We start from the raw sequence: 115343 nt of genomic DNA, 5'->3' as shown, positions 1-115343 counted from the left end.
GCAATGTAGAAGAGCAACTGGCGACTCATGTGACCAAATTTTTACTAGAATTGGGAAAAGGTTTTGCATTTGTGGGTAAGCAAGTACATTTTGAAGTGGGTGGAGATGATTTTTATGCAGATTTAGTATTTTATCATACAAGATTAAAGTGCTATATCATTGTGGAATTAAAAGCTAGGGAATTTAGACCAGGGGATGCTAGTCAGCTTAACTTTTATGTGAACGTGGCCAATGATTTTCTAAAAACTGATGATGATAATGAGACGATTGGTTTATTATTGTGCAAAGGGAAGAACAATGTAGTAGCTGAGTATAGTCTCAAAGGACTATCCAATGCCTTAGGTGTGTCGAATTACCAAACTTCAAAAATTATTCCTGATGAATTAAAATCTGATCTTCCACAATTGGAGATCATTGAAAGGGAGTTTAAAGAATAAATGAAAAAAACTGTAGTCATAGATATTGTAGCGCTTTCCTCCCGGGTCATTGGGGAGCAAACGCCTTTTTTGAAGTCTTGGATCGAGAAAAAGAAGCAGGCCGTCATCGAACCTGTACTTCCCGCCGTGACCTGCTCGGCACAATCAGTTTATCTGACGGGAAAAATGCCCAATGAAAATGGAATCGTCGGAAACGGTTGGTATTTTCAGGATGAGTGTGAAATCAAGTTTTGGAGACAGTCCAATCGGTTGGTGCAGTCTGAAAAAATCTGGGATAAGCTGAAGGCAGAAAATCCCGACTTTACCTGTGCCAACCTATTTTGGTGGTACAATATGTACTCCACAGTGGATTATGCGGTGACGCCAAGACCTCTGTATCCTGCAGATGGCCGTAAGTTACCCGATTGCCACAGCCAACCCATGGACCTACGGGATCGACTGCAAAAAGAGCTCGGTCAGTTTCCTCTCTTCTCCTTTTGGGGACCCAATGCCAATATCAGTTCTACCCAATGGATCGCTGATGCCGCCAAAAAGGTAGACGAATGGTACAACCCAACCTTAAATTTGATATATCTCCCACACTTGGATTACGCCCTTCAGAAATACGGGATAGATTTTGATAAAATCGGCAAAAGCTTACGAGAGATCGATACAGTGGCGGCGGATTTGATTACCTATTTTGAAAGTCAAGGCACTCAAGTCATCTTGCTTTCTGAGTATGGAATCACCTCGGTGGATACTCCGATTCATATCAATCGCATTTTGCGTTCTGCGGGTTGGATTCAGGTGAAAAATGAATTGGGTTTGGAAACTTTAGATGCGGGTACCTCGCAGGCTTTTGCGGTAGCAGATCATCAGGTAGCCCATGTGCACATTCAGGATGAGAAGGTGTACGAGCAAGTCAAAAGCCTATTAGAAAATACTCCTGGGATTGAAAAAGTGCTGGATAAAAAAGCACAGAAGGCCTACGGTTTAGATCATGAGCGATCCGGGGATTTGGTCGTGGTAGCGGATGAGAACTCTTGGTTTACGTATTATTTCTGGCTGGATGATGAAAAAGCCCCGGATTATGCCCGCTGTGTGGATATTCACAGGAAACCGGGATACGACCCAGTAGAGTTGGTTTTAGATCCTAAAATCAGAGTTCCCCTGCTCAAAGTGGGCTCAAAAGTGTTAAAGAAAAAGCTAGGTTTTCGGTATTTGATGGATGTGATCCCACTTGATGCTAGCTTGGTGAAAGGGGCGCATGGGAGGATTCCTGAATCTGATTTAGACAAGCCAGTTTTCATAGCTGATAGGGCTATCAATACTCAGGAAAAACTCAAATCGACGCAGGTTTTTGAATTGATTTATCAATCAGTTAGGAGTTGACCATTCCTAGTTTAGTTTTGACTGAAAGTAGGTTTTCTTGTTTAGTAGGTTCTCGATATTTTTTGCAAAAGTCCGTGTGATACTGATGCTTTTCTAGAAAAGAAAGCTGGAGTTCGTTCCATTGAGTTTCGCTTAGTTCGGGATTGAAGTGTTTCAACTCCTCATATAAGGCATTTCCTTGTATTTCGAATTGATCGGTGCCGAGGTATTCCAGGTCGGCATCAGCGATGATTTTTTCAAGTTCGTTTCTAGGGGATTGGGGTATTTTGGTGGCCATTATCATTCCAAAGATTTTATTCAGGTCTGATTCGGAAACAGCGTCTTTAAGGTACTCTTGGGCTATTCTACAGCCGATTTCTTCGTGATTTTTGGGGTTTTCGATGAAGCCGGTATCGTGAAACAATGCGGCGATTTTAAGTAATTGAAGTTCTTCTTCACTCACTTTGGCAATACGCGCCAGGAATTCTGACTTTTCCATGACATATTCGGTGTGGGTCAGATTATGGTAGGTGAGATAAGAAGGGAGCCGCTTCAGTATATCTCTGAAAACTTTGTGTTTTAATTCTTCAAAATCCATTAGTCATGTTTTTTGCCTACTTTTTTGATTATTCCTCCTTTTACTTCTTTTATAGTCTGGACGTAAAAAAAGGCTTTAGGATCTATCTTTTGAATGGCGAGTTTGATGCGGTGTACTTCGAGTCGCGTCACTACCGTCATGATAATATCGCAGGGATGCTTGATATGAAAGGTTTCAGGAAGATACCCTCTTTCTCCTTTATATACAGAGATGGCTTTGTTAAACTCCTTGACGATCAGTTCTTTCACCTTTTCATGCTCTTTGGAAATAATGGTGAGTGCCGTATACTCTTCAAAACCCTCAACGACATAGTCTGTGGTTTTGATAGCGGTAAAATAGGTAAGTATAGAATACATAGCAGGCTCTATGCCAAAAACGAATGCAGCAGAAAGCATGATAAGAGAATTGAGGAATATGGTGATTTCACTGGCAGAAAGGGGGGAGTTTTTCTGCACGTATTCTGTAATGACTTCAAAACCGTCTATCAGTCCACCACCCCGGATGATCAAGCCAATGCCCGTTCCCATCAAAAATCCACCAAAAAGAGCGATCAAAACCTTGTCTTCTGTCACTGTGGGTACTTCCATGTAGTGAAGAACGAGGACCAAAAGGAAAATCGAAAAGCCTGATTGGATGGCAAAGGTTTTTCCGATCTTTCTCCACGCCATGATCAGAAAAGGTAAATTAATTAGAATCAAGAGCAAATTCAGATTTATCCCAAAGCCGAGATTGACCAAGATGGCAATACCAGTGACTCCTCCATCCAAAAATTTGTTGGGTAGCATGAATGCCTCCAATGCGATAGCGGCAAAGGCAACTCCTACCATGGTATAAATGAGAGATGAAGGAGAAAAAATCGATTTCCAGTCGACTTGTTTTAGGCTTTTTAGCATAAGTTTTTTGAAATGGCTTCAGAGCTTGACTTGACCTCGCTACTTTGACTGATTTGGTCTAACTTGAAGGTAATAAAATAAAATTGTAGGTCTCCGCCAAAAAAGCGAAGGATATTATTTGATTCTTCTTATAAATAAAAAAACTGCCGACTATTTTGTCGGCAGTTTTCAGGGATTAATGCTTCAGTTTAGTAGTGACCTTTGGTGCTGCCTTGGTCCATGGACTCACATCCATTTTCTTCGGATCAGGAAGGATTTCATCCAAGGTCTCCCCGTCATAAACTCTGCCATCTTTTACCACATGAGTAATGGTATTGGTATGGCGGATATTATCAAGAGGATTCTGATCCATGATGACCAAATCAGCTAATTTACCCGGTTCAATACTTCCTAGATCTTGGTCTAGGCCCAGCGCTTCGGCACCTAAAATAGTAGCTGTCCGGAGGGCGTCTAGGGTGCTCATTCCACCGCTAGCCACAGACCAAAGCTCCCAATGATAGCCTAAGCCCTGAAGCTGACCATGTGATCCTACGCCAGCCAAACCACCTTGCTTGACGATGTCATTTACACCACGGGCATGATCTTCAAAAACATGATCTTCAGGTGCAAACCACCCTCCCAAAGAGCCCACTCTTCGTCGAGCTTTGGAGTTCATTTCATTGTAAGGGGTAAACCGATTCAACTTGGGATCGTGAAGTGGACTTTCGGTTGTGTAGAAATAATTTTCTGCCCACGGTCCGCCATAGGATACCAAAAGGGTTGGAGTTACTGCCATTTTGCTCTCTGCGATGGTCTTGGTCACGTCGGAGTAAAGAGGGTAAATAGGAATAGAATGCTCATGTCCGGGATAGCCATCAAAGAGTTGCGTCATATTCAATTTATAATCCAAGCCACCTTCTGTAGTTGGCATCAGTTCCTGCTCTTTGGAGGCCATGATGACCCACTGTCGGTGCTGTCTATTCCCTACCAGATACATTTTGATATACTGGGTGTTGTAGTATTTGGAATATTGCTTTAGGACATTTTTGGTTTGTTCCAGAGACTTGAGATTGTACATCCAATAACCCACTCCAGGGCCAGTAGAATAGACTCTAGGTCCAGGCACCATGCCGGCCTCTACCATGTCTGCATAAGTCAAGACATCAGTGGTGGCCGTTTGTGGGTCCCGTGTTGTGGTGACTCCATAGGCAAGATTGGCTGCGTAGATCCAAACGCTGTTTTTGTGGAGGTTCCACGTCGGCCACATGTGGGCGTGGGTATCGATAAATCCCGGGGTTATCGTTTTGCCAGTAGCGTCGATAACTTTTGCATTTCCAGCATCCAATGTGCCCGTTTTTCCCACTGCTTTAATTCGATTATTTTCGATCAAAACATCCCCATTTTCGATGACCTCGCTTTCTTTCATGGTAATGATTCGGGCATTCTTTAGGAGAATCGAGCCTTTCGGGGTGGCTTTGGCGAAGTATACTTTCACCTGCTTTTCTTCAGGCTGATACGTTTCTTTTTCTTTTTGCTCCGCTTTGTGAGTGCTGTCGGCTTTTGCTAGGGTTTTATCTGCCTTAAATAAAGAATCTACTCTCTTTTTCTCCGCCTTTGCTAGGGAATCAGCCAGCTTTACTACTTCTTCTCCTTTGGCCTTTAAGGCTGAAATACTATCCGCAGCGGCTAGCATTTTTTCTTTTTTTGCCGCTTTGACGGAGTCTTCGATAAATTCAGCCCGCTCTATATCGTATACCCAATGTCCATTCCCCAAAGACCAGTGTACTTTCTTGGCATTCGCCTCCCAAGCCGGCCATTCGCCTCCGATTTCGGTAAGTTGGCGAGAGGGGAAGTTACTGGATTTAGGATCGCCGACATTGATAGTCGGAGTTTTTCCTACCTGCGGTATGGTGACGATGTATACATTATTGTTGACTTGAGCCAAGGCTTTATTTCCTTCTGGAGCCATCAGGATGGTACTGGCACTCGCAGGTCTCATTTGGGGTTCCTGTGCTGAAACTCCCTCAGGCAGCATGCAATAATTGAGCACTGCTGCAGTAGAAAGTGGTTTGCCAAAAACATATCGGAAGTCTTCTAATTCTGCACTGTGGTCGTGTCCTGCATGCGGGTCAGCGACCGAACCGAATGGAGTGATCCCGGTAATTTTCACATGTTCTTTTTTATCATGTCCCTCCCAGTTGATGGAGAGTAGCGTACCACCTGGTCCGTTTAAATAGATTCTATCCGGATCCGTGGTAAAATGTGCATTTCCATAATTCCCTGCATCCATGATTTTGGTGAAATTACCTCCTGCAGCAGGCATCCATACCAATTCGGCTTCCGAGCCATTTACTCCCGGGCCTTCAGCTTCGAATTGTACTCGATTGGGGCCTTTGAACACTACAATTCGATTATTCGGACTCCACACAGGACCCATGTAGAGGGCACTTTCTGAAGTCAACTTGCTGACATTGGCATTTCCGTTTACATTGGCTTTGTATAGATTTCCTCCTGTTTTTTCATCCCAGGTGGTAAAGACCAATTGGGAACCATCTGGACTCCAACTCGGCATAGCTTCTGTGAAATTGTGAGTAGTAATTCGCTTAGGAGATCCATCTGGATAATCCATAACATAGAGCCTGTTCAAAACTGTGAAGGCTAACTTTTTCCCATCTGGAGAGGGAACCGCATCCCTAATTTGAGTGGCAAGCTTGGCTGTGCTGTCTTTAATCGCATAGTTGTAATAGAGTCTTGGCCCCATAGCCAATTTGACCTCTGCTTCGAAGGGGATTTCACTTGCTTGAGATCCATCGATAGGCATTTTCCAGATTTTTCCTCCGTAAGAGGCAATGACATACTTGCTGTCAGGTGTGAAGGACATGGCTGGCAATACTCCCTGAGGAGCGATGGACTCTTGTTCGTCGCGCTGTACGGGATAGGCGAGCCATCTTTCATCTCCGGTTTCCATATCCCGAATGATCAGACCTGTCTTATCATCCCAGCGTGACCCATAGACCATCCACTTGCCATCTTTCGACAGGGTAGGCGTAAAAGCCGATCCGTAGCGAGAGGAGATGGAGGTGATTTTGCCTTCTTCGAGATCGTAGGTTCCGATCTGATATTGGGGCAAAAGGGCATTGTAGTTCCATGCTCCGGTGCGATGAGAAAAATAGACTTTTTTGCCATCAGGGCTTACAAAGGGATCGATGGTTTTCATATTGGATGGATCGGCGTTGAGTTGGGCTCCTCCGCCTCCGTCCTTATGATACATCCAGAGTTTGGTGATGCGGCGGCCTTTGGCAACTACGATGTAGTTTCCGTCAGGAGACCAGGCAGCGCCCGGGACATCGCCATTTTTGTCTTTGGTGACTTGGACGGTATCTTTTTTAACTATATCGATGTACCAGAGATTGTCACTTCCGGCACGGTCGGAGGTAAAGAGGATTTTTTCCCCATCAGGAGAAAATCTCGGATGGGTTTCATAGGCCATTCCCGAAGTGATAGGAGTGGCTTTTCCGCCTTCGACAGGAATGGTATAAATATCTCCCATCAAATCGAAGGCGATGGTTTTGCCGTCCGGGCTCACATCAACACTCATCCAAGTCCCCTCGGTGGTGGTGAATTTTACCTCCCTTTCCGGCTTTAGCGGAAGCTCTTTGAACTTGGGATAGTCTAAAGAGTCTCTTTTGGTGCTGTCATTTTGGAGCAGGAGATTGTTCGGAAAGAATTCATCAGCCCATGTGAACTGAGAATTTAGCGCAGTCATGCTAATTAGGGTAATAGCAAGTGCGAGTCTGTGGGGTATAATTTTTCTCATATTTGATCGAATAATCGGACATTAATCTACTGCTTATCTTCCATTTTGCCCAATTATTTTAAACCCATCCAAAAATTAGGTCTTATTCGATCAAAAGCAGGCTTAAGCCAGATTAAAAATCCAGTACCTTACTCTGGAAGAAAATAGAATCTTCTACTCCATCTTCGAGGTTGAATTTCTGAAGGTCCTTTTCCCAAAAAAATCTATTTCCATCAAAGAAATAATAATTAAGGCCAGAACTGAAAAATTCAAAAGTGCCCATTTGTTTAAAATTCTTGTCTAATACGATGAATTCTCTTTTGCTAGTAAACTTCCGATCAATAAATTCCTTTTCTGATATTCCTTTTCGTACCTCACGGAGATATACATCATTTTGAGGGTCATAAATCAAATTCTCATAGGCATCATTGTGCCAGTAATAGAAACTCTGGATGCTTGAAGGGTCTATGGATTCGTTTTTAGGGTCTATTGGAATACTTTCAGATATCAAATCACTTGGAGTTGGGTGTCGATCTACTTTAGATTTAAAATCAGTGATATACAACTCTTCCTCTAAGGGATAACTAATGATGAATTTGTCTATTTTTTCATTATAGACTAAACGAATCATTTTTAATTGCTGAGGGACTTTTTTGTCCGAATAAACGGCAGGATAATTAATTTCAAATTCTTCAACAGAGCCATCGGAAAGGTTTATTTTTGCGATTTTATTGTATTTCGGGTTAAAATCTTTTGGAAGAAACTCTGGGTACCTTGGAAGCTGCTGCATGTAAATACTTCCTTTTCGATAGGCTATTGAAGTCTTGAGATCAATAGATCCAAAACCATAAGGGTAATCTTTTAAATTTACATGTTTGTATATTTCACCTGAGGCCTTCATTAGAGAAAATCTGTTCAACCGACCCTTAAAAACAATTACTGTATCTTCATTAATGTATTTGATTCCCGAATTCATCCCAATTCCCGGAAGTGCATTCGGGCCATTTTGCTCTAAGATAACTTTCCTTTCCAAGGTCTGAGTCCTGACATCAAAATAATCGATGGAGTACCGGGTGGGGTTAAACCAAAGTAATTTTGGTTTGCTTTTCAGTATTATAGGTTGGCTAAAATAATTCCAAAGTGGAGTTTCAGCATCTAAGGGTAAAGAATATTCTTCATTAATTTCGGATGTGTTATTTGTTCTATCTTTTAAATCTAGACTTTTATTTGCTTTCCCATTAGTACATGAAAACATAAAAACTAAGGAAATTCCAAATAGAAATATTGATGAATAATATAAAGTTTTCATATAAATGGTGTTTAAGGTAAAAAAATTGAAGGCGATGAGTTTCATCGCCTTCAATTATCAAACTTTAATTAATTACCGCCTTCTGGAAGCTCCTCTTCTTTTGGTTCGGTGAAATAGCATATAGGGCCATCGTTAAGCTCATTACAGGCGGCAACATCACCACCGGGACCACTCATAGTGAAGCATCTACCCACTGTTTGTCCGACATCCGGAGTTGTGTCACATGCTGTTTGTGCATTAAGCTGAAAACTCATTGCAACGAGAAAAGCTGCCATCGACAAAATAATCTTAAAATTTTTTATATTAATTTGTTTTAGTTTTCCTAAAGAAAATAAAAGAAAATAAAAGAAAATAAAAGAAAATAAAAGAAAATAAAAGAAAATAAAAGAAAATAAAAGAAAATAAAAGAACAAAATACTAGAGGAAGTTTTTAACCAATTTTGTTTGACTAATTCATTCTTTTAAGTAATAGATATGAATTTTTCAACTCTAATTTTATTCAATAGATTTAAATTTTATCCTTTCCCAACGCCAGCTATTACTTCCACCACCTCTACAGGCAGTGCCTTATTTTTCATGGTAATTTCGCCAATGGATTTAAATTCAAAGCGATCCTGAAGAGCTGATGAGTTCTTTTCCAGGATTAAGACCTGTCCGGGGATCGCCGCTGACTGTAGCCTCGCGGCCACATTGACTACGTCTCCGATGACAGTATAGTCTAGCCTTTTGAGTGATCGCGAACCGATATTTCCAGAGACCATTTCTCCATAATTAATACCTACTGAGACCTGCGGCCGGAAATGGGTAGTGCTGGAAAATTCAGGAAGCGCATTCATCTTGTCCCGGATGGCAATACTGGCTCGAATGGCCCGCTCGAAGTGGTTTTCCCCAAAGAACACCGCCATGATCGCATCTCCAATAAATTTGTCGATACTTCCTTTTTCTTCGATGATTTCCTTGACCATCAAGTCAAAATATTCATTGAGTAGGCCGACGACCACATTGGCCTCTTCATGCTCGGAGATTTTAGTAAAGGAGCAAAGATCCACAAATGCTACGGTGGCCTGCACGGTTTCATTTTCCATCAAACCGGTATCAATCTCCCGGTTTCCCATAAAGTTGAGCACCGTTTCGTCCACATACATTTTCAGGATGTTATTTTCCTTGAGGGCGCGGAGATTGGATTTGATTTGCTCGATGTGGGCAATGGTTTTTTCCAAGGTAATTTCGAGATCTCTGAAATCTACCGGCTTGGTGATGAAGTCGAATGCTCCCAAATTCATCGCTGTACGGATATTTTCCATATCTCCATAGGCGGAAATTATGACAGTTTTCAGCAGGGAGTTTTTCTCTTTCACCTTAGAAAGCAGCGTAAGTCCGTCCATTTCGGGCATATTGATATCGCTGAGGATAATGTCGATATCGGGATGAGCCTCAAGAACCTCTAGTGCTTGCCTACCATTGAGTGCAAAATGAAAATGAAAGATTTCATTTCGTACCTGTTTTCTGAATTTCTGTTTGATTAGAATCTCCAGATCTGCCTCATCATCTACTACTAGAATCTTGACCATTGATTTTAATTTTTGTGTTGATCGATTAGTTTCCCGATTTCTTTCTTTAATGAATTGAAATCGATGGGTTTAGTAAAGAACTCTTTAGCGCCGGATTCCATGGCTTTCTGAAAGTTTTCCTGATCTCCATAGGCGGAAATCATACTTACTTGTATGGATGGGAAGCGCTTTTTGACTTTTTCTAAAAGTTCCAGTCCAGTCATGCCGGGCATATTTATATCAGAAAAGACATACATTACCTTTGGCGGATTTTCTGCGCTTAGGATTTCTAAGGCTTCATCTCCTGAGAAAGCAAAAGCGAGCTCGAGTTCTCCACTTCGTACTTCTTTTCTGAATTTCTGTCGAAAAAGATCTTCGACATCCCGCTCATCGTCTACTATTAATATTTTCATTTCTTAAGATTGGGTATGGTGATAATAAATTTGGTGAATAGGCCCGGCTTGCTGCTTACGCTGAGTTTTCCTCCGTGACCTTTGGTGATGATTTCATAGCTCATGGAGAGGCCCAGTCCAGTGCCTTTGCCAGTGGGCTTGGTGGTGAAAAAGGGCTGGAAAATTTTAGATTGTATTTCTACAGGGATTCCAGGCCCATTATCTTCTATGGATATTTCTACGCCATTTTTCAAGGCTTTTGTCTCTACCGTTACTTTCGGAATAAATGATTCGGCATTGGGATCTTTATCTTCTTTGAGCTTATTTTTCTTCTCGGCAGCGGCGTAAAAACCATTGTTGATCAAGTTAAGCATCACTCTTCCTAAATCCTGAGGAATTACAGGGATTTTAGGAAGATTGGTATCCTCGTTTATCTTAAAATCCGCGGTGAAACTTTTGTCCTTTGCTCGAAGACCGTGATAGGACAGTCTTAGGTATTCATCTGCCAGTTGGTTGAGATCGGTTTCTACTTTCTCGCCAGTATTGTTACGGCTGTGCTGTAGCATTCCTTTGACGATGGACTCGGCCCGCTTGCCATGATGGCTGATTTTTTCAAGATTATTAAAGACATCCTCGGCAAGCTCCAAAGCTTCTGTAGTGTTACCTTTTTGGAGCTCTTCTTTCAATTCAGTAAGCAGTTCATTGCTGACTTCTGAGAAGTTGTTGACAAAATTGAGGGGGTTTTGAATTTCATGGGCAATTCCTGCTGTCAACTCCCCAAGGGAGGCCATTTTCTCAGCATGTACCAATTGATCTTGGGTAGCTTTCAGGTCATGCAGGGCTTTTTCCAAGTTGTTTTTTTGTGTGGTGAGTTCGGCTGTACGTTCGGCCACTTGCTTTTCAAGTTGATTTTTGAGGGCTTCAGTGATTTTATAGTCCCGCTCTCTAGCTAGTGATTTCAGTTTTTCGGCCTCTAAGGCTTTGCGTTGTTTGGAGTTATTGATCCACATTCCTATTGCCCAGATAAAAGCAAAGATTTTTGCACTTCTTGTATAGATGTCTATGCTGTTTAGAAGATTTTCGCTGATCAATTCTGTCAGTTCCTCGATGACGATCAGCGCCATCAAAGGAAGCCAAGCGTAGATCATTCCTTTTCGATGATGTAGCTCCTCGTTTTTGAGGGTCAGATAAACAATCAGGGCTGCCAGTACCACAGAAAGTAGCAAGGCAATGGGACTGACTACAGGGACCCAAATAGATACGAGGATCAGGAGAATGCCTGCGATGAGCATTCCGCTGTTGAAAAGTCGCTTCCACTCTGGAGAAACTGTGATCAGTCCCATGGGACGTTTCAGGTAATAGAGCAGAATTAAAGATATGATATTTAATTCCATAGGTGCTGTGGGTTATGTCGCTGGTTTATTGCTCAATAGGTCAAGGTTGGCTTGGTAAATATATAGTAAAAGAAGTCCCCGCGGGTTCGTCCGTATTACTTTTGACCCTGAGGTCACCTCCGTAAGACTTCACAATGTCATAGCTTAGTGACAGGCCAAGTCCGGTGCCTTGGCCCGTAGGTTTTGTGGTAAAGAATGGCTGAAATATTTTACCCACGATTTCACTGGGTATCCCCGTGCCATTGTCTTCGATAGTAATCTCGATACCTCCCAGCGTATTTTTTGTCCTCAGTAAAACGAGAGGTTTGAACTCTCCACCAGGATTTTTGTGGGATTTTTCATTTACAGCATAGAAAGCGTTATTAAGCATATTTAGCAAAATCCTACCAATTTCCTGTGGTATTACAGTTAGCTTTGGAATATTGGGGTCAAACTCCGTTTTAAAATCTGAATTGAAGTCCTTCTCCTTGGCCCTTATGCCATGGAAACTAAGGTGGAGGCATTCATCGGCAAGAGCATTGATGTCGGTAGGTTCCTTTTCCCCGGCACTAGTTCGGCTATGCTGAAGCATGGCTTTGACAATCGAGTCTGCGCGAAGACTATGCTGTGAAATTCGGTCCAGGTTTTCTTTAATATCTTTTGCAATATAATTCACCTCCTCTAAATCTCCTTTTTTAAGCTCATCCTCCATTTCTTCCATCAATTCCTTGCTGACTTCGGAGAAGTTTTTGACAAAATTGAGTGGATTTTGGATCTCATGGGCTATTCCTGCAGTCAGCTCCCCGAGTGAGGCCATTTTTTCTGCCTGAATCAATTGGGACTGAGTTGCTTTTAGGTTTTCATGTGTGGATGCAAGTTCTTCGTATGCTTTTTCGATCTCTTTGGCATGCTGTAGCTCCCGTTCTTTGGCTTTTTCCCGCTCAGCTTTGATTACTCGGTTTCTCAGGTAAATATTGATCGGATAGATCAGAGAAAGCGCCAAGAGTCCGTAGATCACATAGGCCCACCAACTGCGATACCAGGGGGGAAGGACCGCAAACGAAAAACTGATCGGTTCGGACCATTCTCCGGCAGAGAGGTCAGAGGTACCCGCATAGCGAGCTTTAACTTTAAAGGTGTATGTTCCTTCTTGGATATTTCCAAAAGTAGCACTTGTCCGCTGGAGGATTGGGCTCCATTCCTGATCGTAGCCCTCTAGAATGTATTGGTACTCGACCAGAAAAGGCCTTGCCATCTCATTGGATCCGTATTCAATATTCAGGTGGTTGTGCCGATAGGGTAGAGTGAGTTTTTCGGGTATAGGATAAAAGCCTCTTACTGATTCAAATTTAATCCCTTTGAATCGTTCACGTAGTCGTTGTCTTTCTTCAGAACTTAGCCTTCTGCCCAAAGTGATCAACTCATCACTGGTTTGTGTAAAAAGATCAGCAACTGCCCTGCCACTATCACTGATGCTGTCCTCGCTAGCCAGTGTATGCCAAGGAATCACCTCCTCATTGATCCGGACTTGCTTGATCAAGAGGCTTTGTTGAGGTTGAATCTGCTCGTAATTGGGATAATCAAATCGGACTAGACCCGTGCGGGCACTTCCGGTACCTGCCCAGAGATTACCTTCTGAGTCCAAAAACATCCCGTTTTGTCCATCAGTCAGGTCCTTGACCGGAAATCCATTATCGGAGTTGAAATTTTCCATCTCCTCCATTTTGATCTCTGTTTCATTTTGGGAAACTGGCCGAAAGGTGCTAATCCCCAAATTTGTACCGATAGCAATTTTACCATCGGGGAGAGGATTGATTTGTTGGATCAGATTATTGGGAAGCCCTTCGTCGGTGGTGAAATTTTGAAAGTGTAGCACTTGATCAGCTTGGATGGCTAGATCTTCGACTTGTGACTGGGAGAGATAGCTCAAGCCATGGCTTGTACCTATCCAGAGATTTCCGGCTTCATCGCCGGATACTCGTATGACGTCATTGTCCACTAGGCCTTGAGATGTGGTAAATCTCAGAAATTTTTCTCCATCAAAGCGAGTTAATCCTCCATCCACCGAACCGATCCACATCGCCCCGGTTTGATCTTCGAATAAACTTAAAATGACATCTCCCGCAAGTCCATTTTCGGTATTGAAGTAATGATTTTGCCCTTCGAAAATATAATTGATCCCATAGTCTGTACCTATCCAAAGTCCCCCTTTCCGATCTTGATGTAGAGCATAGATTTCATTGGAGGCTAGGCCGTCAGAACTATCCCATTGGATGAATTGCTTCCCGTCAAAAATACTGATACCATTCCCTCCGGTACCAAACCAAATCCGGTTTTGCTCATCCTGCATCATGCAAAAAACAATATCGCCCGCCAAGCCTTGGTTGGTACTGATCGTGGTAAAGGACTCCCCGTCAAATTTGCTCACTCCAAAACCATTGGTCCCAAACCAGAGATTTCCCTCTTGGTCCTCTTCTATACTCAAAATGATATTTCCGGCCAGTCCTTCACTCGTCGTAAAATTGGTGAAAGCTTCTCCGTCTAAGCGGCTCACTCCACCACCATCGGTCAAAAACCACAGGTTGCTACCCCCGTCGAGTACCATTCCCATCACATTGTTTCCTGCCAGCCCATGGGCTGTCGTATAGCTTACAAAGCTTTCTCCATTGTATTTGCTGACACCACGTTCTGTGGCAAACCATAAGTTTCCATTTCGGTCTTCTTGGGCTGCTCGAACTACTAGTCCAGCAAGACCATCCTCTAAGCCGAATGAGGTAAATTCTCCATTTTCTAAAAGACTTACACCGCCCCCGATTGTAGAGATCCAGATTCTCTCTTGACTGTCTTGGTAGATCCCTCGCACACGATCAGAACTCAGTCCATCGGCCGTGGTGTAGGTGGTAAACTTGGAGTTGGAAAGCTTGCTGAGTCCTCCTCCATAAGTGCCAAACCATAGGTTGCCGCTACTATCAGAAAGGATGCTGACGACAAGATCTTCTCCCATGCCTTCAGCTTTCCCAAAGGCTTCAAAGCGATTGCCATCGTACTTTACAGCACCCACGGAACTGGTTCCAAACCACATGTTCCCTTCCTGATCTTGCCCTATGGCGTAAATGACCCCATCACCGATTTGCTCAGCTGAATAATTGGTGAAGACTTTTCCGTCATATTTACTGACTCCCCCTATAGTTCCAAACCAGATATTGCCCTCAGTATCTTCATAGAGGCTGCGAACACTATTTTCTACCAAGCCCTGTGCGTCTGAAAAAGTCGTAAACGCTTCTCCGTCAAAGCGACTGGCACCTCCTCCGTTTGTTCCAAACCAAATATGTCCTCTAACATCCACTATGGCACAGTTGATCGCGTCCAAAGCCAAGCCCTCTTCGGAGGTGTATTTTTTGAATGGTGAAACTCCGCCCTGACCTAAGATGAAAGGGTTTCCATTTTGGTCGCTGACTAGCTGACCCTGATCATCCAGCAGGCGGGGTAAGGGAGTTTTTTGAGGAGCATTTGGTCCTGAAGTTTGAATGATAGCCTTTGGGTTGGTACTGGGTTCGAAGGGGGTACTACTCAGTTTTCCTTCCTCTTTTAACTCACTCAGAAGGGAAACCTCGGGGGGAACAGCCACCAGCGTGGGGATGGTCTGTTCCGGTCTTTGATCCGAACTGCAGGCAGCAAAGAAAAGTAAAAAAAGCGGTATGGATAAAAGTCTATTCATTTAAGCTTAGAGGTAATTCTATTGTAAAAATTGTTCCGCGGCCGGGTAGGCTCGAGATTTGGAGATTTCCCCCATGAGACTTGATGATATCATGGGAAATTGAAAGCCCCAGTCCAGTACCTTCTGTTCCTTTTTTAGTGGTGAAAAAGGGCTGAAGAATTTTGTCCTGCATTTCCTTAGGAATACCGGGTCCATTGTCTTCGACCATGAATTTAAGTTTATTTCCAAAACGAATGGTCTTAATCTTCAAATTTGCTTGAAAATCAGGCTCATTCTGCTTTATTTTTTCTCTCAGCGCATCAAATGAATTATTGCAAAGGTTTAAAATCACCCGGGAGAAGTCTTCTCCATTCATCATGACTTCTTTGATTCCGGGGTCCAGGTCTTGTTCTATACTGACATTGATGGGGTCTTTTCCAGCGCGCATTCCGTGAAAGGATAGGTTGACATATTCTTTGACCAATTCATTAAAATCTGCAGGCTCCTTTTTTCCAGAACTTTCCCTGCTATGCTTAAGCATAGATTTGACGATGGTATCTGCGCGCGCACCATGATCATGGATTTTTTTCAAGTTGAACTGAATATCTCTCAGTAATTCTAAATTGTCAGCAGAACTTCCTTTCTCCAAGTTTTCTTTGAGCTCGTCTACCAGTTCCTGATTGACATCGGCAAAGTTTAATATGAAATTGAGTGGATTTTTGATTTCATGGGCTATACCGGCAGTCAGTTGACCAAGTGAGGCAAGTTTTTCCTGCTGAATCAGCTGCTCTTGGGTATTGATGAGCGCTTCATTCTTTTCCTGAATGTTTTGGAAAGCTCGAGATTTGCCCAATTCATAGACTAATAAGATGATGAAAATGGTGATGTTGGTGCCCAAAATGGAGGAGAAGTAAAAAAGTTCTTTTTTGTCCAAATTATACTGGGGTACAGGAGCCCCTTCCATAGTCTCCAAAAGAAAAAGTCCCAAACTCAACAAAGCGGAAACCACCATCCAGAATAGGGCTGCCCGCTTTCCCAAAATAAGCATCGCTATTGCTGGTAAGAGAAAGAATGCCGCAGCTGCCGGTGAGACTAGCCCTCCTTGCAGCCAAGCTTGAATGGGGAAGCTGATCGCAAACTGTGTCAAAAAGAGCAAAGCTGCGACTTTTTTAGCCAGGCCAAATCGATAGGCAATAAGTATCAGGAAATTAATCACGCCATTGACTAGCAGTAAGTAGCCATTCAGTGTGGCATTGATCTCTACAGCTAGATTGATGCCTATAAAATTAGAAATCGCTGAAATCAAAAGTACAGCCACGAAAATCCTTTCTGACCTTAGCTCATCACCTGCTGCCAACTTCGCGGGAGGAATAAAGTACTCTGTTATTTTTCTAAACATAATTAGGCTTTACTTAGGACTCCAAAGAGGGTTCCGTGTCTTTTCCACAATACATAAATGAAGGTGCTGTCGAGAAGAAAGCAGGAAACTCCCAAGAACTGTACAAAGTGATTTTCGGGGTAAAAGAAAAACATAGACACCGTTATCAATCCAGTTCCAAGTGTCCTCGCCCAGGCCAAAACCATGGAAAACTGACTGGTATCCTTGGTTTGCATCAGTAGAAATACACATTGCAGAGACAGGATGACATTGATGATGTAGCCGGAATTAGCTCCGATCAAGGTGTCATAGCCCTCATTTCTATAGAAATAGCTGAAGAATATCCAAAAGATAAAATTGATGATACAGAAGAGCGCAAAGTGTTTTTTAGTCTCGGCATTCATGGGCTGCTTGGTACCATACCGAAGGACTGAGTAAAAGATGAAGCAATCCAATAAAAAGGCCGCTTGATAGCTCAAGGCAAAAAGTAAACCCGTATTGGGATGATAAATCCAACTCCAGACAAACTCCCAGCCTATATTTGCTCCAGCCACGTAGGCGGGCATTTCGACAAATTTCTTTTTACGAATTTCCAAAACCAAAATCACATAGGCTACCACCCAAAACAGGCAGCCCACTCCATTGAATACCAATCCCGGAAGTGAATAGTCTTCAAAATTGATCAAAGGCTGGTTCATGAGCGTGTTTTTTTAGCTCCCCAGTCCTGAGTCAGGGATCGGGGTAGATAGAAATTGATCACGTTTTCATTGGTCATTTTACTGATCATCCACTGGGATAGAAATCGAGTAAAGAATTGGAGGACCATGGCAAAGACTAAACTTTTGTCTAGGAATTCACCGATTTTGGCGATTCGTTTGATCCGCTTTTCGATTTTAAGCTGATGCAAAGGATCTGATTCCGGTACTGCCAAAAGGTCCGAGATTTCCGTTCCCATCATCAATCGCATGATAGCAACATTGGTTTTTGGTTTGAAAAAAGGATGTGATTTCAAATTGATCCATTCAACCAAAGCATTGGTCAGGGCTTTTCCAGAGTCACTTTCGGCGATTTGCTGATCCAGAATACTGTGCCCGAGTTTCAGGGCATCCTTGGCATTGGCCGGGATCATATCATCATCAAGCCCGACGATATGACCGATTACTCTCCAGCAATGCATGTAAGCTTCTAGTTCGACAGGTTCCAGTACAATGCCTAGTTGATCCATCCCCTCCAATATCAAGGCTGAAAAGGACATCAAGGTCCCTGCCATGTCTTCCTGATTGATGGGTTCTCCGTATTTTTCGGCATCCCATCCTTTGCTCTTGATGTAGTGTCGGATGACAGCGTGAATCAAGCGAACTTTCTGGGTAGCCACCATGCCACGGCCCTTTTTTGAAAGTCCTCCCGGGAGCATGGCAAAAATTACAAATTGGGCAGTTTCGGCGATTCTTCGGCTAAAAGTATCCATGGACCCATGCTGCTCGTTGAGTCGGGCCGTCTTATGAAGCACCTCTGCTCCATGGGCGCAGGCATAGCATTCAGGGAGGGACTTATAGGAGAGTAAGAGCGAAACCCAAAAGCCATGACGGAGGTAAATCTGCTGTCCCAAGGCCATCAAATCTTCATCAGCCCATTCGGGAAGTTTACTGCTTTGCTCGAAATAGACCTTGAGCTCGTCGGGAGCATTGCTGTCCAGTCGGTCCCTATCCCGGGTGATGTGTTCGAAAAGATGGTTGATCTCCCCCTCCTCTTTTTTTTGCATGATCATTTTGACCGTTTGATCAGCAAGTGGGTCGGTATGCTTTCGCTTTTCTAGCAAGAATGAATCTGACCACTCATGGGTAAATTCAGTATCAATAGATTTTAATTTTTGGTCTGCTATTTTTCTCAACCGCCAATTTTTTAAAACAAAAATCGAGGAAGCAATCAGAAAAAAGATCAACAGTCCCCATAAAATCCAGGCGATTGGAGTCATAGTAAATGGTTTAAAAATTCTTGGTTTTCACTCATTTTAGATTTGATAGAAGGGGGGCTGAAGTTCTATGTCTAAGGGAAAAAACCTTGCAGTCTAGGTGAAATTTTTGAATAGATAATCGGTCCTTCACTTTCTTGACAAAATTCAATTCTAATCATTTGAAAATTACAAAACTATCTGTAAAAAGAAGCAGGAAATGATTTATTTATGAGGCAATTAGAAAAAAAACATCAAAATCACAGTATCAAATTCGGGTTTGATAGGGTTTGTGAGTCACTTTTGAGAATATCCCAAAAAAATACAATAGATTAAGGCTGGTTTTTATTCTGACTAAAACACCAATGATTATGAAAAACGTATACACTAATTTTCTTCTTTCCCTACTGTTTGTGTCGGTGGGTATCTCCGCTTCTATAGCCCAATCCAGTCCGGGATATTTTATGCATCCGGATGTCCATGAGAATACCGTGGTGTTTGTGGCAGAGGGAGACATTTGGATGGCATCTACCGAAGGTGGAATGGCCACTCGACTCACGACTCATCCTGGAGACGAGTCCAACCCCAAAATCTCTCCCGATGGAAAATGGGTGGCCTATGCTGCCAGCTACGAAGGCCCTACCGAGGTCTATGTGATGCCCATTTCGGGTGGGCTTCCCCGCAGACTGACCTTTGAGCCGATGGCTTCTATTCCCACAGCTTGGCGTTCTGAAAGTGAAGTGGCCTATGTAACCAATCAATATTCCACTTTACCCCGTTTGCGAACCGTCATTTTTGACATTAATTCGGGTCAAAAATCATTTATTCCGCTGGAAATGGCGGCAGAGGGTAGCTTCGATGATGCGGGAGAGACTTACTTTTTTGTTCGGCCAACCTTTCATGGCAATGTGACCAAGCGCTATCAAGGCGGTACCGCCCGGCAACTCTGGAAATATACCGATGGTACTGAGGAAGCCGTAAAATTGACTCAAAACTACTATGGTGAAGATCATCATCCCGTCTTCCATGATGGTCGGGTCTATTTTATTTCCTCCCGGGATGGTATCCAAAATGTTTGGTCGATGAGTCCAGATGGATCAGATATTCAGCAGCACACTCAAGAAGAATCTTACGATGTAAGAGAGTACTCCCTATCGGGAAATACGCTGGTTTATCGATCCGGCGCAGACTTGTATCGCATAGATTTGGGCGAGGGGCAAAAGGAGAAAATTGCCATCAATTTGGTTTCGGATTTTGATCAGCTGCGCGAAAACTGGGTGGATAATCCTGCCTCTTACATCACCAATATTTCGGTAGCCAATGACGGAGAGAAAGTCGCTTTGACTGCTCGGGGTCGGGTGTTTGTTTTTCCTGCCAAGGATGGAAGAATGGTTCGGCTAAGTCGCAAAGACGGCGTTCGTTATCGGGATGCGGTTTTTTCTACCGACTCGAAGGATATTTTGACCTTTTCGGATGAGAGCGGGGAATTTGAGATTCATCAGTATTCCGGTTTGGGCTTGGACCAAGGAAAGCAATTGACGGAAGATGGGGAAACGCTCCGATTCAATTTGACCCCTTCCCCTGACGGAAAATGGCTGGCTTGGTACGATCTGAACAATGACCTTTGGATTAGAAATATGGAATCGGGTAAAACAGTCAAAGCCAATCTGACAGACGAAGATCTTCACGGAAGTATGGCTTGGTCTCCCGACAGTCAATGGTTGGCCTATGGACAGGCCGCTTCGAATACCTTTACTCAGCTCTTTGTATTTAATCCATCCACCGAAAAGCGCATCACGCTTACTTCTGATCGCACCAATAGTCTCAGCCCACAGTGGAGTGCGGATGGAAAGTGGATTTATATCCTTTCCGACCGGAATTTCGAGACCAAAGTCGGTAGCCCTTGGGGACAGCGTCAGCCGGAGCCTTTTTGGGAAAAGCAGATGAAAATCTATCACATCCCCTTACAGAAAGGCCTGATCTCTCCTTTCACTCCAAAAAATGAATTGAAAGCAGAGGAGAAAAAATCAGAAGGTCCGGTGACAGTGATGATAGATGAAGAAGGACTGATGCAACGTGTGCAGGAAGTACCTGTGCCTGCAGGAAATTACAAAAACCTGATCGTGACCGAAAAGGCCTTGTACTACCATCGGGTCGGCCCAGGTCCGGGAATTTACTACGGTGGAGGTGCCTCCAATGAGGATGAGCCTGCGCTGATGATGACTCCAATTTCTGAAAAGGCGGAGCAGAAGGTTTTCGCCGACAAAATCAATAGTTATGCAGTTTCAGGAAACAACAAGTATGCTTTACTTCGACAGGGTTCCAATCATTTCCTAGTGGAGTTGGGGACTTCGCCGGTTTCGGATTTGTCCAAAAACAAACTGGATTTGAGTGGCTGGAAATTTAGTATAGACCCGAGAGAAGATTGGAAGCAGATCTATACCGATGCTTGGCGCATGGAGCGGGATTATTTCTATGATGTGGGTATGCACGGAGTGGATTGGGATGCCATGTACGAGAAATATCTTCCGCTTGTGGACCGAGTGACAACACGAAATGAATTGTCGGATGTGATCGGAGAATTGATCGGCGAACTTTCGGTTTTGCATACCTCTGTGCGTGGAGGGGATACCCGAGATGGGGATGATTCTATTCAATTTGGGATGCTGGGAGGGCTTTTTTCCAAAGCCCAAAATGGCTATCAAATCGATTACATCTTCCAAAGTGATCCGGATTACCCGGATGAAAAATCTCCTTTGTCGCATCCGGCTTTGGGGCTTCAAGAAGGGGATGTAATCACACATATAGACGGGACTTCCGTTTTGGACGTAGCGGACATGCAGGTTTTGCTTCGGGATAAGGCTAGAAAGCAGGTTCGACTAGCAGTAGCTGGTAAAGGTGATCATATCATCCACCCGATGACTGTGGGTCAGGAAAACAACCTGCGCTACAATGACTGGGAATACACTCGCAGGCTAGAAGCAGAGGAAAAATCCAACGGAGACATCGGCTATGTGCATCTGAGAGCGATGACGGCAGGAGATATCGGTCAGTGGTACCGGGATTTTTACCCGCAGTTTAAGAAAAAGGGATTGATCATCGATGTGCGGCATAATCGGGGCGGAAATATCGACAGCTTTATTTTGGAGAAGTTGATGCGGGAAGCCTTTTTCTACTGGAAAAGCCGAACGGGAGAACCCTATTGGAATATGAATTATGCTTTCCGCGGCCATTTGGTCTTGTTGGTGGATGAGTTTACGGCTTCGGATGGAGAAGCTTTTGCCGAAGGCTTCCGCCGATTGGGTATGGGCAAAGCCATCGGTGCGAGAACTTGGGGTGGCGAAGTGTGGCTTTCCGGAGCCAATACGCTTTCGGATAATGGGATTGCTAGGGCTCCGATGAATGGGGTTTATGGTGAGACTGAAAATGGTACCGAATGGCTGATTGAGGGAGTGGGATTTATCCCGGATATCGAGGTGATCAATTTGCCCAAGGCGACTTTTGATGGAAAAGATGCCCAACTGGATGCGGCGATCGAGCATTTGAAAGAATTGATCCAAAAAGACCCAAGACCTGTACCTGCACCGCCGGCATATCCGGATGTGAGTTTTAGGAATGGGAAGGATTGAGGGTTGAATATATTTAGTGGTCGGTGGAGATCAGCCTTTGGCCGAATGGCACTGACCTCGGTAAAGCGTTCTGAATAATGGATCGGTTGTTAGGTTGCCTTATGGATATGGTTATCAACTTAGAATTTTGTAACCAGTTAACGGGAAAACTATTGGAACTGTAATTGAGGCAAATCCAGGAACTTGGAATTGTGATAAAATAGTTACCTACTTAACCGACTATTAAATGGATATTAATTATGAAATAAATGAAGCCCTTAAAAGCTGGAATCCAATTGGCGTTAAGGGCGTGGATCTGGAAATCGGATATGTTAGGTATGTGGATGAAATCATTGATTGTGTGAGGAATAAAAATAATCTATTGAATCTCATTGAGGATATAGAAGGAAATCGTATTGGATTCTTTTACACCTCTTCGGAGGATAGAAAACTGGTTTTGATCAAATTTTGAGTATTTTGGAGGAGGATAAATGATGAGAATTTTCGCTTTTTCTGTCTTTTTTCTTGCCTTTTTTGGATGTGACAGGATTACTCCTACAAAAATTGATTTGGCGATCCCGGATCAAATTCCCAGTCAATTCTTATTAGATTTTACCGAGCTGGCTTCTATACCGAATTGGGATTCTTTACTCGTAGTGAAACCTTATGCCGACCCAAACTTTAACGAACTAAAGGGGTATTATAACCTTTCAAGTTTAACTCAAAGTGATAGCCATATTTTGGTTTTGTATATCGATCATCAGCGTATTGTGGCATATTCTCTTTTTCCAAGGATTTTAGATTTGAATCAGTTATGGGAGAATTCAGAATCTTCGGATAAAGACTCTTACAGGTTCCCAAAAGTAGATGCAAAATTCTTTTTTGAAAAGGAAGGAAGTGTGTATGTCTTGAAGAATGAAAACACTTAAAAATCTGGGTAGGGGAGAGAATTTATTCCTCTGCGCATTTTATTCTTGCCTAATGCGGAAATCGTCCCTAGCAGACAAAAAAAAAGAGGCTGGACCACAAGATCCAGCCTCTTTTTCAATGATTGTTAGCCTTAATTTCTATGCTTAAACAAGTAGAAGACACCGAGTTGCAAGCCTTGATTTTTGTAATCATTAGAGGCGAATTCACTGATGTTGCTTGTTCCTATATTGTATCGCGCATCCACGCCAAATCCAGAGGGAGTGTGAATATAACTTGCTCCGATAGCAACTCCCAAGTCGATGCTTTTGAAGTCGTTTTTCACATCCACGGTGGTGTTTCCAGCGACTGTGTTGGCCCCGATCAAAAGACCCAACTGAGGCCCGGCCTGCAGTCTGAATCCATTATCAAACATATACTGAAAAAGCACGGGGATATTGATATAGTCCAAGTTGAGATCAGTGGAGGAGTTGCCGATTTTTGCTCCCTGAGCGGAAAAGTAGATTTCGGGTTGCAGGCCGAAATTATCGGTAACATGTATGTGTCCCAATAATCCGAGATGGAGACCGATTTTCTGGTCAAAATTTCCATTTGCTACGGTGAAGCTGTTAAGCCCCCCTTTGATGCCGACGTTGATGTTTTGGGCATTTAGAGTCCCCATCATCATAAAGGCTACCAGTAATCCAATAGAATACAGTTTCATAATCTTTTTTTTAGAATAGTGATCAATTGAAAAAACGGGAGAGCTCCCTTTGATCTGGAGTTTTTAAGTTTTCTGGCGCAAAAATTGGTTTGATCCTTCGCCGGTCAATTGGAAATATATAGTGCATAAATGATGCCCCGAATAGATTTTTTACTAAAGAATAAAAAATAAAAATAACTATTTAATTTAACATCGCTGAATGGCCTCCAAGTGCCTGTTTAATTGGTTATACTGAAACTTATCGAGTAAAAAAAAGGTCAATTTGGCAGGACTGTCAATATTTCTGATCGAATGGATTCGAAATTAAGCGGTTTGGTAAAGAATTCTTTAGCCCCAGAATTGATCGCCCGGTCGTGATTTTCCATATCTGCATAGGCAGATATCATACTTACATGAATGTGTGGAAACTCGGATTTTACTTTTTCCAGCAGTTCTAATCCTGTCATGCCGGGCATATTGATATCAGAAAAAATATAGAGTACATCAGGCGGGACTTTGGCGTGAAGTTTTTCTAAGGCTTCTATTCCCGAAAAGGCAAACTCCAACTCTACAGTTCCGCTTCGAACTTCCTTTCTTAATTTTTGACGAAACAAGGATTCTACATCCGGTTCATCATCTACAATTAGAAATTTCATAATTTATTGTTGAAAAATAGTAAGCAACTGACACTAAGTTAAAAATTAATTGGTCTAATAAAATTGTGTCTGTACGAAATATAGGATTTATTGTCCGAACCCTATTAATCCTTTTCCCGGCGATTTGTTTTCAGTTTTATTTAAGCAGTGAAAGTCACTTGGAAGACTTATTTTCCAAGTGACCTAAAAAGTGCTGTTGTTGCTTATCAACTAAAAAAAATACTGAAGGTTGGTGCTAAGCTTTTGTAAATGTGTTAAGTTTCAAAAGGCACCTGTTTATGTATTGAAGTTCTTGATAAATAGCCACAAAAGAAAAAGATATGGGACAGAAGTACTAGTTTTCTGTCCGAGGGTCAATTAAAATTCCCCAAGCGTTATTTTTAATTCATGCGAATTGAATTGATATTTTTTATAATTGAAAATGGGCTGGGCCATGTTTAGGGATGAACCATCCTATTTTCTATTAAGACAAATTGTAATTTTCTCGGTGAGTCTCACGGTCAGCCGGAATTCCGCCCCTTTGGTAAACCAAATTTTATTTTTCCGAATTTTGATAGGACTTAATAGAAGTAATTCTGGAGTTTAATTCAGAATCTAGGCCTTGACGAGGTTTTGTAGTAATTCAAGGAGTTCATTTAATTGCATTTCTATCGGCTTGAGATCATTTATTTTGCCGGTCTCATTTCCGATTAAAAACCGTAAATCTTTTTTAAGCTTTCGTCCTTCCTTAAGTCTTCTACTACAGATTTAGCCAAATCATAATCCAAATCCAATAAATTTTCTAGCGGGTTTGGGTTAGCATTTGTAGAATTTTCAAAAATAGCCATAGCGTTTTTGGCATGGAGGATCACTTGATTCGAATAATTTAGAGTAGCCTCGAGGATTATTTTTTCCTCCAAAATATCTTCCAATAGGCGCTGATAATAGCTATATTCTTGTTTTGAATTAATTCGGTTTTGATTCCAATTATTTACTTGAAGCGCAATCAGGATTCCGATAACTACTAGCAGGATTTCGCCTATGGCGTACTTAAGATAATTCACAATTTTACCTTCTTGCAGGAGTTTTTGGCGGATTTTGCGAAAAAGCGAGATCATTGAACGTAGGTTTTTGTGAGGGATCTGATTTCATGAATCCTTCGAAGTGCACCTTCAATATTTCTAACTGATCCTTCCCTGTTGTCTTGGAATATTTTAAAAAGAACTAGGGTAGAGGGCTTTTCAAAGAAGATTTTGGGATCTACAGGCTGGCAAAAATCTCTCCACTTGAAATCAGAGAATTCTTGCTTGATTACTGGTATCCAGTCGGCATTGAATGCGCTTTCAACATCATCCAAACTTTGATAAACCTCAAATAAACTCACATCATAATAAGAAATGAGGGCAAGTTGGAGCTCTTTATCTGAAATAATCTCTATCCCTTTCGCCTTCAAAACTTCAAAAGCGCTGGACTGAGATTGAAACCGTTCGAAGGAAATAATTTTTCCCATCCAGCTATTTAAGCTGTCACTGTAGTTTTTGAGAGCAACTTGTTCTATCAGACGGTCGGTTAATTCAATCGCTTTATTAGCCTTGAATAGCTCTTGAGATAATATCAAGGAATCTTGCTGAAGATTTTGGTCGATTAGAAAAAGGATCTCATTTTCAAACTTTTTGGTTTTACGCGCTTCATTCCAGGTATTGATCTGAAGTGCTATCAAAATGCCCACTACAACTAGAAAAATCTCTCCGATTGCATATTTTACATAATTACCTAATTTATTTTCCTTCAGGAGTTTTTGGCGGATTTTGCGAAAAAGTGAGATCATATTAGTTGCAAATTTCTTTTAAGTGAAGATTTTTCATTTTTCCAGCCGTTTGATTTCCACGTCCAAGTCTTGGATCATCGATTCCACTGATTTTCTTAGGTTTTCGTAAAAATAGCCGATATAGGATCTGGTGCGATTTTGTTGTGTTTTAATAAAATAGCGGTACTCCTGATCCCTTTTGAGGGATTCAAAGTCTAGGGGAACCATGCTTCCATCAAAAGTATTATCCTTACCCTCAAAATTATGTCCTGATTCAAACCGGCCTGGTAATATATGCCTCATGTGGTATTGCACTTCCGCCAATTCTTCCTGTTCAGCTTTGAGGAAAAAATCATATTGGGAATCATAGACAGCGATCAGCTTGCTGCGGATATTGGCGTTGGATATGATATCCAATCCCTTGGATTTAGCGGTCTCAAAGGAGCTCGTCGAGTGGACAAAATGGATGGGTAGAAGGGTGTAATTGAAGTGAAAAGCTAGAGAATCGTTGTAGGAACCGTCATTTTCCAGAACTTCAAGGAGCAGGTTTAAGGCGTTCTGGCTTTTCCTGAGTTCATTCATATTGAAATTGATTTCTGCCAAGTCGGTCACCAATTCTGTCTTACAACCTTTCAGGATTTCAATTTCAGCCCTCTTGCGGTTTTTATTTTCCCCATAGTTTGATAGCTCAAAGGCGCCCCAGATACCGATGATCAGAACTAGAATCTCAAAAAAGTATTCCGGCCATTTTTCTTTGAGGGTGGATAGGATTCGTTTCATATATCAAAAATTTCCTGAAATGATTTGCATGAGTTCTATAGTTTCTCCATCTGGACCTGTGAAGAATGCGGTTTTGGCTTGAATGCTTTCCGTTTCTACCTGCGTAATCGGTCTAGAGGATAATCCTCCCGCCTTAATAATTCGCTCACTGGCTGATTCAATATCCTCTACCTCAATACCTACATGGGCAAAGCTGGCTAGAATATTACTGGCTAGAGAATCAAGTGTTTCTCCAATTTCCAATGCGAAATAATGTCCCGGAAATTTCAGTAAAGCCAAATTGATCTCCTGTTCTACCGTTTGACCATCTTCCAAGGTCCGCTTTAATTTTCTGATGTGCTTTGTCACTTCCAAATCGAAAGCTGAGGTATAAAAAGCCAATGATCTATCCATGTCTGATACATGCAAATACACATGGTTAAACTGAGGGGTCTTGGGACTTGTTGCTGTATTGGACTCACAACTCAAAATTGCCAGAAATACTAAAAATGGGAGAATTCTCTCGTGAATTGATCGACAAAGTACTGTTTTCATGTTTCTATGTTTTAGTAAAAATTTAATATTTACTTACCCGATTAATTCTAAAATGTAATCCCAGCTTTTCAAGTTGAGTGACTTCGTTCCGGTTGTTTACCTGAAGAGCTACCAATATTCCTATGACCACTAAAAATATTTCTCCGACCGAGTAAGCCAAGTAACGAGTCACTTGGTTTTGCTGAAGGAGTTTTTGACGGATTTTTCGGAAAAAGTTTAGCATGGGTCTTTTTCATTTTTTATTTCCATCGATACTACAATTTATAGTTGTCTTTGATTGCCTTGATCAGTTCTTCTCCAAGAAGTAGCTGCGCTTCATATTCTTGTATTGAGCGTCCCATCATTGTTCGAACCACAGCTATTTTGTTGATGAAAATATCTAGGGTTCGTTTGTCCGGAATTTTAAGATACATTTCCCGGGTGATAGACTTGTTGAACCGTAACTCTCCCGTCACTTCAAAATTCAAAATCTCAGCACCCAGCGGCACTAGTTCCCACTCCGCTTTCTCAATCAGTTCGTCCCGAAATAGGGTTTTCCTAAGCTGATTGTCATAGGCATTCATTTGATTCACCAGACTCTGTTCAAAGAATCGGAGTGTACCGGAAGATTTCACTTGGGTATAGGTACCATCTGTCGGAGAAAAAGGGAAAGTGGCGAAGGTTGCTGTCATTTTCTGGTAAATGGCCAAAGTATCCCAAGTGCTTTGGGGACTATTGAGAATTTTCATCAGGGATGAAATTTCGAATTCTTTTTCTTTGTTGAATCGAATGGCTGAGTGCAAGGCGGTGGTATCTTGTTCCAGATCTTCCAACATGGATTGCGCGAGGACTTTGGCACTTTTGTTTTCGACGTAGGCTTCTCGCTGGTTTTCTACAAAAAATCCTAGGGAAATAGCCAAAAACAGCATAAAAAATTCCTTGAAATAAGATTTCCAGTTTTTCTTTTTCAAGGAGCTGATCATTTCAATATTGGAAATGTCTTTCCCGCTTTCCGCTATTTCTTGATTTTCTTCCATTTTCTACTCAAGGTCATATTCTTTGGTAAGTAAAGCAATCAGCTCAACTGCACTTTCAATGAGCTTTTTCAACTTGGTAGTGATGATGTAATCACTCCCCTCCAATTGGTGCGCCCAATGGGCTAGGTCTTGCTGAAGAGAGGGGTCATAGGAACGAAGCGGTGGATTGCCGGAAGTTCTACTGATACCGATACCGGTTTCAGTGATCATTTCGTCGAAAACAAAGGGGTCAAAAATCTGAATAATATAATTTAATGCTTCGTAGCGCACCCTTTTCTCGTCTAGGTAGTTCCAGTCTAACTGTTCTACTAATTTCTGATAGGCGATAATGCTATCGGTCGCCTGTTTATTTCGAATCAATCGTGTAGACCCTGAATTTTTCAATTGAGAAAAGGTGCGGTCATTGCTCTGAAAACTAAATCCTCTTATTAGAATTCTTCCAAAAAAATACAACTCATTTTCATGCCCTTCGATGCTCTGATTTTTTAAAAGCAACATAAGCGAGTCCATTTTGGACTTTTTCAATTTCGCGATATCAAGAACTTGTCTAATAGAAGCGGTATCGGATTTTAAATCCTCAATATAGGATTTGATAAACTGTCTTTCTATTTGCTTTTCTACCCTGCTTTCCCGATAGTTCTCCGCCAGGAATCCACAAAAAACTGCCAAAAACAGCATAAAAAACTCCTTGAAATAGGATTTCCAGTTTTTCTTTTTCAAAGAATTAATTAGCTCCTTGTTGGAAAGGTCTTTATCAGTTTCGGAGATTTGATTTTCTTCCATCAGTTTAATTTTCCAAAGTGACAAACAATTGCGATTGAATCAGCCAAGTCCCCGAAACTTTGGTCCATTGGGCGGAGTACTTGCCTCCAACTACTGCCTCATCCGAACCTTCTACATATCCTTTCCAGGTTCCTGTTTCCCATGCCAACATAGTTCTGGGATTGACCAGTACCTCATCCGGAGTCCGGATCCAATACATTCTTGGGCCAGACGATTCTTGGATATATTTCATCAATTCCTTTTTTCCTGAAATCAAAGTGCCTGCCCCCGTGGTGATCAGCACATCATCCGTCAAAAACGTTGAATTCAATTCCTCATCAAATACCCGAAGGGCTTCATTCGAAGCGCTTCTTTGAAAAAAGATTTCTTGTTTATCCGACTCCTGCGCCTCGACATTCTGCATACAAAATATGAAACCAATAATGCTTATCAGGATCACAATATGTTTGGTTTTTTTCATTTCCGTAGGCTATTTCTCTTTTCAAAAAACTTAACCAAATAGTAAATCAATGACAATGTTCCTATTAAAATGAGGGTTCCTGTCATCTCATATCCAGTGAGATTGGATAGGAAGTACAGGATAATTCCTGCTGAAAGGATAGGAACCGTTTTTCCAAAGGGGATTTTGAATTCTCCCGGAGCGGTTTCTTTCATTTTTCGGAGTTTGATCACGGAAAGCGACACACCAAAATAAACCAACAACATACTTCCTGAAGCGATGACTGCCAACTGCCTAAATCCTCCTGCCGCTGCCATTGAAAAGCCCAGCCCGGCATAAAGAATTATTGCCAGATAAGGAGTCTTAAACTTGGGATGAATCAAAGCCAACTTGTCTAGGGGAATTATTTGATCTCTTGCCAACCCATATATCACTCTTGGCACGTTGAGAATCTCCCCACTCAACATGCCAAACATGGAAATCCCTGCACCAATGAATAGAATGGTATAACCCACCGGACCAAAAACAATCTTGGCCGTTTCTGCCAATGGTGCCTCTTTAAACTGAGCCAAATCTGTCCCCAAAACTCCCTGGGCGACAGTCTGAATGAGTATATAAAGAATCAGCACAAATGAAATTCCAATAAAAATGGCTTTCGGAACAGTCTTTTGAGGGTTTTTGATTTCTCCGCCTACGCTCAGTCCGGTATCTCCACCTTGAAAAGCAAAGAATAAAATAAGCGAAGCCTCTCCGAAATTTTGGAGAGTTGGAGAGCCTTCCCAATACAAATTGGAGAGTGAAACATCTTTCCAGCCTATCAAAATCAAGAGTAAAATCGGGGTGAGCTTGGCAACAGTATTGATCTTGACTAATCCTATTCCCTGCTTTACCCCAATCAAATTAAGTAATGCCAACCCGCCAAATATTACTAACATGAAGACTAATCTACCATATTGATTTGTGAATATGGGAAAAATTAACCCGACTAATTCTGTCAGTGCATTGGCAACTGCAGCATCCGAAAAAACACCTCCCATCACCATAAATACAGCTGCTAAATATCCGGGAAATGGCCCAAAAGCTGTTTCAATATAGGCATATCCTCCTCCAGACCGAGTCACTTTACTTCCCGCTTCTGCGAAACATAACATCACCAAGGAAATCAGAAATCCGCAAAACAAGTAAACAATGATTCCCGAAGCCCCCATAATTTCGGCGATAATCGCCGGCAGGACAAAAATCCCCGCCCCAACGATGATATTGACAATATTGGCCGAGAGACCCCATACGCCGACTTCGCGTTTTAATCCTTCTTGGGTGGTTTTCATAGGAATGTCGAAAAATGGGGATGGATGGAATATTTTATCATTTTCATTAAAATAGAAAATTAAATCGTTTAAGGAACTGGTGGACTTCCTTGATAGGATTCAAATGTTTGATGCATTCATTAAGGATTAAGATAAAAAAATCAATGGTTCCAGAGTGTTGACTTAGGACGAAGTGTAGGATTTTCTTCCCCAAACAGTGCTGATTATTTTTCGGGAGATTTGGGATTGATGCAAATTGTTGCTTAGTCAAACAGATTTTCAAATTCAATTCTACCGGTAGTCAAGCCCGTCAGGGTTGGGAAATTCGGGGTGTATGAGCGTTCTCTACCCCACATTGGCATGTGGGGCTAATCGAATTGATTCCCCGCCACGGCAAGCTCTTTAGGAATCATAGAAACAGCAATTGATACACTGAAATGGAAAGATCTAATATTAACATTCCCTTTTTGTCCATCAATCACAAAGTGATTGAATCTGATTAGCCGCACATGAAATGTGTGGATTTCTAATCCAGAAGACGATTGATCCATTCAACCCTATTGGGGTTGAATTTGAAACCTTTTATTTAGTTTCAATTTCTGATTTTTAACGCAATTTTATTTAAATTGAATCTTAACAAATTGATTTTCAGCTATGAGTACCTATACACAACTTCTTTATCATATTATTTTTTCAACTCATCAGCGTAAACCAACTCTTTCAGAAAATGGACGGTCTGAATTGTTCGCATTCATCTTCGGTCTTCTCAAAAATAAAAACTGTCATCTCTATCGGATCAATGGAATGGAAGACCACCTTCATATTTTTACCCATATCCATCCGACGATTGCGGTTTCCTCATTGATCAAGGATATCAAATTGGCAACTTCAAATATGATTAAGAGGAATGGATTATTTAATCATTTTGAGGGTTGGCAAAAAGGGTACGGAGCTTTTACTGTCAATTATTCTTCCAAAGATAATCTGATCGAATACATCAAAAACCAGCAGGAGCACCACCAAAAGGTTGATTTTTTGGATGAATACAAAAAGATTTTGGAAGAGAATGGGATTGAGTTTGACAAGAAATATTTATTGTGATTGAAATTTTTGTATTTAGTTTTTTTCAAATTCAACCACGTTGTGGTTGGGAAAACCAGATGGGAATGTCCGTTTTCTACCCCACGTTGGCATGTGGGGCTAATCATATTGATTCCCCGCCTCGGCGGGCAAGCTTTTCAGGAATCTTTATCTATTCATACAACTTCCCCCCACGGAGAGAAAGTACTTCAGGAATCAATATCTTTTCTCCCATCAACCACGAAGTGGTTGAATACGATTAGCCACACATGAAATGTGTGGATTTATAATCCAAGAGACGATTGATACTTTCAACCCTGGCGGGGTTGAATTTAAATGAATTACACTTTTGAATTATCTTTAGAATTTTAGTTTTAAAAAAAACTGGCAAGGATTTACTCCCTGCCAGTTTTTCAAAATACGACCGCTTAATCAACTTCCTGCCCTCAGGGAGGCGGGCGCTCAGCACAAGTCTCGGTAATATTTTAATAGTTAAAATGCCCGAATCGCACGAACTCTACCAGTGGCGTCCTTAGCCAAGTTGAACTGAAGGCCCAAGAAGAAGTCCTGGGCCCAAGTAAGGTCGACATTGGTCTCGCTGGAACTACAATAGAAGGCTCTAGCAAAACCGCCAACATTTCCTAATCCAAGGGCATTCCCTTGTCCAATATTTTGGTACATTAAGTTCAACTCATCTTTGCTGGGTAAATACCAATCGTCATAACCATCTAAAACTAAATCATTACAGAGTTGTGCAGCGTAGCTTCCTTCTCCTTGAGCATCAACAATTGCAGTTGTATTTGCCTGCCCTGTTCCCAAAGCTGTGCCTGTTGCCCCTGTTGCAGTAAAAATTCCGTTGTACCATTGAATTCCTGTACTTTGGTCTTCTGGAGCAGCTATTAGGCCGTGGAATTCACCTGCCACATACCCCGGGTCACCTTCCTGCAAAATATACGCTATGATACCACCTTCGTATGCAGCACCTATTAGATCGCAATTGATGGTCACCTCGGCTGAGGCTTCCAATTCAGTATTATCCCCGTCTAAGTAAGCTGTATTCACGTAGGTTTCATTGTAGACCTCGTTTACATAAAGGCTCCAGTCCGTCGGGCAGGTAAAGGTCTCTGGGAAGATCTCGGATGTGGTACTCGAAATCAGCTGGGAGTACTCGACACGTGGATCGCTCAAGGTAACCTCGTCATCGCCGATGAGATTCTCGATGAAATTCACGTCAGCGGTGGCATTGGCTGTAGTCAAGCCTGAACCTACATCTAATGTTACAGTGGCCGTATTAAGGGTCGCGCTTCCATCAACAGGAGCAGCGGAGTAGGCGCAGGTCACAGAGCCTCCGGCGGGCACTATACCAGTGTTGTCATCTGTCGCCGGGCAGGTGATCACGGCAGTGGTTCCGTCATTAAGGACATCGGCAAGGGTGAAGGGCACGTCAAAGTTGTTTGGGTTTGTCACCGTGATGATGCCTGTTACTGCATAGTTCCCCAAGTTTTCAGACTTGGTGGCCGTCACCGTCCAGTCGTATGTTAACTCGTCTCCAGGGGACCCCGAGGGGCTGCTCGGGTTGACAGTCTTGGTAAGCTCCCAGTTGACAGTCCGGTCGTAGGTGGCTTCCGCAGTCTTCTCCACCAACAGAGGAGATGCAACTTCGGCACAAACAGGTATTAGGTCATAGCTTCCGCTAAAGGTGATTGGCGTGCCCAATCCCTCCTGTACCACGCTAAAGTCAACCTGATCACCTCCCCCCCAGTCTTCAGCAAGTGGCACGGTATGGCTGACTGTGCTGCCTGAGTTTACCTCAGTGTATTCCGCTTCATCGCCATCGATAGCAATCGAAATGGTGGCCTTTGCTTTTGATTTTCCGGCGGTTATGGCATAGGTCACTTCAACCACAAAATCGGTTTCCGTGTTGTAAGCGGAGTAGCTGACCGATTTGGTGTTTTTGCCCGAGCTTCTTGTAGCCTCGTCAGTAACAGGATAGAAATCCAAACTTCCCGGTGTAATACAATCATCGTCACTGGATGCTATCCGCATGTTTGGGTTTAACATATCTGTGCCAACCCCTTCACTGAGGAGATCCGTAGAACTCAGTTCTTGATCAGGGAGGATGTCGTTCATGTTCTCCATTCCGCAAGAGGCGAAGAATAGGAGAGCAAAGAATGGTGCTATGAGCTTTTTCATGTTTTTTGAATTGAGTTAAGAAAATGAGTTAAAAATCCACGTAGGAGAATTATCCTAGAAGTTAAAAAACTTAGATTTTGAGACGACCTGATGTAGGACCAAAGGCATGAAACAGTTTCCCAACAATGCTGATTATTTTTCGGGGAAAGGTGGGGATTAGGGAATTCGAATTGTTGGTTGATCAAAGAGGTTTTCAAATTCAACCACGTGGTGGTTGGGAATACCAGATGTTTTTATCCTCTTCAACCCCACATTTCATATGGGGCTATTCAAATTGATTCCTTTCAGGAATCCTTATCTATTCATACAACTTCCCCTCACGGAGAGAAAGTACTTCAGGAATCATTATCTTTTCTCCCATCAACCACAAAGTGGTTGAATACGATTAACCAAACTAATCTTCCAATTTCAAGAATCTCGCCGCATTTCCATAAAATATCCCTTCTTTATCCTCCTCTGTCAGGAAATCCAAACTGTTCAAAAAATCGATAGACTTCTCGATTGCGTAAGGCCATATCATCTGATCAGAACCAAACATCACTCGATCCAGGTAGCCTGCATGCTTGATGTTTTTGAGAAAATCCGTGACATAGCGCTGCGTGTTGGGCTCCACCCAAAGCAAAACAGCAATATCTGTGTATAGCTGGGGATAGTAGGCCATCAACCGAATGGCATGTTCCGGCCAATCTTCTCCTCCAGCGTGCATCAGATACACCCGTAGTTTGGGATACTTAACCAAAACATCTTCTATCAAATAAGGATCACCTAGTTTCAGTCTTGCTTTTGGGGACCAGGAATAGGTACCTCCTGGGTCTCCACCTCCGGTATGCACAGCCACCGGAATGTCATATTTTTCACAAATCTCGAGATAAGGTTGCCAAATGGGATCGCTGAGCGTGGTACCGCCGTAGTAGGGACCCAATTCTCCAAAGATTTCGATTTCACCTGCTTTGATCATTTGCTCAAACCGCTCAATATCGATGTCGTAATCATCTGGGGAAATAGACAAAATCCCCTTGATTACACGGTTATCTTTATCTTTTTCCTTCCAGATACGGACACTTTCGGGATTTCCACTGACAGCAGCCTTGACAATATTAAATCGCTCAAATGCCGCAAAGGTCTCTAAGCGATGTTGTTCAGCATTTGCTGAACTCTTTACTCCATAGTGATCTGTAGCGGAAGGTTCACGTACCCCAAAATCACTCTCCGTGTAGGAGTGAATGTGCATATCGATGATTCTGGTTTGGCCGAAGGATACCATGAGGGGTAGAAGTACAAAGCCAACTATTGCTAAAATTTTTTTCATTTTGAGTTTTTATTTGATTCTACCATACTTCTTTAACAGCTCGACGACTTCGTCTTCTGGTAGTTCGTATACCGTCGTATTATTTTTCCCCACCATGGTTTCTGCTGCTACCATGGCATTCAGGATGGATTCTTCGGTCGCTTGCGCAGTTGCCAAGAAAAGTGGAGACATTTGATCATTGGGGATCATGTCTACCTGTTGATTATTTTCTCGATCGGCAGCCCCAGAATTGGCAGTAGAAAAGGCGATGAAAATATCACCTGAGCCATTTCCTCCATATCCACCTACTCGGCTGATTCCAATCGGAACTCGCCTGGCTAATCGTTTTAATTGATGGGGAAGCAGCGGGGCATCAGTCGCGACGATCACAATGATGGATCCTCTTTCTTCTTGGCGTTTTAATGGATCCAAAAGAATCTGCCGATCGGAAATTTCTTTGCCTACAGGCACTCCGGCAATGGTTAAGCTCTCCCGCGTACCATAATTTGCCTGCACCAGCACACCTAGGGTGTAGGTGGTATTGTTGATGACTAATTCACGGGAAGAGGTACCTATCCCTCCTTTGAACTGATGACAGATCATCCCAGTGCCTCCGCCCACATTACCTTCTTCAACAGGCCCGGATTTTGCATTTTCCAAAGCAGCATAAACATGCTCTTTTTTGACATGAAAGCCATTGATGTCATTCAAATCCCCATCATAAGTTTCGGCTACTACCGGCAAGGCCCAAAATACGTCAGGCTCATCGGGTAAGGGGTCAAAATGATTGTTGTTAAACTGCCATTCCACGACTGCGTCCCTTACAATGCCTACACTGTGGGTGTTGGTAATGGCAATCGGTCCCTCCAAAAAACCCGATTCTTCGACCCAGGTGGTTCCTGTCATTTCCCCATTTCCATTGAGACTATACCAGCCTGCGAAAACCGGATCGTATTGCTTCCCTTTGGGAAAAATAGTGGTCACCCCTGTTCGGACAGGACCTTCTCCTACTACTAATTTACCTTCTCCTGATATCAGGGTGGTATGTCCGACTTCAATGCCTTTGACATCAGTGATAGCATTGTAAGGTCCAGTTTTTCCATCCAAAGGAATTCCTAAATCTCTGGCTCTATTTTTTTGGCCAATTACTTGAAAAGTAATGAGTAAGATTATTGAGATTAAAAATGTCTTTTTCATATTGGCTACTTTAATTTGGTAAAACTCTATTCTAGATACTCAATTTTATTACTTCAGTCCGAATTGCACTTTTTCTGGCATCAGCGTTATTCATATCCAATTTGTACTGCTATTAAAATTGCAATAGCTGCAACCCCTAGAATTAAAAGGGCAGGTTTAATAATAAATTTGATCCAATGATTGTATTTAATTCCCGCAAGGGCTAATACGGCCATTAAAGCACCGTTTGTGGGCACAATCATATCCATCATGATTGCACCGTACTGATAAGCGAGAATACAGACTTGCCGTGAAAGGCCAATCAAATCAGCTAGTGGTGTTAAAATAGGCATTGTCAGAATTGCCTGACCCGAGTAGCTGGGTATCGGAAAATGAAGAATGGCTTGAGAAACCGTCATAAGAACCCCAGAGATGGAAGGTGGTACATTTTTTAAAGGAGAAAAAAGTCCGAATACAATAGTATCAACAATGAATCCCTCACTCATTATAATTGAAATACTATTAGCAAGGCCAATAACTATACAAGCAAAAACCATTTCTTTAAATCCTTCAACATAGATCTCGGTAGTCTTGTTGAAACCAAAACCTGCAATAATTCCACATACTAAACCTAAACCAAAAAAGCACGCAGACATTTCAATAAAACCCCAGCCAAGTACAATCAATCCATAGGTAACGCCACCGAATGTGAGTGCAAGTAATGTCAAAATTATTTTATTTCTGGCCGTTAATTCTTCAATATCCAATTCCAGTTTAGCTTTTTCTATACGATTTTTGCTAGCAATCCGAAGGATGTAAAATGTCCAAACTATGACAGCAATGAGCAGAAATACTAACCTGTACTCTAGGCCTGATAGCAATTCGAGCTCTGCTTCTTTTTGTGCCATTAACACACCAAAAGGATTAAATGGGCTAAAGGCAGCACCTACAACAGCTGATCCATAGCTAGCCGTTACAATTGTTGATGCATTGTATCCAAGGGTCCTTCCAAACAATAGTAAAACAGGGGTCATTGCTATGATTTCTTCTTGTAATCCAATAGTAAATCCAGCAGTCAAGAACAATAACAGAATAATGGTTAGGGCGAATACCTCTTTTCCCTTCAGTAGTGTGATGAGTTGATTTAAACCCTGATTGAGTGCTCCTGTCTTTTCGATCAAATAGAAACATCCCCCGAGCAGTAGAACTAATACAATTAAATCCGCTCTCCCGGCAATGCCCTTTGGGATTGCTAGGAGAGCATTGAAAGCTGAGAGATGTGGTGCTTCTATTTGTTCATATGAATTGGCTACCACAGTAGTTCGATTATTTACTGTATCAAGTTCCCGCTGGTAGTTTCCCTTTGGAATGATGAAAGTGAGTATCCATGCAAAAAGTATTACAGAAAGTATGATGACGAATGCGTTAGGGAATTTATTCATTCAGTTTAAATGCTCGAAAAACATATTCTAATCAACTGATCATTAATTTGAAATCAAACCGATCAAGGACGAAACACCTGATTTACTGTCCGAAGGAAATGGTTTTCTGCCCGACGGAAAATTATAGATTTTTAGGAGTAGGATAGAGGCTGGGAAATATCATTTATTCAGTTTTCAATACCTACCCTTAGTGCGCTTCATAAGAACTTAGATGTGGCCTACGGGCTTTTCAAGTTCTTAAAAGTTAGGTTTGGTGGATTAAAAGCATCTTACTAATAGCCTTAGATAAGGGTGGTTTGAGTATATAAATCTACTCCTGTTTTTCAAACCACATATTCCTGACTCTACCGTTTGAAACACGAAGACCATTGACTTCTCCGTCCGAAGATCTGATTATTTGTGCAAACACTATAGGTAACTCTGCTGTAATTTTATCTTGGGCTATTCTCTCCATTTTAATTTCGCCATGTCGAGGATGGTAGCATATCAATGAACCATTTTTCAAGTATATAGTGTAACTTGTTTCAATTTCAGAACTATAATATGTTCCTACATACTCCTTTAGTTCTTCATTAGTGACTGTAGTGTATTCATACTTATCAAATTGGTATGGCGAAGAACCTTCACCACTGACTATCATTTGTACACTTCCTTCCTGTAGATTAAAATTAACTTTAAGGCCTGTCTGCTGATCGATTAGGAATGTATCCTCTGAAATAGGAGCCATGGGCCTGGTACCATACCAGAGTGTGTCGTTTTTTAAGGTTATTTTACGATTTAGTTTCTGTTTGTCCTCCCAATAGTAACCCACATATTGGTTTAACTTATTAGCCGATAAGTTTATAGGTTTAAAATTTATTTCTTTAGTAGGCTCATTTTTTTCAGAAAAAATAATGTCTGCAACCTTCTTCCATTTATCTGGAGGGTTGGAGGTTGAAAAGTTAGACAATACAACAATACTGGTTTTTTCCGAGGGTAGTGTACCTATGAAGGTGCGAAACCCCCCAGTGGAACCTCCATGCTGTATACGCTTAATTCCTTTATAGGTATCGATCTCCACCCCAAATGCGTAATTATTGTAACCTCCATCATTTAATCGGTCAAGTGTTTGCATAAGTTCAAATTCTGATTCCCAACCCTGTGTTGGGGTATAAAAATTTCTAAGCCAAACTAACAAATCACTAGTGGTGGAATTTATATTTGCCGAACCATAATAGCTCCAGTATTCTATGTTCCTTTGAAAAGATTCATCACCACTATAAGATGTAGCGGTATTTAAGTGAACAGCATTACTTGTTGTTTCAATATAAGTATTATACATACCCAAGGCATCAAAAACATTCGATTTCATCCATGATACAAATGGTTCGCCAGTTACTTCTTCAATAATATTAACCATAAGTATATAGCCTGTATTACTATACATATATTCATCTCCTGGATTGAAATTGAGTTCCTTTTGCTTAAGCATAAAACGGTATAAGTCTTCGTTCGTCCTTTCATCATTAATTCTCCAACCAGCCAATACTAAAAGATAATGAAAGCTCCTTAAACCACTTGTATGATGTAATAGATGACGAATTGTGATGGTTTTGCCAAAATCTGGGAATTCTGGGATGTATAGCCTAATATCGTCATCAATGGAAAGTTTTCCTTGTTCTTCAAGTTTTACAATACCCATTGCAGTAAACTGCTTAGAAACTGAAGCTAAATTAAAAATAGTTTCGGTTGAATTGGGTACTAAATACTCCAGACTTGCCAGTCCGTACGCTTTCGAGAATACCAAACTGTCCTCTATCATAATAGCTACAGCACCGCCTGGATGATTAAGTACACTCCAGTCCGAAAACAAACTATCTATTTTTTGTTTTTTTTCTGTGCTTAGTTGTGCATTGCCGTTGTTTGTAATCGCCAAAATTAGAAGCAAAGTGACAATATAAATCTTTAACATATTTTTATTATTTAAATTAAAGGTATAGTAAACTATCATTTAGTAACCTCGGGCCATTCTGTTCCTGCTTCTTGGAGAACCAACCATGTTTCTGCAAGTTTATTTTGTTCAATTCTATAAACTTGCATGCCTTTTTGATTAATCATTTTCCCTGTTTTAGGATCAGAATATTTTAAAGTATATCTAATCCACACCCGATCAGCTTCAATGGATCGATCATGTATTAAAAATTGAATATCGGGTAGTGCATTTCTAATTTGCATTATTTCCTTTGAGTAATCATCTCTTGAAATAATACGATCTCCTTCTATATCATGTCTAATATAATTATTTGTTACACACGATGGAATCAGCTCATATTGACCCTCGGACCAAGCCTTATCCCATTTATCGAAAAGTTTATCCACAGAAGAAATATCCAGAGTTGGCAATATTTTATTGTTTTGTTCAATATTCTCTATGTCTTTATTGACATTTTGAACTTTACAGGCTACTAACAGAAAACAGGTTAGGTATATGTAAATTATTTTTTTCATAAGTTAATAATTAGTTCAATAATCTTAATTGAGATCAACGGTCAAGTTTAAGAATAGTAATGGCTGCCTCTTTCAGGCAGATAATTATTTGTATCCATTGTTAAAAACCTAGTTTTTTTTAATCAACTTTATTTAAAACAGATTGCCAAGCGGTCAATTTCCACACCCCATCTACTTTATATTGCACTTCCAAAAATCTAATTGTAAAGTCAGTTCGTCCTAAATTAACATCTACCTTTCCAGTCAAAACTGCTGTTTCTCCATATATTCTTATCTCAACATCTTTTGGAATGAATGAAATATAATTGATTTTTCCAGATTCTATTGTTTCAAGATATCCCGTCTTTGTTTCAGTCCAACCAGTTGTATGAGCATAAGTCAGGTCATCGGATAAAAAGTCACTTAATTTTTCAATATCAGCGTCAATCATAGCCGAAATTCTTGAAGATTGGGCGTTAAGAATTTCTTGTTTTAGGATATCCGTACTTTCTTTTTGCGCGAATCCGATATTATAGGAAATTAATAACATTAGTATCGAAATTTTTAGTGATTTCATTGCTTTAATTTTATAGATGCTCATGGAGTAAGTTTTTGTCCTATGTTTTACAACTGATTTGGGCTGGGCGTAGTTGCGTGTCCCGATAGCTATCAGGATAGCAGTTAATCTTCAAGCCTGTCTAGTGGCAGTTAGGCAATTACTTATAGTTATTGTAGCTATTTCGTTACTTTTTGAGTTCATTATTGATTATGGTTATTGTTGAATCAGCATTTATAATTAAGTCATTCAGGTTTTTTATCGAAGTTTTTATTGTGTTCGCTTTCCAACTATGATAGGCTTCAAGTTGAAGAAAAATTTTAGGAATGTTATCTTGAATATTCAATTCTTTAGATAGTTCTGCTTGACTATCAAATCTCTTGCGAAGAAAAGGAGTTCCTAACATTGTGATTTGCCCAATCATGTCGACCATTGTAGTGGCATTTGTATTATTTCCACTTATCAATTCGTTTTGAACATCTAAATAAGTGGTTAGGCCATTATTGATGTTTTGAGGAAATAAACTGATATCGCCAGTACTAATTAGCGTCTTGATTGTATTCGTTTTAAAGAATAAATTTATTCCTCCTATTTGAAGCTCACTTATATTTTCTAAACTTTTCTCTAGATTTAATGCCCCTTCTTGAAATTCTTTTTCATAATCTGCATATTTTTTCAAGAAAGCTTCGAAGTCGCTAATTCTATTTTTACAATAATCCTGATCATTTTTTAAATCTACCAAAAGCTGACGATAATAAATTTGCCTTTTGGTTTCTGTTTTTCTGTTTTCATTCCAGTTATTAATCTGCAATGCGATTAAAATCCCAATAACAACGAGGAAGATTTCGCCAATGGCGTATTTGAGATCACTTCCCATCTTGTTTTGCTTAAGGAGTTTTTGGCGGATTTTGCGAAATAGACTAATCATAAGTTTCCTTTTCAAATAATTCAAGCGCTTCGTTGATATAAAGGGTTAATTCTTTTAACCAAAGAATTTCAAGGGTTTGGCTCAAGTAATTTTTGTGGAGTTTTCGATAGGTCTCTGGTTGCCTCAAATAAGGAATTAACTCCGAATCGGATATGGTTAATTGGTTGTGATCTGGAAAATTTTCTCCATTGAAAAGGATCGGGTTTGCATTTTTAAAAAAGCCAAATCGAATCATCAATTCATTTCCATCCTCCGTAAAAAATATAAAAGATCTTTTACTAGCATCTTTATAACTATTAAGTGTTGTTTCGTAATCTGTAAGAATCTTGGTTTCTTTCTCATTCAATAGACTAAATTGCCCTGACTCTTTGCTTGCGCTCAAGCGGGAGCTTTTAATGTTTACTGAGCCGACCGCTAAAGCCTCATAGCCATATTTTCTTATAGAATCAATAGGCTCAGAAGTAGCCGCTCCTGAAGAAATTTCAAGAAGAATTAGATTTTTTTTTCTACTGTTTTCAAAGGACTTTTCCTTTAATGTTGCCTCTTCAAGGTTTTCTTTTATTTCTTCCTTGAGCAGGTTGAGTAGTTTGCTCTTTTCCCTTTTTTCAATTCGCTGTTGATTAGCAGTATTGATTTGTAAAGCAATCAAAATACCAATAGTCACTAAGATGATTTCTCCCACAGCATAGGCCAAATACTGGCTCATACGATTTTGCTGAAGAAGTTTTTGTCGAATTTTTCTAAAAAATTTTATCATGGGTTAGTGGTTTGTCATGATGGTAATGGGTATTAAATCGTAGTTGTGTACAAGCACTTGGACTTAGCCATAGTAAGTAAATTTGATTTTATTTTTGACCGATAAATTCATTGACAATCTTGCTTCTTTCAGATTCCATTTCACAAGTCCAGCTGTCTATCCACCACCTCCCATTTTCATAATGCAGCTGTATGCTATTCAATCCACGGACGGCAGATTCGATTTCAGGATTATCTCTTATTTCGAAAGCACTCCAGACTTGGGCCAAACGCCCAAATTGACTCACTGTTCTTTTCAGCTCTATCTCATAAAAATCTTCTTTAGGAGATAGAGCTAGGGGAATATATTCTGCTTCAAGCGCATGCGATTCTGCTTTCCCATTTTCATTCAATCTGGTAATTACGGCGTTTGGAGAATGGATGTAGCGGTCTCTATCAAATTGCCAGGGATCCTCACTTGACCCTGAAACCACCTCGTAGTAAGCAGTGATGATGGCATCGATGGATTGAACATCTTGAGCATATTGGTCATTTGGACTTTGAGCGAAAACAAGTGAGCAAGTCAGCAAGAGAAAGGGAAGAATAATGTTTTTTATCATCTGGATTCTATTTTAGATGAAACTTATGGGTAGCAGTCAGGTGTCCTTTTTATTTATTGCTGCCCTTCCAGTTCCATATAATCTACGACTAAATTGACCATGGCATTGATTCCGGTAATAAAGCCACTTTCATCCAGAAAAAACTCTGGGGTATGATGTGGTCCAGAGGTTTTGGGATCTTGACCTTTTGGCATACCTCCGATGTAGAAGTAGAAGCCCGGAACTTCATTAGCGAAAAATGAAAAATCTTCCGCTCCAGTATCTGCAGGGATCACTATGACATTGGACTTGCCTGCAGACTTTTCTAAGGTAGGAAGCATCTTAGCTGTAAGATCCAGGTCATTAAATGTCACAGGGAAGCGGGATGAAAAAGGAAGTTCCAGCTTGGCCTCGGCTCCATTCGATTCAGCCGTATGAGTCACTATTTGGCGAATCCGTTCATAGATCAACTTTTCATCCGAATCACTTAATGTTCTTACTGTACCCAGCATTTCTACCTGTCCGGGGATGATGTTAGACCGATTCCCTCCTTGGATTGCTCCGATGGTGACCACCGCTGCATTTTCTGTGACATTCAGGTTACGGCTGACGATGGTTTGAAGATTATTAACAATTTGGGCAGCGGTAACAATAGGGTCAACAGAAAACCAAGGCTCAGCACCATGTGAAGATTTTCCTTTGATGGTGATTTTCATGTCGCTCACTCCCGCCATCATGCCTCCCGGGCGATAGGCGATTTTTCCTACTTCAATTTGTGCAATGGAATGAAGTCCAAAAATGACATCCACATCCGGGTTTTTTAACACTCCTTCTTTCACCATGAGCTCAGCACCCCCTTCTTCTCCTTTGGGTGCACCTTCTTCAGCAGGTTGGAAAATAAATTTCACGGTGCCTTTTAATTCTTCCTTCATTCCTGACAAGATTTCAGCGACACCCATTAGGATTGCCACGTGAGAATCATGGCCGCAGGCATGCATCACGTAAGTTTCTTCTCCGTTATACATGGCCTTGGTCGTGGAAGCAAATGGCAGCTCATTGATCTCTTGAACAGGCAATGCGTCCATATCGGCGCGTAATGCTATCACAGGACCTGGGCGACCTCCCTTCAAAACTCCAACCACCCCTGTTACCGCCACATTGGTGGTCACCTCTATACCCAGAGTTTCCAAGTGCCGTGCAACCAAGGCTGCCGTCCGAACTTCACGATTCCCCAGCTCAGGGTTTTGATGAATATCCCTGCGCCAGTCGATTACCTTTTGTTCAATTTCCTTTACGGAAGCCTGGATTTGGGCTTCTTTTGACTGAGCGTTTAACTGTATTCCACTTAAGAAAAGTGCAAATGCTAACCCTAGAATTTTTTTCATTATCGTCTGATTTTATTTTTTGAATTCCATCACTTTTATTTAGATGAAGGCTTTGTTCAATTTCGCTAATCATTTTTTAGCTCATCCAAAAAATTAAAAATTTTCTGGTAGGCAGCCTCTCTTTCCTCTTGGCTTGGACTGTGTTTTCCTTCAGGGACGTATAGTAGAAAATCTTTTTCACGCAGTTTTGAGACGAAATTTGTAAAAGTTTCAGGCGGGATTTGATTATCCTTTCCTCCATGCCATAAGAAAATAGCCGGGTTCTCTTTGTCCAAATAGTTTATTGGTTCATAGATCGCCAATTCCTCTTTTTTGGCATAGCCTTCAGAAGGGAAAAGTGCATTTCCTGCCTTGCTAAAGAGTTCATTATCAAAATCGATAAATATCTTTTCTATGACGTCCAAGTCATCTACCGGGCCTGAAAAATTTATAATACCCTTAATGGTTATACCATCAGTTAGTTTGTCGGGAAATGAGGTATTATTTTGAGCTAAACCCACATTAGTGGCAATTTGAGCCCCTGCCGAAAAGCCCGTTACAATGATGTTTTGTAGATCTAAATCGTATTTGCTGTTTTGTTCTTTCAAAAAGTTGAGTGCATGGCTGAGATCGCTGGTAGCAAGGGGAATTCCCCTTTTCAGTCGGTAATTCATATTCACCACATTCAATCCTTTTTTTAAGTAGGGCTGTATGTAAATTTCCTCTTCCGTTTTATCACTTAGGAAATAAGCACCTCCATGTAGAAATACAATTGTATAATTTAGTTTACCAAAGGATTTTGCATTTTGGGAAAGATAAATATCCATCACTTGCTCTGGATCCGAACCATAGGAGACGTCTTTCAGAACTTTGTAAGCAGCGGTTTGTTGTTCCGGCGATTTATTTTGAATGCTCGTCAGCTTTTTGGAGCAGGAGGATAGAAATATTGAAAAAATGAGGATCAGGTAGAGATCAGTTACTTTCATTGTTTAGTGAGTTGATTATTCAAACTTAATGCGTCAGGAAATCCCCATTGCTCTGCTATTTTACCATCTGCTATTCTGTATATGGAGGTTTCATAGATTGTAACTTTAATACCGGTAGAGTCAAGACCTTCGAATGTTCCCTGATGGGTGCCTGTGGATTTATACCTTGTTACCACTTTATCTCCTTCACTTACCATATCGACGATTTCTTCTTTCCAATCTGGAAATGATTTTCTATGACTTGAAATCGAATTTTTCGCCCCTTCAATTCCTTTCCATTCAATTCCATTGACAAAGTGGCAGACAAAATCGGGGGCCAAAATTTTATCCAAATCCGTTACTTGTCCATTAGTCCATACTTCATGATACTTTTTAACAACATTACGGTTAGCGTCTAGATTAATTTCTTTTTTATTTGAATTGCAGCTGTTTATAAACACACAGGCAGTAAGAATAAATACTGAAAAGATAGAATTTTTCATTTTGGTGTTTTTACTTGATATAGAATTTGATTTCCAAACTGATTATCCTCTACTGAGTTTACTGCCCGGAAGTCTTGCCTTGATGTATTTGAACTGCCCGTTGTGGTTGGACTCATGTTCGCAGACATGGAACCACTTGCAGTAGTTATTGGTAGGTCCCCAAGGCCATTCTTCATCGACTGACATTAGCCATTTGTCGTCTCTTTTCTTAAATTCCTGTATGGTTGTCTCCCGGACTTCCTCCAAGGTGCTGAGGTAAAAGTCCAAGTTATTTCCTTTGATGGTTTTTCTGGCCTCCTCTCCCAAGTTCATCGCTATATCAAAGCGGCTAATGTCCTTATCACTCCAATCCCCCCATTCTTTTCTTTCAAAAGTATGAACCTGGTAAAACCGCTCCGTGGCGGCTAGATGGAGCAGCATGGCGCCTATGGAATTGGAGTTTTCATCCACCAAAAAATCCAGCTGTTCGACACTCATGCCTTGGACAGGCATCAAAATCACATGTCGCATCCAGGTCATCATAGAAAGTAAGGTTCCGATTTGGGGAGAAAATCCATCTCTAGGCCCGATGATGTTCATTCTTTCATCTGCCCGAGTGGATGTAGTAGCACTTGCACCTGGAATCAAAGAAAGACCAAGTGTGCCTGTGGAAATGAACGCAGCGGATCTTATAAAATCTCTGCGTGTAGCGATGTTATTTTTTTTCATATCATTTAAGAAGATTATAAACGTTTGCTTGCGATTAAGCTTAGACAATTAAATAGGGTCAAATTATCCTTTTGCGCCATCCCAATCGGTGATTTGAAACATGTTCATAGTAGTGCTTCTGTGTGGTTCCAAGGCCTCGTTGATGGCTTTAACACCAAAATCCAACCCTGCTTCCGTCCGCAAAGGTCGCTGTCCAGCCGGGGCGTCGATTAGGTCTTCAAAGATTTTGACCACAATCATCGGGTCAGTGGGTGCATCTCGGTTTGCAAAGGCCGCTTCCGAATTAGCAACAAAGCCTTCATTAAACGCTTGGATGTGAGGGTAGGCGTTAGTTACCTCATCTTCATTGCCGATGATGACATTGGGAAGAAATTTGGTGGAAAAAGGTCCCGGTTGGACGATAGACACATCAATTCCTAAAGGGCCAACTTCATAGCGTAATGATTCACTCATGGCTTCTACTGCCCATTTGCTGGCACAATAAATTCCAAAGCCTGGCACAGCTAATCTGCCCGCGATCGAACTCAACTGAATGATTAAGCCGGATTTTTGAGCTCGCATGTTAGGAAGCACCGCTTTAATCATTCGAATATTACCCAGTACATTCAGGTCAAATTGTGCTTGGCATTCTTCTAAGCTAAAGGTCTCGATCGCACCTCCAAAGCCTCTGCCGGCATTGTTGATGAGTACATCTACCGTCGGTAGGTTTTTCGTTGCCTTGGAGACACTTTTATCCGAAGTAACATCGAGTTCGATTACCTCCAAGTTTAGGTTGTTTTCTTTTCCAAAATCCCGAAGAGCCTTTGCCGCCGCAGCGTTTGAGGTGCTGACATTTCGCATGGACGCGAAAACATGATGCCCTTTTTCGGCGAGGTATTTTGCTGCCTCAAATCCGAACCCGGTACTGCAACCGGTGATGAGTATTTTTTTCATGATTTATAGAATTATAGTTCTGTTGAGATTAATGATTGTATTAAATTTTAAAACTTTAAAAAGCTGAAGGGCCAACTAATATTTTACAGTGTGATCATTCATCGCTTATTCCACTGTAGCACAATCTCGGTGATAAAAAGAGGCAACACCCAAGAAAGCCAAATGGCAGTAGGCCCCGTCTCGATAAATGTTCCCAAGTCATTATAAAAAGCCTGACTGGTAAGCCATCGAAAAAGCACAAAAGCAAAAGTCACTACGTAGCTTCGGATCATCCACTCTTTGTGGAGTTGGATTCGTCGTAAGAGAATAAAGCGAAAGGCCATACCCGTAGTGCCAAACCAGGCGGCTGCCAATCCGATCAAGGCTAAACTCCAGGTCCAATGAATTGCCAAGCCTGTAGTCAAGGATAAGGCAACTGAACTGATCACTGCGATCAGAATCCCACTGATGTAGGCCATGCCTATTTTTCGATGAATGTGAAGGTATTTATTCCGAAAGGCAGGCCAAAACTGAAACGGACCCAAAACCAAGGCTAACAATCCTCCAGAAATATGTCCGATCAGCGGCCACTTCATAGACCAAAATCTCCCAAAAACAGACTCTTGCATCCCAAAGTAGGGTAAGGCATCATTTAGGATGAATTTGCCGGCAAAAAGAACCAGAAAAGCGATTCCCAACCAAGTAACCCAGGTTTTGAAGGGAATAGGAGCAAGAGAAGTATGATTGTTCATGATTTGAAAATAAGTCAAGTCTAGGCTCTAGCGAAGGAAACCTAATCGCTTTATGCGTTCATCGCATCGTGTAGTTTCTTGGTATCCACGTACTGCTGAAAACCTGTGATTTTACCCTCCCTCAAGGTCCAAAAATGGGCAACTTGTGCATTGTAGGCTTTCCCTTTTTTGGTCTTCGCATCGTAGCGTAAGGTGGCGAGGACCTTATCATGGAGCATTTCATGAAGCTCTATTTCTTGTAGATTGAAATACTCATGATCCTCCATGATTGGGCCAAAAACTCCATTTAAAACCGCCTCAGGTCCTACATATGGATTTCCCGAGGCATAGGCATTTCCCTCCGCCTCATTCCAGTGGATATTGGCATCCATGGCACCGAGAACTCCGGGGATGTTTCCTGTAGAGAAGGCTTGATAAAGCCCATCGACTACCGCTTTGTTTTTGGTTGAATGTTTGATTATATCTTCCATGGTTTTTGTGTTTAATTTTTAGTTTTTAAAGTGAACTTCCAATTCGATTTCAATCAAGAGTTCAGGCAAAGCCAAGCCTTTCACTTCCAGCCAGGTTCCCGTAGGGAATTGCTGTGTGTAAATGGTATTTCGATAGGCAGCATGTTCCAAAAATGCGGGCATATCAGTGGTGAATACATTCTCCACGATTACATCATCGAAGCTACACCCGTAATGCTTTAGCACCTTTTCAAGATCGGAATAACAGTTTTTCATTTGCTGTAGAAAGTCACCCACGGCGGTAGGGTTTCCCTCATCATCCATGCTGACAGCTCCGGAGACTTTGATGCTGTCCCCGATTTTGACTGCATGAGAGTAGCCATAGGCTTTTTCCACTTCTGGTCTTAAATTGAAATATTCTGGTTTTTCCATTTTTTTATGAATTGAATTTTATAAAACTCCTTAGTTTCCTGATTCCTAGTTTTCCTTTGTATCACTATTGCTGATGTCCCTTATACAGAGGTATTTACCGTCTCTTTTTTCCCATAAAGCCATATACTTTCCAGTAGAGGTGACTGCTCCTGAGATATCTTTTGTTTTTGATTTTCCTATCTCTGTGATCAAGCTTTCATCACCAAAAACCTCTATTACATGATACTCAACTGTGCTTCCAGTTACATTTTTGGCAAACCCTTCCACCATCCTTTTTCGAATGGCCGCTTTACCAACGGCCATCGGTTCTCCATGGCCCATGGCCACTGCATCGTCACTGTAGAAAGCAAGCAATGCATTGATATCCCGAGCATTGTCAGCAGCCGCAAATGCAGTTTCTATGGCTTGGATCTCTCTTTTGACCGCTTCCATGTCAGGCTTGGATGCCACAATCTGAGGAGCAGGTGGGCTACAAGACAGATGGATAAGGAACAGCGAAAGGAGGGCTGTAGCAACGCACGAATAGTTTTTCGGGATCATTTTCTTCTTAGCTAAAACCTGTTAATATCAAGACCTTGAACCGATTAAGTATTAATTTACTTTTTGGTTTTTTGCGCTGAAAGCCGCCATGGACGAACAGGTTTATAAAATGTCCGAATGCTTTAAGAAATTTCCCGAGGGTTTTTTAAAAAATAGGGGAATTGCTTTTTTGGAAAAAGAAGTCTGATTGAAGTACTAAGTACTAGTTTGTAGTAAGGTTAAGCTATTGCCGTGTTCTTAAAAAGTAGAGAAACTACCGTTCCATTATTGTTTTCATAAGTCAATTTACCATCCAATTGCCTGGTTAGTAGATTTATAAGTTGGGTACCAAACCCGGTTCCTTTGGAGGGTTGATCAGGAGCTTTCCCAATGCCATCATCCCTGATTAGGAGTTGTAAATCGCTACCGTTTCTTACTTCATCAGCTGAAACAGGGCTTAAACTGATTCTGATTGTTCCTGAATCCTTTCCCTCAAAAGCATATTTCAGAGCGTTTGTCAACAGTTCATTGGTAATCAGTCCAATAGAAACGGCAGTGTCTACATCCAAAATTAATTTTGCCATATTACACTCCACTTTGATTTTACCATTGGCATTGAAAGAATCTAGAATATTTTCGCTCAAATTGATAAAATAATCACGCATTTCAATCGAAGCCAATTGATCTCCCTGATAGAGTTTTTGGTGGATGATTCCCATGGAGTGAACTCTGTTTTGGCTTTCAATCATTGCCTCTTGCACCGAGGGATCATCTATCTGTGAGGACTGCAGTTGCAATAAGCTTGACACGACTTCCATGTTATTTTTCACCCGGTGATGAATTTCTCTCAATAACAATTCATTTTCTGCATTTCGCTTATCGAGCAATTCATTTTTATGGGCTAATTCTCCATTTAGCAGCTCTAATTTCTGATTGCTCTTTTGTTTCAGCCTATAATTTCTATACACAAGTCCGAGCAATAGTGTACCCAGGAAAAGCGCAATTATAAAAATGGTTTGTGCTTGCTGCTTTGCGATCAGCTCTTGTTCCTGTTGGAGAACATTCATCTGCAATTCACTTTCGCGCAGGCTTCTTTCGTTTCGTTCTACTTCAATAATATTATTGGCTTCAGAATATTCGATATAGTGTTCAAGTGCCTTTTTGTAGTCACCCATTTGCTCGTAAACACCGTATAATTTCCAAATAAAATAGGCTGTGTTTGCATCGGTATTAATTTCAATGGAGGAATTCTTGGCTTTTTGATAATAGGCAATTGCTTCATCATACCCGCCCTCTTCTTTGTAAATGTCCCCAATCCGAGAATGTGCAAATTGATAGGTGTCAATCGTAGTCAGGTCATAGTCTTCCAATAGTTTTATGGTTTGAGTCAGATACGATTTCGCTTCTTCATAACTCCCTCTATTTATCAAGTGATTCCCCTTGGAATAATAGTACCACGTATGGTGAAATGGATTGGTGAGTTCAGGTAAAAGCATTCGAAACTGATTCATGTAAAAATCAGTAGAATCTGGATTTGAATCCTCAAAATAATACGTCAATAGCTTGTAGGCAATGGCAAGGGCCTCATTTTTATCCGGATAGTCGGATTGCTGATAGCCCATCATACTCTCTTTCAAATATTGAATCCCTATCTCTTGATCTTCGGGCAACTCATATTGATAATAGAATCTGCCTTTATTAGTTAAAACTTTGAGTTGGATTTCAGGTCGGGGATCATCCTTAAGCAAATCCATGGCTTTTTCAAAAAGCTCCAGCCCGGGCTTTGGTTCTCCTCTAATAATTTTTATCAAAGCCCAGTTGATCAACAGATCATAACCCAAAACTTTATCTTTTTCGTTGTCGGGGATTTTTTCATAATAGGACCAGCCAATGGGTGCAAGTGAATCCACTACTATAAAATTATGAGAGCGATTGGACCTATCGGTGATGTCACGGTATAAATTGGCCAAAAGCTTGTATTGAATTGGCTCACTATTTTGGAGTAGTTCGGCTGCCTTATCGAAATAAAATACGGTACTATCCCGGTTAAAATGCGGCATTTCCCTAAAATACAAGCCCTTTTCTTGGTAGGCTTTGCTCAAAGCAACCACTTGCTCAGTGGATAAATCTTGTGCTGTGGTATTGGTAAATAAAATAAAGAGTAAAAAAAATAAGGGTGTTCTCATTTGAGTTGATAAGTCAAATACTTGCTTGCGTAGGGAAAATTCATTTTGGGCTTTACGATACAAAAGAAATTGATAACAAAACCTGAGTATATGCCTAAAGATTTAAATTTATCTATTTCTTCCTTTATTAAAGATGCCGAATTTATTGAATTATTAATTCTCAAATCGACTCCATTTTAATGGAATTTGTATTAAAAATGTTTTAATTTTTAAAATTAGGTTAAAATTTATCTTTTAAATAGTTGATAATCAGATAAATGAAATTTATCAAATTTTTTATTTAAAAATTAAAATTGTACGATTTTGGGGTCTAAGCTTGACTGAAACACCAAAGTGCCGATAAAAAAGGAGTTTAAAAAAGCCGGGTTTTAGTAATTAAATTTTGCCTTAACCCAGCGATTTGATAAAAAAATAGGTAAGAGATTAATTTATATGAGTATTTGTAATGTCGCAGTTCGTGTGACAAGAGACTTTGATACTGTTTCCGGTTTTCACCGAATGACAAGAGCCGCAAGGGCTTTCTAATTCCGGTCTGAGCTTGAAAAAGTCTGTTTCTTTCCTGATTCAAATCACTTGATCAGAGGACCTAATTAAAATTTTCTAGACCCAGATAATTGTAAAAAACAGGCTAGACTTCGATCAAAACCATAATCAGAGAAGCCTAGCCTTATTTTTTCCATAAAAAAGATTATTTGTTTTCAGACATTAAGCGCTTGGCTTCTTCAGCTCTTTCCCGGGAAGCTTCCATGCCTAGCTCGGTAGCTTTTTCATAATGCTTTGCTGAGTTTTTATAATCCTTGACATTCATATAGTATTCTCCCATACTGTCATAAGCATTGGCTTCGGCTGGAGCCAGTTTGATATAGTTTTCAAAGGCAGATTTGGCTGCTTTCATGTCCCCGGTTTCCATCAGAGCATAGCCCAGCATATTGTATCCACCAGCATTTTTTGGGCTTAATTTGACCAGCATTTTTCCGTTTTCTACAGCTGCTTGATAATCTTGATTGATCCAATAGTTAATGAATAACCCTAAGTCATACACCTGCGGTACTTCGGGATAGTTTTGTTTCAATTCGCCCAAGACTGGATTCAGATCCGCTGTTCGATTGTTTAATAAATTCTCTATTCCTTTTCGAATCGATTTTTCGGCGGGGTTCAATTTGCTTTCTGAGACAGCTAATGCTTTTGCAGAGACCTCTTTAAAGGCCTCACTTTCATTCAAGCCCGCCATGCCTAGAGCCCAATGTGCTTAGGCCATAAAGAATTCAGGATCGTCCGTTACGGCTTTTTTGATGGACTCGTTATATCCCTCTATATCTGCATTTTGAGCAGAATTTACGGCGTCTTTGTAGTGCTGCTTTGCTGTTTCCGAATCGGTAGAAATGGGGAGAAAATACTCTTGAGCATGTATGGATTGGCTTCCAAACAGAAATAAGACAAGTATTAAAATATTCTTCATGAGATTATTTTTTTGATTTAAACTGATAGAGGAAGAAAATTTACTTGGTCCTAATTGGACCCGAGATGGCTGATTTCTTCATCAAATCGGTAGATATAGCTCCAGCTATTTTCAAGCGTTGACCTAAATTTTGATTGTAGCTCATCTCTCTTTTCTTTTCCTGCTGCATTTTCTACGGATTGCCATACACTTTCTCTTTGGATATCCATTTCAGCATAGTTTTCATATCCGATTACATAGTGAGCACTCGGGCTATCGGGATCTGCGGTTAGCCAGTTGTACCAATATCCATCTATTGACAAGCCTGCATTCTTTCGGATTTCTTCTACTTCTTTGACCGTTTCCATCATTTTATATCCATTTTCTATATTGGTTCTGTAGAAACCCACACGAATAATTTTTCCGTCAAAAGGATTGTTGTTACTGATTTCAGGCATTAAGCGTGTCGTATGGCTGATTGCTTTTTCCACATGGGCATTGATCATATTAATGGCGAGGAGTTGACAGTCTTTTCCACTCTCATCGGTTTTATCCATCTCAGCCCAGTTGGGCATACTGCTAGCTAATACGAATACAGTACCTTCTCCTTGCTGTCTTTCCCACATTCTCCAAGTCCATTCTCCACCATTTTTTAGGTAGCATTCCTTCCAGGCTTTGATTCCTTCTCGAAACTGCATGCTTTGACCTGGCTTAATCGTAAATTCAGTGAATGAGGTCAATGGACCTAGGGGCGCTTCCTGCGCCAAGGCAAATGGGCTGATTGAAACTAAAAGAACAATCCCCAAAAATTTTCTAAGTAATACTTTCATTTGCTTATGAGCTTAGGGTTAAAGATTTATTTCTACTCAATTTTCATTAGCCAAGTCAAAAGAAAAAATGATGCAGGACGAGCGCCCTTTTTTTCTGTCCGAGTAGGGGATATTTTTTTTGAAGAATATTTAAAATGCAAAAAATTGATTTTCAATTACTTTTTATACTATATTAAATGCGTGAAGACGTATTTTATCCCCCTACTTTTATTGCTTCAGGTTTACAGTTATGCTCAAATTGTCTCTAGAGAGGGAGAGATTCAGTATTTGGGTGTTTTTGAGCAGACAGATGACTTTGGAGAAGAGTACTTAGATGTCTTGGAGCAAGCGGTCAAAACGCTGAAAAATGACAGCCTCCGCCTTCGGGTGATCAATGATCTAGGGTATTATTATCACACTCGAAATCTCAATAAGTCACTGGAGCTGATCAATCAAGGGTTGAGGGATGCTCAGCAATTGGATAATAAATTTTGGGAAGGTAAAATGCAAGTCTCTCAGGGAGCGATACTGCTCAGAATGGAGCGCTTGGATGAAGCGGAGCTAGTTTTACGAAGTGCGCTTCAGAAACTACCTGAATCCGAAACTTGGCTCTTATTGACCAATTTGGGCTATGTCTACGAGCGGAGAGGAGAACTCGGAGAGGCCTTTGAATTTGCCACAAAGACCTTGAAGCTAGGAGAGAAATACGGAGACAAAAAAGCCATGGCTATGGCCTATTCGGACATTAGTAATCTCTATTGGAAGCAGGGAAAGTATGAAAAAGGGGTGGAGTTTGGGCAAAAGTCTTTGGTTCTTTTTGAAGAGAGAGGTATCAAGGACCTAGACTATGATTTTACTCTTCATGTGACTGGAAATAACCTGGTCGAACTCGGAGAATACGAGCAAGCCTTGCCCTATTTCCAGCAATCCACTGAGATAGGAAAACAATACGGATTTTATAATAACCTGAGTGACACTTATATTGCTTTGACTGAGCTTTATCGACAGACAGGTGATTTTGAGAATGCGGAAACTTCTGGAAAAGAAGCCCTAAAATATGCCGAATTACTTCAAAATGAATTTATGGTGGTCAGGTCGCTTCATTCTCTCGGTAGGTTAAAAAATGAAGAGGGCAATTTTGAGTCTGCAATAGTTTACCTAGAGCGAAGTATACGCACGGCAACAGAAGATTTTGGAGATTTGTACTATTTGGGCTTGATTTATCGGGACTTGAGTGAAGCCTTTGAGAGAGGAGGAAATATCTCGGCTTCTTTTCAGGCCTTTAAGAAATACGATGAACTTCATGAGCAGGTTTTTAATGCGGAAGCCGATCAGCGTATTGCGCTTTTGCAAACCGAGATGGATGTCAATCAGAAGGAAAGCACCATTTCGCTACAGCTTGAGAAGCTCAAGCGACAAGAAGTTATCCAGATTTTTACCTTGGTTTTTACTGCCGTCATGGTGTTTTTTCTCTTTTTCCTTTATCGGGTTTTTGTTAAAAGGAAAAAGTATAGCTTACTCTTGGAGAAACAGAATCAGGAGAAGGAGTTTTTGCTGAAAGAAATCCATCATCGGGTGAAAAATAACCTGGAGACTATCTCCAGTCTTTTGGCATTGCAGACGGCTCAAATCGAAAATCAGGAACTACAAGAAATCATGATTGAGAGTCAAAATAGGGTGCAAAGTATGGGGATGATCCATCAAAATCTCTATCAGGGCGAAAATCTGGCAGCCATTGAGATGAAAAATTACTTCGAAAATTTGGGTAGATTTATTATCGATTCCTTTGATGCATCGGATAGAATCTTACTGGAGGTCAATATGAAGTCTTTGGAACTCAATGTCGATCGAGCCATTCCCATTGGTTTGATTGTGAATGAATTAATTACCAATTCGCTGAAATACGCCTTCCCAGATCAAAGGAAAGGACAAATTCATATCAGTTTAGAGGAGAAAAATAGACACCTCTACCTTCGGATAGCAGACGACGGGGTAGGAATGGGTGCAACTACCCAATTGAAAGGAACTGGTTTTGGCTCACAATTGGTCGAACTCCTCACTCGTCAATTGGATGGGAAAATGACCTTGAGTACACAGCGGGGAACCGAATTATATTTCGAATTTAAAATCGATCAAGCAGCATGAGCGTGAAGACGAGAATTTTGATTGTAGAGGATGATATGATCATTGCAGCAAATGTTTCCCTACAACTCAGTAAGCTGGGCTATGAGGTTACGGGAATCGAATCAAGGGGAGAAGATGCCATCAATCATGTCCGGGAGAATCATCCCGATATCATTCTGATGGATATTCACCTCAAAGGGAAGATCGACGGGATCGAGGCAGGCAGGCAGATTTATCATGACTATCAGATTCCCCTGATTTACCTCACCGCCAATTCGGATGAGGCTTCCTATCAAAAGGCCAAGGAAACCAAACCCTATGCCTTTATTTCTAAACCATTCAATAAGCTGAATTTAGAGCGAACCATCGAACTGGTGGTTCAAAAAATAGGAGAGGAAAATCCGGAAGGACAGCTTTCGGATTCCTTTGTGGAAAGTCTGGATGACCGGATTTTTATCCGAAATAATGGCAAACTGATCAAGCTGATGCTGGACGAAATCCTCTACATCGAAGCGGAGCGCAATTACTGCAATATTATTACTGCAGAGCAAAATTACCTGATCGTGAGTCCGCTGAATTCTTTTTGTCAAAAAATGGAGAGCAAGGACTTTTTACGCGTTCACCGCTCCTATGTGGTCAATATCAAAAAGCTCGATGCAGTAGCTGATTCACATTTGGAGATTATGAGAAAGGTCATCCCCATCAGTAAAATGTACAAAGATGATTTGATGCGGAGTATTCGAAGGGTTTGAGTTTTACCCTTTAGCCATAATCCCCCCATCTATGGTATAGGCAGCCCCTGTGATCCAAGAAGCATCGTCTGAAGCCAAAAAGAGGGCAAGTTTGGCGATATCCTCTGGCTCGCCCAAGCGTTGGATGAGGGTATTTTTTCCGGCATTTTCCACCGCTTTGGCCGGATCGGGAAATGCTACAGCAGAGGCATGAATAAAGGGTGTGTCCACCGGGCCGGGACAAATGCAATTGATACGAACTTGGGGAGCGTAATCCACTGCAGCCTGTTTGGCTAAAGCTACCAGTCCTGCTTTGGAAGCGCAGTACGCTGGATGATTGGGAAAGGATTTGAAAGCCGCAATAGAACTGTTAATCACCACCGCGGCTTGTGGCCTTTTTTGTAACTCAGGAAGGGCGGCTCTGAGGAGATAGAAAACCGAACTCAAGTTGACCTCCAGCGTTTGGGACCAATGCTCCAAGCTCAACTCAGTGACAGACCCGAGTCCTAGCATCCCTGCATTGGTAGAGAGACCGTCCAACTGACCGAATTTCTCCACCGCCAAATCCACCAAGGCCTGATTATAATCGGACTCACTGACATCTCCCGGGAGAAAATAAGCCTTGCCGCTGACTTGCTTGCACAGTTGCTTTCCGGCTTCTTCATTTCTTCCGCTGAGAATTAGATTAGCTCCCTCTTTGGCAAAGGTCAAGGCAATAGCTTTTCCCATGCCACTTGTAGCGCCGGTGATGATGTAGGTTTTGTTTTGGAGTTTCATGGGGAGGAGGAATGGGTGGGTTGGACCAACTATTTGAAGATAAAGTTGAATATATGTATTTCAAATATATTGATATCGGTCGTCCCGATGGGACTTTTCCAAAACATATTGTCATTCCAAATTCCAGAGGTTAAAACCTCTGGTAATATTATGTTTCGTCCCTACGGGAGGGGCGAGCGTTAAAGATTTGTCCAGTGGACAAATCTAGCGAGCAGCCAGGCTGCAGGGTGGCATAAGTCAATTTAGAAAAATGACGTAGGCCTGCCTCGTTCGGCAGACAGGTATGCCCGATTTTCTAGGCAGCCATGGTTGGTGAGCGGAGTCGAACCATCAATGGCTGGATTAAAGGAGACGATATAATGTTTTGCAAAATGCCGTAGGCTTGCCTGATCGGACAGACAGGCATGACCGATATTGATTAAATTAGTTGAATAACAAAATCCAATCCACCATGCCAAACCCCCAATTTTCCACCTCTGTGAATCACAAATCAGTATAAATATGAGGTGAGGTTCCTGAATCTCCAAAGGTCCTTAAAAGCTTTTTTTGCAATTGCCCAGACCGTGTCGAAGGTAATTAAAGCCTATCAAGAGAATAGAGAGTACATTCAATTCATCCACCAATTTTCCCATCACCATTGATGTCTTTTCCGCTTTCTTCTTCGAGCACCTTGAGCGTTTTGATCAGCAATTCCTGCGTTTTCCGGAGTTCACTTTCGAGGTAGGCCACTCGGGCTTCCAGGGTGGAGGCTCGTGAATTTTGATTGGAAATTTGGCTTTGTTGGATCAGGTTCCAGAATAGTCCCATGGGTAGTTTTTTGGTTTGTTGATGATCAAAGAAAAGAATATTGGAGAGGATTTGCTAAGAAAATGCGAGTTCCGGTCTCGGACAAGCTTTTTATTTTCTGATAAATAGTCTAGGTTAATTAATAAAAGTATGGGTTTAATATTAAGTCTCTATAGTAAAAATAGATGGTTTATATAGCTTTAAAAATATATATACCCTAAACTGACCCTATAAATACCCTAAATAAACCCAATAAAAATTAACCGACCAGCCTAAAATTCCGGTCGGTGGCAAGACTTATTTCTTTTTATTGTCTCCAGCAAATTTGTAGTGATAGTTGAAAAGGATCGAGCTTCAAAAAAGCTTATTAGGGAGAGGCCGGCCCAGGACAATTGTCTGGAGCAGGGCAGGCAGACAACCCCTAGGCCGATTATGGCAATAAAATTAATAGCTTAAGAAACTAATCTTTCGCAAGCCCCAATTCATAATAAATCAGAAAATCCTCTTCCACACCAAAATATTCCTGGTTCTTTTCGGCAATAATAGCTCCTTCACTAGTTACGGTGGATGATAATCGTACCCCCTTTGGTAATGGTAAATCCTGTTGGATTAATTCATGATTATCATCAAAAATAGCGGCATAGCGAGGAATACTTTCCAAAAAAGCAAGCCATTCTTCCCAATTTTCACGATCGTATTGTTCGGCAATCTCTTCAGCTACTCCCTTGGTATAGATGACTATGACGTCATTTTCTCTTCGGTAAATGTTTTCTATTCTTCCAAAGATTACATTGCCAAACTCCTCATACCAATCCGATTGTCTATTCATCGGAATACCAGGCATCGAAATGGCGTCCTCCAAAGCAAGGTCAACCTCTTTGACAAACAGAATCTCTCCTTCCTTCTCTTGATAGACAAAATACTTCTGCTCTGCAAGCATAGTTAAAATCCACTCATCTTGGTGTTTGATAATCATTGGAAAAGTCCAATTGTAAAAGTGGCCTGAATTATAAACCGTGTTGGGAGGGAAAGGCATGGTGGTGCGGATCTCATGGGTCAAAGGATTTACTACTTCCAAAATATCAGCCGAATAGGCAGTTGAATACATAGAAGAAATATCTTTTAAACTTTCGCCTCTTTCAGGCCGAAGAAAAATTAATTCATCTTCCAACTTTTGGGCTCCAAAAGGCAGGCCATTGATGTAAAAGTAATCTTCAGGTATAGACTGCCTATCGATAAACGATCCATCTAGATCGAAAATGTATATCCCTTTTGTCTCCTCCATAACACAGAGCTTCCCATTTAAAAAGTTGATGCCCTGAACCCATCCGATTCGATTGGGTCCGTCTTCATTTAACTTGAATGTATGGTTGATTCGCCCTGATTCATCAAAAATCACATACTCTTCCTGTTTATTCCATCTAGCGACAAACAACATTTGGGCAGGCTCATAGTCCAGCAATGTCAATTCTCCCATGTAATCCACCTGAATAGAATCCTGAAAAACCCAATGATAGGAATCCCCGATACGGTCCACAGCCCTCTTCGGTGTACAAGCGGCTATAAATGCAGCGACAATAAAAGCAGCAAAAATAAATTTCTTCATCCTATAATGATAGGATTTTTGGCTAGAATTAGGATTTGAAAAAACGTTAAATTTTCCAAGAGCTGATCTTCAAAAGGTTTGAATAAAATCTTGTGAGAATCAATGTTGAATAAAAAAGTTTGACTCTAAACGGGCAGCATGATCCTAAAAACCGTATTTCCAGGTTCAGACTGTGCCTCCAGCTCCCCTCCATGCGCTTTAATAATATCATTGGTAATGCTGAGTCCAAGCCCTGTTCCCTCTGTTCCTTTTTTGGTAGTGAAAAAAGGCTGCAGGATTTTGTCCTTGATTTCTTCGGGGAAGCCGGGGCCGTTGTCTTCGATTGTAATCATGACCTTGTCTTCGCGCAAAGTTGATTTCACCATCAATTTAGGGAGATAATTTGCCTCGTTATTCTGGCTTTCTTCGGTCTCCGGTCTTCGGTCTTCCGTCTTTGAATTCCCCCTAGCACTTCGACTCCGCTCAGCACAGGCACTTCGACTCCGCTCAGCACAAGCGTCAAAGGCATTATTGCAGAGGTTGATGATTACCCTCGTAAAGTCCTCCTTGATCAGGGGCACTTCTTTTATCTCAGGGTCTAAGTCCAAGATTATATCTACATCGATCGGATTTTTCCCTGCACGCATCCCGTGAAAACTCAGGTTTACATATTCCTTCAGAAGAGCATTTAAGTCAGTAGGTTCCATTTTGCCATCCCCACCTCGAGAGTGCTGTAGCATAGAAGTCACGATGCCATTGGCCCGGGTGCCATGTTCGTGGACTTTGGTCAGATTTCCTTTGACATCCTGGAGGATGGCGATGATTTCTTCTTTTTCCTCCGAACTCTCCAATTTTTCAAGCTCCTCAAAAGCTTCATCGATCAATTCACTGCTCAGCTCTGAAAAATTATTCACAAAATTCAGCGGGTTTTTGATTTCATGAGCAATGCCTGCAGTGAGTTGGCCTAGTGAGGCTAGTTTTTCTTGCTGGATAAGCTGTGACTGGGTGGATTTTAGCTTTGCATAGGAGTTTTCAATTATTGTCTTATCCTTTTTTTGCCGGATATTGTTTTTGTATGTAAGGATACTAATCAAGAAGAAAACTCCAATACCCGCAGTCAACCCATATATCCGTATTCTGCTCTGAAGCAGTACCTTTTCGGTCTCGAGTTCATTTAATTTTAATTGCTCATTTAAGCCCAAAACTTGGAATTCCTTCACCCGCTCATCTTTGTTCATGGCAGAATTTAAAGTTGCACCTTCCTTCATGTAGTAGTAGGCGCTATCAATTTGAGAACGAGCATCAAAGAGTGAAGCAAGAGTTGAATGGGCATTGATCATACCCAGTGAATCGCTCATGGCACGGTAGGTAGACAGGGCTTTGTGGGCTAAGTGGTAGCTGGAATCAAGGGAACTTGTCTTTTTATATAATTCGGCCAAAGCTAGGTATCCCATTCCTAGAAAATCGGGACTATCTATATCGATATTCGTTGTAATGCTTAGCTTATAATATTTCTCTGCTTCCTCGAAATTACCCTCAGTTTCATAGATTCTCCCGATATCCCAGTAGATAAGCCCTGTGTACAAGTTATATCCAGAAGACTGAGCTTCGCTGAGAGCCTGCTCCAATTCGGTTTTAGCCAAATCATATTTTCCTAGCCCCACATAAGCCTCTCCTTTGTTCATGTGCAGAAGAGAAGCCGTTACTTCATCTTGTCTGATTTTATTCAATTCAGATGCTTCCTCATAGTAATCGATAGCTTTTTCATAATTGCCAACGAAATTATTGAGAATACCAAGGTGATTGATGATTTCCAAAAGAACCGTCATTCGAGCGCTGTTGGCATCACCATCATCAGTCAATAGTGAAATTTTACAAAGATTTAAACTGGCATCGGGATCGGATGCAATTTTGCGAGCAGCTAATAGATAGTTTAAAGCACCAGGGTAATTTTGGCTCGAACTGGAAACATAGCCTAGTCTACTTAAAGCTTCCGCTTCCCAGACTTTTTGATTCAACTTTCTAGCAAGCTCCAGCTGGGCATTAAAATAGTCAAATGCAATAAATCGGTTTCTCTCCTGGTAGTACAAGCCAAGCTGTCTGTTGATATACAACTTCATTGAATCATCCTTTGTCGATTCTAGCCAGCTCTTCAAGCTATCGGCTTGGCCTACTTTAGGTTCCTGCCAGTATGGGTTTTTTTGACCCAAAACCATCATAGAATTAGTCAGTATGAAAAAAAGGATAAAGGTGATTTTGATGGTTTTCATAGGTCTCCTTTTGGTAATTGAATGATAAATGTGGACCCCTCACCAGGTGAACTCTCTACCTGCAATTGCCCCCCATGCGCTTTCACGATATCATGGGTAATACTTAATCCAAGCCCTGTACCCTCAGTTCCTTTTTTGGTGGTGAAGAAGGGTTGGAGGATTTTGTCTTTGATGGAGTCGGGGATACCGGGGCCATTGTCTTCTACTTCAATTGTAACTTGATTTTTCTCGGCCTTCGTGCAAACGGTGAGTTTTGGTTGGTAATTGCTAGACTCATCGTTCGTTTTTAATCTCATTGCGTCGAATGCATTATTGCAGAGATTGACGATTACTCTTGAAAAATCTTCTGAAACCAGATTGACCTTACCTATTTTCTCATCAAACTTCAGCGCTATATCCACATTGATAGGATTTTTCGCTGCCCGCATCCCATGAAAACTCAGGTTTATATATTCCTTTAGAAGAGCATTTAAGTCAGTAGGCTCCATTTTGCCATCCCCACCTCGAGAGTGCTGGAGCATAGAAGTCACGATGCCATTGGCCCGGGTGCCATGTTCGTGGACTTTGGTCAGATTTCCTTTGACATCCTGAAGGATGGCGATGATTTCTTCTTTTTCCTCCGAACTCCCTAATTTTTCAAGCTCCTCAAAAGCTTCATCGATCAATTCACTGCTCAGCTCTGAAAAATTATTCACAAAATTCAGCGGGTTTTTGATTTCATGAGCAATGCCTGCAGTGAGTTGGCCTAGTGAGGCGAGTTTTTCTTGCTGCACGAGTTGGGTTTGGGTAGCTTTGAGTTCAATCATGGCAGATTCGATTTCGGCTTTGGCTTGTTCCAATTTTACAAAGTCCTCATAGCGAGCATAAGCAACAGAGAATGCTTTGGCTAGTGCCTGCACCAATTCCAATTCATTTTCCGTCAGAGGATTCACTGCGCCCACATAAAGCATCCCCTGTGGAAAAGGGACAAAATGCAAATCGAGCGATTCGGGAGGGGCAGCGGTACCCTGATAGGTATTGCCATCCTGAATCTGATCCTGCTCCATTAATTGGTTGATCCATTGGATGAAGTCTTCCTTGTTCCAGTGCTGCGTATAAATCTCCCCTTTTCGCCAAGCCTTCACTGTCTGATGGGTGAGTTCGCTGGCTTGATACGGAAGTCTCAAAACACCCAATGAATTTCCTTCTGGTGAGGATAGGTAGGCTTCAACCAGTTTTTGTTTTTCATTAATGATAAAAACCCCACAGCGGATAAATGGAACACCCAGTTCTGTCAATTCTTTAAAAAACAGTGGTGTAATCCGGTCAAGATCATCCGCATGACGCATGGATGAAATGTCTGCACGGACACGGTCCAAAGAGGCCTGTCGCATGGCAGTTCGGGCGCTGGCTTGGGCCATTTGCAAATCCCTGAACCGCGTATAGGCAAAGGAAAATACTGCCGTGGCTCTTTTTAAAAGTTCCCAGCTTTCTGGAGAAATCTCTCCGGGAGCAGCTGCACCGATATAGCCATTGGAAAATTTGTACAAATGATAGGTACGGTCAGGAATAGTTTCACCATAAAAATTGCTGGTCCCAAACAGGTCGGATTTTTCTTCACAATATCGGATCCATTCTATTCTTTCCTTACCCTGCATCAGAATGGAAGTTTGTTTTGCTTTGGATCGATAAAATTCATCCATCTTTCGACCCACCCAGGTATCCTGAAGGTCAATAACCATTTGGTCTGTTATCCCTTTGTCAGGGGTATCCGGATTCTTGATGGTAAACCAACATTGGGTCAATCCGGTACTTTCATCCTGGATGTAAATGGAGCTAGTTTCCAATTCCTCTACACCCAATGCGCCCATTTCTTCTCTGAGAAGTTGCGCAACTTCGATTAGCTCATCAGGACTTTGCATCGCCAATGACCTTGAGCGGACTTTTTCCAATGCTGCTTCGATTTGCGCTTCCCTTGCCTGTGCTTCGGCTTTTTTCAGGTCTAGGAAACGGGTATAAGTGAGGTCAAAAACCTGAGCGAAGCGTTTGAAGATTTCCTCCTCCTCACAAGGGACTTCCGTAATGATGACTAAGTATCCTGTTTTGAAATAGGCGGCATGGAGACGCTGCCAGTTGGGTCTTGGGATACCTGAGGATTCCATCTCTTCAAAAATTTTCTCAGCGATTGGGATTTTCATCAACCAATTGTAGTGCTGCTGTAGCTGTTTATCTTCCAGTGTCACCGTGCGATAAGAGTCTCCTTTTTCCCAACCTTCATAGAGGCTTTCATGCGCATAATCTCCCACATTTGGAAGAGAAAAAGGCTCAATCAATCCATTATTTAGGCTCAACCACCACTCATCTTCTTTTCTGTCTTTTTCACAGAGGACAAAACCACAGGTCCAAAGATTATCGACCAGGGAATTTAACTCGCTGAATAAAACGATAGCTACCTCACCCAATTCCTCGGCTTTTTGCATGCCCATGGTGCGGGATCGCACGCGTTCCAAGGCAGCTTCAATACGAGCTTCTTGAGCTTGTGCTTCCGCTTTTTGAAGATCAAGAAAACGGGTATAGGTCTGGTCGAAGACGTTCGTGAACCGTTTGAATATTTCGTGAGATTCCGATACAGGTTCGTAAGTGATGAAAAGTAGAAAGCCGTGTGTAAATTTGCATAGATGATTGATCTGGTAGGTGGGCAGGGATAGTCCTGCGTCTTTAAGTTCCTGAAATGTGGCTTTCAGTTGAGGCAATGAGGTCATGAAGTCATAATGGCTTTTGATCGCCTTACCTTTCAGTTCCTGGACAAAAAAGGACTCATTACTCTGAACGAAATCATCCCACTCTTCAAATGATGGTTCTCCAAAGTGAGGCAAGAGGAAAGGTTTTTGAATGGTCCCCTCGCTGCTCATGATGCAGGTGCTGGATCTGCGATCCTCCTCTAAGATACAGTAGCCACAGCTCCAAGCATGGATACCCAATGCCTGAATTTCCAAAAACATCAAGTTGGCTACTTCGGGCAGTTCCTCACTTGACTGCATGCCCATGGAACGTGACCGTACTTTTTCGAGCGCAGCTTCAATTTTTGCTTCCCTCGCCTGCGCTTCCGCTTTTTTAAGGTCTAGAAAACGGGTATAGGTTTGTTCGAAGACTTTAGCAAAACGCTTAAAGATGGAATGAAACTCTGGTGTTTCCTCATAGGTGATAAACATCAAATAGCCATGCTTGAAGTAAGCTACGTGATCTACTTGGCTTTTGGGGAGCGCTATCCCAGCTGCATCCAACTCTTCAAATATTTTGTCAAGAGTAGGAAGGGAGGCCATGTATTTATACGTATTCTCCAATTTCTTACCTTCCATCTTCTGGATGTATAGAAGCTCATCATGCTCTGAGTGCTCGACAATCTGTTTAAATACATCTTTAGTGGTAGGCGTATCAAATGGCTTGATGGGCCTACCATCTCCTGAACTTACCCATTGTGAAATGACTGTTTTATCATCATTAAAAATATTAAAACCACAGCTCCAGGGGTTAAGTCCAAGCCCCTTGATTTGACCGAACATCTCTGTTGCTGCTTCGGACAATTCCTCACTAGATTGCATCGCCATGGTTCGGGATCGTACCCGTTCCAGAGCGGCTTCGATCTGCGCTTCCCTTGCCTGAGCCTCTGCTTTTTGCAGGTCGAGAAAGCGTAAGTAAGACTGATCAAATACCTTCGCAAACCTTTTTAAAATAGCTATCTGACTTTCTGACAATGGATTACCAATAAAGTCATTCACTGCCAGGGTGGATTTCTTAGACGACACCATGGTAATCTCGTAGAATTTACTTTCTAAGATCATCGTCTTAACTTCCACAGGTATGTCCTTTAATTCAGGAAGTTCAAGCACCACTTCATACAGGCTGTCTTTCAATTCTTTGGAATAAGTGCCCACAAAATGATCTAGACCCTTTCTATGTGATTCGATGTAATCCTTGAGGATAGGATGGTCAAAATAGGGCAAGAGGTACTGATTGATGACCATCCCATTTCCCACATCCCCGCACACAAAGCACTGCATATCTTTAGAGCCTTCCGGAAAAGTCTGAATTCCTATGGCAGTGGATGGAACTTGGAGCTCCGTCATTTTCTCGAACAGTACTTTCACCACTTCATTCAACTCGTCACTACTGTGCATGGCCAGTGAGCGGGATCGGACTTTCTCCAATGCCGCTTCTATCTGAGCCTCCCTGGCTTGGGCTTCAGCTTTTTTGATATCAAGAAAGCGGATATAGGTTTGCCTGAACTCTTTTGCAAAGCGTTCGTAAATCTTAAGTTCCTCATCTGTATAGGGTTCTGCATTCCATTTAACCATGGAAACAGTTATCTCTGCCAAAAATGCATCTACTATTATTGAACCTGGAGTGGCATTAACATAATTGACAAATTCATCTGACACTGCTGGTGCATGCCTCCAATAATGGTCGAGGAATTCACTCTTCTCTTTCTGTGTGAATGTTTTTACCTGGATAGGATGCCCGGTCTTTTGGTACTCTTTTACAGCTTTTGCTGTTTTAGTGAAATACGGAGTCTCTATATAAGGAATGAGAATTTTATCGGTTGTATTTTCTGCCTCCGGCGCATAGCTCCATAAATCCCAGTCTCTTTTTTCTGTGATGGGTCCTTCGATAAACGTGACGTTATCAAACCTTATACCTACAGCATTCAGTTGTTTGCCAAATAATTCTATAATATCGAAGAGATCAGACTGGGTTTTCATGGCCATGGTCTTAGCTCTCACTCTTTCCAACGCCAATTGGATTTCAGCTTCCCTAGCTTGTGCCTCTGCCTTTTGCAGATCGAGAAAGCGGGTATAGGATTGTTCGAAGACTTTACCGAAACGTTTAAGAATGGCATTTTCTGCTTCAGAAAATTTTTCTCCCCAGTGGTTAATAATTAAAATGCTCGTATGGTGTAATACCGCGCAGGAGCGAGTATATCCACCAGATGCAGATAATGTATGTTTTTTCTCTTTGGTACTTAATTTTGACCAAGGCTCGTGCTGAAATAGAAAGGTGAAAAATTCTATTTTTTCCTCTTGGGTATATTCCTCGGTGAAAAATCCCGGACCACTTTTTAATCTGTTTAAAAGCTGGGTATAGATTGGCTTTTCAAAGTGAGGAATATGGACCCTATCAGAAGTGTCTGCCGTGCCGCCTGAACCCCAGCACTGGATTTCATTGTCAATTTCACTGTTGATGACAATAAAAGATCCGCCGGAAATGGATATGTTTAGATTTATTAACTCCTGATGAACAGTATGGATCACACTTTGTAATTCGGCAGTTTTATGCATCGCCAAACTTTTGGAGCGAACCCTCTCCAATCCCGTTTCTATCTGCGCTTCCCGTGCCTGTGCTTCTGCTTTTTGAAGATCGAGGAAGCGGGTGTAGGTTTGTTCGAATACTTTGGCAAGCCGCTTAAATAGTTCATGAGCCTTTGGGTAAGGTTTAAGGGTAATGAACAGAAGATTGCCATGAGAGAAATTGGCCACATGGTGTACCTGTTTTTCGGGCATCGGGTGCCCGGCAGCTATTGATTTTTCAAAAGCTTCGTCTAATAGGGGGAAGGATCGTAAATACAGGAAATACGATTGCATCTCTTCACCTTTCAGGTTTTTTGTGATGAAATCGTCTCCTTTTTTCCAGCTATCATACTGTTCTTTATGCCATTTATCTTCTTCAATAGGCATCCGGAAGGGCGGATTCATAGAACCATCTGCATTGCACATCCAGGAAATGAGTTCATCCTGGTCTTCATCCCATATCGTGAATCCACTGCTATAAGTACCTACTCCCAACACTTCCATTTGTCGAAACAATAAGGAGGATACTTCCGCCAATTCGTCACTCTCTTGCATCGCCATGGTCCTGGCCCGAATCCGTTCCAAGGCCAACTCAATTTCTGCCTCCCGGGCTTGGGTTTCTGCTTTTACCAAATCCAGATACCTTCGGTAGGTTTGTTCAAAAAGCGTACTGAACCGCTTGGTAATGTGAATCAATTCGGGTTGGAATTCACGGGGACTGAATGCATAAAAAAATCCATGCTCGAAAATGAAACAGTGTTGGATTTCCTTTTTTGGTAATTCTTCTAAAGGAATTTGAATTTTATAGTCTGGAGCATTATTGAGCATTTGGTAGTAGTTCAGCAGGTCTTCCCCTTCCAATATGTACTTGTGGAATGGAACCTGCTCTATCCAAGCCTGACGGGCTTTTTTTAGCATGGAGTGCCAAGCCATATCGATGTTGCCGATATGCATGTTGACTTCCTCTCCGGTTTTTCGGGCTGTCCAAAGCTGGTTATTTTCGTTTTCATGATTCAGGATGCCGATTCCAAACCGGGTCCCTTGATCCACTCCTAATGCCGTGAGTTCACTGAACATTTTCACCACACATTTCCCCACATCCTCGCTGCTGTGCATGGCCATGGTCTGAGCTCTGACTCGTTCGAGCGCTGCCTCAATTTGCGCTTCCCTCGCCTGTGCGAGGGCTTTTTGGATATCCCGAAACCGCTGGTAAGCCAAGGAAAAAACCTGATGAAAGCGTTTAAATAGAGACAGGGTTTCTTCAGTCATTGGTTGGTACAAAGTCAGCCCAAGTCCACCTTCTCCAATAGATAAAAAACAATAATCTACTTCCATGGCTTCGTCCAAATGTGGATCCTGAAAGTGGTTTTCCTCTTTTCGATGAAGTCTAAAATCTTCAAGGTCCTTGCCACTCAGGCTACCGATGAAATACCCATCTCGGGAGGCCAGCATTTGCTTGACCATGCCATGTTCTACCGGACTTTTGAGGTATTCTGTTATTTCTATGGCTGTTTTGGTGTAGGGAGTGAAGTACTGATAGCAGAGGTATTGACCTATGTTTTCGTCAATGATCGCAGTCTGAACATTCCGGATTTTTTCTACACCAAATTGCTGTAATTGGTCTGAAATAATTCGACAGACATCCAACATATCCTCTGGCTTTTTCATGCCCATAGCTACTGCACGCACTTTCTCCAGTGCCGCCTCGATTGCCAATTCTCGGTTTTTTTCGAGCAAGTCGGCTGTTTTTTCCGAGACAATCTGCTCGAGCTCTTCTGTCTTTTTCTTCCAACTATCGATTCCCCAGGTATCCTCTTCGCTTTTTACCTCCTCTGGCTTGGAACCGTGCCAGTGTACCACAACCCACTTTTCTTCTTGGCATTCAAAGACCATAGAAAAGCGCATTTTCAGCTCAAATTGATCCGAATCAGTGGTGACCCTCAACATCAAGTCATCGACGTAGATGGCAGCATTTTCACCGTTAAGGACTCTTCTGTGAACCGGTTTTACCTGATGTTCTAGTTTTATTCCGACTGCCTGCTCCTCTTGTCTTTTGATCAGTTCAATAAAATCCTGACGTGAAAAAATCCGCTCATCCTCGGTCGTCCCAAATCCAATGATTTTTGGATCAATTAGGTGTTTCAGTTCATCGATTATCGGGCGAATATTCAATCCGATTTCGATAAACTCTTGGTAGGATTGATTAAGTATTTTCTCTTTTTCTTTCCTCATTCTGAATCCGACTTAAAATCTGAATCAATTGGTAAAAAAATGATCATCTCTGTTCCCTCTCCTTCGGTACCTGCCTCTTCGGCAGACAGGCTTTTGACCCGTAGGTCTCCTCCATGTGCCTTCACAATATCATAGCTCAAACTCAATCCTAATCCTGTACCTGAACCCGTTGGCTTCGTCGTAAAGAAGGGTTGGAAGATTTTGTCTTTAATGGAGTCTGGGATACCGGGACCGTTGTCGGAGATGCGTATTTCTATCTTGTCGCCTAGATTTTTGGTGGTGAGGCTGACAAGAGGTTTTATTTCAGAATTCTGGATTAAGAATTCTGAATTTCCAGCTGCCTGAAAGGCATTATTGATGATATTCAGCAGTACCCTTCCGATATCCTGAGGGATACCATTGATTTTGGGAAGATTAGGATCTAAATCCAATTTAAAATCTGAGTTAAAGCTCTTGTCTTTGGCCCTAAGTCCATGATAAGAAAGCCGCATATATTCATCAGCCAACGCATTGATATCAGTTGGGACTTTTTCACCTGAGCTACTTCGACTGTGGGCTAGCATGCCTTTCACAATGGCATCGGCACGCTTGCCGTGGTGAGCTATTTTTTCAAGGTTTTGTTTGATATCATCAGCAATTGCGAAGCCTTCTTTTGTATCTCCCTTTTTAAATTCATCCTTCATTTCTTCCACCAGCTCATTACTCAGTTCAGAAAAATTATTCACAAAATTCAAGGGGTTTTGGATTTCATGGGCAATCCCGGCGGTAAGTTCTCCCAGTGAGGCCATTTTTTCAGATTGAATGAGTTGGGCTTGGGTGGCTTTGAGCTCGGTATAGGCTTTTTCGATTTCTTTTGCCTGTGCTACTTCTCTTTCTAAACTTTGGGCTCGCTCCTTCATTCGGATTCTTCGCTTTAGTCCAGAGTAGGCCACTAAACCTACAAGTCCCAAGGAAAGTCCGTAGAGCGAATAGGCCCACCAGGTTTTCCACCAAGGAGGAAGTATGTTGATGATTAGAAATTTGCCTACATCATTCCAAACACCATAGGCATTGGATGCAATAACTTTGAAGGTGTAGGTTCCTGGCTCAAGATTCGTGTAAGAGGCGAAGTTTCTATTGTCATAAATCCAATCCTGATCTAATCCTTCGAGCATGTGAGCGTATTGATTTTTGGATGGATTGGCATAGTGGAGGGCCGCAAATTCAAAGCTCAAGTCATTTTGATCGTGTCGAAGCGTGATTGCTTCAGTGGACAAGAGATCTTCTTCAAGCGGGGAGTTTTCGCCCATCTCATAGACAGAGCGATTGGAGAGCAAAAAATTGGAAATGATCACCGAGGGTGGGACCTTATTGGATGCCACAGAAGAAAAAGTTGTGAGTCCGTGATCCCCTCCAAAATAAAAGTTGCCATTCGGAGTTTTTACCGCAGCTAGTGAAATGAAAGATTCCCCACCTATCCCATCATCTTCATTGTAATTGATAAAAGTGACTTTGTCCAGAGCTTCATTTTGCATCATTTGAATCAGTCCGTTTTGGCTTGAAAACCACATTTCTCCATTGTCCCCGGGTAATACCGTCTCGATGAAATTGGTGGGTAGTCCGTCCTGTTCGGTGTAGTAGGAGATTTCATCGCTTTCGATATCCAAAATATTGATCCCACCATAAGTTGCCATCCATAGTTGGCCTTCATGCTCCAGCACATCAAAAACCTGCCTGTCGCTTAGTGTGGAAGGATCCATTGGGTCGCTGGTATAATATTTCACGGCATTGGTCTCTGGGTCAATTCGGGTGACTCCCGCATAGATACTGGAGACCCAGATGTATTTTTCACCGATTTCTATGTCGGAAATACTGCCATCCTGAATGACTATTTCAGCCTTTTGCTCATTAATATTTACGACCAACGATTGATTTTTTGTCTGATCCTCTTGCTGGAAAATAGCTATTCCATAAAGGGGTAGGAACTCGGGTTCAGGTTCATTCCAATCTCCAAAGTGGTGGGTGTCATCTGAAGTATATCGGAGGGAGTAAGATCCAGGATTTAATTCGATTTGAGCAATTTGAAGTCGGTTTTTCAGACCTCCTCCTGCCCAAAATGAATCTTCAATGGTTTTCATCCCGATGATGGTTTCACCTAAGGAGTTTTCAAGCCAGCCATAATCTGCCATACTTGCTGCATCGCCTTCCCCAACTGAGACTAGAAAGTAGGTGCCACGTTCGGTAATCTCGAAGCCTTGCGTCAATTCTTCAAATGGACCTACCTGTTCGATGATCGCGATCTCTTGGTCAGTTTCCAGCCAGGTTTTTATTTTTGCTAAAATTTCTTCAGAATAGGTTTGGCTGTATTGACTGACGATTGGGTCGAAGGTCTCCACGGCAGGATTGAATACTGCAAGGCCACCGTTGGTTCCTATCCAAAGGTTTCCTTTTTTATCCTCACGTATTACTCTAATTTGATTGTTGGGAAGGCTATTTTCATTGCCATCCGGAGTATGCTTATAGCGTTTAAGCTCTTTTAGGGTGTTTGGGTCCATTTTGATCAATCCATCTCCCCAAGTACCGATCCAGATCGTTCCATCTTTTTGCTCATAGATAGCCCTTGCTGATCCTCCAAACATGTCATTGGACGAGGCAAAATTTACCCGCTTGATTGTCTCATCATTTTCATTGAAAATATTGATTCCTTCACCCCGTGTTCCGACAAAAATTTTCCCAGGACTGATCGTTGATGAGAATAATCCAAATGTCCCGCCCGGGCTAAGGGATGCAGGATTAGTTGCATCATGGCTGTAATACTTGAAGGGTTGATTGACAGGGTCATATTTGAAAAGTCCTTCCGTTCTCGATCCAATCCAAAAAATCCCACTCCGGTCTATCATCAACTCGGTTAGGCGATTTGTGTAAAAACCATTGGCCATTTTCCGATTTCCGGGAATAAATACTTCTGAATAGCGATCGCTATTTCCCTCAAATTTTAAGATTCCTCGGTAGTTGTTTAATATCCAAATGTTCCCCTCGGAGTCCTCAACAATCGAATTTTTAAACGTTGCGATATCCTCATTACCGCTTGAATAACTGAGGATTTGGCGAAGCTTATTCTTTTCTACATCATACTTGTAAATGCCCTGCCGGCTGGTAATCCATAATATTCCATCCCGGTCCTGATAGAGTTGGGTAATCGTATTATCTAAACTATTTAGTGTGTGTTCAATATCAAATTTTACCGGACTAAATTCGATGGCCCCTTTGGGCAGATACATCAGTCCATGGTTGGCAGACCCTCCCCAGATCCCTCCATCTCTATCCTCATATACCACCATGGATATTCCCGAATGAACAGCTGGCTTGCCATTAATATTGGTATATGGTGCAAGTTTTAAGCTATCCGACTCGGGATCCAGCTGGATGATTTCAAAGGCAATGGTGGTTGCCCACACTCTTCCCTGTGAGTCCGGCAACACTGTAATGGTCCGTCCAACACCTGCAACCTGAAACGTCTCCTCAATACTGTAATTTTTAAAGCTGTTTTTTGCCCGGTCAAAATAGGTGAGACCCAGCTCATTGGCGATCCAGAGGTTTCCTTCAGCATCTTCTTCGGTGTCAAATGTGGAGTTGTGTTGAAGGCTTTTGGGATTCCCTATGATGTTTCGATAGGTTTTCCAATTGTATCCATCGTAGCGCTGTACTCCATTTCCAGTACTGAACCAAAGCAGTCCATACCGGTCTTGCATCACATTCATTACCACGGGTGAAGCCAAGCCATTGGAAATTGAAATGGTCTCTAAATTGATTTCCTGTGCTTTCGCTTCCTGCAGGCTGGCCTGAACGACGCAAAACCCAAGGAATACTAGCCTAAGAGAGGAAAGAATGAGATGCTTCATGATGACTTTTTTAAGAATTAATTTTTGAGCTTTGCCTTGAATTTGAGCTGTAGAAGTTGCTGTAAAGCTCTGATTTCCTGGTAAATCATTTGTATACTTTTGATTTTGGTAATTCCATTCTTTTAAGATTCAATCGGTAAAAAGATGATCATCTCCGTACCCTCGCCCTCCTCACTTTTGACTCTTAAGTCACCCCCGTGGGATTTGATGATATCGTAGCTCAGACTGAGCCCCAGGCCAGTGCCACTTCCTGTAGGCTTGGTAGTAAAGAAGGGTTGAAAAATTTTGTCAATGATGGCTTTTGGAATTCCCCCTCCATTGTCTTGGATGCAAAATTCCACTCCCCCTGAACCTCCTAATTCAAGCAACCTGGACTTGATTGTTACTTTGGGTTTGTACGGTTCCGCTTTTTCTTGATTTCTCTCTGCATAGCCACTTCGACTTTGCTCAGCACAGGCACTTCGACTTCGCTCAGCACTGGTGCTTCGACTTCGCTCAGCACAGGCGTAGAAGGCATTGTTAATCAGATTGAGAAAAACCCTTCCTATGTCTTGAGAGACTACCTTGACTCGAGGAATATTAGGATCCAGCTCGGTCTCAAAATCAGCTGAAAAACTTTTATCCTTTGCTCGGAGGCCATGGTAACTCAGGCGGAGAAATTCATCTGCCAAAGCATTGAGGTTGGTGAGCTTTTTCTCGGAAGAGCCACCCCGGCTATGCTCCAGCATGCCTTTCACGATGGAGTCTGCCCGTCTTCCGTGATGTTTGATTTTACTGAGGTTATCTTTTAGGTCTTTTCCTATGGTCTTAGCATCCTCAATATTCCCATTTTCCAGCTCTTCATTCATCTCCTCTACCAGTTCCTCGCTGACTTCGGAGAAGTTATTGACAAAATTTAGGGGGTTTTGAATCTCATGAGCGATGCCTGCGGTGAGTTCTCCGAGGGAGGCCATTTTCTCAGAGTGAACCAGCTGGGTTTGGGTAGCTTTGAGTTCCTCATAGGCTTTTTCGATTTCTTTGGCATGTGCCAATTCTTTTTGGCGATTTTTTTCTTTTTCCTTGGCTAGGATTCGAATGGTTTGAATTTTGACCAAGCCATACACTAGTAAAGCGAAGACCAATAGATAAAGTGCAAAAGCCCACCAAGTGGCATACCAGGGAGGAAGGACAGTAAAAGAGTAAGTTATTTCCTCTGATAAGGTGTTAAAGGTGTTTTTTGCCCTAACTCGAAAGGTGTAATCACCATAAGGTAAGTTCGAAAAATCCCGGGTAACTTTATCCTCCCAATTTCCCCACTCCTCATCATAACCTTCTAAATAGTTTTGAAAGAGAATTTTATTTTCCCTGACAAAAAAGGGGGAAGCATATTCAAATGCTATTTTATTAGATTCATAAGCAATTTCAGGCGTCTTTCCCCCTAAAAATTCAACGAGCCTTAGAGGACCTGAAGAACTGGAAATAGAAGTAAAATAAAGAGGTACAGGATAGTCTGTTTTGTATTGTTTATTCGGGTCGAGCCTCATCAACCCCTCGTCAGTTCCAATCCAAATAACTCCGTTGGGTTCCGTAAACCCGGAAGCTACACCACTGGCCGTAATTAGATTCACGGGATAGGTCTCCAGAATAAAACTTCCATCAGCTTGTCTTATCGCATACCTTTTTTCTCCTTTGAAGTCCAAATAGACATTGCCTGTTTCTCCGACCCCTAAGCCATAGGTGTCAAGGTTAATGTCAGCTACTTCATCTGAAAAGCTAAATAGCGGATCCCGCTCAAAGCTCTGAGTAGGAGCGTCGAAATAGTAAAAACCATCGATACCTGAGGTATATACCTTCCCTTCGATGGGCCCTACTGCCAGTCCGGAAAGACCTCTTATACCATCATTTTCACTGAATTCCTGTACTCGCGCATTAGGCACATCAAGTCTGCCGGAGGCTGTTTTTGGCAAATTAATTCGGTATAGAATTCCGGCTTGGGTTCCACCCCAAATTTCTCCTTGCTCGTTTTCAGCCAAAGAATAAACAGCTCGTGTTACCCCTGTTATGGGGCCAATGTCCTCGTATTGATATTCTCCATTGCTTCCTAATTCCCTTCTAAAAACCTGAATTCCGAAATTCCCGCTGAGGAAAACATAGCCTGGATGTTTTTCAGACACTAATATTCTTAAGGTTTGAAAGGGGGCAGTTTCAGGGATGATTTTGGCTTGATTGCCTCGGATTTCATAAATACCTACCCCTGTGCTCAAAATTCCATTGGTATCTGTGTATAGATCAAAAACCTGGGTATTGGGTGTTCCGTCTACTTTTTTAACAATTCCGTCGGACTTATCAATGTATAATACCGTGGTAGAGGTGCCGATGTAAAGGGTATTGTCGAAAGCTGACAGTGAAAGAGCATTTCCTATTTCATAGGTATCCGAATCAAATCGGGTAAGTGGAGAGAATATTTCAATTTTGGAAAGCCCACTATTAGTCCCAACCCAGAGATTATTGGTATTATCTAGGTGGAAAGCATAGACACTTTGATCTGGAATGGAATTTTTAGTGTTAAAATGTGCTTTAATCGCCCCTTCTCGATCGACTATAAAAAACCCATAACCCAAGGCGCTGATTGCATAAGTACTGTCAGGTAGTGGAAGTGCCTTATACAATGTCCCGTCTTTTAGATAGGGATCAATTTCAGTAGGGAATGGGGTGAATTTATCCCCATCATATCGAAAAAGACCACCTGAAAATGCTCCTACAAGAAACTCTCCTGTGTCACTGTAGGGCAACAGCACTTGGACTCGATTCGCACCCAAAAACTCACTTCCTGGAATCAACTGAAGACTTTCATTTACTTCCTGATATAGGCCTAGGTTTATTTGATGTGTATAGTACTCACCATTGAGAATAAAGCCATACATGAACTCGGTATCGGGTTTCCATATTTTGATGTTCCCCGATTGATCTTCTGTTGCCGGGGTATAGATGAATATAGCTTCTCTCGCTTGGAAGTAGATTTTCCCCTTGCTCTCTCTAATGGACCAGATATCATTGAATACAAAGTCCGAAGGAAAACCATCCAAAATTGATCTTTCAATTGTCTTGCCGGTAGAATCCGATATAACTATTCCGAAATCTCCCAGCGAACCGTAATAAAAGGTGCCATCAGAGGCGAGTAAAGTTGACCGAACATTCGTATTGAATTCTGTGCTCGGAGAGGCTAAAAGATTCCAATTTTTACCATCAAATTTTTGTAGGCCTGAGCTGGTCCCTACGAAAAGAAAGCCCTCCTTATTTTGATTGACATTCCAGACTTGCTGCCCTGCCAAAGAATTACCTCCGATTACATAATTGGTATAGCTAGGTACCCCTTTGGAAGAATTGATTTGGGCTATTGAGCAAAAGCTGATTAGGCTTAAGGCAATCGCCAGGAATAAAAGTCGGAATGAACGTGAGTTAAAATAGGGGAGGAATAAGAGTTTCATTTTATTAAGGTTTTGAGGTGGTATGTACCTAGCTTAAAATGATCTCTTTGGGAGAGGTGAAGTGGAAGTGCAAGCGGTACAAAATAAGAACTTAAGTCATAGAATAATTTCGAGTATATGTTTTAATCGATATTTTTTGTTGGGAGAGAAATAATGAAGCTGGTTCCTTTTTCCTCTTTGCTTTTGATTTCTAGTTGCCCCCCATGTGCCTTGATGATGTCATGGGTGATGCTTAGTCCTAGGCCCGTCCCATCCGTTCCTTTTTTGGTAGTGAAGAAGGGCTGCAGGATTTTATCCTTGATCTCATCAGAAATCCCGGGGCCGTTGTCTTCAATTTCAATAAATACCTGTCCCTTTATTTTCTTTGTGCGTATGATCAATTTGGGTTTTTTATCGGTTTCGGTTTCACGCATGGCATCAAAGGCATTGTTGCAAAGGTTGATAATGACTCGGGTAAAGTCCTCCTTGATAAGAGGCACATTTTTTATTTTGGGGTCTAAGTCTAGGATAATTTCGACGTCTATGGATTTTTTACTTGCACGCATTCCGTGAAAGCTTAGGTTCGCATATTCTTTGATCAGTGAATTAAGGTCAGTAGGTCCCATGGTACCGGTTCCGCCACGGGAGTGCTGCAGCATTGAGGTGACGATCCCATTAGCCCTAGTGCCATGCTCGTTGATTTTGATCAGATTGATTTTGATATCATCCAGAATCTCATCTACTAGGGTGTCGTCCTTGTCCACCAAGTCAGCAGGGAGGTCTCGGTTTTTTCTGATCTCTTCCAGTGCTTCTTCTATCAGCTCGATGGAGACTTCGGAGAAATTATTGACAAAATTCAGAGGGTTTTTAATCTCGTGAGCAATACCCGCAGTGAGTTGACCTAAGGAGGCGAGTTTTTCCTGTTGTACAAGTTGGGCTTGGGTTATTTTTAGATCCAAATAGGCTTTTTCGATTTCCTTGGCTTGCTCCAGTTCCTTTTGTTGTATTCGTTCTCGCTCTTTGCGAATGGTTTTCCCTTTTTGGAATTTGTCTACATATTTAATTCCTATCAGAAGTATGAAAAAGTAGAATAAATAAGCCCACCAAGTTCGATGTAGGGGGGGAAGTACAGAGAATCGGTAGACCGCCTCTTCTGACCACGCTCTCCCTTCTCCTTCGCCGGGGCCTGTGTATCTGGCCTTTACTTTGAAGACATAGTCCCCTTCGCTGATATTGCCAAATATGGTCTGATTATTTTTGATCACAGGACTCCAGGTTTTATTGTACCCCTCGAGAATGTATTGGTATTCTATTAAACTGGACCTCACTAATTCATCGGTTCCAAAATCTATGGTGATTTGATTTTGGGCATAGGGGAGGACCAGATTTACAGGAAAATTTTCAAATCTACTTATACTTGAAAATTCAATGTTTGAATACTCCTTTTGGTAAGATTTTCTTTCCTCAGAGCTGAGTAGTTTTCCAAATACCTGGATTTCATCAGTTGGATATACTGTTGGTTTGGAGGAGGTTTCCGAAGCATTTTTAGGAAGGCTATCTAGCAATGAAGTCCAGCTGATGGGCTGCTCGTTGATCCGGATGCTTTTGATTCTTACACTCGGTTGTTTTTTCTTTTTCCGCAAGGCTTGGTAATTGAACTTCACCAATCCGGTCTTGTCGCTTCCATTACCCGCCCAAATGGACCCCTCCTTGTCTAGGTAGATGCCTTTGTTGACATCTTTGACGGGATAGCCATTGGCGGTATTATAATACTCCAGTTTTCCACTTATTTCCGCAAACGGAAGGGAAGCGGTCTCCGCGGGAATCACAGTAAAACCCTGATTGGTTCCTATAAAAATATTCCCATCCTTGTCCTCTAAGAGATCATAAACCGTATCATCTACCAGGCCGTACCGCTTAGTGAAATTGCTGAAAGATTGGCCGTCATACCTGGAGACTCCACCTCCCTGTGTGGCAAACCAAAGCTGACCTGATCTGTCCTCCAATATGCTCCATACGATATCGTTGGAGAGTCCATGAGAAGTGTCAAAATTGGTAAAGGACCTTCCATCAAATTTGGAAATGCCCCCTCCAGCTGTACCAATCCAAATATTCCCCTTGCTATCCTCGAGGATGCTGTAAATGTAATTGGCCGCGAGGCCATGTGCTGTGGTATAAGTTGTGAAAGCGGACTGTTCCAAAGACGCTTCATTTCCATCAAATTTAACCAAACCATCCCCTCCGGTGCCAATCCAAATGTTGCCTTGACTGTCCTCTTTTAATGCATAGATGATATCATTGGGCAAGCCATTAGATGTGTCCAAAATAGTAAAACTTGAACCACTATTCCGAGAGGATTCGGTGTCGAATAGCACAATCCCTCCTCCACCCGTTCCAAACCAAAGTTGGTCCTTGCTGTCTTTAATTGCGCTAATGATAAGTGTATTGGGTAGGCCTTGGTCGGTGGTAAAATTGGTAAATGACTTACCGTCGTATTTTGAAATTCCACCTCCATCGGTACCAAACCACAGGTGCCCATCTTTATCTTCAAGGATGCCGTAGACACTGTTCTTGACAAGTCCAAGGTCAGCAGTGAAGTTGGTAAATGCTTTTCCTTTGAAAATAGTCACGCCTCCTCCGGCTGTTCCAATCCAAATATTTCCGGAACTGTCAGCGGTGATGCTGTAAACAATGTCTTTAGGTAATCCCTGACCGGTGGTATAATTTGTGAATTTTTTCCCGTCATATTTCGAAACTCCTCCTTCGGTAGCAAACCATAAGTTTCCTGCAGGATCTTCCTCAATATCCCATACATCATCATGGGCTAGACCAGCCGAAGTACGAAAAGTAGTAAAAGTCCCTTTGGCATTTGGGTCGGAATTTTCTTGATAAGTTGAGACTCCGCCACCTTTGGTGCCTATCCAGAGCTTTCCTGTGCGATCCTTGCTGATACAGTTGACGGCATTGTCAGCCAACCCGTCCTCCATAGTAAAATCAAGGAAGGATTCCCCATCAAATCGGATGACTCCATTACTTCCAGACCCAAACCAGATGAAACCATTATCATCCTCGGCGATTTTGATGATCGAGTTGCCATTGAGGCCATTTTCCTTGCTGTAGTTGGTGAAGTGCTCTCCATCGTATTTGGAAGCGCCTCCATCTCCTGCCGCGATCCAAATGCTACCGTCGCTGACAGGTGTAATTCCATAGACAATATCATTTGCGAGCCCGTCGGAGGTGGTTTTGCTGCTGAAAGAATATCCGTCATAGATCGAAATTCCTCCTCCCTCTGTCCCGATCCAAATGTTTCCGTCTTGATCCTCTGCTAGGCAGTGAACCAAATTATTGGAAAGACCGTGTGCTGTGGTGTAATTGGTGAAAGAAATCCCGTCAAACTTGGAAATACCACCACCCCAAGTGCCAAGCCATAAATTTCCAGATTGGTCTAATAGGGAAGAGGTGATATTATCAAGGCTTAAGCCCTCATCCGTCGTGTAGGTCGTAAAATGAGAAATCCCTCCATCACCTAGAAGGTAGGGGTTGCCATTATCATCAAGGATTGCTTCTCCCTTTTCATTTTTCAAATAAGATCTTTGAATGATCTGAGGAGGTGAGATGATTCTACCCTCGTTTTGACCTTCTCGGATAGTGTAAGCCTCTGATTGAGTTTTTGGTATTCGTATGGTTCTTGGAGGAGAATTGTCTTTAACCCGGTTTTTTTGAGGGAGTATGGTATCAGAAAGACTGTCTAAGTAAGTGATTTTTGGAGCTGAATTTATTTCTGTATCCTTTTGATTTTGAGCTGTATCAAAACTTCTGTTCTCGATTTTTTGACAGCCATTCAAAAGAATCAGATAGCTGATTAAGAACAGGAGAGATAGGGCAAAACCCTTTGAGTCAACTCGAGGCAAAAGAGTGAAAGCATTTTTTTTAATCTTATGCTTATCAGCATCAAGCTTTGTCGAATTAATTCGCTTTGTTTTTACCCACATGATTTGAATAATGTCAGTGTATCAAAATTCACCACTTTGTATAAGTGTTTTATTTGTTGAGGATTTTGATGAATCATTCATCAGACAGTCTCTCGAAAGGTATTATCTAATGATAATTCTAGGCGGAGATTGGCCACGGGCGTAGGTCATCGCTTCATGGATAAATACTGTGTAAGGGAAGGTTCCTCTAGGACTGTTGGCCGAGATCGCCATCACCAATGGATTCCCATCCTTGACATCTCTTGTCTCAAGTCCAAATATCTTAATATCAGGAAAGGCGAAAGAGGCATCAGAACCCTCGACTACCCATCGAATCCGATCTCCTCTTCGGAGGGTGACGTCACTTTTGGTTTCGTCATCAGGGAAAACCACCCTCCATTCACCATCGATGACTTTTACTACTAGCTGGTATTCTACAGCTTGTCGTCGTTGTGGTTCTACTTCCTCTTCACTTAAGAGATAGTTCGGGTTTTGATTCGAAAAGAAGAGCAAGGGGCCCAAAAAGACGAAAACCATTATTTTTTTGAGATAAATCATTTGTTTGTTTTTTAGTGGTTACGTTTAATTTATTTTAATTATATGGTTTGAAAGTTTCAGGTATTGGTAAAATGGCTATTGTTCATTTTCGTAGCTATTGAAGCTGTTGACTTACTTTTTCTTATGTCATGGTGATTAAAAATTCTAAACCTGGGCTTATTATTTACTGATTGACATATTGAAATCGATTTTAAAAACTGATATCAAATATATCTTTCTGACTGTCATAAATATACATAAAATTCTCTTTCACATTATTAAATTTGTATTTAATGCCTTTTTGGACTTGAAGTAACGCTTCATTTTAACTAACCTGATCTTTTTCTAATTGAATGGTAAAAACAGTACCCTTTCCTAGAGAGGTGTCTATTAAAATTTCTCCTCCATGCGCTTTGACGATATCATGGGTAATACTAAGTCCCAAGCCTGTTCCCTCTGTTCCTTTTTTGGTAGTGAAGAAAGGCTGTAGGATTTTATCTTTGATTTCATCGGGAATACCGGGACCATTGTCTGCGATCTCGATCCGAATGTGTTTTTTAGTGGCTTTGGTACGAATGATAAGCTGAGGCTGGTAAGCTCCTGATTTTTTGCTTTTGGTGCGAATCTTTCCTCGCATGGCATCAAAGGAATTATTGCAGAGGTTGATGATTACTCTAGAAAAATCCTCCTTGATAAGTTTGACCATAGGGAGGTTTGGGTCCAAGTCCAATTGAAGGTCGAGTTCAATGGGTTCCTTTCCTGCTCGCATACCATGAAAAGCCAGCTTGGTGAATTCGGAGAGTAATTCATTCAAATCCGTCGGAAGCATTTCTCCTGAGCCACCTCTGGAGTGTTGTAGCATGGAAGAGACGATTTCATTTGCTCGGGTGCCATGCCTGTGGATTTTTTTTAGGTTGGAATCGATGCTTTCCAGCATATCCACGATGTCGTCAATTAGTTCGGAATCCTGAGTGCCTGCTCTTGATAATTTGGCAGTGGATAGTTCCTCCTTGATTTCACTGACGAGCTCCATGCTCAACTCTGAGAAGTTGTTTACAAAGTTGAGCGGGTTTTTAATTTCATGAGCGATTCCGGCAGTCAACTGACCCAAACTCGCCAGTTTTTCTTGCTGTACTAGTTGATCTTGGGTGGTTCTCAGATTCTTGAGAGCGATTTCTACATTTTTCTTAGCTACTTCCAGTTTGGTGAAGTCCTCGTATCTATCATAGGCTACCGAGAAATTATCAGCAAGAGAGCGAGACAGCTCCAAGTTTTCAGGAGATAGCTTTTCAGTATTTCCAATGTAAAGCATGCCTTGTTTGAAGGGAATGAAATGGAGTTCCAAATTGACAGGAGCATCGCCTGCTTGATAGGTTTCTGTCGAATTGATCAATCCTTTTTTCGCCAAAGTTTGTACCCAAAGGTTAAAATCCTCCTCCTTCCAGTTTTCTGTATATACCTCCTGATTTTTCCAGGCTTGATGCACGGCTTTGGTCAGTGCTGTTCCTTCCAATGGGATATGCAATACAGCGATGGACTCTTGGGTGGGTGTATTGAGAAAAATATGGACCACCTGCTTTTCCTCGTCTAAGATAAATACCCCACATCGGATAAAAGGGACCTGCATATTATTCAACTCTTCCCAGATCAGAGGGGAGATTTCTTCCAAGTCCTCAGCTTTTCGCATGGAGGCGATTTCTGCCCTTATTCGCTCCAATGATGCCTGTCTAGAAGAGATCAAGGCAAGCTTTTCTACCGCTTGCCTTTTTTTATCCAATTCCTCGATTGTTTCCTCTAAGAGAATAGAGGTGGTACGCCGCATCTTTTCCGAACGGTCCAGTTTAAACTCTACGATACTTATATCTCTTTCGATGGCTTTTGCCATACGTGAGATTTGGGCTAATTCTTCTTCTGTAAACTTATCTGGATTGGAAATCAAATCCAGGATCGCTTGAATATTTGTATTCATAAAATCATATTGGAGAAAAAGAGTGAATCACCTTTTCGCGAAGCCTGATGCCCCCTTTTCTTTCCTGTCGTAGGTTATTTTTCCGAAATAGCGACTAGTGAGCAGGTATTGTTGTGAAATTCATGTTTGCCTTTTGTGGATTTCCCCATTTCTCCATAGCTAAAGAAACCTGCCATGGGTGCTCCCCAGACATTTTTCACGCTATCGATTTCATCACTGACCATGGGACCAAGAGAGAGGTGTCGCGCCTTGCAGGAAAACATGATTAAGGCATCCGCATTAGGCAGCTCATTTTCTTTGACCGATTCGCATTCCTCGATGACCTTATCGATGACGTTAAAATCCGGGGCTAAGGAGAATCGGATTTTGGAGCCTTGAGGGACGCTGCCTGCACAGACCAGCGAACGATCGGTTTTATTCGCAAATAAGGGTGCCCGGATCACAGGTTCGGAACCTTCCCGCTGAATCTGCATGGGGAACTCTGACCCTACATTGACGATCACTTCTTTCCATTCATCTATATTTTTATTGATGCCCATGTATTTGATGACCACGTCTAGCGCGGGCTCGTCATCGATGGTATAGACTGTATTCCCTTCACTTTTGGTCACCGTTCTTACTGTTCCCACAGGCTGCCATCCACTGGTAGCCAATCCTGCGATTTGAACTTTGTCCTCATCTAATATCAAGGCTACCAACCCGGTGATTTCGTAATGGCCATTGGTGAAAACATAGGTACCGGTCATCGTGAAATCATCTCCAGCCATGCCGCCAAAAATGGTCACCTTTGGGCCTACTGCTGATTCGATTCCCTTGATGATCATTTCACCATCGGTACTGATTCCACCGGAGGCAATGATAAATGCTGGATTCTTGAAGGTGTCTAAACCGATTTGTCCGATTTGCTTAGAGATATCTAGGGTCTGTTGATCTCCTGTCTCAAAATGGATACACTTAAAATGTTCCTTTTTGATATCTAAAAGCATGATGACGACGGATTCCTCTCCGATCTCCCCGTCTATAAATTCACCTGCTGTGGTGGCGCCAAAAATGGAGATACCTTTCGCTTCCAGCATTTGACTGATCGCTATCCGATCTTGCTTGATGGAGAGGAATACAATTGCTAAGGTGGGTGTAAATCCATCTTCTAGAGCGTTTTCAAAAGCTTTTTTGATCTCTGTTGTAGAATTTCCTTTGATAGTTTTTGCTTTCATGATATTTGATAGATGGGTTTATTTTATACTGTTGTGGCAAATGAATCGGGTGCAAATGGAGCAAGTCCGAAACCTTTGCACATGACGTAATCACTCATAATCAAGGCTCCTTCTACCCAGCCCTGCTCAGGAGACCAGGATTCGTTGCATACGTAGAGGTTGTCTGCTGGGCAAGTGATCTTGGGATAGACTTCTGTCAGGTCATTGACATTGAGTTTATACTGATGGTAGCCAAAACCATAAGGGTCTTGTCCCCAAACCCTATAAGTAGTCAGTACCGGCATGGGTACATCGGCCTTCTCGTCCAGACCGAATAATAATTTGATCTGACGCATGATTTCATTGACCAAGGCTTTGGAACATGGTGCTGTTCCCGGAGGATTTACAGGGAACTCTGGTGTTTGGTACATTTTACCCACATTTTGCATTTCTTTCCAGAAGTTTCCCCGGATGTAGTCGGTGTATTGGGTGAGGGCTGCCGGGCCGAAGTAGTTTTTGTCTTTAACAGGATCTGCCGGATACTGTGAAAAACTGTATATTGAACCCAAGGGTAGGTCTGTGAAATTTGGACCGTTGGTCAGGTTGATATTTAGGTCTTGATGCCACCATCGCTCCTTGAAGTAAAGCCCTACCTTGGTTAGCTCCATGTTTTGCACACTATTGACGGCCTTCATGAATTCCGGATTGGAGGAAAGCAGAGGAGAAGTTTTGGCCAAGGCTTTCATCGGCTTTTTTGGAATAGCAAGGATCACCTGAGCAGCGGTGTAGATCTCATTTCCTACTGCGGTGAATTCGTTATTGGATTTAGTGAGGGAGGTGATGGTTTCATTTAAAACAATCTTGCCTCCTGCCTCAGTAATTGATTTGGCTAGGGTATCAGGGAGAGACTGAAACCCTTTTTCAAGGGTTTGAAATTGAGCGTTTTTCGGGTCGGGAAAATCAAACAGAATCTGCAGTCCTTCTCCCGCATTGATAAAATCCTGAAATGGCCCCATAAACCCCATGATATGACTGAGCATTTCGATGCATTCTTCAGTCAATCCATAGTTTCGTAAGATACTCCAAAAGCCCCATTGATTGATAGGGATTGGGTTTCCTTCGAAATCCTTATAGGTACAATTGTTTCTAAAATTTGCCCATTCGGCAGGAGAGGAAGGGCGCTGAATGCCGTTTTGGTCTTGGATATCGTCCATCACCGATTCCAATATTTTGGACGGATCTCTATTGATTTCGGAAGGCGCTAGATTAAAGAGCGTAGACCAAATGTTAAAATTATTGGCTTTGGCTTCTGTTTGGTTAAATGATTTTCCTCTGACATAGTAGCGATTATTATCATCTCCCATCACAAAATCCACCGTATTGAGTTTGGCTTCAGGTTTTTTTTCGTTCTCGGCATTAAGGGCGTCTATTAGATTCCAGAGATGCTCCATCCCGGTGCCTTTGGGCACAAAGCGCATTCCTCCCTCTTCATCATGTACAGGGTATGAGGTTTGATCTTTGCCGATAATGTCTACCAAAGTCGTTTCTAACCGACCGCCGACTTGTCCCATTTTTTCTACAACTGTCACCTGAATGCCGGGCTTGGACTTCAGTAGTCTCCACGCTGCAAAAAGTCCACTCATGCCTCCTCCCACGATCAGTACGTCGGAATTATTTATCGATTGATTTGAATTAGATTTCATTTTAAAAAGGGATTGATTGATGAATAAAATTATCTGTTGACGAATAGGGACCAAGCTGATGGATAATCCCGCTCCTTGAGGTTGATGCTGACCATATAGGTGGAGCTAGGATCGCTTTCGATCATCAGAAGGATGTTTTGGAGGTCTCCCACCGTATTAACTACCGCACTTTTGGCGGAAGGGGCATTGTTGGAAAAACCTTTCATCAGACTCACATAGTCCCATTCCTGGAGAACATTGGCTGCTTCGAAAGGCTCGGTGGATCCAGCTTTATAGGGCCCCGCGTCCAATAACATTTGTTCTACACCATAGACCTTATTGTTCAGGACAAAGACCACAGCATTTCTCCCTTCTTGCACCATGGTAGAGACTGCCTGGCAGGTCAGTTTGAATGCGCCGTCTCCCACAATGACGAACGTACGCAAGTCATCGCGGAAGGAAGCCCCCAATCCGGCAGGAACACTCCAGCCGATTGAAGCCCAGAGGTTTTGTGCCAAAAAGCCATCCTGCCGATTGATTTTCAATGAGGAGGAACCGCCAAAGGAGGAAAGACCGATATCTGCTACGATCAAGTGATCTTGGTTGACATGCTGATCTAGGACAGCAAAAAAATTGTCATAGGTAATGGTAGTACTTGGGCTAGGTAGGGCAGGAGGAGAAGGAGGACTGGGTTGGGTCCAGTTCGAAGTGCAGCCTTTGGATTGTATCAAAGCCATCACCGCATCAATCAGCTGCTCAAGAGAGACCTGGACATAGAGGTTCTCTCCATCTTTGACCATGTCTCGGGAAGCAAAAACAGGTGATATGTTTCCGGTTTCGTGGCTTTTGGAAGCAAAAGTGTTTAAGTCTGTATTCCATACGCCAAGGCCGATAATAGCGGTGGATTGATTTAGGTATGAATTGGTATGGTCTGTGGTAAAGACCGAATCATACATCCCAAGAAACCAAGGATTGTCTTCTGAAACCACCGCTTTGCCCAGAAATGAAGTCACATAAGGAGCTCCAATAGCCTGCTGTAAGGCTGCGAATTTGCCCTGTAACCTTTTGGTGGAGATTTCTTTCCCGATCCAAAGTATGGGTTTGCCATTTGCTATTTTCGCATAGACTGCATTAGCGGCATCTTCTATGGCTTTGACGATTTGGGCAGCATATTTATTTGATGGAGTTTGGTCAGCCATTCCCTGAAGCACGGGTAGTGACTCATAATTTGGAATGGGACTTAGCATACCCTGTGGTTCTGCGCAGGGCATGTAGTAACAATCCTCCATGATTTCAATAGCCACCGGCTTACTTTTGCTGATGCAGGCAATGATTGCGGTATCAATCTGAGCTGGCGCAGTGAGCGGGTTGGAAATCCGTTCAAAAGCCACCGTTACGGGTGAATAAACGGTCCGGTTGGTATCTTCAGTGCTGACATTATGATGGTAGAGTTCACCGGCATTGATTTCATCTTGAAGTTTACTATTGCTAAGTGTGCCGATGATTGCTACGACGGGGATATTTTCGACAAAGGATCCCCCAATGGCATTGAGCAAACTAAATGAACCCACTCCTGTAGTTACCGCTACCGCTCCGAGACCTTTTGCCCGGGCATAGCCATCGGCGGCGTAGCCTGCGTTCAGCTCGTTGCAGTTTCCAATACGGTAAATAAAGGGTTTGTTTTCGGCATCTTCGTAGGTGTCGATGATTTCCAAAAGGTCACTTGTGTAATCTCCAGGGACAGAAAATAAGTGGTTAACACCAAGCTGAGACAATCGTTGAGCAAGGTATTTTCCGACATTCATTGCATTGGGGTCGAATGTTTTTTGATCAGACATAAAATAGTTAATTAAAAGGATTTAAGAATTTTAAAGGGATATGGATTGAAGTCCGAATACTTGATCGTCAAGGTTTTTAAAACTCTTATGATCTTTTGCTCCTTTCTTGGGAATATGGAGAAAGTGAAAAACCTAGATATTAGAAATAATCGAACATTCATTACAAATCAATAAAATAGTTGAAAAGAAATCCCCCTACGGGAAATGCTTACTAAAGCCCAACCTTTGGCAGGGATCAGGCCTCAAAAAACATGGATGAGATTTGATCCTTTCAAAGGAATGAGAATCACCTCTTTTTCTTATAAGCAGAAAAAAATGCACTACCAAAATACAAAAATCTATTTTGAATCAAACTTTTATACGATTGATTTTCATAAATTTAAGTAATATTTTTCTGGCATGGCCCCCTTAGAAAAGTTCAATTTTTATTATGGCATCCATAAGTATAGCTTTCTGTTTTAGTTTAATGCTTGTTTGGAGCTTATTTTTCTAAGAGTGCATTTTTTTTGAGGTTGATTTTTTGTCTCAGCTATTAATTCAAAATATAACTTATGAAGTCTTCTTATTCTGTTGGTTTAGGATGAAGCTCCAGTATAACTTCCCCAATGGCCCTTATTTTTTCCCCAAAAAATGGATTGAATAGATTTGGAATGTTTGGATTTACTTAATGTAACTTTTGCCTGCAAAAAAAGATCTGCTTATTGCCGATCTCTATAATGATTAAACCAACTCAAAATCGCTGCACTTTTACTCATCAGCATACTAGGACGATTCACCAATCCATGCGAAGCATTCGGGATACGAACCATGGCAGATTCTACTCCTTGTAGTTTTAAAGCGGTGTAATATTGTTTGGATGTCGAAATGGGCGTGACTTCATATATGAGCAACTTGTAGAGTTCATTTCTCACCTGCATTTCCAGTAGGGTAGTCACAGCTTCGGCGGCGACATTGTTTTGATTGTTAAGTAGAGCAGTAAAATAATCCAAAATGCCAAGTGTGGTTGTGGCCCAAAGCATGTGTCCAATGGACCGCAAATAAAGAAAGTTACTGATTCCTGAAGCTGCCGCAATAGTTTGGTTTATTCATCCTTCATCATACTGACAGTTTCCTGAAAGGCGGGAGATTCTTAGATGGTTTCATCTAGATAGTCTGGGTCTTGGGTGAGATTGATTGCAGAAAAAGGGTTATAAAATATACCCAATTTTTGGGATTGATTTTAGCTTTTTATTGCTCCACTTTTGGATTAATCAATTTGACATTTTGAAATCTAGGGAAACATTGTTCGCTAGCAACTGAGATTTCTCGGCTGAAGATTTCGCTTACCAAAAATCAATACAGATGGAAAAATTCAAGTTTCAATTTCTTTTTGGCCCCTGTTTATCCTTCGGGCTCTTAGTATTTATCGCTTTTTCTTCCCCTGCCCAAAGTACATATGCTGTTGAAAAAACTCGGTCTGGTGTTGAAATCTATCAATACCATGATTATGTAAAATCCGGTAAAAGCGAGGTGGTAAAAGCCTATCTGCTGAATAAAAAAAGCAAAGATGCAATCAGTCCAAATTGGTGGAATGCTTTAGAAAAAAGAGATAAATTAAAAAAAGAGGAAGTTACTTTGGCAAAACTTCCTGATTATAAAAACTGGAACATCTTGTACACCTCTTTGAATGGAGTTTTTGTCGGCGTACACAACCAAGATGATACCTGGAGCCTGCTTAAGTTTAATGTCGTTGGGGAGCATAGTAGCGCTTATATTTACCCCAATAATGAAGATTATTTATCAGGAACGACTATCCGTCCCTATGCCTTTTACAATAGTGATCAGGATTTGACCCGTGAAATCGAAACTATGATCTATGGAGCGAACATGGGAATTTCGCCTGGATACATCTATGAAACTCTGCTCACAGCGAATCAACTGAAACGAATGCTAACAGAAGAGGGCTTTGTGCTAGTCAACCGGGCACAGAACTATGTAACTCAAGAAGTAGGAATAGGCAACTACGAGGTGAAAGCCAAGGCTGGTCACGACTACATCATGATGCTATACACTCCGGATGAACAGCCTATTACACCTATAGCTGTTATTTCTGCGGGAGGGAAAAGTGCTGCTGATATCTCTTTCTTCCAGGAATATCAATTACCCGGTGCATTGAGCACCCTGCCTACCAAAGTGAGCAATGCCGTCCATCAAAGTCAATCAGGCGCCCATTTTTTTATAGATGTGGTTTCCGCGTTAGGGACTAAATATGCCTTGCTTGATATTTTTGAGCGAAAAAAACCATAAAATCAGGCGCTTGAGAATCAAGCCAATCTCAAGCCTAAATCTTAAATAAAAATTGTATAAAAATCAGCGAAATATGAAATCATTATTCAAATCTTTAGCTTCCTTCATTCTATTGTTTTTTTGCTTTTCTACCCTTGTTTCTGCACAAAAATCTTTTCAGGACTTGGCCGAGTTGAACGATAAAAAATGGGGTAAACTTGTCAAAAGTTATAAAAACAACAGCACATGGATCGATCAACTTCAGGGTTTGCTCAATGAAGAGTTGGTATCTGAAGATAATCTACCAAACCCGAAAAAAATTGGTGTGCTGACCATGCAGATCTGGGATTACTCACAGACGTCATCTAGTAAAGTGGCACAAACTACTGTGTATACAAAAAATTTTCTGACTCCAGAAGGAAGTAATTTAGTTGCAGATACTTTTATGGAAACCATGCTCCCGATATACGAGGACAAATTCCAGGCGAAAGGGATAACACTATTAGAGCCTAAAGAGTATCTCATAGACGCTGAAAAACAGAGACTCTATGAAGAAGGACCGTCCCGGATAGAGGTCAGTGGGTTGGCCAAGACCCTTGGAGCTATTAATTCTTTCCTGACTAATGCCGATAAGGGACAAGGATCAGCTACTGCAACAGGCTATGAGTTTTATCCAATCTCGCCTAATACGTTGGCTACTGATTACAAGTCTCCCGCTTCCTTAGGCTTGCTTGTGGAGGATTTGGGCTTGGATGCAGTATTAGTTCTTTCCGTGGAGTTGAGATTAGTAAAAAATGGTAAAAGTATGGTGTTTAATGGCATGCAAGCAGGCCTAGTTGGTCCCATAGATGATGATCAATCCAAAGAATATAAGGGCCGAATAGGAGCTGGAATGATGAATATGTACCGAGATGGAATGTCCTTTAGTTCTGTGTTCTTTGATGATGTGGAGCCCTTTGAGATTGCAAAGCTCAGTAAGTCTGGCTCAATAGAAGAATGGTACCTGAGCGGACTGGATGTGGTGACCGAGCGAATGGCTACAGACCTAATCAGAGGAATGGAAAAGTTCATTGCCTTGGATAAGTCAAAAGATTAAAGGTCAATCAGCTGATGGGCAATAGAGAACTTCACCAAGCCTACCAAACTGCTCTGTTCGGTTTTTTTGAAGAGATTTTTCTTATGACTTTCTACGGTATGTCTGCTAATGAAAAGTTTCTCAGCGATTTCCTGGGTGGTGAATTCCTGAATTATCAGCTGAAGGACATCTACTTCCCGTTCGGTGAGTGATAGGAGGATTTCATGCTTTTTGTTTTGGACTTGGAAACTTGACCGCAGTTTGGCCACGATTTGGTCGCTATAGTAGATCCCATCATCAAGCACACGATTTACTGCATTGATCAGCTCTTCGCTTGTATTTTCTTTGAGTACATAGCCTTCTGCACCGGCCAAGATTATCTCTTGTACATAGTGGTCGTTGTCATGCATGGAAAGAATAATGACCTTGGTCTTAGGCTGATTTTCTTTAATCCAATGGGTCAGCTGAAGGCCGTCCATGTCGGGCATATTGATATCAGTGATGACCAAATCTACGGAAGCAGAATTGAGGGATTCTTGTGCTATTTTTCCGTTGGTGAATTTGCCTAGAAGCTGAATCTCTGGGATTTCATGCAGCAGCATTTCTATTCCCTCCATGACGACAGGATGATCGTCTACGAGGATTGCTTTTATTTCATTCATGGGTTATTGGGGACTGTGACGAGAAGATTAGCTCCATGATTTGTGGGATATAATTTAATTGAACCTCCCAAAAATCCCGCACGGGTAGTCATGTTTTGCCAGCCGATCCCGGTACTGTTTTTTAACATACCTTCCGAAAGTCCCGGGCCATCGTCCCGGTAATTGATGCGGAGTGTTCCTTCATCTTCCTTAACTGTGAGTTCGATTTGGGAAATAGCACCATGTTTCAGACTATTATTGACCAGCTCTTGGACGATTCTATAGAGGTGAACCTGATTTTCTTTGGTCAACTTAAGGTTCAATGGTGATAGATTTAGCCGAAAATCAACTTGATGTGTTTTATTGATCAGTTCTTCCATTTCCTCCAGAGCCGGTATCAATCCTTGTCCTTCAAAATTTTTGGGCATTAGATTGTGTGATATTTGGCGAACTTCCTGAATGGATTTGCTTAATAAGCCCATGGACTTTTCTTTAAATTTCTCATCTTCTTCTGATTTTGGATTTTTCCCTAAATTCCCTACGAAGATTTTTGCAGCGGTGAGGCTTTGCCCAAGGCCATCGTGCAGTTCTCGTGCAATTCTTGAACGCTCCTTTTCTTCTGCTTCAATCACTGCCTTCAGTTTGTTTTTTTCTTCGGCGGCCCTGATGTTTTGAATATCCAATTGCTTTTGGTACCGACTTCTATTATACCACAAACCACCAAATAAAAAAATCAAAACGAATCCTCCAGCTGACAGAAAAAGCTGCATTCGGTTGATATATTTTTGCTTTGCTAGATCTGCCTCTTGCAGGGCGATCAGTTGCTCTTTTTTCTCTGTCTCGTAAAGTACTTCCATTTCAGAAAGACTGACGGCTTTTTGCGCATTGAAGAGGGAGTCTGTGAGTCTATTGTAATCAGCAAGTGCCTCATAACCCTGCTCTTGGTCCTGAAGTGCTATTTTGCTCATGGCAAAGGTCATCAGTGCACTGGCATTTGCAGAGCGAATTTGGAGGGAATCCGAAATTTTGAGTGATAATTCTGAAACCCGAGCGGCTTCATCGAATCTCCCCGTTTTCAGATAGAGGTTTGCCAGTTCTGCATAGCGGTTCATCAAATGGGATTGATTTACAAATTCCTTGGACAGGGCAATTGCTTGCAAATAAAGAGACTCCGCTTCGTCAAATTTTTTCTGACGCTCTAGGTTGCCCGCCAGGCCTGAATAGGATTTTGATTTTTCGATATCATAGTCCAAGGCATCAGAAATCTTGAGGCTTTCAAACAAGGTAGAGTCAGATTTGTCATACTCTTCCAATTCTGTGTAGACAAAAGCAAGGTTGCCAAGGGATGTCATAATATCGATACTGTCCTGAATAGCTCGCCGAAGGTCATGGGCCTCTACACCATAGGTCAGCGCTTTCTCAAAATCACCCAGGGATTGATAGATTAGCCCAATGTTATTGGACACCATGGCTTTATCATAGAGGTTCTCTTCGAGATCATAGACTTTTTTGGCTTCATAAAAGTGACCTAGAGCCTCTGTCAAAATCCCCTTGTTCCAATAATACATGCCGATATTGTTTTCGAAATGGGCAATTTGAAGATCTTGACCCGCTACTTCAGCGAGAGCACGTCCTTTTCGATAGTACCAAATGGTAGAGTCGGGGCGATTGGACTCATAGAACACCACCCCCTTGATACGATAGGTGATGACTTCACCCAAGGTATCCAAGTGTTTGATGGAAATGCGCTCTGCTTTGTTGACGTATTTCAGTGCGGAGTCAGTATTTTCTGGGGCATAATAGAATGCCAGCCTAAGCAAATCTAAAACTTGCTCTTTTTCTTCTAATGTTTTAAGTTTTTGACGGAGTGAGTCGGGATATAGGTATACTTGAGATTTGACTTCAAAAAAAATCAAACAGTATAGAAGGATCAGGACAAACCTCATCCCCTAACATAATAAAATCCTATTTTACATGAAATTTAATCGGAGCTTATTTTCCTTTTTATGATTTTAAATTGACGCTAGAAGGTTTTAAATTGGTTCTTTCTCCCGCCATTCCAGGGTTTTATTTTTGAGTAAATAAGTTTTTTTGATCATAAAGGCTGCTTATTTTTTGTCTAAATAATGATTAAACCAACTCAAAATCGCTGCACTTTTACTCATCAGCATACTGGGTCGGTTCACCAATCCATGCGAAGCATTCGGGATACGAACCATGGCAGATTCTACTCCTTGTAGTTTTAAAGCGGTGTAATATTGCTCAGATTCTGAAATCGGAGTTCGGAAATCTTTTTCTCCGGTAAGGAGCATGGTTGGTGTGGTGACATTGCCTACCAATGAAAGAGGGGATCTTCTCCAGTAGTTTTCGATATCTTCCCAAGGCATGGCTCCAAACCAATATTTACCAAAAAAGGCTGCACCATCGGCATGCAGGACAAAACTCGTCCAATTAATTACCGGCTTGGCTACTACAGCCGCTTTGAAACGGTCGGTTTTTCCGATGATCCAGGCAGTCAATACACCTCCACCAGAACCACCAGTGACAAATAAGTTGCTTGTATCGATGTAGCCTTTTTCGATGACGGCATCGACTCCAGAGATCAGGTCCTCATAGTCGTGATTGGGGTAATCGTGATGAATGGCATTTCCAAATTCCTGACCATATCCGGTACTTCCTCTTGGATTGGTATAGAGCACCACGTAGCCCGCAGCGGCATAAGACTGGATTTCATAGGCGAAGGAAGGCCCGTACATGGCAAAAGGTCCTCCATGGATTTCCAAAATGAAAGGGTACTTTTTATTGGGATCAAAATCAGGTGGCGTTACAATCCAACCTTGGATACGTTTCCCATCAAAGCTGGATTCCCACCAGATTTCTTCGGTTTGACCGATTTTTCGGTAGGAAAAAAGATCATCGTTGACCGCAGTCAGGCGCTTGGTTTCTCCTCCTATCCACACTGCCAAATCTGCCGGATGCTCAGGACCGCCTTGGGTAAAAGCGAAGCGATCGTTTTTTGAAACCGTAAAAGCTCCAGCATTGTAAGGTCGACCCAGGTCGAGGCCACCCAACCCTTCTGCGACGGTTCGGATTTTTCCAGTTAGGGCAACGTGACCGATTTTGGTGTCCCCAAACTCATCATATTGAAAATAAATTCCTTTGCCACTCGCTTCCCATTGGGGATTACCGGCATCTCGATCTAGGTCGGCTGTTAGGTTTTTGATGCCTGATCCATCGGTATTCATCACGTAGAGATGTGTGACTTGATAGCCTTGGAAGCTGTCGTCAAATCCAGTGTAGGCAATCATTTTCCCATCGGGAGAAAGGCTGGGGCTGGAGTCTGGACCAAAACGGGAAGTCAAAGCGGTGATCTTTCCACTCGCTAAATTAAGCTGGTAGATTTCGGAGTTTGCTGGCTCCAGTTCTGAATTTTCATGAAGATTGGCAGAGAAAAAGAGGCTTTGACCATCAGCAGACCAGATAGGAGATCCGTAATTCTGATCATCAAAAGTTCGCTGTCTCGCGGTACCACCAGAAAGGCCTATGGTAAAAATCTGCAAATTGCCGCTAGGCAGGTAGCCGGCACCATCCCCACGGTAGTTCAACTCATCGATAAAAATCGGCGCTTCGTTCCATTCTGCTCCTTGTGGTTTGGAGGGGATGCTGAGCATGGATTTTTTAGGAGCAGGGACAAATTGCGTAAAGGCCAATTGCTGTCCATCCGCAGACCAACTCACCGCTCCCGGTGGATTGGCTGAGTTAGTCAGGGCCACAGACTCTTTGGTGTCTAGGTAGAATACAAAAAGTTTTATCCGTTCATCTTGGGCATTGGATCGGTAGGCGATTTTGCCCCCATCGGGGGACCAAACAGGCCCAAAATCTCGTTGGTTTCCTTGCGTCAGGGGCCGATTTTGTGTTCCGTCTGCATTGACAATCCATAAATTGGAATAGTCTCTGTCAGTCATAATATCCTTGAAATTGCGGACATAGACGATCTTGCTTCCATCCGGCGAGATCTGCGGATCACTGACGTATTCTAGGTCAAAGAGATCAGTCAATTCAAGGTTTGTTTTTTGCTGGGCTATGCTTTCTGCCCATCCTAGTAAAAGGAAGATTGCGAAACTCAGGAATAGGTGCTTCATAGGATTCGAATTTGATTTATTTATCGTTAGCATTTTTCATTTTGGGATCTGTATTTTGATTAATTACTGGCTCGCGGTGTTGGAAATTGTACCCCGACGGAATTGGACCAATTTTCCCATTCCTGCATGAGTTCCTTGAATTTCTCCGGATATTCTTTTTTCAGATTTATCTGTTCGTCTTGTCTCTCAGCAAGGTTATGTAATTCAAAATTGGTCGGATCGAAGGGAAGCGCTGTATTGAGCAGCTTCCACTTGCCTTTTCGAAGCATGATTCGACCTCTATGCTCCAAAGCAAATACATAGGTAGAATCGTGAATTGATTCTTCTGCACCATGGAGTAAGGGCAAAAGAGATTTTCCGGCTAAAGATTTGACTTTTTTACCTTTCCACTCCTCAGGATATGCTAGTCCAGCCAATTGATAAAAGGTAGGGGCTAGGTCCATCACTGTCAAAAATTGATCATTGATGGCATTCGTCTCTACTACCTGAGGACCGGCAATGATCATGGGGGCTACCATTCCACCCTCAGTCGTATATCCTTTGAAATAACGAAAGGGAGCGGACCCTGCCTCGGCCCATTGAGAACCGTAGGAAATAAAGGAGTTTTCAGTACCCATGACCTCGTAGCTGTCGGTGTATTGCTCCTGTAGGAAGGGACCGAAATAGGAACTGTAATAAAAGTCTTCAGCTGCCGCTCCATTGTCAGAAACGAAGACGATCAGTGTGTTTTCATACAATCCATTTTCCTTTAGATAACTTACTAATCGGCCAATATTGTAATCAAGGTTGTCGACCATTCCAGCATAGAGCTCCATTTTTCGGGCTTCCTTTCGCTGCTCTTCCCGAGAAAGCGAATCCCAAGGAGTCACTTCAGGATGGATGTCGGGGAGTTGGGCATCCTGTGGTATCAGACCAGCTTTTTTGAGGGATCCCAGCCTTTTTTCTCGTAGAACTTCGTAACCTTCATCGTAGCGGCCCTCATATTTTTTCCAGTAGATTGGATCCACTTGAAGAGGCCAATGGGGAGAAGTATACGCAGCAAAGGCAAAAAATGGACGATCGTCTTCTCGGCTGGATTTGATATAGGAGATAAGCTTATCGGTGTAAAAATCGGTAGAATAAACCCCTTCAGGCCATTGGCTAGGCTGTCCATTTTCGGTGTAGAGTGAGGTGGGCGTTTCCGGAAAAATTCCTCGCTCACTGTAATGATTCGCTCCGCCTTCTAGGGTGACAAAGGAGTTTTCGAATCCTTTTTGATGAGGATTGTCCTCGGGACGTAGCCCTAGATGCCATTTGCCAACGGTGAAAGAGCGGTAGCCGGCCTGCCGAAGAAGTTCGGGCAGAGGAACGATTCGGTCACTTAAATGTCCTTCATAGCCAGGTACATCAGTGACCAAGTCCTGCGAACCCATTCCAGCCACATGGCTGTAATTTCCAGAGAGCATCATTGCACGAGCCACAGCACAAAATGGCGCTGTGTGGTAGTTGCTAAAGCGAATGCCTTCCTTGGCCAATTGATCCAAATTAGGGGTGGTGATATCTCCCCCAAAGGATCCCAGATCTGCATAACCCAAGTCATCGGCTACGATCAGAAGGATGTTGGGAGCTTTGGTTTTTATCTCTTTTTCAGGACTTTGACAGGCAATAGACAGGAGGAGTAAAATGGAAATCAAATAGCGATTATGCATGTTAGTTATTCCTCTCTTTTTCTATTTGACTCAATGCTTAGGGACTTTTTAATGCTCATGAGCCATTCGGTGCTTTTTCAAAATATCCTCACCAAAATCATTTCCCTTTTTTCGAAAGACCGTGTGGATGTGATTGGCATTGTCCAGAAAACCCACATTGTCATATTCAATTAGAAAATCCGGACTGTGGATCACGTAATAATGGGGCTTCATGGGCTCATAGCTCCCGATCCATGCAAAATAAACTTCATCCATTCCGCGCGTATGGAGCGTAGCCAAGTGCTCTTCTGCTTTTTCCTTGTCTAGATTTCCTATGTATTCTTCGATTAAATAATGAAGGAGAGTTTGTTGGCTTTCTGTGAGTTCCGAGCCTTTGATGCCCTGAAAATCCTCCAGCCACTGTGGACGATCTGGACTGGTGATGATATCTCCCGGCACGTCTCCAGCCAGTGTAGCTTTTGCTTTTTGTGTTTCATTAAGTGAATTGACAAACCAAAACCCATAATCCTCTTCTTTGCTCAGTGGTCTCAGGCCTGCGTACTGTGTGTCTTCGACTACGGCAGGATCAGAACCAAAAAACAAGGGGGTCATGGTAAATTCATCTCCGGCAACCGTCAGGTTAATGGAAATGTGATGCCCTTCAAATTTCAACCCCCACATTTCATCTTTTTCGGGATCTCCCGATATCAAGAGGTAGTAATTGCCGTAGTCCCAATCGAGTCCGCGGATCATTTGGATGGCATTGTCTGGGATTTGTCCACGACTGTATTGAATTTCAAAAAGTTCGTGAAGAATGTCGTCCACCTGCATGATGGCGAAGGTTTTGAGATAGCCCTGTGAACTGAAAATTCCACTCAATATCTGATGAAAAGCAATCTTGCTTTTTTCTGAAAATTCGCCATAAGCGAGCCCTTTTCGTGCAGCTAATCCTAGAGGAAGATTGGTCCATTCGGTGCGGGAACTGTCTGCAAAGGGCTGCAATACAAGCTCTTTCTGACTTGGGTCTAATGTTTCTAACAAGCTTAATGTTTTGGATCTTAGCATTGGGACCGATTGGGCCATTGTCTCAAGGCTCCAGAATAGTCCAATCCCTAAGAGGAGAAGATTTTTCATCATAAAATTTAATGTAACATGCAACCAAATCATATTCGAGATTCGGCTAAACAAAATATTTTTAAACAATAGTTGGCCGTAAACTCTATTTATACTTTCCAAACTGGCTTTGCAAAAGAGAGTTAATTGACTATAAGGTAGTGATAAAAGTCAAGACTACTAAGAGGAGTACAATTTTTATCTTTTCAGACTGTGGGATGTAAATTTGGTTTATGAGGAGCCCGAGTCGATTTATAGGCTTAAAAAGATAGGCCTGTCAGGTTTTAAAAGCCTGACAGGCCTTTTTTATTTTTAATCGATCAGTTTTCCCAATAAATTCCGCACTTGACGGACGGATTTAATGTTGTAATTGGCTTGGGTATAGGCATATCCCACTCGAATAGTATAGGCATTCTTTGGCATGACTTTAAACGTATCCTCATCGGTCCAGTCGTCACCGACGGCAAGTATAAAATCATAATCGCTGCCTTTCATCAGAGCCGTAGCTGCACGGCCTTTGTTGATATCAGGACGCTTGATCTCTAGGACCATGTTGCCTTCCAATACTTGCAAATTATGACCGCGGGCCATGTATTTTAAGTGACTGAAGAGTTCCCGCATACGCAAGTCTCCCAGGCCACTTTCTACTTTGCGGTAATGCCACACCAAAGAATGATGCTTTTCTTCGATAAAAGCTCCTGGCGTACGGAGAACATAATATTCCATCACCGAGCGTATGTCATCCTTCCAGCTGTCATCCACTTCAGCATAGAGCTCCCAGTCTCCTTTGTTTTCTTTCCTTTTCACCCAGACTCCATGCTCGGCGATCATGTCGATTTGTTGGCCTTTAAACCAAGTGCCGAGGGTGTCCTTGTCCCGACCGGAAATGATGACCACTTGGGCGATTTGACTGAGTCCTTTGATGATAGCCTTGAGTTCGGCGTCCGGTTTGGCATCGTTGGGATTGGCGACAAATCCCGTCAATGTACCATCATAATCCAAGAATAGTACGGGGTTTTTGGCTGCTTTGAAGGATTTTTCGATCTCGTTTAGGACTTTGGTGTCCACGTCTTTGGAGGTGAGTTCGGCCTGCTTCTCTTTGACATGCTCGATTCGGTCTAGGAAGACTTTTACCCATTGGAAAATGTCGTATTTTTTGAGACTTTCCTGCATGGAAGAAATTCTGGCCTTTTGCTCGGCAGGCTTCATGGTCAGCGCATTGTAGATTGCATCGACCACACCTTGCTGATCATTGGGGTTGACCAATACAGCGTCTTGAAGTTCCTTAGACGCTCCGGCCATTTCTGAGAGGATTAATACCCCCGTCTGATCCGTTCGGCTGGCCACGTATTCTTTGCAGACCAGATTCATACCATCCCTCAAGGGAGTGACGAGCGCGATGTCTGACATATTGTAGAAGGCACTGAGCTCCTCAAAAGGAAAGCTGCGGTAGAAATAATGAACCGGTACCCAGTTGAGTGTGGAATATTCCGAATTGATCCGGCCGACGAGCAAATCTATTTCCTCTTTGAGTTCCTTGTAGGACTGAACCTTGTCCCGACTAGGGACTACGATCATAATCATGGAGACCTTGCCTCGAAGCTCTTTGTGTTCTTTGAGTAGCTGGTTGAAAGCGTGAATTCTTTGCGGGATTCCTTTGGAGTAATCTAGCCTATCGATGGTAATAATCAGCTTTTGATCGGCCACCTGTTTGGTAAATTCCCGGACGATGCTTTGGGTCTTTTTACTCTTGGCCTGTTTGGCAAATTTGTCATAATCGATTCCCATAGGGAAAGAGTCCACATTGATGATGCGGTTATCCGCCTGAATGTATCCGCTTTCACTGGATAGTCCGGTAATTCGACCCACTGCACTCATAAAATGCCGCATATCATCGTAGGTATGAAAGCCAATCAGATCGGCACCGCAGACGCCTTCTAAGAGTTGTTTTCTCCAAGGGATCATGCGGATGATTTCGTAGGAGGGAAATGGGATATGTTGGAAAAATGCAATGGTGGCATTGGGTAAAACTTCCCGTAGCATCTGAGGAAGCAGGAGTAATTGGTAATCATGCACCCAGATGGTATCATCCGGATCGGCCTTTTTGAGGATTGCTTCGCAAAACTTCTGATTGACTCGAACATAAGCCTCCCAATGCTCAGCATTGTAGGTCATGTATTGGGTGAAATAATGAAATGCAGGCCAAAGGGTCTCATTGCTAAAGCCCTCGTAAAACTGCTCCACATCTTCTTTAGAGAGGAAAACGGGGGCCATTTTAAGGTCGTGAAGTTCGAGAATGATCTCTGCTCGCTGCTCGGGATCATCGACCGTATTCCCGGGCCATCCGATCCAGATGTTTTCGCCGGATTTGTAGATGGAGCCCAGACCGGTCGCGAGTCCTCCGGCTGAGGGTTTGAATTCAAAGCGTCCATTTCTATGTCTCAGTGAAATGGGCAATCGGTTGGATACAATAATGGTTTTTGCCATAGGTAAGGTATTGCAGTTAAAAACTTGAAAAGAACAGACCTTTTCAAAAAGGTGATTAGCTAAATATAGGAAAAATGACTGGGAATGGAAGGGTGGATGGAGATTTCATGAATGAAAGTGAAAAGCACGAAAAATGGAGTTTTTTAATTTCTTTCAAGAACTGGCCAGCTTTTTTTATCAAATCGAGGACCACCTGTCTGAATCTTGGGCAGTGTGAAAAACAGAAACGATTATGATTTTACTATTCCAAACGGTATAATGGATTCCAAATGGGAAACCGTTTAAAAAACAAATTCGAATAGTTGTGTATCGAATTTGATACAAAAAAGGGGAGTTTTTAATTTTTATAAAAGATTGGATGATTTCAGCTTTAATTTTTTTTCCTAAGCCTTTACGTTCCCTTTCATACCAATGGTAGGCGTTTTTTATATCTAATTCAGCGGCTAAAGATATTTCTAGAAAAAATTTCTTCATCCTTCAAAGAGCTCGTCCTGGGCCTCCTCCCAACTTCTAGTTTTCATTTTCCCTTCTTGAATTTGCTTCAATCTTATTTCTGTTTCATTTATTTGCCATTGGGGGATAGAAGGGCTTAATTCTTCCACAGAAACATAATCCAAGGTCTTAATAAATTCTAGAAAGGTTTGAAATCGACTTTCTTCTATTTCTATAGTGATTTTCATTTGAAAATATTTTTTGCAATACTCATAGTTCGAATAACTAATCTTTAAAATTTATACTTAAACCAACTCCATCATTGCCATTTGCGTACTTAAATATAGGAAAAATGACTGGGAATGGAAGGGTGGATGGAGAATTCGTTGTGGCTAAACATTTTTCAAATAAACAAAAAAGCCTCTCGAATTTCGAGAGGCTTGTTGTTTTATAAATGAAATGCCGACTTGATTTTATCGACGAAGTCTAGTTTTTCCCAAGTGAAAAGCTCTACATCAAGTTTGATTTCATCCCGGTAAGGAGAGAAGAAAGTCTTGGTAACCACTTCGTTCTCTCGTCCCATGTGGCCATAGGCGGCAGTTTCCTCATAAATCGGATTGCGGAGCTTGAGCCGCTGCTCGATGGCATAGGGTCGCATATCAAATAGCTCTTCGATCTTTTTGGCGATTTCTCCGTCTGTCATGCCTACATTGGCTGTACCGTAGGTGTTGACGTAGATGCCCATAGGGGCTGCGACGCCGATCGCATAGGAAACCTGTACCAGCATTTCGCTGGCTACGCCTGCTGCCACCATATTTTTGGCAATGTGTCGGGTGGCGTAGGCTGCGGATCGGTCCACTTTGGAAGGGTCTTTCCCAGAGAATGCTCCCCCACCATGTGCACCTTTGCCGCCGTAGGTATCTACGATGATTTTTCGGCCGGTGAGGCCGGTATCACCATGAGGTCCACCGATCACAAATTTCCCGGTTGGGTTGATGTGGTATTTGATGTCTGAGGTGAACAGCTTTTGAATGTCTTCAGTCAATCCGGCCTTTACCCTAGGGATTAGAATGGAAATGAGATCGGACTTGATTTTGGCGAGCATGGATTCCTCGGTACCAAAATCATCGTGCTGCGTAGAAATCACGATCGCCTCGATTCGCTGAGGGACATTGTCATCGCTGTATTCGATGGTCACCTGTGCTTTGGAATCGGGGCGGAGGTAAGTGATGTCCTTATTTTCGCGTCGCAAGGCAGCTAATTCTTTCAAAATTCGATGAGAAAGATCCAATGCCAGCGGCATGTAGTTTTCGGTTTCATTAGTCGCGTAGCCAAACATCATCCCCTGATCGCCTGCCCCCTGCTCCTCGGGGCTTTGACGCTCCACACCTTGATTGATGTCTGCGGATTGCTCGTGAATAGCAGAAAGTACCCCACAGGAATTGCCTTCAAACATGTAATCACTTTTAGTGTATCCGATACGGTTGATCACATCCCTGGCGATTTTTTGCACATCGAGATAGATGTCCGATTTGACTTCTCCGGCGAGTACAACCTGTCCGGTGGTGACGAGGGTTTCGCAGGCTACTTTGGAACTCGGATCAAATGCCAAAAAGTTATCGATCAGTGCATCGGAGATTTGGTCAGCAATTTTGTCAGGATGACCCTCAGATACTGACTCTGAGGTAAATAGATATGCCATAAACTTGCGTGCTTATACGTTTTTCAAAGAAAGCCCAAAAATAGGGTTTGTGGGGGAAATAAAAAACCATTTAAGGATGATGGGAAAGGTTAGCTCCAACTTTGATACAGTGAATGGCTTAAGCTAAGGATGGTCAAAGTGGCCTTTTCGGGATTTGAAGAAATTGTTGTTTTAAAACTAGAAAAAATACTCAAAACCTCAATCCTGCTTCCTAGCTACTTTTTCATATCCCGCTGCATTTTTAAATACAAGCCTTCAACCCGCTCTCGGGCCCAAGGGGTTTTTCGGAGGAATTTTAAGCTGGACTTGATCGACGGATCATGAGTAAAGCAGCGAATGGTGATGCGCTCACCCAGTTCCTCCCATCCATAATGAGCGACCAATTGCTCTAAGATGGTGTCGAGGCGAATGCCGTGAAGGGGATTGTTAGGTTGATGTTCCAAGGGAATAATGAATATAGAATTAAAGTTACGAATTATTGTAAATCCTGTTTTTCTAACTATCCGATTACTTAGCAAAGGGGTAAAAATTATAAAATATTTAATTTTCACTTTCTTCCTCAAGTTGGAAATATCCAATGGTCCCACTCATGCACTCCAGAAGTATAGCCTCCTTTGACGAGTTTTCGATGACTTTTTGCAATTCCTCCAAGGTATGTATTTCCTGATCGTTTGCTTTGATGATCAGTTCACCGAGAGGCCATTCCATTTCATCTGTCTGTGTACCTTGGTGGATATGGGTAACCACCAGCATGGGTTTGTCCCGATCGAGGATTTTGAGCATTTCGATTTGGGCATAGGGATCCACTTCTTGGATAGCTTGAATGATTTCAAAGCTCAGGGGCTGTACGATCATCCCAAAAATCTCCAAAAAGCTTCTCTCACTCAAAATCGGATTGGAAATGATGCCTTTCTCAGGATTTGGCATGGCTTGGGCTTGCGTTTGGTGAATTTCTCCCGCTCTCAAATAGTTGATGGTGACCTCTTCCCCGATCGGAACGAGCTTCATGACATCAAAAATATTGGTATGTCGGTAAAGTCCCTCTTTTCCGATCACGATCCCATGCCGATCGAATTCTATCCCATTGATGGAAAGTATCACATCTCTCGCCTGAAGTTTGGCCGCCTCTAGAAATCCATTGGATATCACTTGGGAAATAATCACTCCTTTAGCTTGTCCTTGCTTCAGTAAAGGATTGAAATTTTCTGAATTCTTCTGAAGTTTCCCGCCTATGCCTGCAAATTTGGGTTCATTCAGAAGGATGAGGTTTTCGATAATGATTTTCACAAAGCTGGCAGGAGTGATGAAACCGATATTTTCTGCATTGACGATGACTGCAGTATTTACGCCCACTACTTTCCCATCCTCATTGATACTTGGACCGCCGGAGTTTCCCGGATTGATGGCAGCATTGGTCACGTATCGTTCGGAACTAAACTCAGAACCCGAGATGAAATTGGTGATCTCTCCTCCGGTGATATTGGGTTCGGCCATGCCCAGGGGATAGCCGATTGCTTTGATGGCTTCACCTCTTGAGGGACTGCTTCCTTCACGCAACTCCAAGTACTCGATAGGTTGGATCGCCAGTTTTTTAAAGCGAGTCAGTTCCTTTTCGCTGAGTTTGATCAGGGCTACATCCGGCTCGAGTTGCTTGACTAAGCCTACGATTTCCGCCTTAAAGCGCTCTTCACTGGTCAGCATGGAGCTGATTTCTATTTTCACTGCATTGCGGACCACATGGGCATTGGTTACGATATAGCCCTCGAGATCATTGTATTTGACAAAAAATCCAGAACCTGACCAAATACCCGGAATCCGTATGGCGGGATTCAAAACGGATTGAATGTCTTCTTCCAAGTAGCCTTCGACGAGGATCTGCACGACTCCACTCATCATTTGTCGGGCCACATCATTGAGTTTGCGGGTTGATTTGGACATGATTTTCTCTTGAGAGGTAAAAGATAGAAAGCAGAAGATAAAAAATTTTGGCTTTAAACGATTTGTTTTCGTTCGATCAGATCCCATAGATTTCCATACAAATCTCTAAAAACTGAAACCGTTCCATAGCTTTCTTCTGCCGGTTCACGGATAAATTCCACGCCACGATCCGAATATGTTTTATAATCTCTCCAAAAATCATCGGTGTAAAGAAAGAGAAAAACCCGTCCGCCGGCTTGAAATCCGATTTGCCTTTCTTGAGTTTCATTGGCTGCTTTGGCTAAAAGCAAATGGCAAGTGGACCCTGGCGGAGATACTCTGACCCATCGCTTGGTTTCTGAGAGTTTGGTGTCTTCCAAAAGCTCAAAGTCCAAGATTTGGGTATAGTAGTCGATGGCTTCGTCATAGTCTCTGACGAGCAAGGAGAGTTGTCCGAGTTGCTGGGGCATACTAAGTTGAGAATAATTGATATTGTTTTACAAGTACTAATGTAGATTAAACTAGTTTCTAATTGGCAGTTTAAGCTGTTCATCCTTTGAGGTTTCTAAAACCTCGAAGGGTTAGTTCATTCTCTTTACTGATTATGCTTTATCCAATAAAAATTAGTGTTAAAAAATGATGAATATCTATCTGGCATACTTGATTTTAGAAATTTTTCCCTAGTTTTAGTCATAAACTTTTACACTTTTCCAGTGAAACTATGAAATCAAACAATCAAACAATCAAACAATCAAATTTTGGTCTTGGAAGCGGGGATTTGAACTGATTTTACAACAGTTTAAAAATGATAACCGGATTAAGATGAAAAAGTCAATAATTCTATTTGTTTTCTTTGTTGGTCTTCTCTCCTGTAACCAAAACAAATACCCTGTCGGCATTTTCCCGGAAGAGGCGACCAATTTGTCAGTAATCAATTCTCCATTTGACGATGTTAATTCGGATGTACCCACAATTAATCATGGGTTTAAACTTGTTTTTTCATCCAATCGAATTAATTCTCAACCCAATCATTTTAATTTAGTAGAATCCAACTTGGTTTTTTATTGGGATAAGTCAGAGGGATTCTTAAGAGTAGATCGAGGTAATACCCTTTTTGATACCTGGTTGAGAGATTGGGTCAGAAAAACGGAAACGAATTTCAATGAAAAAGGGCCATATACCTTCTTTGATTCGGAAGCTGGAGATATTTTGCTCTTTAGCCGGGACGATGCCGAGGGTGTTTATTCCATTCTTTCCGAACCCCGAGAAGCTAACTCACAGGAAATCGATGGTGCTGAGGCTTCTTTGAGACTAATGGAAAATGGATCGAGTGTAATGTACCCCTCCTTTTATGGAGCCGATTATTTGAAAGGTGCTGGAGTAGAAAGCCAAGGCCGACCTGAAAAAATGCTTTTTAGCTCGGATCGGGATGGGACTTTTGATATCTATGAGGTGGATTTGCCAGCAAGCGGATCGGTGTTGGAATACCTCCAAAGTGCCGAAGAAAAGGATATCCAAAAAATCGGGATGAATACCACCTCCAATGACCACATGCCTTTTGTCTACGGGGACTTGCTGGTCTTTTCCTCTGACCGTCCTGGAGGATATGGAGGCTACGATTTGTATTACTCGTTTCGCAGTGGAGGTGGCTGGACCGAGCCGGAAAACTTCGGCCCCAAGATCAATTCCGAATTCGATGAATACAGACCTGTGGTCTCGAACGCTATGGGGTTTGAAAATCAATTGATGATCTTCTCCTCCAACCGTCCCGGTGGATTGGGTGGATTCGATTTGTATTTTGTGGGAATACCGAAGTTTTAGCCTTGATTCCAAAATCTAACCTTCGAGGTCTGTAAAAGACCTCAAAGGTTAGATTCCTTTAGGATCAAAGAGATGAATGGAAAAGGATTCCTCTAAAAAACGATTGATTTTTTTATCCAAAGACCAAATTTGCAGTCCATTCTCCAGACAAGCTAAAATAATGACAGTGTCAATAAGGCCTTTTCCCTGATTCAACAGCTGGTATTTTTGAGAGAAAAGCCCCGCGTGATATCCAAGATTTGAATCCTTGATTTTTGGTGTGTTCTGATAAAATAGGTCCAGTATTTCCAATTCTCTTTTCCCTTTTGCTCCCTGGACCAATTCCCCAAAAATGATATCCAAGGTACAAACCGATCGCCGGTCCAAAAGGCTCTGGCAGCTTGAAAAATAAGCTGGATTGGCTTTGAAATACTCAATCCAAATGGAAGTATCAAAGATTACTCCCATTAAGAATTGTTTTTATTCCTAAGTTCCTCTGCCGTCCAATAAAAGTCTAGGGGTTCAGCTGCAATTTCCTGAGCAGCGGATCTAATTTTTTGAGTAGCAATATATTCCTCCAAGGCTATTCGGAGCGTTTCAGTGATGTTTTTTGCCTGGGAAAGCTCCATGGCTTCGGCGATCAACTCGTCGGATATCAAGGCTGTTACTTTCATAGTAATAAGATTTTGCCCTAATATACGATGAATAATCGTATAAATGTTTCAATCTATAAAACCTCCGAGGCCTGCAAAAAAAGACCTCAAGGTTGGGTAGATCCTTTGAGGTTTCTAAAACCTCGAAGGATTGGAGTTAGGAATTAAAACCTTCGAGGTCAAAAAAAGAACTCAAAGGTTGGGGGTATTGGTTGAGGTTTCTAAAACCTCGAAGGATTTTTATTAAATTCGAACAGTCTTAAAAAACATCTATGAGTGCAAGTTCATATATCTTCGAGGAAGGCAGAATTTTTCATATTTATTCCAGGTCTGTGGGAAACGAACTGTTATTTATTGAAGAAAGGAACTATCAGTTTTTCCTTGAAAAATATGATCATTTTTGTTCTGGAGTATTTGCAACTTTTGCATATTGTTTAATTCCAAATCACTTTCACTTTTTAGTTAGGGTCAAAAATCCTATCCAAAATCAGAAGGTAGTAAAGGCATTTTCTGATTTTTTGAATTCTTATACAAAGGCATTTAATAAAACCTACTCAAGGAATGGGGCCTTATTTCAGCGAAAGTTCAAAAGGAAAGTAGTTAATGAAGAAAGCTATCTGACTAGATTGATCCTGTATATTCATCATAATCCAGCCAAACATGGCTTTACAGATAATTTCAGGTCTTGGAAATACTCCTCATACGATACATTTTTATCACAAAAGTCTACCAAAATAGAAAGATCATTTGTCTTGGAATGGTTTGGAGGGCTGGAATTTTTCAGAAAAGAACATGAAAGCATCAAATCAGAATATCTTCCTGATGCCCTTTTGCTTGAATAGGCTCTAAGCAAGAAACCTTCGAGGTCAAAAAAAAACCTCAAAGGTTGGGTAGATCCTTTGAGGTTTCTAAAACCACGAAGGATTCTTCAAAAACAGGATCCTCCTATTGCTCATATTAAAGGGACTTTTGCAAACCCTCCAAGATCTCCCGAATCTCCACAATACTTTCCCATTCCCGGTCTTGGGTGCCGTGCTCGATACCGACATACCCATGGTAATCGTGGGAAAGAACCAGCTTCATCATGCGCTCATAATCGAGCTCGGATTCATTTCCGGCATCGTCCCATACTCGGGGCTTGAGGCTGACTCCGGTGGCCAAGGGCATCAATTCGTCCACTCCACGATAGGAGTCGTAGGATACCGCTTTATCATCCACTGTAGCGATACGGAAATTGCCGAAATCAGGCAGGGTTCCGGCAAGTGGATGGTCGGCGTTTCGGATGGTTTCGGCCAGCCATTTCGCATTGGAGGAAAAGCCCCCGTGGTTTTCGATCACGATATGGATCCCATGGGGTTCGGCAAACTCACATACCTTTCGGATGCCATCGCTGACGAGTTTGGAAGCTTCCGCAGCATCAGCAGGATTCTCTGACCAGGCGATATCAGAGTAGCCATTGACCCGAACGGTATGGCAACCGAGGAATTTTGCCGCTTCGATCCACTTTTTATGGTTTTCTACCGCCTGTATTCGGTCACTTTCTGATTTTGCTCCGAGCATTCCTTCCCTGTCTACCATGATGAGCACTTGGGTGATGTCTTCGTTTTGGCATCGGGTGTTCATCTCTTTGAGATAGGTTTTATCTTGGGCTTTATCCATAAAAAACTGGTTGACATACTCCACCGCATGGATGCCATGCTTTTTGGTTTCCAAAGGAAAATCCAAATGGTCCAGCTTTTTACCAAAAATCAGCCGGTTGACTGACCACTCGGCCAAGGAGATTTTGAAGGGAGAATCGGCTGCTTTCATGGCGAAGGAAAATTGAGGTAAGCCTAGGCCTAAGGCTGCGGTGGCTAGGGTGGAATTTTTGAGAAAATTTCTTCGATTGGTCATGGAAGATTAGGTTTATGGGTTATTGAGTTTTGCTAAGGCCCTCCAAAGGTTTTGATTCCTTGGAGGATTAATGAAAAACAAGATAATGATTTTGAGAGATTATGCGTTGCAAAAAATGGGAAAGCAATTGAAGGTTCTTCTTGATTGAAGGAATTATTCTTTTGAAGTCAGCTTTGATTTTATTAGAAGCTAAGGCCTAAACTAACGCCCATTCCAAATGGAACAAAGCTTACCTGATTTTCAGCAGCATCTGAATTTGAAAATGCCACGGTGGGGGTATATGAGATTCTGAAAAAGAAACCTCCTTCAGGTTTTTGATAGCGATAGCCGAGCCGAGCTAGGATATTTTGGTCCCAGTGTATTTGTTCTCTTACATTGTTCGGGTAAGTTTCATCAAAAGAATAGGTCCGATTTCGCAGGGCAAAAAATCCCGCTCCCAGCTCTAAGTGATGATCAGACCTCCCAATAAAAGCCGATAGCTCAAGTGGAATCACGGGTACCCAATATTGATTGAAAATACGTTCACTGCCTTTCCGATAAAGCATGGAAAAGCCCGCGCTCACTTGGAGCTTCAGTCGGTCTTTTTGGTATAGGGTGTGTCCATAATTCAATGCATAACCACCCGAATTTCCTGCAAATTCAGCATAAACTACATTTTTTGCAGTAAAAATTTCATTTTGAGGTTCTTCTTCACTTTGAGCAAATACTTTGCTTTGAATAAAAACACCCAAAATGATAATTGAGTATTTAAGGAGCGACATGTTATTTTAATTTTTTTAAAGTATTTTTTTTAATTATAAATAATTATTTGTTTAGTGAAAATTTTATTTTCTAAAAAAATATAGAGATAATAGGTTCCTGATTTCAAATTATTCGTTTCTAATTTGATTTTACTTTGATTGGAAACTCCTTCTTTGACCATTTTCTGATCCTCATCATATAATACCACTTTAAAATCCTGAAATATCCGAGCATCTTCTTTTGTTTCCTTCCCGTGTTCTTGGTTTTTATTTAAATTTTGGTCTTCAATAAGTTCTATATTTAGTTCGTCTATGGATGGATTAGGGTAAACCATAAAGCTTCCTAACGAGTAATTACAAGGGAAGGTAGTAATACCTGAATATCCTGTAGGGCCACAACCTATGTCTACAGAAAACCTAACTGGACCATACGATGTATTGTATGTGGGTACATATAAAGTAATGGTGTTGACATTACTGGATTGTAAACTCCATCCAGAAGGAAAATACCAATCATAAGAATAACCAGCTTGATGCCCACCAGGTACTATAGCTGTATAAGTATATGTGTTTCCATTGCAGACTGCTGAAGTACCTGAAACGTAAATTTGGGATGAATCAATATCTCCTACTCGAACAGAATAATTTCTTGGATCGCTTAGGTATCGATTGTTTGGAAAAGGACCCGGTTGTCCGTTGGGTATTGTCGCTTGTACTGAAATAGTGTAATTACCTGGAGGGGTGTTAGAAGGGGCGATAATATTTGCAGAAGCACCAAAACCAAAAAATGAATTACTTCCCCCATTTATACTCCAGCCTTGAGGAGCAGTCCAATAATACTCATAATGATAATAACATGTTTCATCATCAAGACCAAGGGGTGGATCAGTTTCAAAGGTATAGGTTTGACCTGGGATGCAAATACTTGGAGATGTTACGGCCTTTATTTTATTTGGCATTTCAACTCTAGATGTAACATGTAAATCCCCTGAGACATTGAAAACGTTAATAAATCCACAACTATTCCCAAAAAATCTAACAATGTAGTCTCCCGGTTCAGTAAAATTATAATCAGAAATTGTATTCCCAGCCCCACCGTCTATTTGAAAATTATCGCTTTGCCTAATGATGAACCACTGCCAATAGGTGCATGTAGCATTTGATCCACTGATAACAGCTTGAGCAGTGTAATCGTGCCCAAGTTCTCCATTTGGATAAAAATTATTAGGACATACAGTTGTTGGACCAGAGATTTCAACTGTCTGGCTAAACAATTGCCCTAAAAGAACAAAATATAAACAAAGGAAAAGTAGTAGATTAAAAATTAGGTTATATTTCATACCCTCTTAAATTATTTAAATAAAAAAAACAAAAAAAGCTCAGATGCACAAATAAAAAGCATAATATTTCATTGTCAACTACTTATTTGAATTAGATCCATTCATATGTACAAAAAAATATTGATTAAAATTAATGTCATTCGATTAAAAACTCTAAAGGTAATTAGTTTCTTGAAATAGTATAAAACAGGAAAAGCGGAAGCACCGATTTGGTATATTTCTATGTTGTCCTGTTTCTGTAGAAGCTGGACTTAATCATTGAATCCTGCTTTCGAAAAAGCAGGATAACTGAAAACTGTGACTGCCTACTGCGTCCACTTTCCTAAACTTCCCACCCCGCACGATACTCCCTTGTCAGCAATTGATTTGCTGCTTCATCATTGGTGATTTTGACCAAGTTGGCATCAAAATCTATCTTTTTGCCAGCGCGCAAGGCGATTGCCCCCAGATTGATGGTGTCGGTAATGCACTGAGCCCGAGTAAAACTGCCTGGTGTCTGTTGCTTTTCCAGCATGGCATCCACCCATTGATCAGTTTTTCGTTCCACTTCCCGGGAATTGATCCGTTCTGAATCACGGCCTGCCATCATGGTACTTTCTGGTAAAAGCACCGGATTTTCACCACGGAATCCGCCCAGGATTTTCCCTTTGGAACCCACGATCAGCAAACCTTCTTCCGGTGTGTCTTTTCCATCAACTTCCAATTCTTCACAGGCAAAAGGCTTCATTCCCCCATCATACCAGAAAAGGTCAAAAGCGGGCAACTTCTCTTGGGCTGGAAAGTTCCACTTGATGGTACAGCTGGCTGGGAAAGCTACGTCATTTTTGACCCATTGATAGACCTGATTGACTTCCTCTCGGGTAGTCGTACCAAAAGCCCGGGCGGAAACAGGACTTCGGTCGATGCCTAAAGTCTCAAAAAGTGGAAACAAGCTGTAATGTCCCATATCCGCCACCGATCCTCCACCAAACTCGTACCAGCCACGGAAGACATTGTGCGTATAGTTTTTGTGATAGGGCATGTCTGGCACCGGGCCGAGCCAAAGTTCCCAGTTTAATCCTTCGGGAATAGCCTGAGATTCAGTTGGTCTCTTGGTCCACTGCTGCCAGACGGGTCGATAAGACCAGTTGTGGATTTCTTGCAATTCCCCGATCAGTCCGGCATCCATCCATGCCTTGATCTGTCGGTATTCGGGTCGGTCGGACCAAGCCAACAAATGCGTGACCAAGCTGGTTTCTTTAGCTCTTTGGATGACTTTTCGCCCTTCGATAAGTCGGTTGGCGATGGGTTTGTGGGTGACTACGTGCATTTTCTGGTCCATGGCCGCTAAAGCGATCGGCCCATGGGTATGGTCAGGAGTCATAATTTTGACGGCGTCGATGCCCTTTTCCTTGGCAAAAAGCTCCCGATAGTCCTCGTAGCTGGCGCAACCCTTGTATTTACCGGAGGGTTTGTTTTTGGCGTAGAATTTTTCCACATATTCCTGTCCGATGTCCCGGCCACCCGGGATTCCGGGCTTTCCTTCCCACCAGGATTTATCGCCTAAGGTCTCACGGATTCCGTCCCGAATGCCATAGGGCGACCAATCGAAGTAGTCGGTAGAGAATTTATTTACATCGCAGACGGCTACCACCCGCACTTTGGGATTTTGCAGTAGGCTTCCCATCTCCCGTAGTCCCTGCGTTCCGCAACCGATATTGGCTACCGTCAATTGATCGGATGGAGGAATTTTCCCCAGTCCGGCGATGACGTTTGACGGAACGATGGTAAAAGAAGCAGCAAAAGTGGCTGCTGAAGCCAGAAAATCCCGGCGGTTGAGGTGATCAGGTAGAGGCATTATTAAGGTTTTTTGGGTTTGAATGGGAATTTAAGGAATTCAGGGAAAAAAGAGAATTTTTGTTGTCCTTCTTCTCCAGAAGCCAGACTGCTTAAGCCGATGAATAGAAAACCCTGCTTTCTGAAAAGCAGGAAAAGCAGCAATAGTAAAAAATTCCCAAATTTTTATAGGATTTATTGTGGACTAGTCTTATAATTGATTCTTAATAATTCGTCAATCTTTTTCAGCGTAAAATGAAAACTAATTTAACACCCCCCCCCACTCCTTCCATTTTATTTCTTTCTTGAAGGATAAGAGAAGTCTTTTGCGCCTTTGCGCTATTGCCTGTTTATCAGTCCTCCTATTGATAGGGTTCTCCTGTATTCAGGAGGATGATGTACAGATTTCCGAGAAACAGGAATTCAGCCCGGAGATCCAAAAAGTAAAGTCTTGGTATGAAAAGAATAAGGTGCTTTTGCATCCCAAGCCGGGTTCAGCCCATGCCCGCGAGTTTAGCCATGATTTGATTTTACCCTTCTTCGAAAAAGAGCCGGATTGGGAAGATTTTTATTCTTATCAATTCCCGGACGGAA

Annotated in this window: 91 protein-coding genes (1 of these 91 running past the window's edge); 13 read left to right on the top strand and 78 right to left on the bottom strand. The window is 42.0% G+C overall.

Annotation, left to right across the window (positions count from 1 at the left end; genetic code table 11):
- Positions 1-437, top strand: partial view of a PDDEXK nuclease domain-containing protein gene (locus BLQ57_RS06160; RefSeq protein ID WP_087938459.1) — the final stretch only. It extends 745 nt beyond the left edge of the window; only the last 437 of its 1182 coding nucleotides appear in the window; the start codon falls outside the window, past its left edge; the stop codon is at positions 435-437.
- Positions 438-1808 carry an alkaline phosphatase family protein gene (locus BLQ57_RS06155; RefSeq protein WP_087938458.1) on the top strand — a complete coding sequence of 457 codons (1371 nt, stop codon included), beginning with the start codon at positions 438-440 and terminating at the stop codon, positions 1806-1808.
- On the opposite strand, the gene BLQ57_RS06150 is transcribed toward BLQ57_RS06155, so the two are convergent.
- From BLQ57_RS06150 to BLQ57_RS06095, 12 genes are all read right to left on the bottom strand, one after another.
- A complete protein-coding gene (locus BLQ57_RS06150; protein ID WP_087938457.1) occupies positions 1798-2385 on the bottom strand; it encodes an HD domain-containing protein in 588 nt (195 codons plus the stop codon). The genes BLQ57_RS06155 and BLQ57_RS06150 overlap by 11 nt on opposite strands.
- A complete protein-coding gene (locus BLQ57_RS06145) occupies positions 2385-3278 on the bottom strand; it encodes a YitT family protein (protein WP_087938456.1) in 894 nt (297 codons plus the stop codon). Before BLQ57_RS06145 ends, BLQ57_RS06150 begins: the two co-directional genes overlap by 1 nt.
- 175 nt (positions 3279-3453) lie before the next feature.
- Positions 3454-7074 (bottom strand): amidohydrolase family protein, encoded by a 3621-nt coding sequence (locus tag BLQ57_RS06140; RefSeq protein WP_205635615.1) that lies wholly within the window; start codon positions 7072-7074, stop codon positions 3454-3456.
- Between the two features lie 112 nt (positions 7075-7186).
- Positions 7187-8362, bottom strand: coding sequence for a DUF4221 family protein (locus tag BLQ57_RS06135; RefSeq protein ID WP_169712721.1), 1176 nt, complete (start codon positions 8360-8362; stop codon positions 7187-7189).
- Positions 8363-8430: 68 nt separating this feature from the next.
- Complete coding sequence (locus BLQ57_RS20875) at positions 8431-8775, bottom strand: hypothetical protein (protein WP_139162674.1); 345 nt, start codon at positions 8773-8775, stop codon at positions 8431-8433.
- A gap of 102 nt (positions 8776-8877) precedes the next feature.
- Positions 8878-9933 (bottom strand): adenylate/guanylate cyclase domain-containing protein, encoded by a 1056-nt coding sequence (locus BLQ57_RS06125; RefSeq protein WP_087938452.1) that lies wholly within the window; start codon positions 9931-9933, stop codon positions 8878-8880.
- 5 nt (positions 9934-9938) lie between these two features.
- On the bottom strand, positions 9939-10325 hold the full coding sequence (locus tag BLQ57_RS06120; protein ID WP_087938451.1) for a response regulator: 387 nt from the start codon (positions 10323-10325) through the stop codon (positions 9939-9941).
- A complete protein-coding gene (locus BLQ57_RS06115) occupies positions 10322-11698 on the bottom strand; it encodes a sensor histidine kinase (RefSeq protein ID WP_087938450.1) in 1377 nt (458 codons plus the stop codon). Before BLQ57_RS06115 ends, BLQ57_RS06120 begins: the two co-directional genes overlap by 4 nt.
- A 40-nt stretch (positions 11699-11738) precedes the next feature.
- Positions 11739-15395: a two-component regulator propeller domain-containing protein gene (locus BLQ57_RS06110; RefSeq protein ID WP_087938449.1), complete on the bottom strand. Its 3657-nt coding sequence runs from the start codon at positions 15393-15395 to the stop codon at positions 11739-11741.
- Complete coding sequence (locus tag BLQ57_RS06105; protein WP_087938448.1) at positions 15388-16773, bottom strand: sensor histidine kinase; 1386 nt, start codon at positions 16771-16773, stop codon at positions 15388-15390. The genes BLQ57_RS06110 and BLQ57_RS06105 overlap by 8 nt, the downstream gene beginning before the upstream one ends.
- 2 nt (positions 16774-16775) lie before the next feature.
- A complete protein-coding gene (locus BLQ57_RS06100) occupies positions 16776-17450 on the bottom strand; it encodes a transmembrane-type terpene cyclase (protein WP_087938447.1) in 675 nt (224 codons plus the stop codon).
- Positions 17447-18727 carry an oxygenase MpaB family protein gene (locus BLQ57_RS06095; RefSeq protein WP_087938446.1) on the bottom strand — a complete coding sequence of 427 codons (1281 nt, stop codon included), beginning with the start codon at positions 18725-18727 and terminating at the stop codon, positions 17447-17449. Before BLQ57_RS06095 ends, BLQ57_RS06100 begins: the two co-directional genes overlap by 4 nt.
- A 347-nt stretch (positions 18728-19074) precedes the next feature.
- Here BLQ57_RS06095 and BLQ57_RS06090 point away from each other — a divergent pair, with 347 nt between their 5' ends.
- The 3 genes from BLQ57_RS06090 to BLQ57_RS06080 all read left to right on the top strand — a co-directional run bounded on the left by BLQ57_RS06090 (position 19075) and on the right by BLQ57_RS06080 (position 23240).
- Positions 19075-22332, top strand: a complete 3258-nt coding sequence (locus tag BLQ57_RS06090; RefSeq protein ID WP_087938445.1) for a S41 family peptidase — start codon at positions 19075-19077, stop codon at positions 22330-22332.
- Positions 22333-22558: 226 nt separating this feature from the next.
- On the top strand, positions 22559-22783 hold the full coding sequence (locus tag BLQ57_RS06085; RefSeq protein WP_087938444.1) for a hypothetical protein: 225 nt from the start codon (positions 22559-22561) through the stop codon (positions 22781-22783).
- Positions 22784-22802: 19 nt separating this feature from the next.
- On the top strand, positions 22803-23240 hold the full coding sequence (locus tag BLQ57_RS06080; RefSeq protein ID WP_092824023.1) for a hypothetical protein: 438 nt from the start codon (positions 22803-22805) through the stop codon (positions 23238-23240).
- A 131-nt stretch (positions 23241-23371) separates the two neighbouring features.
- Here BLQ57_RS06080 and BLQ57_RS06075 read toward each other — a convergent pair whose 3' ends face one another.
- The 11 genes from BLQ57_RS06075 to BLQ57_RS06025 form a co-directional block, all read right to left on the bottom strand.
- Entirely contained in the window at positions 23372-23941 is a 570-nt protein-coding gene (locus BLQ57_RS06075) for a porin family protein (protein WP_087938442.1), read from the bottom strand.
- Positions 23942-24198: 257 nt separating this feature from the next.
- A complete protein-coding gene (locus tag BLQ57_RS06070) occupies positions 24199-24576 on the bottom strand; it encodes a response regulator transcription factor (protein ID WP_087938441.1) in 378 nt (125 codons plus the stop codon).
- 689 nt (positions 24577-25265) lie between these two features.
- On the bottom strand, positions 25266-25673 hold the full coding sequence (locus BLQ57_RS06065; RefSeq protein ID WP_087938440.1) for a DUF6090 family protein: 408 nt from the start codon (positions 25671-25673) through the stop codon (positions 25266-25268).
- Positions 25670-26383: a DUF6090 family protein gene (locus BLQ57_RS06060; RefSeq protein ID WP_087938439.1), complete on the bottom strand. Its 714-nt coding sequence runs from the start codon at positions 26381-26383 to the stop codon at positions 25670-25672. The genes BLQ57_RS06065 and BLQ57_RS06060 overlap by 4 nt, the downstream gene beginning before the upstream one ends.
- A 33-nt stretch (positions 26384-26416) precedes the next feature.
- Positions 26417-27142, bottom strand: a complete 726-nt coding sequence (locus BLQ57_RS06055) for a hypothetical protein (RefSeq protein ID WP_087938438.1) — start codon at positions 27140-27142, stop codon at positions 26417-26419.
- A 3-nt stretch (positions 27143-27145) separates the two neighbouring features.
- Entirely contained in the window at positions 27146-27676 is a 531-nt protein-coding gene (locus BLQ57_RS06050; RefSeq protein ID WP_087938437.1) for a VOC family protein, read from the bottom strand.
- A 22-nt stretch (positions 27677-27698) separates the two neighbouring features.
- Positions 27699-27899, bottom strand: coding sequence for a hypothetical protein (locus BLQ57_RS06045; RefSeq protein WP_087938436.1), 201 nt, complete (start codon positions 27897-27899; stop codon positions 27699-27701).
- A 31-nt stretch (positions 27900-27930) separates the two neighbouring features.
- The gene (locus BLQ57_RS06040) at positions 27931-28692 is read right to left on the bottom strand and encodes a hypothetical protein (RefSeq protein WP_087938435.1); all 762 of its coding nucleotides are present in this window, start codon (positions 28690-28692) and stop codon (positions 27931-27933) included.
- Between the two features lie 3 nt (positions 28693-28695).
- Positions 28696-29475, bottom strand: coding sequence for a hypothetical protein (locus BLQ57_RS06035; protein ID WP_087938434.1), 780 nt, complete (start codon positions 29473-29475; stop codon positions 28696-28698).
- Positions 29476-29479: 4 nt separating this feature from the next.
- A complete protein-coding gene (locus BLQ57_RS06030; RefSeq protein ID WP_240507755.1) occupies positions 29480-29935 on the bottom strand; it encodes a nuclear transport factor 2 family protein in 456 nt (151 codons plus the stop codon).
- Complete coding sequence (locus BLQ57_RS06025) at positions 29932-31242, bottom strand: APC family permease (protein ID WP_087938433.1); 1311 nt, start codon at positions 31240-31242, stop codon at positions 29932-29934. The genes BLQ57_RS06030 and BLQ57_RS06025 overlap by 4 nt, the downstream gene beginning before the upstream one ends.
- A 633-nt stretch (positions 31243-31875) precedes the next feature.
- On the opposite strand from BLQ57_RS06025, the gene tnpA reads away from it, so the two are divergent.
- Complete coding sequence (gene tnpA / locus BLQ57_RS06015) at positions 31876-32322, top strand: IS200/IS605 family transposase (RefSeq protein ID WP_087938432.1); 447 nt, start codon at positions 31876-31878, stop codon at positions 32320-32322.
- 471 nt (positions 32323-32793) lie between these two features.
- Here the strand turns inward: tnpA and BLQ57_RS06005 are convergent, their stop codons facing one another.
- The 23 genes from BLQ57_RS06005 to BLQ57_RS05895 all read right to left on the bottom strand — a co-directional run bounded on the left by BLQ57_RS06005 (position 32794) and on the right by BLQ57_RS05895 (position 54742).
- Positions 32794-34494, bottom strand: coding sequence for a DUF1566 domain-containing protein (locus BLQ57_RS06005; RefSeq protein WP_087938430.1), 1701 nt, complete (start codon positions 34492-34494; stop codon positions 32794-32796).
- Positions 34495-34888: 394 nt separating this feature from the next.
- Positions 34889-35803 (bottom strand): amidohydrolase family protein, encoded by a 915-nt coding sequence (locus BLQ57_RS06000; RefSeq protein WP_087938429.1) that lies wholly within the window; start codon positions 35801-35803, stop codon positions 34889-34891.
- A gap of 9 nt (positions 35804-35812) precedes the next feature.
- Complete coding sequence (locus tag BLQ57_RS05995) at positions 35813-36979, bottom strand: DmpA family aminopeptidase (protein ID WP_087938428.1); 1167 nt, start codon at positions 36977-36979, stop codon at positions 35813-35815.
- Positions 36980-37065: 86 nt separating this feature from the next.
- On the bottom strand, positions 37066-38400 hold the full coding sequence (locus tag BLQ57_RS05990; RefSeq protein WP_087938427.1) for a YfcC family protein: 1335 nt from the start codon (positions 38398-38400) through the stop codon (positions 37066-37068).
- 310 nt (positions 38401-38710) lie between these two features.
- Positions 38711-40351, bottom strand: coding sequence for a serine hydrolase domain-containing protein (locus BLQ57_RS05985; RefSeq protein WP_169712720.1), 1641 nt, complete (start codon positions 40349-40351; stop codon positions 38711-38713).
- 35 nt (positions 40352-40386) lie between these two features.
- The gene (locus BLQ57_RS05980; protein WP_087938425.1) at positions 40387-40887 is read right to left on the bottom strand and encodes an ester cyclase; all 501 of its coding nucleotides are present in this window, start codon (positions 40885-40887) and stop codon (positions 40387-40389) included.
- 118 nt (positions 40888-41005) lie between these two features.
- On the bottom strand, positions 41006-41467 hold the full coding sequence (locus BLQ57_RS05975) for a nuclear transport factor 2 family protein (RefSeq protein ID WP_087938424.1): 462 nt from the start codon (positions 41465-41467) through the stop codon (positions 41006-41008).
- Between the two features lie 142 nt (positions 41468-41609).
- Entirely contained in the window at positions 41610-42350 is a 741-nt protein-coding gene (locus tag BLQ57_RS05970) for a DUF6090 family protein (RefSeq protein ID WP_087938423.1), read from the bottom strand.
- Positions 42343-43056 (bottom strand): hypothetical protein, encoded by a 714-nt coding sequence (locus BLQ57_RS05965; RefSeq protein ID WP_175444649.1) that lies wholly within the window; start codon positions 43054-43056, stop codon positions 42343-42345. The genes BLQ57_RS05970 and BLQ57_RS05965 overlap by 8 nt, the downstream gene beginning before the upstream one ends.
- A gap of 139 nt (positions 43057-43195) precedes the next feature.
- Entirely contained in the window at positions 43196-43705 is a 510-nt protein-coding gene (locus tag BLQ57_RS05960; RefSeq protein WP_087938421.1) for a hypothetical protein, read from the bottom strand.
- A 53-nt stretch (positions 43706-43758) separates the two neighbouring features.
- Complete coding sequence (locus BLQ57_RS05955) at positions 43759-45069, bottom strand: amidohydrolase (protein WP_087938420.1); 1311 nt, start codon at positions 45067-45069, stop codon at positions 43759-43761.
- Positions 45070-45134: 65 nt separating this feature from the next.
- Positions 45135-46034, bottom strand: coding sequence for an alpha/beta hydrolase (locus BLQ57_RS05950; protein WP_087938419.1), 900 nt, complete (start codon positions 46032-46034; stop codon positions 45135-45137).
- Positions 46031-46516 carry an ester cyclase gene (locus tag BLQ57_RS05945; RefSeq protein WP_087938418.1) on the bottom strand — a complete coding sequence of 162 codons (486 nt, stop codon included), beginning with the start codon at positions 46514-46516 and terminating at the stop codon, positions 46031-46033. Before BLQ57_RS05945 ends, BLQ57_RS05950 begins: the two co-directional genes overlap by 4 nt.
- A gap of 42 nt (positions 46517-46558) precedes the next feature.
- Entirely contained in the window at positions 46559-47224 is a 666-nt protein-coding gene (locus tag BLQ57_RS05940; RefSeq protein WP_087938417.1) for a DinB family protein, read from the bottom strand.
- 63 nt (positions 47225-47287) lie between these two features.
- On the bottom strand, positions 47288-48157 hold the full coding sequence (locus tag BLQ57_RS05935; protein ID WP_087938416.1) for an SDR family oxidoreductase: 870 nt from the start codon (positions 48155-48157) through the stop codon (positions 47288-47290).
- Between the two features lie 98 nt (positions 48158-48255).
- Entirely contained in the window at positions 48256-48888 is a 633-nt protein-coding gene (locus BLQ57_RS05930; protein WP_087938415.1) for a DUF2306 domain-containing protein, read from the bottom strand.
- A 50-nt stretch (positions 48889-48938) separates the two neighbouring features.
- Entirely contained in the window at positions 48939-49358 is a 420-nt protein-coding gene (locus BLQ57_RS05925) for a nuclear transport factor 2 family protein (protein ID WP_087938414.1), read from the bottom strand.
- Between the two features lie 18 nt (positions 49359-49376).
- Positions 49377-49769, bottom strand: coding sequence for a RidA family protein (locus tag BLQ57_RS05920; RefSeq protein ID WP_087938413.1), 393 nt, complete (start codon positions 49767-49769; stop codon positions 49377-49379).
- A gap of 45 nt (positions 49770-49814) precedes the next feature.
- On the bottom strand, positions 49815-50219 hold the full coding sequence (locus BLQ57_RS05915) for a YybH family protein (protein WP_169712719.1): 405 nt from the start codon (positions 50217-50219) through the stop codon (positions 49815-49817).
- 308 nt (positions 50220-50527) lie between these two features.
- Entirely contained in the window at positions 50528-52474 is a 1947-nt protein-coding gene (locus BLQ57_RS05910) for a tetratricopeptide repeat-containing sensor histidine kinase (protein WP_087938411.1), read from the bottom strand.
- Positions 52475-53162: 688 nt separating this feature from the next.
- Positions 53163-53705 carry a tetratricopeptide repeat protein gene (locus tag BLQ57_RS05905; RefSeq protein WP_087938410.1) on the bottom strand — a complete coding sequence of 181 codons (543 nt, stop codon included), beginning with the start codon at positions 53703-53705 and terminating at the stop codon, positions 53163-53165.
- An 18-nt stretch (positions 53706-53723) separates the two neighbouring features.
- A complete protein-coding gene (locus tag BLQ57_RS05900) occupies positions 53724-53933 on the bottom strand; it encodes a hypothetical protein (protein ID WP_087938409.1) in 210 nt (69 codons plus the stop codon).
- A gap of 50 nt (positions 53934-53983) precedes the next feature.
- Positions 53984-54742, bottom strand: coding sequence for a hypothetical protein (locus tag BLQ57_RS05895; RefSeq protein ID WP_087938408.1), 759 nt, complete (start codon positions 54740-54742; stop codon positions 53984-53986).
- Between the two features lie 180 nt (positions 54743-54922).
- On the opposite strand from BLQ57_RS05895, the gene BLQ57_RS05890 reads away from it, so the two are divergent.
- On the top strand, positions 54923-56866 hold the full coding sequence (locus BLQ57_RS05890; protein WP_240507754.1) for a tetratricopeptide repeat-containing sensor histidine kinase: 1944 nt from the start codon (positions 54923-54925) through the stop codon (positions 56864-56866).
- Complete coding sequence (locus tag BLQ57_RS05885) at positions 56863-57597, top strand: response regulator (protein WP_087938406.1); 735 nt, start codon at positions 56863-56865, stop codon at positions 57595-57597. Before BLQ57_RS05890 ends, BLQ57_RS05885 begins: the two co-directional genes overlap by 4 nt.
- A gap of 3 nt (positions 57598-57600) precedes the next feature.
- On the opposite strand, the gene BLQ57_RS05880 is transcribed toward BLQ57_RS05885, so the two are convergent.
- The 14 genes from BLQ57_RS05880 to BLQ57_RS05815 all read right to left on the bottom strand — a co-directional run bounded on the left by BLQ57_RS05880 (position 57601) and on the right by BLQ57_RS05815 (position 90086).
- The gene (locus BLQ57_RS05880) at positions 57601-58353 is read right to left on the bottom strand and encodes an SDR family NAD(P)-dependent oxidoreductase (RefSeq protein WP_087938405.1); all 753 of its coding nucleotides are present in this window, start codon (positions 58351-58353) and stop codon (positions 57601-57603) included.
- Between the two features lie 612 nt (positions 58354-58965).
- Positions 58966-59160: a hypothetical protein gene (locus tag BLQ57_RS05875; protein ID WP_087938404.1), complete on the bottom strand. Its 195-nt coding sequence runs from the start codon at positions 59158-59160 to the stop codon at positions 58966-58968.
- Between the two features lie 439 nt (positions 59161-59599).
- A complete protein-coding gene (locus tag BLQ57_RS05870) occupies positions 59600-60745 on the bottom strand; it encodes a hypothetical protein (RefSeq protein ID WP_087938403.1) in 1146 nt (381 codons plus the stop codon).
- 125 nt (positions 60746-60870) lie between these two features.
- A complete protein-coding gene (locus BLQ57_RS05865) occupies positions 60871-62994 on the bottom strand; it encodes a tetratricopeptide repeat protein (protein WP_092824021.1) in 2124 nt (707 codons plus the stop codon).
- The gene (locus tag BLQ57_RS05860) at positions 62991-70550 is read right to left on the bottom strand and encodes an ATP-binding protein (RefSeq protein ID WP_092824020.1); all 7560 of its coding nucleotides are present in this window, start codon (positions 70548-70550) and stop codon (positions 62991-62993) included. The genes BLQ57_RS05865 and BLQ57_RS05860 overlap by 4 nt, the downstream gene beginning before the upstream one ends.
- The gene (locus tag BLQ57_RS05855) at positions 70547-74431 is read right to left on the bottom strand and encodes a sensor histidine kinase (RefSeq protein WP_087938400.1); all 3885 of its coding nucleotides are present in this window, start codon (positions 74429-74431) and stop codon (positions 70547-70549) included. The genes BLQ57_RS05860 and BLQ57_RS05855 overlap by 4 nt, the downstream gene beginning before the upstream one ends.
- A gap of 122 nt (positions 74432-74553) precedes the next feature.
- The gene (locus BLQ57_RS05850; RefSeq protein ID WP_087938399.1) at positions 74554-77898 is read right to left on the bottom strand and encodes a sensor histidine kinase; all 3345 of its coding nucleotides are present in this window, start codon (positions 77896-77898) and stop codon (positions 74554-74556) included.
- 122 nt (positions 77899-78020) lie between these two features.
- A complete protein-coding gene (locus BLQ57_RS05845; protein ID WP_087938398.1) occupies positions 78021-81869 on the bottom strand; it encodes a sensor histidine kinase in 3849 nt (1282 codons plus the stop codon).
- 102 nt (positions 81870-81971) lie between these two features.
- Positions 81972-82406 (bottom strand): hypothetical protein, encoded by a 435-nt coding sequence (locus BLQ57_RS05840; protein ID WP_139162673.1) that lies wholly within the window; start codon positions 82404-82406, stop codon positions 81972-81974.
- Between the two features lie 304 nt (positions 82407-82710).
- Complete coding sequence (locus BLQ57_RS05835) at positions 82711-84354, bottom strand: sensor histidine kinase (protein WP_087938396.1); 1644 nt, start codon at positions 84352-84354, stop codon at positions 82711-82713.
- Positions 84355-84428: 74 nt separating this feature from the next.
- Complete coding sequence (locus tag BLQ57_RS05830; RefSeq protein ID WP_087938395.1) at positions 84429-85568, bottom strand: FIST signal transduction protein; 1140 nt, start codon at positions 85566-85568, stop codon at positions 84429-84431.
- Between the two features lie 23 nt (positions 85569-85591).
- A complete protein-coding gene (locus BLQ57_RS05825; protein ID WP_087938394.1) occupies positions 85592-87250 on the bottom strand; it encodes a flavin monoamine oxidase family protein in 1659 nt (552 codons plus the stop codon).
- A gap of 29 nt (positions 87251-87279) precedes the next feature.
- Positions 87280-89067, bottom strand: a complete 1788-nt coding sequence (locus tag BLQ57_RS05820) for a thiamine pyrophosphate-binding protein (RefSeq protein ID WP_087938393.1) — start codon at positions 89065-89067, stop codon at positions 87280-87282.
- Between the two features lie 698 nt (positions 89068-89765).
- On the bottom strand, positions 89766-90086 hold the full coding sequence (locus tag BLQ57_RS05815; RefSeq protein WP_087938392.1) for an alpha/beta hydrolase family protein: 321 nt from the start codon (positions 90084-90086) through the stop codon (positions 89766-89768).
- A 322-nt stretch (positions 90087-90408) separates the two neighbouring features.
- Here BLQ57_RS05815 and BLQ57_RS05810 point away from each other — a divergent pair, with 322 nt between their 5' ends.
- Both BLQ57_RS05810 and BLQ57_RS05805 read left to right on the top strand, forming a co-directional pair.
- Positions 90409-91353: a hypothetical protein gene (locus BLQ57_RS05810; RefSeq protein ID WP_087938391.1), complete on the top strand. Its 945-nt coding sequence runs from the start codon at positions 90409-90411 to the stop codon at positions 91351-91353.
- 73 nt (positions 91354-91426) lie between these two features.
- Positions 91427-92428 (top strand): hypothetical protein, encoded by a 1002-nt coding sequence (locus BLQ57_RS05805; protein ID WP_087938390.1) that lies wholly within the window; start codon positions 91427-91429, stop codon positions 92426-92428.
- Here BLQ57_RS05805 and BLQ57_RS05800 read toward each other — a convergent pair.
- The 12 genes from BLQ57_RS05800 to BLQ57_RS05745 form a co-directional block, all read right to left on the bottom strand.
- The gene (locus BLQ57_RS05800) at positions 92425-93069 is read right to left on the bottom strand and encodes a response regulator transcription factor (RefSeq protein ID WP_087938389.1); all 645 of its coding nucleotides are present in this window, start codon (positions 93067-93069) and stop codon (positions 92425-92427) included. The genes BLQ57_RS05805 and BLQ57_RS05800 overlap by 4 nt on opposite strands.
- Complete coding sequence (locus BLQ57_RS05795; protein ID WP_169712718.1) at positions 93066-94964, bottom strand: tetratricopeptide repeat-containing sensor histidine kinase; 1899 nt, start codon at positions 94962-94964, stop codon at positions 93066-93068. The genes BLQ57_RS05800 and BLQ57_RS05795 overlap by 4 nt, the downstream gene beginning before the upstream one ends.
- Before the next feature lie 192 nt (positions 94965-95156).
- Positions 95157-97190 (bottom strand): alpha/beta hydrolase family protein, encoded by a 2034-nt coding sequence (locus tag BLQ57_RS05790; RefSeq protein WP_087938387.1) that lies wholly within the window; start codon positions 97188-97190, stop codon positions 95157-95159.
- 59 nt (positions 97191-97249) lie between these two features.
- The gene (locus BLQ57_RS05785; RefSeq protein WP_087938386.1) at positions 97250-98878 is read right to left on the bottom strand and encodes an arylsulfatase; all 1629 of its coding nucleotides are present in this window, start codon (positions 98876-98878) and stop codon (positions 97250-97252) included.
- A gap of 48 nt (positions 98879-98926) precedes the next feature.
- Positions 98927-99940, bottom strand: coding sequence for a DUF3500 domain-containing protein (locus BLQ57_RS05780; protein ID WP_394331256.1), 1014 nt, complete (start codon positions 99938-99940; stop codon positions 98927-98929).
- Between the two features lie 342 nt (positions 99941-100282).
- A complete protein-coding gene (locus BLQ57_RS05775) occupies positions 100283-102457 on the bottom strand; it encodes a bifunctional alpha,alpha-trehalose-phosphate synthase (UDP-forming)/trehalose-phosphatase (protein WP_087938385.1) in 2175 nt (724 codons plus the stop codon).
- Between the two features lie 177 nt (positions 102458-102634).
- Positions 102635-102931: a type II toxin-antitoxin system RelE/ParE family toxin gene (locus BLQ57_RS21650; protein WP_087938384.1), complete on the bottom strand. Its 297-nt coding sequence runs from the start codon at positions 102929-102931 to the stop codon at positions 102635-102637.
- Positions 102928-103137, bottom strand: a complete 210-nt coding sequence (locus BLQ57_RS05765; protein ID WP_087938383.1) for an addiction module protein — start codon at positions 103135-103137, stop codon at positions 102928-102930. The genes BLQ57_RS21650 and BLQ57_RS05765 overlap by 4 nt, the downstream gene beginning before the upstream one ends.
- A 200-nt stretch (positions 103138-103337) precedes the next feature.
- Positions 103338-104591, bottom strand: coding sequence for a methionine adenosyltransferase (gene metK / locus BLQ57_RS05760; protein WP_087938382.1), 1254 nt, complete (start codon positions 104589-104591; stop codon positions 103338-103340).
- Positions 104592-104806: 215 nt separating this feature from the next.
- Positions 104807-105034, bottom strand: a complete 228-nt coding sequence (locus BLQ57_RS05755) for a VF530 family protein (RefSeq protein WP_205635613.1) — start codon at positions 105032-105034, stop codon at positions 104807-104809.
- Positions 105035-105131: 97 nt separating this feature from the next.
- Complete coding sequence (locus BLQ57_RS05750; protein ID WP_169712717.1) at positions 105132-106529, bottom strand: S1C family serine protease; 1398 nt, start codon at positions 106527-106529, stop codon at positions 105132-105134.
- Between the two features lie 53 nt (positions 106530-106582).
- Positions 106583-106978 (bottom strand): VOC family protein, encoded by a 396-nt coding sequence (locus BLQ57_RS05745; RefSeq protein ID WP_087938467.1) that lies wholly within the window; start codon positions 106976-106978, stop codon positions 106583-106585.
- Positions 106979-107330: 352 nt separating this feature from the next.
- Between BLQ57_RS05745 and BLQ57_RS05740 the strand changes: the two genes are divergently transcribed.
- Entirely contained in the window at positions 107331-108329 is a 999-nt protein-coding gene (locus BLQ57_RS05740) for a PD40 domain-containing protein (protein WP_087938380.1), read from the top strand.
- Between the two features lie 48 nt (positions 108330-108377).
- Here the strand turns inward: BLQ57_RS05740 and BLQ57_RS05735 are convergent, their stop codons facing one another.
- Entirely contained in the window at positions 108378-108776 is a 399-nt protein-coding gene (locus BLQ57_RS05735; protein ID WP_087938379.1) for a PIN domain-containing protein, read from the bottom strand.
- Positions 108776-108982 carry a type II toxin-antitoxin system VapB family antitoxin gene (locus tag BLQ57_RS05730; protein WP_087938378.1) on the bottom strand — a complete coding sequence of 69 codons (207 nt, stop codon included), beginning with the start codon at positions 108980-108982 and terminating at the stop codon, positions 108776-108778. The genes BLQ57_RS05735 and BLQ57_RS05730 overlap by 1 nt, the downstream gene beginning before the upstream one ends.
- A 251-nt stretch (positions 108983-109233) precedes the next feature.
- On the opposite strand from BLQ57_RS05730, the gene BLQ57_RS05725 reads away from it, so the two are divergent.
- Positions 109234-109803 (top strand): transposase, encoded by a 570-nt coding sequence (locus BLQ57_RS05725; protein ID WP_087938377.1) that lies wholly within the window; start codon positions 109234-109236, stop codon positions 109801-109803.
- A gap of 115 nt (positions 109804-109918) precedes the next feature.
- Here BLQ57_RS05725 and BLQ57_RS05720 read toward each other — a convergent pair whose 3' ends face one another.
- From BLQ57_RS05720 to BLQ57_RS05705, 4 genes are all read right to left on the bottom strand, one after another.
- On the bottom strand, positions 109919-110854 hold the full coding sequence (locus BLQ57_RS05720; RefSeq protein WP_087938376.1) for a TIM barrel protein: 936 nt from the start codon (positions 110852-110854) through the stop codon (positions 109919-109921).
- A 182-nt stretch (positions 110855-111036) separates the two neighbouring features.
- Positions 111037-111615, bottom strand: coding sequence for a hypothetical protein (locus BLQ57_RS05715; protein ID WP_087938375.1), 579 nt, complete (start codon positions 111613-111615; stop codon positions 111037-111039).
- Between the two features lie 29 nt (positions 111616-111644).
- Complete coding sequence (locus tag BLQ57_RS05710; RefSeq protein WP_087938374.1) at positions 111645-112934, bottom strand: T9SS type A sorting domain-containing protein; 1290 nt, start codon at positions 112932-112934, stop codon at positions 111645-111647.
- Positions 112935-113256: 322 nt separating this feature from the next.
- Positions 113257-114771, bottom strand: coding sequence for a Gfo/Idh/MocA family protein (locus BLQ57_RS05705; RefSeq protein WP_087938373.1), 1515 nt, complete (start codon positions 114769-114771; stop codon positions 113257-113259).
- A 283-nt stretch (positions 114772-115054) separates the two neighbouring features.
- Here BLQ57_RS05705 and BLQ57_RS21100 point away from each other — a divergent pair.
- Positions 115055-115343, top strand: a 289-nt coding sequence (locus BLQ57_RS21100; protein ID WP_175444648.1) for a hypothetical protein, incomplete at its 3' end; no start/stop codon positions are given.

Origin of the sequence: Algoriphagus faecimaris, assembly GCF_900101705.1 — a bacterium.
Classification (GTDB): Bacteria; Bacteroidota; Bacteroidia; order Cytophagales; family Cyclobacteriaceae; genus Algoriphagus; species Algoriphagus faecimaris.
This window is presented reverse-complemented; position numbering and strand designations above follow the sequence as displayed.

What these genes read in the sequence shown, in the direction of transcription:
- BLQ57_RS06155 (WP_087938458.1), top strand. Translation starts at nt 438, where the DNA reads ATGAAAAAAACTGTAGTCATAGATATTGTAGCGCTTTCCTCCCGGGTC.
- BLQ57_RS06150 (WP_087938457.1), bottom strand. Translation starts at nt 2,385, where the DNA reads ATGGATTTTGAAGAATTAAAACACAAAGTTTTCAGAGATATACTGAAG.
- BLQ57_RS06145 (WP_087938456.1), bottom strand. Translation starts at nt 3,278, where the DNA reads ATGCTAAAAAGCCTAAAACAAGTCGACTGGAAATCGATTTTTTCTCCT.
- BLQ57_RS06140 (WP_205635615.1), bottom strand. Translation starts at nt 7,074, where the DNA reads ATGAGAAAAATTATACCCCACAGACTCGCACTTGCTATTACCCTAATT.
- BLQ57_RS06135 (WP_169712721.1), bottom strand. Translation starts at nt 8,362, where the DNA reads ATGAAAACTTTATATTATTCATCAATATTTCTATTTGGAATTTCCTTA.
- BLQ57_RS06125 (WP_087938452.1), bottom strand. Translation starts at nt 9,933, where the DNA reads ATGGTCAAGATTCTAGTAGTAGATGATGAGGCAGATCTGGAGATTCTA.
- BLQ57_RS06120 (WP_087938451.1), bottom strand. Translation starts at nt 10,325, where the DNA reads ATGAAAATATTAATAGTAGACGATGAGCGGGATGTCGAAGATCTTTTT.
- BLQ57_RS06115 (WP_087938450.1), bottom strand. Translation starts at nt 11,698, where the DNA reads ATGGAATTAAATATCATATCTTTAATTCTGCTCTATTACCTGAAACGT.
- BLQ57_RS06110 (WP_087938449.1), bottom strand. Translation starts at nt 15,395, where the DNA reads ATGAATAGACTTTTATCCATACCGCTTTTTTTACTTTTCTTTGCTGCC.
- BLQ57_RS06105 (WP_087938448.1), bottom strand. Translation starts at nt 16,773, where the DNA reads ATGTTTAGAAAAATAACAGAGTACTTTATTCCTCCCGCGAAGTTGGCA.
- BLQ57_RS06100 (WP_087938447.1), bottom strand. Translation starts at nt 17,450, where the DNA reads ATGAACCAGCCTTTGATCAATTTTGAAGACTATTCACTTCCGGGATTG.
- BLQ57_RS06095 (WP_087938446.1), bottom strand. Translation starts at nt 18,727, where the DNA reads ATGACTCCAATCGCCTGGATTTTATGGGGACTGTTGATCTTTTTTCTG.
- BLQ57_RS06090 (WP_087938445.1), top strand. Translation starts at nt 19,075, where the DNA reads ATGAAAAACGTATACACTAATTTTCTTCTTTCCCTACTGTTTGTGTCG.
- BLQ57_RS06085 (WP_087938444.1), top strand. Translation starts at nt 22,559, where the DNA reads ATGGATATTAATTATGAAATAAATGAAGCCCTTAAAAGCTGGAATCCA.
- BLQ57_RS06080 (WP_092824023.1), top strand. Translation starts at nt 22,803, where the DNA reads ATGATGAGAATTTTCGCTTTTTCTGTCTTTTTTCTTGCCTTTTTTGGA.
- BLQ57_RS06075 (WP_087938442.1), bottom strand. Translation starts at nt 23,941, where the DNA reads ATGAAACTGTATTCTATTGGATTACTGGTAGCCTTTATGATGATGGGG.
- BLQ57_RS06070 (WP_087938441.1), bottom strand. Translation starts at nt 24,576, where the DNA reads ATGAAATTTCTAATTGTAGATGATGAACCGGATGTAGAATCCTTGTTT.
- BLQ57_RS06065 (WP_087938440.1), bottom strand. Translation starts at nt 25,673, where the DNA reads ATGATCTCGCTTTTTCGCAAAATCCGCCAAAAACTCCTGCAAGAAGGT.
- BLQ57_RS06060 (WP_087938439.1), bottom strand. Translation starts at nt 26,383, where the DNA reads ATGATCTCACTTTTTCGCAAAATCCGCCAAAAACTCCTGAAGGAAAAT.
- BLQ57_RS06055 (WP_087938438.1), bottom strand. Translation starts at nt 27,142, where the DNA reads ATGAAACGAATCCTATCCACCCTCAAAGAAAAATGGCCGGAATACTTT.
- BLQ57_RS06050 (WP_087938437.1), bottom strand. Translation starts at nt 27,676, where the DNA reads ATGAAAACAGTACTTTGTCGATCAATTCACGAGAGAATTCTCCCATTT.
- BLQ57_RS06045 (WP_087938436.1), bottom strand. Translation starts at nt 27,899, where the DNA reads ATGCTAAACTTTTTCCGAAAAATCCGTCAAAAACTCCTTCAGCAAAAC.
- BLQ57_RS06040 (WP_087938435.1), bottom strand. Translation starts at nt 28,692, where the DNA reads ATGGAAGAAAATCAAGAAATAGCGGAAAGCGGGAAAGACATTTCCAAT.
- BLQ57_RS06035 (WP_087938434.1), bottom strand. Translation starts at nt 29,475, where the DNA reads ATGGAAGAAAATCAAATCTCCGAAACTGATAAAGACCTTTCCAACAAG.
- BLQ57_RS06030 (WP_240507755.1), bottom strand. Translation starts at nt 29,935, where the DNA reads ATGAAAAAAACCAAACATATTGTGATCCTGATAAGCATTATTGGTTTC.
- BLQ57_RS06025 (WP_087938433.1), bottom strand. Translation starts at nt 31,242, where the DNA reads ATGAAAACCACCCAAGAAGGATTAAAACGCGAAGTCGGCGTATGGGGT.
- tnpA (WP_087938432.1), top strand. Translation starts at nt 31,876, where the DNA reads ATGAGTACCTATACACAACTTCTTTATCATATTATTTTTTCAACTCAT.
- BLQ57_RS06005 (WP_087938430.1), bottom strand. Translation starts at nt 34,494, where the DNA reads ATGAAAAAGCTCATAGCACCATTCTTTGCTCTCCTATTCTTCGCCTCT.
- BLQ57_RS06000 (WP_087938429.1), bottom strand. Translation starts at nt 35,803, where the DNA reads ATGAAAAAAATTTTAGCAATAGTTGGCTTTGTACTTCTACCCCTCATG.
- BLQ57_RS05995 (WP_087938428.1), bottom strand. Translation starts at nt 36,979, where the DNA reads ATGAAAAAGACATTTTTAATCTCAATAATCTTACTCATTACTTTTCAA.
- BLQ57_RS05990 (WP_087938427.1), bottom strand. Translation starts at nt 38,400, where the DNA reads ATGAATAAATTCCCTAACGCATTCGTCATCATACTTTCTGTAATACTT.
- BLQ57_RS05985 (WP_169712720.1), bottom strand. Translation starts at nt 40,351, where the DNA reads ATGTTAAAGATTTATATTGTCACTTTGCTTCTAATTTTGGCGATTACA.
- BLQ57_RS05980 (WP_087938425.1), bottom strand. Translation starts at nt 40,887, where the DNA reads ATGAAAAAAATAATTTACATATACCTAACCTGTTTTCTGTTAGTAGCC.
- BLQ57_RS05975 (WP_087938424.1), bottom strand. Translation starts at nt 41,467, where the DNA reads ATGAGCATCTATAAAATTAAAGCAATGAAATCACTAAAAATTTCGATA.
- BLQ57_RS05970 (WP_087938423.1), bottom strand. Translation starts at nt 42,350, where the DNA reads ATGATTAGTCTATTTCGCAAAATCCGCCAAAAACTCCTTAAGCAAAAC.
- BLQ57_RS05965 (WP_175444649.1), bottom strand. Translation starts at nt 43,056, where the DNA reads ATGAGCCAGTATTTGGCCTATGCTGTGGGAGAAATCATCTTAGTGACT.
- BLQ57_RS05960 (WP_087938421.1), bottom strand. Translation starts at nt 43,705, where the DNA reads ATGATAAAAAACATTATTCTTCCCTTTCTCTTGCTGACTTGCTCACTT.
- BLQ57_RS05955 (WP_087938420.1), bottom strand. Translation starts at nt 45,069, where the DNA reads ATGAAAAAAATTCTAGGGTTAGCATTTGCACTTTTCTTAAGTGGAATA.
- BLQ57_RS05950 (WP_087938419.1), bottom strand. Translation starts at nt 46,034, where the DNA reads ATGAAAGTAACTGATCTCTACCTGATCCTCATTTTTTCAATATTTCTA.
- BLQ57_RS05945 (WP_087938418.1), bottom strand. Translation starts at nt 46,516, where the DNA reads ATGAAAAATTCTATCTTTTCAGTATTTATTCTTACTGCCTGTGTGTTT.
- BLQ57_RS05940 (WP_087938417.1), bottom strand. Translation starts at nt 47,224, where the DNA reads ATGAAAAAAAATAACATCGCTACACGCAGAGATTTTATAAGATCCGCT.
- BLQ57_RS05935 (WP_087938416.1), bottom strand. Translation starts at nt 48,157, where the DNA reads ATGAAAAAAATACTCATCACCGGTTGCAGTACCGGGTTCGGATTTGAG.
- BLQ57_RS05930 (WP_087938415.1), bottom strand. Translation starts at nt 48,888, where the DNA reads ATGAACAATCATACTTCTCTTGCTCCTATTCCCTTCAAAACCTGGGTT.
- BLQ57_RS05925 (WP_087938414.1), bottom strand. Translation starts at nt 49,358, where the DNA reads ATGGAAGATATAATCAAACATTCAACCAAAAACAAAGCGGTAGTCGAT.
- BLQ57_RS05920 (WP_087938413.1), bottom strand. Translation starts at nt 49,769, where the DNA reads ATGGAAAAACCAGAATATTTCAATTTAAGACCAGAAGTGGAAAAAGCC.
- BLQ57_RS05910 (WP_087938411.1), bottom strand. Translation starts at nt 52,474, where the DNA reads ATGAGAACACCCTTATTTTTTTTACTCTTTATTTTATTTACCAATACC.
- BLQ57_RS05905 (WP_087938410.1), bottom strand. Translation starts at nt 53,705, where the DNA reads ATGGCGGGCTTGAATGAAAGTGAGGCCTTTAAAGAGGTCTCTGCAAAA.
- BLQ57_RS05900 (WP_087938409.1), bottom strand. Translation starts at nt 53,933, where the DNA reads ATGAAGAATATTTTAATACTTGTCTTATTTCTGTTTGGAAGCCAATCC.
- BLQ57_RS05895 (WP_087938408.1), bottom strand. Translation starts at nt 54,742, where the DNA reads ATGAAAGTATTACTTAGAAAATTTTTGGGGATTGTTCTTTTAGTTTCA.
- BLQ57_RS05885 (WP_087938406.1), top strand. Translation starts at nt 56,863, where the DNA reads ATGAGCGTGAAGACGAGAATTTTGATTGTAGAGGATGATATGATCATT.
- BLQ57_RS05880 (WP_087938405.1), bottom strand. Translation starts at nt 58,353, where the DNA reads ATGAAACTCCAAAACAAAACCTACATCATCACCGGCGCTACAAGTGGC.
- BLQ57_RS05875 (WP_087938404.1), bottom strand. Translation starts at nt 59,160, where the DNA reads ATGGGACTATTCTGGAACCTGATCCAACAAAGCCAAATTTCCAATCAA.
- BLQ57_RS05870 (WP_087938403.1), bottom strand. Translation starts at nt 60,745, where the DNA reads ATGAAGAAATTTATTTTTGCTGCTTTTATTGTCGCTGCATTTATAGCC.
- BLQ57_RS05865 (WP_092824021.1), bottom strand. Translation starts at nt 62,994, where the DNA reads ATGAAAACCATCAAAATCACCTTTATCCTTTTTTTCATACTGACTAAT.
- BLQ57_RS05860 (WP_092824020.1), bottom strand. Translation starts at nt 70,550, where the DNA reads ATGAGGAAAGAAAAAGAGAAAATACTTAATCAATCCTACCAAGAGTTT.
- BLQ57_RS05855 (WP_087938400.1), bottom strand. Translation starts at nt 74,431, where the DNA reads ATGAAGCATCTCATTCTTTCCTCTCTTAGGCTAGTATTCCTTGGGTTT.
- BLQ57_RS05850 (WP_087938399.1), bottom strand. Translation starts at nt 77,898, where the DNA reads ATGAAACTCTTATTCCTCCCCTATTTTAACTCACGTTCATTCCGACTT.
- BLQ57_RS05845 (WP_087938398.1), bottom strand. Translation starts at nt 81,869, where the DNA reads ATGTGGGTAAAAACAAAGCGAATTAATTCGACAAAGCTTGATGCTGAT.
- BLQ57_RS05840 (WP_139162673.1), bottom strand. Translation starts at nt 82,406, where the DNA reads ATGATTTATCTCAAAAAAATAATGGTTTTCGTCTTTTTGGGCCCCTTG.
- BLQ57_RS05835 (WP_087938396.1), bottom strand. Translation starts at nt 84,354, where the DNA reads ATGAATACAAATATTCAAGCGATCCTGGATTTGATTTCCAATCCAGAT.
- BLQ57_RS05830 (WP_087938395.1), bottom strand. Translation starts at nt 85,568, where the DNA reads ATGAAAGCAAAAACTATCAAAGGAAATTCTACAACAGAGATCAAAAAA.
- BLQ57_RS05825 (WP_087938394.1), bottom strand. Translation starts at nt 87,250, where the DNA reads ATGAAATCTAATTCAAATCAATCGATAAATAATTCCGACGTACTGATC.
- BLQ57_RS05820 (WP_087938393.1), bottom strand. Translation starts at nt 89,067, where the DNA reads ATGTCTGATCAAAAAACATTCGACCCCAATGCAATGAATGTCGGAAAA.
- BLQ57_RS05815 (WP_087938392.1), bottom strand. Translation starts at nt 90,086, where the DNA reads ATGCTTTGGGCCACAACCACACTTGGCATTTTGGATTATTTTACTGCT.
- BLQ57_RS05810 (WP_087938391.1), top strand. Translation starts at nt 90,409, where the DNA reads ATGGAAAAATTCAAGTTTCAATTTCTTTTTGGCCCCTGTTTATCCTTC.
- BLQ57_RS05805 (WP_087938390.1), top strand. Translation starts at nt 91,427, where the DNA reads ATGAAATCATTATTCAAATCTTTAGCTTCCTTCATTCTATTGTTTTTT.
- BLQ57_RS05800 (WP_087938389.1), bottom strand. Translation starts at nt 93,069, where the DNA reads ATGAATGAAATAAAAGCAATCCTCGTAGACGATCATCCTGTCGTCATG.
- BLQ57_RS05790 (WP_087938387.1), bottom strand. Translation starts at nt 97,190, where the DNA reads ATGAAGCACCTATTCCTGAGTTTCGCAATCTTCCTTTTACTAGGATGG.
- BLQ57_RS05785 (WP_087938386.1), bottom strand. Translation starts at nt 98,878, where the DNA reads ATGCATAATCGCTATTTGATTTCCATTTTACTCCTCCTGTCTATTGCC.
- BLQ57_RS05780 (WP_394331256.1), bottom strand. Translation starts at nt 99,940, where the DNA reads ATGGCCCAATCGGTCCCAATGCTAAGATCCAAAACATTAAGCTTGTTA.
- BLQ57_RS05775 (WP_087938385.1), bottom strand. Translation starts at nt 102,457, where the DNA reads ATGGCAAAAACCATTATTGTATCCAACCGATTGCCCATTTCACTGAGA.
- BLQ57_RS21650 (WP_087938384.1), bottom strand. Translation starts at nt 102,931, where the DNA reads ATGAAGAAATTTTTTCTAGAAATATCTTTAGCCGCTGAATTAGATATA.
- BLQ57_RS05765 (WP_087938383.1), bottom strand. Translation starts at nt 103,137, where the DNA reads ATGAAAATCACTATAGAAATAGAAGAAAGTCGATTTCAAACCTTTCTA.
- metK (WP_087938382.1), bottom strand. Translation starts at nt 104,591, where the DNA reads ATGGCATATCTATTTACCTCAGAGTCAGTATCTGAGGGTCATCCTGAC.
- BLQ57_RS05750 (WP_169712717.1), bottom strand. Translation starts at nt 106,529, where the DNA reads ATGTCCAAATCAACCCGCAAACTCAATGATGTGGCCCGACAAATGATG.
- BLQ57_RS05745 (WP_087938467.1), bottom strand. Translation starts at nt 106,978, where the DNA reads ATGCCCCAGCAACTCGGACAACTCTCCTTGCTCGTCAGAGACTATGAC.
- BLQ57_RS05740 (WP_087938380.1), top strand. Translation starts at nt 107,331, where the DNA reads ATGAAAAAGTCAATAATTCTATTTGTTTTCTTTGTTGGTCTTCTCTCC.
- BLQ57_RS05735 (WP_087938379.1), bottom strand. Translation starts at nt 108,776, where the DNA reads ATGGGAGTAATCTTTGATACTTCCATTTGGATTGAGTATTTCAAAGCC.
- BLQ57_RS05730 (WP_087938378.1), bottom strand. Translation starts at nt 108,982, where the DNA reads ATGAAAGTAACAGCCTTGATATCCGACGAGTTGATCGCCGAAGCCATG.
- BLQ57_RS05725 (WP_087938377.1), top strand. Translation starts at nt 109,234, where the DNA reads ATGAGTGCAAGTTCATATATCTTCGAGGAAGGCAGAATTTTTCATATT.
- BLQ57_RS05720 (WP_087938376.1), bottom strand. Translation starts at nt 110,854, where the DNA reads ATGACCAATCGAAGAAATTTTCTCAAAAATTCCACCCTAGCCACCGCA.
- BLQ57_RS05715 (WP_087938375.1), bottom strand. Translation starts at nt 111,615, where the DNA reads ATGTCGCTCCTTAAATACTCAATTATCATTTTGGGTGTTTTTATTCAA.
- BLQ57_RS05710 (WP_087938374.1), bottom strand. Translation starts at nt 112,934, where the DNA reads ATGAAATATAACCTAATTTTTAATCTACTACTTTTCCTTTGTTTATAT.
- BLQ57_RS05705 (WP_087938373.1), bottom strand. Translation starts at nt 114,771, where the DNA reads ATGCCTCTACCTGATCACCTCAACCGCCGGGATTTTCTGGCTTCAGCA.